The organism is Gammaproteobacteria bacterium, assembly GCA_013003425.1.
Taxonomy (GTDB): Bacteria; Pseudomonadota; Gammaproteobacteria; order Steroidobacterales; family JABDKV01; genus JABDJB01.
The window spans coordinates 1-82,824 of sequence record JABDJB010000094.1; the positions used below are offsets into that span (position 1 = coordinate 1).

At 59.9% G+C, this 82,824-nt stretch carries 78 protein-coding genes; 44 read left to right on the top strand and 34 right to left on the bottom strand.

Features of this window, described 5'->3' with window-relative positions; genetic code table 11:
- From HKN06_12885 to HKN06_12895, 3 genes are all read right to left on the bottom strand, one after another.
- A partial coding sequence (locus HKN06_12885; protein NNF62205.1) for a lectin subunit beta occupies window positions 1–148 on the bottom strand: 148 nt, incomplete at its 3' end.
- Between the two features lie 2 nt (window positions 149–150).
- Window positions 151–651, bottom strand: coding sequence for a poly granule associated protein (locus HKN06_12890; GenBank protein NNF62206.1), 501 nt, complete (start codon window positions 649–651; stop codon window positions 151–153).
- Complete coding sequence (locus HKN06_12895; protein NNF62207.1) at window positions 629–2,047, bottom strand: wax ester/triacylglycerol synthase family O-acyltransferase; 1,419 nt, start codon at window positions 2,045–2,047, stop codon at window positions 629–631. The genes HKN06_12890 and HKN06_12895 overlap by 23 nt, the downstream gene beginning before the upstream one ends.
- Window positions 2,048–2,151: 104 nt before the next feature.
- Here HKN06_12895 and HKN06_12900 point away from each other — a divergent pair, with 104 nt between their 5' ends.
- Window positions 2,152–2,907: a hypothetical protein gene (locus HKN06_12900; GenBank protein NNF62208.1), complete on the top strand. Its 756-nt coding sequence runs from the start codon at window positions 2,152–2,154 to the stop codon at window positions 2,905–2,907.
- 31 nt (window positions 2,908–2,938) lie between these two features.
- Here the strand turns inward: HKN06_12900 and HKN06_12905 are convergent, their stop codons facing one another.
- The 15 genes from HKN06_12905 to HKN06_12975 form a co-directional block, all read right to left on the bottom strand.
- Window positions 2,939–3,541, bottom strand: coding sequence for a DUF3365 domain-containing protein (locus HKN06_12905; protein NNF62209.1), 603 nt, complete (start codon window positions 3,539–3,541; stop codon window positions 2,939–2,941).
- Window positions 3,542–3,561: 20 nt separating this feature from the next.
- Complete coding sequence (locus HKN06_12910) at window positions 3,562–4,326, bottom strand: sulfite exporter TauE/SafE family protein (protein ID NNF62210.1); 765 nt, start codon at window positions 4,324–4,326, stop codon at window positions 3,562–3,564.
- Between the two features lie 19 nt (window positions 4,327–4,345).
- Window positions 4,346–4,996, bottom strand: a complete 651-nt coding sequence (locus tag HKN06_12915; GenBank protein ID NNF62211.1) for a hypothetical protein — start codon at window positions 4,994–4,996, stop codon at window positions 4,346–4,348.
- A 130-nt stretch (window positions 4,997–5,126) separates the two neighbouring features.
- A complete protein-coding gene (locus HKN06_12920) occupies window positions 5,127–6,392 on the bottom strand; it encodes a DUF445 domain-containing protein (GenBank protein NNF62212.1) in 1,266 nt (421 codons plus the stop codon).
- Between the two features lies 1 nt (window position 6,393).
- Window positions 6,394–7,449 (bottom strand): uroporphyrinogen decarboxylase, encoded by a 1,056-nt coding sequence (gene hemE, locus HKN06_12925; protein NNF62213.1) that lies wholly within the window; start codon window positions 7,447–7,449, stop codon window positions 6,394–6,396.
- Entirely contained in the window at window positions 7,446–8,165 is a 720-nt protein-coding gene (pyrF, locus tag HKN06_12930; protein ID NNF62214.1) for an orotidine-5'-phosphate decarboxylase, read from the bottom strand. The genes hemE and pyrF overlap by 4 nt, the downstream gene beginning before the upstream one ends.
- A 182-nt stretch (window positions 8,166–8,347) precedes the next feature.
- Entirely contained in the window at window positions 8,348–9,502 is a 1,155-nt protein-coding gene (locus HKN06_12935; GenBank protein ID NNF62215.1) for a deoxyguanosinetriphosphate triphosphohydrolase, read from the bottom strand.
- On the bottom strand, window positions 9,499–10,569 hold the full coding sequence (aroB, locus tag HKN06_12940) for a 3-dehydroquinate synthase (protein ID NNF62216.1): 1,071 nt from the start codon (window positions 10,567–10,569) through the stop codon (window positions 9,499–9,501). The genes HKN06_12935 and aroB overlap by 4 nt, the downstream gene beginning before the upstream one ends.
- A gap of 93 nt (window positions 10,570–10,662) precedes the next feature.
- Window positions 10,663–11,181 (bottom strand): shikimate kinase, encoded by a 519-nt coding sequence (locus tag HKN06_12945; GenBank protein ID NNF62217.1) that lies wholly within the window; start codon window positions 11,179–11,181, stop codon window positions 10,663–10,665.
- Between the two features lie 135 nt (window positions 11,182–11,316).
- Window positions 11,317–13,230 (bottom strand): hypothetical protein, encoded by a 1,914-nt coding sequence (locus tag HKN06_12950; GenBank protein NNF62218.1) that lies wholly within the window; start codon window positions 13,228–13,230, stop codon window positions 11,317–11,319.
- Between the two features lie 39 nt (window positions 13,231–13,269).
- Window positions 13,270–15,372, bottom strand: a complete 2,103-nt coding sequence (pilQ, locus tag HKN06_12955) for a type IV pilus secretin PilQ (GenBank protein ID NNF62219.1) — start codon at window positions 15,370–15,372, stop codon at window positions 13,270–13,272.
- A gap of 111 nt (window positions 15,373–15,483) precedes the next feature.
- Window positions 15,484–15,993: a pilus assembly protein PilP gene (locus tag HKN06_12960; protein ID NNF62220.1), complete on the bottom strand. Its 510-nt coding sequence runs from the start codon at window positions 15,991–15,993 to the stop codon at window positions 15,484–15,486.
- Window positions 15,990–16,610: a type 4a pilus biogenesis protein PilO gene (locus HKN06_12965; protein ID NNF62221.1), complete on the bottom strand. Its 621-nt coding sequence runs from the start codon at window positions 16,608–16,610 to the stop codon at window positions 15,990–15,992. Before HKN06_12965 ends, HKN06_12960 begins: the two co-directional genes overlap by 4 nt.
- Window positions 16,607–17,176: a PilN domain-containing protein gene (locus HKN06_12970; protein ID NNF62222.1), complete on the bottom strand. Its 570-nt coding sequence runs from the start codon at window positions 17,174–17,176 to the stop codon at window positions 16,607–16,609. The genes HKN06_12965 and HKN06_12970 overlap by 4 nt, the downstream gene beginning before the upstream one ends.
- Window position 17,177: 1 nt before the next feature.
- Window positions 17,178–18,242 carry a pilus assembly protein PilM gene (locus HKN06_12975; protein NNF62223.1) on the bottom strand — a complete coding sequence of 355 codons (1,065 nt, stop codon included), beginning with the start codon at window positions 18,240–18,242 and terminating at the stop codon, window positions 17,178–17,180.
- Between the two features lie 308 nt (window positions 18,243–18,550).
- On the opposite strand from HKN06_12975, the gene HKN06_12980 reads away from it, so the two are divergent.
- Together HKN06_12980 and HKN06_12985 are read left to right on the top strand one after the other, a co-directional pair.
- Entirely contained in the window at window positions 18,551–21,013 is a 2,463-nt protein-coding gene (locus HKN06_12980; GenBank protein ID NNF62224.1) for a penicillin-binding protein 1A, read from the top strand.
- An 11-nt stretch (window positions 21,014–21,024) separates the two neighbouring features.
- The gene (locus HKN06_12985) at window positions 21,025–21,624 is read left to right on the top strand and encodes a hypothetical protein (protein NNF62225.1); all 600 of its coding nucleotides are present in this window, start codon (window positions 21,025–21,027) and stop codon (window positions 21,622–21,624) included.
- On the opposite strand, the gene HKN06_12990 is transcribed toward HKN06_12985, so the two are convergent.
- Window positions 21,614–23,077, bottom strand: a complete 1,464-nt coding sequence (locus HKN06_12990) for a M48 family metalloprotease (GenBank protein NNF62226.1) — start codon at window positions 23,075–23,077, stop codon at window positions 21,614–21,616. The two genes, HKN06_12985 and HKN06_12990, sit on opposite strands and share 11 nt — an antisense overlap.
- Window positions 23,078–23,286: 209 nt before the next feature.
- On the opposite strand from HKN06_12990, the gene HKN06_12995 reads away from it, so the two are divergent.
- Window positions 23,287–24,438 carry a hypothetical protein gene (locus HKN06_12995; GenBank protein NNF62227.1) on the top strand — a complete coding sequence of 384 codons (1,152 nt, stop codon included), beginning with the start codon at window positions 23,287–23,289 and terminating at the stop codon, window positions 24,436–24,438.
- 27 nt (window positions 24,439–24,465) lie between these two features.
- On the opposite strand, the gene rpmE is transcribed toward HKN06_12995, so the two are convergent.
- From rpmE to HKN06_13020, 5 genes are all read right to left on the bottom strand, one after another.
- A complete protein-coding gene (gene rpmE / locus HKN06_13000) occupies window positions 24,466–24,678 on the bottom strand; it encodes a 50S ribosomal protein L31 (GenBank protein NNF62228.1) in 213 nt (70 codons plus the stop codon).
- 393 nt (window positions 24,679–25,071) lie between these two features.
- Window positions 25,072–26,241 (bottom strand): radical SAM family heme chaperone HemW, encoded by a 1,170-nt coding sequence (gene hemW / locus HKN06_13005; GenBank protein NNF62229.1) that lies wholly within the window; start codon window positions 26,239–26,241, stop codon window positions 25,072–25,074.
- On the bottom strand, window positions 26,231–26,815 hold the full coding sequence (rdgB, locus tag HKN06_13010; GenBank protein NNF62230.1) for an RdgB/HAM1 family non-canonical purine NTP pyrophosphatase: 585 nt from the start codon (window positions 26,813–26,815) through the stop codon (window positions 26,231–26,233). Before rdgB ends, hemW begins: the two co-directional genes overlap by 11 nt.
- A 2-nt stretch (window positions 26,816–26,817) precedes the next feature.
- Complete coding sequence (gene rph / locus HKN06_13015) at window positions 26,818–27,549, bottom strand: ribonuclease PH (GenBank protein ID NNF62231.1); 732 nt, start codon at window positions 27,547–27,549, stop codon at window positions 26,818–26,820.
- Between the two features lie 17 nt (window positions 27,550–27,566).
- On the bottom strand, window positions 27,567–28,322 hold the full coding sequence (locus HKN06_13020) for a serine/threonine-protein phosphatase (GenBank protein ID NNF62232.1): 756 nt from the start codon (window positions 28,320–28,322) through the stop codon (window positions 27,567–27,569).
- 89 nt (window positions 28,323–28,411) lie between these two features.
- Between HKN06_13020 and HKN06_13025 the strand changes: the two genes are divergently transcribed.
- The 9 genes from HKN06_13025 (at window position 28,412) to lysM (ending at window position 37,493) form a co-directional block, all read left to right on the top strand.
- Window positions 28,412–29,278 (top strand): YicC family protein, encoded by an 867-nt coding sequence (locus tag HKN06_13025; GenBank protein NNF62233.1) that lies wholly within the window; start codon window positions 28,412–28,414, stop codon window positions 29,276–29,278.
- Window positions 29,278–29,931 carry a guanylate kinase gene (gene gmk, locus HKN06_13030; protein ID NNF62234.1) on the top strand — a complete coding sequence of 218 codons (654 nt, stop codon included), beginning with the start codon at window positions 29,278–29,280 and terminating at the stop codon, window positions 29,929–29,931. The genes HKN06_13025 and gmk overlap by 1 nt, the downstream gene beginning before the upstream one ends.
- 66 nt (window positions 29,932–29,997) lie before the next feature.
- Window positions 29,998–30,324: a DNA-directed RNA polymerase subunit omega gene (locus HKN06_13035; protein ID NNF62235.1), complete on the top strand. Its 327-nt coding sequence runs from the start codon at window positions 29,998–30,000 to the stop codon at window positions 30,322–30,324.
- A gap of 42 nt (window positions 30,325–30,366) precedes the next feature.
- Window positions 30,367–32,520 (top strand): bifunctional (p)ppGpp synthetase/guanosine-3',5'-bis(diphosphate) 3'-pyrophosphohydrolase, encoded by a 2,154-nt coding sequence (locus HKN06_13040; protein ID NNF62236.1) that lies wholly within the window; start codon window positions 30,367–30,369, stop codon window positions 32,518–32,520.
- A 14-nt stretch (window positions 32,521–32,534) separates the two neighbouring features.
- A complete protein-coding gene (locus tag HKN06_13045; GenBank protein NNF62237.1) occupies window positions 32,535–32,918 on the top strand; it encodes a RidA family protein in 384 nt (127 codons plus the stop codon).
- Window positions 32,919–32,961: 43 nt separating this feature from the next.
- The gene (gene recG, locus HKN06_13050; protein ID NNF62238.1) at window positions 32,962–35,028 is read left to right on the top strand and encodes an ATP-dependent DNA helicase RecG; all 2,067 of its coding nucleotides are present in this window, start codon (window positions 32,962–32,964) and stop codon (window positions 35,026–35,028) included.
- Between the two features lie 347 nt (window positions 35,029–35,375).
- A complete protein-coding gene (locus HKN06_13055; GenBank protein ID NNF62239.1) occupies window positions 35,376–35,948 on the top strand; it encodes a chorismate lyase in 573 nt (190 codons plus the stop codon).
- Between the two features lie 10 nt (window positions 35,949–35,958).
- Entirely contained in the window at window positions 35,959–36,819 is an 861-nt protein-coding gene (gene ubiA, locus HKN06_13060; GenBank protein NNF62240.1) for a 4-hydroxybenzoate octaprenyltransferase, read from the top strand.
- A gap of 152 nt (window positions 36,820–36,971) precedes the next feature.
- Window positions 36,972–37,493, top strand: coding sequence for a peptidoglycan-binding protein LysM (lysM, locus tag HKN06_13065; protein ID NNF62241.1), 522 nt, complete (start codon window positions 36,972–36,974; stop codon window positions 37,491–37,493).
- A gap of 79 nt (window positions 37,494–37,572) precedes the next feature.
- On the opposite strand, the gene HKN06_13070 is transcribed toward lysM, so the two are convergent.
- The gene (locus tag HKN06_13070; GenBank protein NNF62242.1) at window positions 37,573–38,271 is read right to left on the bottom strand and encodes a ComF family protein; all 699 of its coding nucleotides are present in this window, start codon (window positions 38,269–38,271) and stop codon (window positions 37,573–37,575) included.
- A gap of 74 nt (window positions 38,272–38,345) precedes the next feature.
- Here HKN06_13070 and bioC point away from each other — a divergent pair, with 74 nt between their 5' ends.
- The 19 genes from bioC (at window position 38,346) to HKN06_13165 (ending at window position 57,105) form a co-directional block, all read left to right on the top strand.
- On the top strand, window positions 38,346–39,197 hold the full coding sequence (gene bioC, locus HKN06_13075; GenBank protein NNF62243.1) for a malonyl-ACP O-methyltransferase BioC: 852 nt from the start codon (window positions 38,346–38,348) through the stop codon (window positions 39,195–39,197).
- A gap of 184 nt (window positions 39,198–39,381) precedes the next feature.
- Complete coding sequence (locus HKN06_13080; GenBank protein NNF62244.1) at window positions 39,382–39,873, top strand: DUF2244 domain-containing protein; 492 nt, start codon at window positions 39,382–39,384, stop codon at window positions 39,871–39,873.
- Window positions 39,874–39,887: 14 nt separating this feature from the next.
- Window positions 39,888–41,132, top strand: coding sequence for a cytochrome c oxidase subunit II (coxB, locus tag HKN06_13085; GenBank protein NNF62245.1), 1,245 nt, complete (start codon window positions 39,888–39,890; stop codon window positions 41,130–41,132).
- Between the two features lie 19 nt (window positions 41,133–41,151).
- Entirely contained in the window at window positions 41,152–42,729 is a 1,578-nt protein-coding gene (ctaD, locus tag HKN06_13090) for a cytochrome c oxidase subunit I (protein ID NNF62246.1), read from the top strand.
- A 131-nt stretch (window positions 42,730–42,860) separates the two neighbouring features.
- Window positions 42,861–43,400 (top strand): cytochrome c oxidase assembly protein, encoded by a 540-nt coding sequence (locus HKN06_13095; GenBank protein NNF62247.1) that lies wholly within the window; start codon window positions 42,861–42,863, stop codon window positions 43,398–43,400.
- A 2-nt stretch (window positions 43,401–43,402) separates the two neighbouring features.
- Window positions 43,403–44,284, top strand: coding sequence for a cytochrome c oxidase subunit 3 (locus HKN06_13100; GenBank protein NNF62248.1), 882 nt, complete (start codon window positions 43,403–43,405; stop codon window positions 44,282–44,284).
- Entirely contained in the window at window positions 44,285–44,503 is a 219-nt protein-coding gene (locus tag HKN06_13105; protein ID NNF62249.1) for a twin transmembrane helix small protein, read from the top strand. It abuts the gene before it with no gap.
- A 54-nt stretch (window positions 44,504–44,557) separates the two neighbouring features.
- Complete coding sequence (locus HKN06_13110) at window positions 44,558–45,223, top strand: SURF1 family protein (GenBank protein ID NNF62250.1); 666 nt, start codon at window positions 44,558–44,560, stop codon at window positions 45,221–45,223.
- Window positions 45,216–45,800 carry a hypothetical protein gene (locus tag HKN06_13115; GenBank protein NNF62251.1) on the top strand — a complete coding sequence of 195 codons (585 nt, stop codon included), beginning with the start codon at window positions 45,216–45,218 and terminating at the stop codon, window positions 45,798–45,800. The genes HKN06_13110 and HKN06_13115 overlap by 8 nt, the downstream gene beginning before the upstream one ends.
- Window positions 45,801–46,088: 288 nt before the next feature.
- A complete protein-coding gene (locus HKN06_13120; GenBank protein NNF62252.1) occupies window positions 46,089–46,868 on the top strand; it encodes a hypothetical protein in 780 nt (259 codons plus the stop codon).
- Window positions 46,869–46,976: 108 nt separating this feature from the next.
- Window positions 46,977–47,216, top strand: a complete 240-nt coding sequence (locus HKN06_13125; protein ID NNF62253.1) for a hypothetical protein — start codon at window positions 46,977–46,979, stop codon at window positions 47,214–47,216.
- A 55-nt stretch (window positions 47,217–47,271) separates the two neighbouring features.
- Complete coding sequence (locus HKN06_13130; GenBank protein ID NNF62254.1) at window positions 47,272–48,198, top strand: COX15/CtaA family protein; 927 nt, start codon at window positions 47,272–47,274, stop codon at window positions 48,196–48,198.
- The gene (locus HKN06_13135) at window positions 48,183–49,109 is read left to right on the top strand and encodes a protoheme IX farnesyltransferase (GenBank protein NNF62255.1); all 927 of its coding nucleotides are present in this window, start codon (window positions 48,183–48,185) and stop codon (window positions 49,107–49,109) included. Before HKN06_13130 ends, HKN06_13135 begins: the two co-directional genes overlap by 16 nt.
- Complete coding sequence (locus tag HKN06_13140; protein NNF62256.1) at window positions 49,106–50,071, top strand: hypothetical protein; 966 nt, start codon at window positions 49,106–49,108, stop codon at window positions 50,069–50,071. The genes HKN06_13135 and HKN06_13140 overlap by 4 nt, the downstream gene beginning before the upstream one ends.
- Before the next feature lie 66 nt (window positions 50,072–50,137).
- Complete coding sequence (gene uvrD / locus HKN06_13145) at window positions 50,138–52,294, top strand: DNA helicase II (protein NNF62257.1); 2,157 nt, start codon at window positions 50,138–50,140, stop codon at window positions 52,292–52,294.
- 33 nt (window positions 52,295–52,327) lie between these two features.
- Entirely contained in the window at window positions 52,328–53,707 is a 1,380-nt protein-coding gene (gene trkA, locus HKN06_13150; GenBank protein NNF62258.1) for a Trk system potassium transporter TrkA, read from the top strand.
- Window positions 53,707–55,158 (top strand): potassium transporter, encoded by a 1,452-nt coding sequence (locus tag HKN06_13155; protein ID NNF62259.1) that lies wholly within the window; start codon window positions 53,707–53,709, stop codon window positions 55,156–55,158. Before trkA ends, HKN06_13155 begins: the two co-directional genes overlap by 1 nt.
- Window positions 55,159–55,186: 28 nt before the next feature.
- A complete protein-coding gene (locus HKN06_13160) occupies window positions 55,187–55,726 on the top strand; it encodes a TRAP transporter small permease subunit (protein NNF62260.1) in 540 nt (179 codons plus the stop codon).
- A 2-nt stretch (window positions 55,727–55,728) separates the two neighbouring features.
- Window positions 55,729–57,105: a TRAP transporter large permease subunit gene (locus HKN06_13165; GenBank protein ID NNF62261.1), complete on the top strand. Its 1,377-nt coding sequence runs from the start codon at window positions 55,729–55,731 to the stop codon at window positions 57,103–57,105.
- Here the strand turns inward: HKN06_13165 and nhaA are convergent.
- Both nhaA and HKN06_13175 read right to left on the bottom strand, forming a co-directional pair.
- Window positions 57,096–58,292, bottom strand: a complete 1,197-nt coding sequence (gene nhaA / locus HKN06_13170) for a Na+/H+ antiporter NhaA (protein NNF62262.1) — start codon at window positions 58,290–58,292, stop codon at window positions 57,096–57,098. The genes HKN06_13165 and nhaA overlap by 10 nt on opposite strands.
- Before the next feature lie 16 nt (window positions 58,293–58,308).
- Window positions 58,309–59,406: a TRAP transporter substrate-binding protein gene (locus tag HKN06_13175; protein ID NNF62263.1), complete on the bottom strand. Its 1,098-nt coding sequence runs from the start codon at window positions 59,404–59,406 to the stop codon at window positions 58,309–58,311.
- Between the two features lie 294 nt (window positions 59,407–59,700).
- Here HKN06_13175 and HKN06_13180 point away from each other — a divergent pair, with 294 nt between their 5' ends.
- The 5 genes from HKN06_13180 to HKN06_13200 all read left to right on the top strand — a co-directional run bounded on the left by HKN06_13180 (window position 59,701) and on the right by HKN06_13200 (window position 62,595).
- A complete protein-coding gene (locus tag HKN06_13180; protein ID NNF62264.1) occupies window positions 59,701–60,147 on the top strand; it encodes a D-tyrosyl-tRNA(Tyr) deacylase in 447 nt (148 codons plus the stop codon).
- Between the two features lie 69 nt (window positions 60,148–60,216).
- On the top strand, window positions 60,217–60,438 hold the full coding sequence (locus HKN06_13185) for a Sec-independent protein translocase subunit TatA (protein NNF62265.1): 222 nt from the start codon (window positions 60,217–60,219) through the stop codon (window positions 60,436–60,438).
- 11 nt (window positions 60,439–60,449) lie between these two features.
- Window positions 60,450–60,698, top strand: coding sequence for a twin-arginine translocase subunit TatB (gene tatB, locus HKN06_13190; protein ID NNF62266.1), 249 nt, complete (start codon window positions 60,450–60,452; stop codon window positions 60,696–60,698).
- Window positions 60,698–61,480 carry a twin-arginine translocase subunit TatC gene (tatC, locus tag HKN06_13195; GenBank protein ID NNF62267.1) on the top strand — a complete coding sequence of 261 codons (783 nt, stop codon included), beginning with the start codon at window positions 60,698–60,700 and terminating at the stop codon, window positions 61,478–61,480. Before tatB ends, tatC begins: the two co-directional genes overlap by 1 nt.
- On the top strand, window positions 61,477–62,595 hold the full coding sequence (locus HKN06_13200; protein NNF62268.1) for a hypothetical protein: 1,119 nt from the start codon (window positions 61,477–61,479) through the stop codon (window positions 62,593–62,595). The genes tatC and HKN06_13200 overlap by 4 nt, the downstream gene beginning before the upstream one ends.
- A gap of 390 nt (window positions 62,596–62,985) precedes the next feature.
- On the opposite strand, the gene HKN06_13205 is transcribed toward HKN06_13200, so the two are convergent.
- Window positions 62,986–65,892 (bottom strand): insulinase family protein, encoded by a 2,907-nt coding sequence (locus HKN06_13205; protein NNF62269.1) that lies wholly within the window; start codon window positions 65,890–65,892, stop codon window positions 62,986–62,988.
- A gap of 276 nt (window positions 65,893–66,168) precedes the next feature.
- Here HKN06_13205 and HKN06_13210 point away from each other — a divergent pair, with 276 nt between their 5' ends.
- Window positions 66,169–67,995 (top strand): MFS transporter, encoded by a 1,827-nt coding sequence (locus HKN06_13210; protein ID NNF62270.1) that lies wholly within the window; start codon window positions 66,169–66,171, stop codon window positions 67,993–67,995.
- Between the two features lie 22 nt (window positions 67,996–68,017).
- Window positions 68,018–69,922 (top strand): M2 family metallopeptidase, encoded by a 1,905-nt coding sequence (locus tag HKN06_13215; protein ID NNF62271.1) that lies wholly within the window; start codon window positions 68,018–68,020, stop codon window positions 69,920–69,922.
- A gap of 109 nt (window positions 69,923–70,031) precedes the next feature.
- On the opposite strand, the gene HKN06_13220 is transcribed toward HKN06_13215, so the two are convergent.
- On the bottom strand, window positions 70,032–71,588 hold the full coding sequence (locus HKN06_13220) for an AbgT family transporter (protein ID NNF62272.1): 1,557 nt from the start codon (window positions 71,586–71,588) through the stop codon (window positions 70,032–70,034).
- A 143-nt stretch (window positions 71,589–71,731) separates the two neighbouring features.
- Here HKN06_13220 and HKN06_13225 point away from each other — a divergent pair, with 143 nt between their 5' ends.
- Complete coding sequence (locus HKN06_13225) at window positions 71,732–72,622, top strand: EamA family transporter (protein ID NNF62273.1); 891 nt, start codon at window positions 71,732–71,734, stop codon at window positions 72,620–72,622.
- Here the strand turns inward: HKN06_13225 and HKN06_13230 are convergent, their stop codons facing one another.
- Together HKN06_13230 and HKN06_13235 are read right to left on the bottom strand one after the other, a co-directional pair.
- Entirely contained in the window at window positions 72,623–73,714 is a 1,092-nt protein-coding gene (locus HKN06_13230) for a hypothetical protein (GenBank protein NNF62274.1), read from the bottom strand.
- Window position 73,715: 1 nt separating this feature from the next.
- Window positions 73,716–74,600: a hypothetical protein gene (locus HKN06_13235; GenBank protein NNF62275.1), complete on the bottom strand. Its 885-nt coding sequence runs from the start codon at window positions 74,598–74,600 to the stop codon at window positions 73,716–73,718.
- A 96-nt stretch (window positions 74,601–74,696) separates the two neighbouring features.
- On the opposite strand from HKN06_13235, the gene pyrB reads away from it, so the two are divergent.
- Window positions 74,697–75,701 (top strand): aspartate carbamoyltransferase, encoded by a 1,005-nt coding sequence (gene pyrB, locus HKN06_13240; protein NNF62276.1) that lies wholly within the window; start codon window positions 74,697–74,699, stop codon window positions 75,699–75,701.
- 43 nt (window positions 75,702–75,744) lie between these two features.
- On the opposite strand, the gene HKN06_13245 is transcribed toward pyrB, so the two are convergent.
- Window positions 75,745–76,548, bottom strand: a complete 804-nt coding sequence (locus HKN06_13245; protein ID NNF62277.1) for a hypothetical protein — start codon at window positions 76,546–76,548, stop codon at window positions 75,745–75,747.
- A gap of 194 nt (window positions 76,549–76,742) precedes the next feature.
- Between HKN06_13245 and HKN06_13250 the strand changes: the two genes are divergently transcribed.
- Together HKN06_13250 and HKN06_13255 are read left to right on the top strand one after the other, a co-directional pair.
- A complete protein-coding gene (locus HKN06_13250; protein ID NNF62278.1) occupies window positions 76,743–79,181 on the top strand; it encodes a DUF87 domain-containing protein in 2,439 nt (812 codons plus the stop codon).
- A gap of 18 nt (window positions 79,182–79,199) precedes the next feature.
- Window positions 79,200–79,862, top strand: coding sequence for a methyltransferase domain-containing protein (locus tag HKN06_13255; GenBank protein ID NNF62279.1), 663 nt, complete (start codon window positions 79,200–79,202; stop codon window positions 79,860–79,862).
- Here HKN06_13255 and HKN06_13260 read toward each other — a convergent pair whose 3' ends face one another.
- Window positions 79,863–80,786: a hypothetical protein gene (locus HKN06_13260; GenBank protein NNF62280.1), complete on the bottom strand. Its 924-nt coding sequence runs from the start codon at window positions 80,784–80,786 to the stop codon at window positions 79,863–79,865.
- A gap of 56 nt (window positions 80,787–80,842) precedes the next feature.
- Window positions 80,843–81,889 carry a phage shock protein operon transcriptional activator gene (gene pspF, locus HKN06_13265; GenBank protein ID NNF62281.1) on the bottom strand — a complete coding sequence of 349 codons (1,047 nt, stop codon included), beginning with the start codon at window positions 81,887–81,889 and terminating at the stop codon, window positions 80,843–80,845.
- 211 nt (window positions 81,890–82,100) lie between these two features.
- Between pspF and pspA the strand changes: the two genes are divergently transcribed.
- On the top strand, window positions 82,101–82,772 hold the full coding sequence (gene pspA / locus HKN06_13270) for a phage shock protein PspA (GenBank protein ID NNF62282.1): 672 nt from the start codon (window positions 82,101–82,103) through the stop codon (window positions 82,770–82,772).
- Window positions 82,773–82,824 lie beyond the last annotated feature (52 nt).

Genomic DNA, 82,824 nt, shown 5'->3' on the forward strand with positions numbered 1-82,824 from the left:
GCAGGTCTATACCTTCGAGCGCCTCGTCGAGGGCGGCCAGTACGCCAACTTCGTAAATACCGCCAAGCGGGCCGCCGCCAGCAAGGGCCAGGCCAAAACGGCGGCCACTGCGCTTGCCGGGCCCCTCGCCAGTAGTGCTGACCGACACGTTTACTTACCGCCGGACTTTTTATGTTTCGTTTTTTTCATCTGGTTCTTCTTTTTCTTTGCTTTTGACTTCTTGCTGCTGCTCTTTTTCTTTTTCTTGGCTTTCTTCTTTTTTGCTGTCTTGCGCCGGGCTTTCTGTTTTGCGTTCAGCTTGTCGACTGCCGACGAAAGCTTGTCCACGCGCGTCGATAATTCATGGATGTCGCGCGCGGTCGGTATCTGCAGCCCGTTCAGGGCGCGCGCCACGCGTAACTCGAACATCTCCTCCAGCTTTTCCCAGGTGTCGCTGGCCATATCCCTGCCGCCGGTGACGGTGCTTTTTGCCACTCCAGCGGTATTGCGGGTGTGCGACTGGATGTTCTCGCCGAGCTTTGCCAGCGTCTCGAACAGCTTCGAGCCCTCTTTTTCAGCCATCGACAGGGCGCCCAGTCCGGCCGACCAGATCTGGTGAGCCGATTCTGTGATAACCCGTGCCAGTTTGTCAGGATCCGGCTTTTGGTTCATGTATTTCTCCACGTTTTGCTTGCTGCCACGGCTGCATCATTGTAACCAGTACCAGCTTTTCAAATTCATCGGTGACCCGGCGGATAATCTGGCCGGGACGCGGCACAAGGTTGCTGTCGGTCATCAGCCCGAATTGCACCTTGCCGTTATAGCTGAGGATGCTGACACCCATGCCGATACTGCCGCTCTGCGGTACCCAGAATAGCAGCTGGTCTATCTCCGAGCCGGCGAAGTAAAGCGGCCGCTGCGGTCCCGGCACGTTTGTCATAACCGTCGTTGCCTTGCTGCTGAACATCTCCAGCACGGGCCGCTGCAACACGCTGGGGCCGCGGCCGACCAGGGACAGCATGCCAAGACTAATTTGGGGCTGGTAGGATTTTTTCAAGTCAGCCATGTTGGCAGCCACTGCATGCAGGCGTTCCAGCGGGTCGGCAATGCCGATCGGGATGCCGAGAAATACCAGGCCAAAGTGATTGCCAAGCCCGTCGGCTTTCCCTGGCGGGCGCAGGTTCACCGGGACAGTAGCGTTGATCTCCAGGCCGCCAACCTCGTCGCCCTGTTCGACCAGCCAGCGCCGCAGCGCTCCAGCCACACAGGACAGCAACACGTCATTGACTGTACAGCTGTGCGCCTTGCCGACTGCCTTCACTTCGGCCAGCGGCAATGGCTCGGCCCAGGCTACGCGCTTGGCAGGGCTCAGCGCACCGCGATAGCGCGACCGGGCGTCGGGTGGTTTCAGCACGAAACGGGCAAGGTCAAAGGCAAAGTCGCTGCCCTTGCGTGCCAGCGTAGCGACGATAGACGGTGGACCCTTGTCCTGCAGTTCACCCAGCAGGTCGCGGCCAATTTTCTCGCCGCGTTTGCCAAGCGCAAGCGCCTGCCTGGCGATCTGGTCGAGCAACGGTCGCGAGTGATGCGCCTGCCGTGGTGGCGCGCCTTTTTTCTCCTGCGGCTGCGGTTCGGTATCGGTCATCGACAGCAAGACCTGCACCAGCGCCATGCCGTCGGCGTAGCAGTGGTGTATCCGCATGATAATCGCGCTGCCGCCGTGGTAGTTCTCTATTACCTGGTATTGCCACAGCGGTTGATCCGGGTTGAGCGGCGTGCTGGCGATTTGGCTGGCGAGGCGCTCCAGACCACGTTTCGACGGATCCTCTGGCGGCTCTTGCGCCACCACATGGTTGGCAATGTCGAATTCAGGGTCCTCTTCCCACCAGGCCCCGGTGAGATCCTGTATGGCGCGCATGCGAAAACGGGGAAAGCTGAGGAAGCGCTGTTCGATAAGGTCCCGCACCTGCTGCAGCGTGACGCGCGACTTCAACTCAATTACCCCGGTGATCATCATCAGGTTGGTCGGGCTGTCCATACGTAACCAGGCGGTATCGCCGCTGGCCATCGAACGGGTGCCTGGTCTTAAAATCTGGTCGAGCACGGGGCAGTCGCGATCACTCATTGGGCGGCACAGTATAAGACCAACTCGCCCCGGCGTAGAATATGGTCATGAATAAACGAGAAAGCCCGGGCGCAAGGCGCTTCATGGAGCACCTGCAGCGCGCCCGGAAGCTGCGCCGGGAGGTCATTACCGGTGCGGGGCTGACACCGCAGCAGCATGCCCTGAGCGCCTGGCAGACCGAGCGGCTCGCCGGCACTTATGCCGACCTGGCTGCCCAGCCGCGCTATCGTCCGGCGATCGAGTTCTTCTTGTCAGACCTGTATGGCACGAAGGATTTTGCCCAGCGCGATGCCGACCTGGTGCGGGTGTACCCCATCATGGTGAGGGTGCTGTCAGAGAACGCGCTACAGTCAATGTCACTGGCGGTCGAGTTGCACGCGCTCACACAGGAACTCGATAGCCAGCTGCTTGAGGTGTTGAGTGAAAGCAATGTCGACATTGGCGCACACCCCGGAGCGCTCGACAAAGAGCTGTACGCGACCGCGTATCGCGAATGCGATAATTACGAACAGCGCAGGCGGCAGATCGAACTCATTGACGAAACCGGGCGGTTACTCGACGAGGTGGTGCGTCATCCCTGGATCATGGTCAGCACGCGACTTGCTCGTGGCCCGGCACACGCCGCCGGTCTCGGCGAGCTGCAGGATTTCATCGAGCGCGGACTGAAATCCTTCAAGCGCATGAAAGGCGCCGATCATTTCCTCAAAACGATCCACGACCGTGAAACGTACATTCTCGAGCAGATTATTTCCGGCGCACCGCTGACCGACTGGACCGCCGACGGGTTGGGGTCGGAGCAATGATTGGCCTCCTGCCGGCAGTGTTGATTCCTGTTCACTTCTGCCAGCTCACGGTGAATGCGCCGCGCAGCTCACCGGCACGATAACCGCGGGCCTCGTCCTGCGGGTACAGTTCGTCGATTGCGGCGGCCAGACCGGGATCGAGTGTTGTGCCGTGACAGGTCAGGCACAGCGGCTGGACTATTATTGGTTGCATGTAGCGATAGCTGGTGCGCCCGTTCATGTTTTTGGCAGCCGCTGCCGACAGAGCTGCGGGATCTGCGCCATCGCCCAGCTGTTGCCTGAACATTGCCAGCTGTTCCTTTTCCCAGTCATCCGGCGTATTGGCATGGTTGCGCAGCCGCATGCTGGTGCGGCCGATCTCGACGCCAAAACCGGTGCCAACTGTCGTTGCAATTTCAGCAGCGCGGGTGTGACACACGCCTACCGCGCCGGTCGGCCCGTCGGCCTGTAACGCTGTTTTGAGTTCCCGTTGTAGTTGTGATGCAAACGCACTGATTGCTGCCTGCGGTTTTTCTACCGGCACCGGGGCGTCACAGGCAACCAGCATGCACGCAGAGAGCGTAAAGATCGCAGTGCTGATGATCCTGTTTGCGCTGCTCTGCCATGTCGTCGTCTTGATTCGTTTGGCGTGCAAGTGGGCAACTCCTTTGTTTGTCAGGTGACAAGCTGTGGTAATGAACGCACGAGTATGTAGCAGCCCATCATCACCAGGAAAATACCGAAAATTCGCTTGAGCAGCTGGTGTGGCAGGCGGGTGGCGAGCAGATTACCGGCCAGGCTGCCCGCCACGCCCAGCGTAGTAACCAGGGCGATCACCTGCCAGTCCAGCGCAAGGTCCTGTCCGGCCAGCACTTCGAGATATTTGTAAAAGCCGCTGTATGATTTCAACGCGATGATTACCAGGCTGGTAGCGACGGCGTTGTGCATGCGCAGCCCACCCAGCAGCACCAGTGCCGGGATGATCAGGAATCCGCCGCCCACGCCGACCAGCCCGGTAACGACGCCAACCAGCAGGCCGTCTACAGCAATCTTCCACGTTGCACGTGGGACGTGTGGCGCGTCGTCGATGCGCATCGGGCGTAGCATCAGGACTGCTGCCGCGAGCATGACGAGGGCAAACAGCGAAAGTTGTACCAGTCCGGATACGAACGCGGCCAGCCATGCACCCAGGTACGTCCCAAGCATACCGGGCAGGCCGAAGACCATTACGTTGCGCCAGTCGACATAGCCGCGCCGCATGTAGGGCAGGCTCGCTGCCAGGGCAATCGTCCCGACGATCGCCAGTGATCCGGCAATCGCGACCTTTTCGTCCTGACCGAACAGGTACACCAGCACCGGTACCGTGACTATGGAGCCGCCCGAGCCCAGCAGGCCCAGGCTCAGGCCGATTGCGATGGCACCCAGCCAGGCCGAAATCATTCAGTCAGCAACTGAAATACTATTTCAGGTGAACTGTCAGGTCGCCGAACTGCAAATCGCCGTAGACCTGACACCATCCGCTCCCGTCGCCGGACCACTCCAGCTCTGCGCCGACCAGCAGTGCGCGCCTGCCGTGAATGGTTTTGCCGTCGATGACGAGATTGGCATCGCCGGTGCCGGTATCCAGTGACACGCTGCCAACGACATCGCGCTGTATGTAAATCGTAGCGTCGCCGGCATACATATCCAGCTCGACGCAGTTGCGCATGTCACGCACGTCGATATCGCCGGCGCCGATCTTGAGAAACAAGGCCCGGTCATCAGGTGCAGTGATATTGACCCTGGCCTGAATATCATGCCACGCCATCATCGAGTCGGGCTGCAGTGCAATGATTACCGCAGAAGTATCAGCGCGGGATATCACCTGGACTTTTTCCGCACGTCGTTCGCAACCGCGATCGCCTTCGCGACACATCAGTTCGACGTGCGCGTCGACCAGCTGGGTCGGGCCGCCTTGTATGACAATTTCACCGATGGCGGCTTCCACCCGTACTGCCGCACGCGGTGGCACCTGGATTTGCGCGGTATGCGTGCCCACGTTAACCAGCGGGCCGTTACTGGCACAACCCGACAGCAGTGCGATGGCAACGACGACCAGTGGGTATTTCATCTTTATGTCCACGGTGGAAAGACGACAGTTTACTCTGCTGCGCGCAGCCTGAGGTGCAGGTTGACCCGATACCTGCTTTTACCAGCCCTTACCGCTGCCCGGCCAGCCCCGGAAAGGGGACTGTTCGGTGTTACAGGAGCTGGATGAGGCTGTAGATGGCCAGCCCGGCAAAGCCGCCGACCAGCGTACCGTTGATACGAATGAACTGCAGGTCCCGGCCGACGTACAGCTCGACGCGGCGCGCGGTGACTGAAGGGTCCCAGGCGCTGACGGTTTCCGAGATTATGCTGGCGATGTCGCCGCGGTATTGCTCGACCAGGTACGCGAGGGCATCGCGCGCCCAGCGATTGAGTTCTTCGCTCAGCCTGGGGTCGTCGCGGAAAGTCCCGCCTATACGCGTCAGCGCATCCGACAGCCGCTGTACCAGTGCAGAATCCTCCATGTCTGACTGCTCGCGCAGGTAGGTCGCGATGTGTGTCCATACATCAGCCAGGTACTGCTGCACCACGGGGTGCTCGAGCAGTTCTTCCTTGAGCGCTTCGCCGCGGGCAATAATCTCAGGGTCTTGTTTGAGCTGCTCGATGAACTGGCGGGTGGCGACATTAAACTGGATGCGTGCCGGGTGCTCTTCGTCGGTGCCGACGTTTTCCAGCGTGCTCTCGATTTCATTGACGATCTTGTCGTAGATTTCTTCGTCGACGAAATCCGGCACCCACCACGGGCTCTCCGTGGCAATCTTCAGGCGGATGGCGAAGCGGTTTTCCTCCAGCTGCTGGCGTGCCGCGGCAACCGCCGTGTCCATCAGCTGTTGATGATGATCAGAGGTAACCAGCAGGTCGAGCACGCGGCCAATCAGCGGCGTAACGGTGGTATCACTGAGGCTGCGCTGCAGATTGCGCCTTACCATATCGCGCAGCGGCCCCGTGTCGACGGTGTCGAGCAGCCAGCGCGCGATGCCGGCAATGTCGCTGGCGATCTTGCGGGCGTTGTCCGGCTGCGAAGCCCAGCGACTGATGGTGCCGGCAAAATCCGTTGCCTCCAGTCGTGGCCGCAGCGCGTTAGGGGTTAGAAAATTGCGTCGCACGAAGTTTGCCAGGCTCTCGCCAAGCCGGTCTTTCTGCCGCGGGATGATCGCGGTGTGCGGAATCGGTATGCCCATCGGGTGTCTGAACAGGGCGGTTACAGCAAACCAGTCGGCGAGTGCACCGACCATCGATGCTTCGGCGAACGCGCGGACATAACCGAGCAGCGGCCAGCGGTGCATATAAAGGTGCGCCAACACGAACACGACCGCCATAAAAAGCAGCAACCCGGTCGCGAGCATTTTCATGCGGCGCAGGCGCCGTTCCTGTTCGGCTTCAATAGCAGCGGTGGGCGCTGCCGGTTCCACGCTCATGTCAGTGCCAGGCCGGGCTGAGCTCGTGTACGGCTTCAAGCAGCGCCGCCAGGTGTGCCGGGTCAACACCGGGGTGAATGCCGTGGCCAAGATTGAACACGTGGCCGCTGCCTTTGCCAAAGCTTTCCAGGGCATCGGCCACGGCTGTGCGGATACGTTCGGGCTGCGCATACAGCACACACGGATCGAGGTTGCCCTGTAGCGCTACTTTGTCGCCGACGCGGGCGCGTGCGTCGGCCAGGTCGGTGGTCCAGTCCAGTCCCAGCGCAGCGGCACCGGTTTCAGCCATCGACTCGAGCCATGCACCGCCGTTTTTGGTGAACAGCACGACCGGTACGTCATTACCGGACAGTTCATCAACGATGGACTGCATGTAACGCAGGGAGAATTCGCGGTACCCGGCCGGCGTCAGTGTGCCGCCCCAGGTGTCGAATACCATCAGGGCATCGGCGCCGGCCTCGACTTGCGCGGCAAGATACTTCGCGGTCGCTTTTGCCAGCAGCTCGAGCAGCTCGTGCAGGGCGGCCGGTTCGGCATAAAGCATGCCGCGGATGTGCGAAAAAGTCTTGCTGGCGCCGCCTTCGACCATGTAGGTAGCTACGGTCCACGGGCTACCGGCAAAACCGATCAACGGCAGCCGATTGCCCAGTTCGGCACGCACTGTGGCAACCGCGTCCATCACGTAGCGCAGGTCGCTGCCGGGGTCGGGCACGTGCAGTGTTCGCACATCACGCAGCGAACGCACGGGTTTTTCGAACTGCGGGCCCTCACCACTGGCGAAATACAGGCCACGGCCCATCGCATCGGGGATGGTGAGGATATCGGAGAACACGATTGCGGCATCGAGCTGTGGAAAGCGGCGCAGTGGCTGCATGGTGACTTCGCAGGCCAGTTCCGGTGTTTTGCACAGCGTGAGGAAATCGCCGGCCTGGGTACGTACCGCGCGGTATTCGGGCAGGTAACGGCCAGCCTGGCGCATTATCCATACTGGCGTACGATCGACGTCTTCACGCCGAAGCGCGCGGATCAGGCGATCGTTTTCCAGTCGTCTGCTCATGAAAATGTCTCCGCAATGGTCTGCTGGATTGCCGCGGCGGCCGCTGCCGGGTCTTTGGCGTCGCGTACAGGCCGGCCCATAACAATGTAATCGGCGCCGTTACGAAACGCCCGGGCGACATCGACGACGCGCTTCTGGTCGTCGGTCGGGCGGTTTTCCACGGGGCGAATGCCAGGAGTCACCACCATCAGCTCGTGATTTACGTTTTCGCGCAGGGCCGGCGCTTCCAGCCCGGAGGAAATTACCCCGTCACAGCCGGCCTGCAGCGCGCGCCGTGCGCGTGACAGCACCAGCTGCTCGACATCGCAGTCGAAGCCGAGGTCGTCGAGGTCACCACGATCGAGGCTGGTCAGCACCGTTACGCCGAGAATTTTCATGGCGCCCTTCTCGGCGCCGGCCGCCTCCATGATCGCCTGGTTGCCATGGACCGTCAGGAAGTGCGCGCCGCGGTTGCGCAGCCCGCGTACCGCTGCAGCCACCGTGGCGGGTACATCAAACAGCTTGAGATCCGCGAACACTTTCTTGTCGCGCGCCAGCAACCAGTCCATTACCTCGAAGTAGTCGCCGGACGTCATCAGTTCCAGCCCGATCTTGTAAAAGCTGACGCTGTCGCCCAGCGCTATCGCCAGCTCCTTGGCGGCACCGGCATCGGGCACGTCGAGCGCAAAAATCAGACGCTCGTGCACCGGTATATCTTTGTGTAGAAAGTCATTCATCGTATAGGGGTCAGACCGAGATTCTTTGTGACATTTGTGCCTGCAGTTGCCGGCTGACCCATTGTAGCGGTTCGAATGTCACAAAGAATCTCGGTCTGACACCTATTTCACTATTTCACGTCCGCCGTGGCGGTCCAGTTTATTGTAGCGGTTCAAATCACACAAAGAATCCGGTCAGACCCCTATTTAAACAGGCGGGTGTGGACGCCAATAGCGTAGCGGTCGGTCATGCCTGCGATGTAGTCAGCCACGACTCGGGCGCGGGCGCTGTCCGATACGGCGTTGCTGGCGCTGGCAGCGTGTTCGCGCGGCAGCAGGCCAGGGTTGCCGAAAAAAGCATCGAAAAGCGCATGAATAATACCGCGTGCTTTTTCGGTCATCTGCAGCACTTCATGGTGACGATAGAGCTCGTCGCGCAGAAAGGCTTTTAGGTCCAGGTGCCTGCCGCGGACGGCGTCGCTGAAGCCGATCAGCGTTGTGCCGTGGCCCCGGATATCGTCAATACTCGCCGGCCCTGCCGCCTCGATGTGCTGGCGGCTGTCAAAAATCACGTCGTTGACGACCTCGGCAATCATCCGGCGCACGGTTTCATGGATCTGACGGCGGTCCTGCAGGTTGGGGTGCAGTTCGCGCACCGTATCGTTGTGGTCGCAAAACAGCGGCACAGCGCGCAGCTGTTCCACGGTCAGCAGGCCGGAGCGCAGCCCGTCATCGACGTCGTGGTTGTTGTAGGCGATTTCATCAGCGATGTTGGCAAGCTGTGCTTCCAGCGACGGCTGGGTGCGCTCGAGAAAGCGCCGGCCAAGTTCGCCCAGCTCGCGGGCGTTGCGCGCGGAGCAGTGCTTGAGGATCCCCTCGCGCGCCTCGAAGGTGAGATTGAGCCCGGGAAAGTCGGCGTATTTTTCTTCCAGCTCGTCGACCACTCGCAGCGACTGCAGATTGTGCTCAAAGCCACCGTGGTCGCCCATACATTTGTTCAATGCCTCCTGGCCGGCATGGCCAAACGGCGTGTGGCCAAGATCGTGTGCCAGGCAAATAGTCTCGGTCAGATCTTCGTTGAGGCGCAGCGCACGGGCGATACTGCGCCCGATCTGGCTTACTTCAAGCGAGTGCGTCAACCGTGTCCGGTACAGGTCACCCTCGTGATTAACAAATACCTGTGTCTTGTACTCCAGCCGGCGAAACGCTGTCGAGTGCACGATACGGTCACGGTCACGCTGGAACGGGCTGCGCGTGTGCGCTGCCGTCTCGTCGTAGCGCCGCCCGAGCGAGTTGGCCTCGGTCACGGCGAAAACTGCCGGGCCGCTGGCCGGGTTCCAGTCGAATTCCGTGCTCACAGGTGGGCCCCGCGCAGCACTTCGTCGAGCTTGTCGTGGTCCACCGCGCTGTGCAGATGGGCATTACCGATGTCTTTCAGCAGGACGAAACGCAGCTTGCCGGCAGCGGATTTCTTGTCCATCCGCATCCAGCCGCGCCAGTGTTCCGGATCCATCTGCGGTGCCGCCACCGGCAGTCCGGCTTTTGCTACCAGCGCGCGGGTACGTTCGACCGTCTCGTATTCCACCTGGCCAAGCTGGTACGACAGTTTCGCCGCCAGCACCAGGCCGACAGCCACGGCTTCGCCGTGCAGCCAGGAAAATGCCGTATCGCACTCTATGGCGTGGGCGAATGTATGGCCGAGGTTCAGCAAAGCGCGAGGACCCTGTTCGCGCTCGTCGCGGGAGACGATGTCGGATTTTATTTCGCAGCAGCGCGTTATTGCGTGGCTGAGCGCCGCCGGCTGCTGCGCCAGCAGGTCGTCCATGTGCTGCTCCAGCCAGGAGAAGAATTCTGCATCTGCAATCAACGCATGCTTGATTACTTCGGCCAGTCCGGAGCGAAACTGACGCTGGTCCAGGCTGCGCAGCGACTGAGTGTCGCTGATTACGCAGCGCGGCTGGTGAAAAGCGCCAATCAGGTTTTTCCCACGCTCGTGGTTAACCGCAGTCTTGCCACCTACGGACGCATCGACCTGGGCCAGCAGGGTTGTCGGCACCTGGATGAAATTCACACCGCGCAGGTATATCGCTGCCGCCAGCCCGGTCATGTCGCCGATTACCCCGCCACCCAGTGCGATCAATGTGGCATCACGGCCACAGGCGCACAGCGTGAGCGTGTCGATAATATGCATCACCGCGTCCATGCTTTTGTGCGCTTCGCCGTCGGGCAGCACAACAGCGTCGGTGAGGTGGTCGCCGATAGTTGTCTGCAGCGCGGTGAGGTAAAGCGGCGCGACCCGCGAGTCGGTCACCACCACGTTGGTTGGGCCGAGAAATGGAACGAACAGGTCGCGGCTGGTGAGAACATCAGCCCCGATGTGGATCGGATAGGACTGCTCACCCAGGTTGACAGTTAATGAGTGCATTGCCGAAACGAGTTTACCGAAAGGGGTCAGGTCTTCCCATTATTCATTTTTCGGAATGAGCAAAGGGAAGACAGGAACCCTTGGGCCTGCCCCCTATGGGCCTGATAAATGACGGTGAATTTCGCGGGCAACGGACTTGACGTAGCGGCGGTCGGTGCAAATCTGCAGGTGCGCGAGTTCCTCGTAAAGCGGCCCGCGAATTTCCATCAGTTCCTCCAGCCGCGCACGCGGGTCGTCGTCGTGCAGCAATGGGCGGTTTTTGCTGCTCCGGGTCCGCTCGTACTGCTGGTCCAGCGAGGTCTTGAGGTAGACCAGATAGCCACGCTGGCGCAGGACCTGGCGATTGGGCTCGGCCAGTACGGCACCGCCACCGGTTGCAACAACTACGTTTTCGCGCCGGGTCAGTTCATCGAGGGCGGTGGTCTCGCGGTGACGAAAGCCGGCTTCGCCTTCCTTGTCAAAGATCAGCGGTATGTCTACACCGGTGCGCTGCTCGATGTAGTGGTCGACATCGACGAATTCATAGTCGAGCAGGCCTGCCAGGCGGCGGCCAACCGCGGTCTTGCCGGCGCCGGGCGGACCAATCAGGAAAATGCGTTGTGGAGCAGTCATCGTAGAGACAGTTTAACGGGATTAATGCACTGGCCGCGGTTTTTCGACACCCGAAGTTTAAAGCTGTGTTCTGTCCGGAACAAAAAAGGCCAGACTCTGCTGAGCCTGGCCTTTCACTGATCAATTCAGTGAGCGCTAGAAATCCTGAGCGCAGTTGTCCGCGTAGCCCCACGGGCTGGCCCGGAAAATGCTCGTGTCGAACGGCGACGGAAGTATGGGATCAGGCGGCTTCAGCAGGCCGGGCGGCGCCACGTCCGGCTGTACGTCGTCCGCGGTAACGTCGAGAACGAAGGTTAGATCCTCGGCGTTCTCGCTGCCGCCAACGCTGACCTGAGCGCGCAATTGGACCTCGGTCCAGGCGCCGTAGATCTTGGCGTAACGCAGCGTTGCCAGGAACTTGCCCTCGGCATCGGTCACCTGGTCGCCGCCGACCACTTCGACCACGTTGCCGGCCTCAATAGTTTCATTGTTGTTTTCGTCGATTTCGTCGGGATCGAGCAGGCCGTTGCCGTTCAGATCCTCATCGTCGCAGGTTGCCCTGACCAGCGGAGCCCAGGGCTCGGCGGGAGCCGGTTGTACCCAAATGCCTTTGGAGTATCGCACCGAGCGAATATCCAGCTGTACGTTGGCGTCCGGTACACCATTACCCTCTGAGTCGGTCACGATCACAAGATAAGGGACCTCATACGCAGTGGTATCGGTTGACTCGGCCAGTTCGTTACCGGTTCCGATGGCAACGAAAAGCTCGCGTCGCGCAACGGTGATATTGATGGCGTCTGATATCGATGGATCGGACTCAATAAATGCCGATACCGTCACGCCCTGTGCGCCACTTAGCACGTCGCTGGCCGTGTAGAAGGTCTGTGCGCGGCCCTGGCTGTCGGTGTCTGCCGAACCAACTGACAGCTCGCCGCCCGTGATATCCAGCAGCGTGAAAGCGACGGTGGCGTTCTTCACCCGGTTGTTGTCCACGTCGCGTACCGTCGCAGTGACGGTAGCCTGATTGTTTGGCGCGATGGTAAACGGGTCGGCCTGAACTTCGATCGTCGCAGGTGTGGTCGCTATGAATTCGATCGGCAGCTGGGTGGTGGGTCCACCGTCGGCATCTGCAGTAATAACTGCCGGACCAGCGTTGTTCGCGAGCACCCGGATAGTCGCCGAACCGTCGGCGAGCGTTGTGATAATTGGCGGTCCGGCCAGCGGCACACCGCCGGCATCAACGAAAATACCGCGGGTGGTTGCGAAGCTGACGCTTTCGCCTGCCTGCGGCACACCGTTTTTCAGCCATATCACGGTGACAACGCGGATAGAGTTGAGCACGATTTCCGCATTGTTCGCCGGGGTACTGAAAGCGAAGCTGTCGTCAGAAACCGTCAGCACACGACTGGCCGAGAGCCCCAGGCCTGTGGCGGTAAGGGTGTCCTGGCCGCCATTGGAGGCAGTCACATCAACCTGCGCCTGACCGGAAACATCCGTGGTCAAAGTTGTGGCTGCGAGAGTATTGCCGTTGGACGAGCTGATACTGATCGTTTCGCCCGGTATACCCGAACCGGCGCCGTCGACCAGCACGATCGTGTAGGTTGCGGTATCGCCCTGCACCAGGCTGTCCGGACCGGAAATACTCAGCTGCGAACCGGCAACTGCCACGGAAACCGCACCTGCCAGAGTGCCGGCGGTGGCGGTAACTGTAATGTCACGGTTGGTGGGGTCACCGGCGGTGGTCAGCGAAGCGGAAGCAACACCAGTGGTGTCTGTGACGGACTGGTTTACAACGATGCCGCCGGAGGTCGCCGAAAATGCTACGTCGACACCCTCGACAAAGTTGTTGTTGCTGTCCTTGACGAACACGGTAATCGTCGCCGGGATACCGCCGTCCGACGGGATCTGCGGGTTGTTGGTGATTACCTCAACGCTGGAGATAACGGGGCCGCCACCCGGCGTTCCCGGTGGGGGCGTGTTTATCCCGCTACCGGTGAGACTGTCGTCATCGCCGCCGCAACTGGCGAGCGCAATCGCCGTCAGGCACAGGGCAGTGATCAGTTTTCGCATTTGTACAATCCTCTGCTGGGACGCCGCCGGGCGTCTCGATTAGTTGAGATTCGCGCCGTCCTTCAAGATACGCGGAGTGACAAAAATCAGCAGCTCCGCTTTGTTGTTGATCCGCTGTGTCTGGCGGAACAGGTTACCGACCACCGGGATATCGCCCAGCACCGGCACCTTGGTATTGGTTTCGCGTATTTCGGTTTCATAGATACCGCCGAGCACGACAGTTTCGCCATCATCCACCAGGACCTGGGTGACTACTTCGCGAGTATCGATACTTGGCACAAGACCGCCGTTAGCGCTTGGCACGACTTCACCAACGTTGTCCTTGCTAACCTGCAGGTCCATGATGATGCGGTCGTCCGGCGTGATCAGCGGTGTTACCACCAGCTGCAGCACGGCCTCTTTGAACTGTGTGGCCGTGGCGCCGCTGGCCGAGGCCTCCTGAAATGGAATCTCCACACCCTGTTTGATGCGTGCTTCCTGCTGGTTGGCCGTGATGACCCGCGGTGTCGAGACGATTTCGCCACGGCCTTCCGACTGCAGCGCCGACAGCTCGAGGTCGAGCAGGTAGTCGGAATCGAGGATCGCCAGCGCCACGCTGCCCACCGGTGAGCCGCTTGGCGCGTTGATGTTAAAGCGGTCATCAATGTTGGGCAGTGTTACCGGGAAGGGTGAGCCGGTTGTCGTCAGGTTATCGACTGCCGAGCTGACAATGACGTCGGAGCCGGCCGACGAGCCGGTGACAGAAATCAGCCCGTCCGAGCTGTTGTCGGAAATGCCTGTGTAACCCATGCGCACGCCCAGCTCGCGGCTGAAGTCGTCGTTGACCACGACGATGCGTGACTCAATCAGAACCTGGCGTACCGGAACGTCCAGCGTCTGCACCAGGCGGCGAATTTCTGCCAGCTTGTCTGCGGTGTCCTGCACCAGCAAGGTATTGGTGCGCTCGTCGATGGCGACGCTGCCACGCTCTGACAGCAGCGACTGCGTGTCAGCCGTGGACTGGATCAGGGTCGCCAGTTCAGATGCCTTGGCGTAGTTTACCTGGATGAACTCGGATCGCAGCGGGGCGAGCTCTTCAAACTGCTTGAGCTTTTCCAGCTCGGCGCGTTCGCGATTGGCAAGTTCGGCTGCTGGCGCAATGATCACAACATTGTCGCGCTGACGCATGTCGAGGCCCTTGGTCTCGAGAATAATGTCGAGCGCCTGGTCCCACGGCACATTCTGCAAGCGCAGCGTGACGTTACCGGTCACCGTGTCGCTGACGACCACGTTCATGCCGCTGACATCGGCCAGCAGCTGCAGCACCGCGCGGGTGTCGATGTCCTGGAAATTAAGCGTCAGACGTTCGCCTTCGTAGTCCTTGTTTTGCTGCTCTTCGAAGAGGTCCGCCGCAGTAGGTATATAGGGTTTCAGCTCGACGGTGAACAGGTTGTCGGACTGGTATGCAACCTGCTCGTAGGCGCCACTGGCTGCGACCACCAGGCGGGCATTGCTGTCGGCCTGACGTGCATCGACGGTGCTTACCGGAGTTGCGAAATCCAGCACATCCATCCGGCGCCGGAATTCGGCCGGCAACCGCGTGTTCTTGAAGTCGACGATGACGGTGTTGCCCTGCTCACGCAGATCAACCACCGTGCGCGGATCGCTCAGCGTCACGATGACGCGACCCGAGCCGTCATTCCCGCGGCGGAAATCGACCGCCTGGATGCTGCGTTCGCCCGGTAACGTGGGCGTGCTGGCCATGCTGGTTGTCGTGGACGTTCCGGGGCCAAAGGCTGGCGCCGCTTCGGCGTACTGCGGCGCAGTTGCCAGCGTCACGAAAATGGAATTCCCTTCGACACGCGTCTCGTACGGCACCAGCGAATCAAGGTTCAGTACGATGCGCGTACGGCCACTGGCCTCGGCAGCCAGGATGGTACGCAGCGAACCGATGTCGACGTCCTTGCGCCGGCTGGGCAATGCCAGGCCGGTGTCTGGCAGATCCAGCGAGATACGCGCGGGGCGGTCGATGGTAAAGCTCAGGGGTTCTGGTGCCGGGCCGCTGAGGCGCAGCTGCAGCTGCAGCTGCTGGCCGGGCAGCGTCTGTACGTCGATTTCCTGCAGCATATTGCCAGGCGCATCAGCCGACCAGGCAGTAGCCATGAATAAGCTCAACAACAGGCCGGCCAGCCCCGAAAGGCGCCAGTGCCACAGCGGATCCCCCTGTTTAAATTCGCTGGGCGTATTGGTCCACGTCATCACTAGAACTCCCGGTTAGTCGCTAAGTGCAACGGCAGCGGGGCGCTCAATATAGCCACCCAGCCCGTCACTGATGATTTCAATGAGTTTTATTTCCGAGTCAGAGATTTCTATGACCCGTCCTTCGCTCTGTCCCATGTGGTTGCCGACGCGAACCCGATGCAGCAGGCCATCGGACGTCTTGACCAGGGCGTAGTCGCTGCCGCTCAGGTTGATCGTGCCCACCATGCGCAGCGTGTCGAGCGGGAACTGCTCGAGAAATTCGCGCGCCCTGGCCTGGTCCGGCCTGATCGAGCTGGCAGAAGTAGTTGTCGGGCGATCTTCGATCGCAGGCATGAACGGCGACCGCATGTCACTCGCCGAATAAACGAATGTCTCGTACGGCTTGATCTGCGGCAGCGGTTCGATACGGCCACCCCCGCGGGCATGCACTTCGCCGATGTACTGCTCGAGATCGGAAACATCCTTGGCGCAACCGCCCAGGGCCACCAGCGCAACGCCTGCAATAACAAATGAGCGCTTCATCGCTGTGCCCCCGCGGTGCCGCCTTCATCGTCCTCGAGATAGCGGTAGGTTTTTGCCGTCAGGTCCAGCACCAGGTCGGAGTCATTGTCGTTGCTGGTACGTTTAATTTCGATATCGTGCAGGGTCACGATGCGCGGCAGCGCCGCCACACCACTGACGAATGCCGCCAGCTCGTGAAACGAACCGCGCAGCCGGATACGAATCGGCAGCTCAGCGTAAAAATCCTGCTGCACCTCGCCGGCCGGCTGGAATAACTCCTCGTCCAGACCCGCCGCCAGACCGGTCTGCGAAATATCTACCAGCAGGCTGGGTACCTCGGTGCGGTTTGGTAGCTGGCGCAGCATGGCGCCAAACGAGCCTTCCATCTGGTTGAGCTGCTCGGTATAGGCTTCCAGGTTGACCGCTTTGCGTTGCTTGGTCTCGAACGTCGTACGCAGGGTTTGTTCTTCCTGCTGTACCCGCTCCAGTTGTGGCAGCTGGCCTTTTACGACGAAATAGTAAACACCACCGCCGACCACCAGGATGAAAAGCAGACCGATAAAAAGCGAGCGAAACAGCAGCGGCCAGCGGCCGATGTCATTGAAGTCGAGCGACTGGAGTTGTTCGAGGAAGTTCATGAGTCGTCTTCCTCCTCCACTTTGCGCGGGTTGGTCTGCTCGGCAAAAATTGTGAACTCACTGCTGCGGGACGGCCCGGTGTCTTTCGTTTCAACAACGTCGAGTCCGGGATCAGTCAGCCATGCCGAGCGGTCGATGTTGCGCATGTACGCCGATACGCGCGTGCTCGACTGCGCTTTACCGCGCAGCGTAATGCGTTTACCGGCTTGCTTTACCAGGTCGAGATGCACGCCGTCGGGAAGAGTGCGGGCAAGCTCGTCAAACAGGTGCACAACCTCGGGCCGGCTGCGCTGCAGCTGCTCGATAATCTGCATGCGTGCCAGCAGCCGCTCCTTCTTGCTTTCCAGATCCCGGATTTCGCCAATCTGCTCGTCGAGCCTTTTGATCTCGGCTTTGAGCATGTCGTTCCGGTTTACCTGGTGCTCGATCTGGCCGTTGACCATGCTCTTGGCGCCAAAGACCGCAGCGGCACCGATCAGTACCGCACCGGCGGCAGCGACGGCAAAGTTGCGTTGGCGCTCTTTGCGTAACTCTTCGCGCCATGGAAGTAGATTAATACGAGGCATTTCAGTCGAAACTCCGCAACGCCAGGCCACAGGCAGTGAGTAACGCAGTGGCGTCCTTGTGTACGCCGGCGGCCTTGGCTTTCGAGGCAACTTTCATTTTTCCGAGTGGATCACCGATCTCAGTCGGTATACCAACCCTGCTTGCAATGAGGTCGGCCACGCCGGGAATGTTGGCGCAGCCACCGCATATGAGAATGTGTTCCGGTTGTTCGCGGCCGCCGCCTGAAGCCAGGTAAAACTGCAGTGAGCGGCTGACCTGCTGGGTCATATCGTCAATGAAAGCATCCAGCACTTCGGGTCCGTAGTTACTCGGTAACCCGCCTTCTTTTTTCGCCCGGCCGGCCTCCTGCAGGCTGAGGCCGTAGGTTCGCATGATCTCTTCGGTGAGCTGTTGGCCGCCGAAAGCAAAGTCACGTGTGTAGATGACCTTAAGATTACGCAGCACACTAAACGACGTGCTGGTGGCGCCAAAATCGATAACCGCGATTGAATGGTCGGCACCTTCGTCCGGCATCTGGTGTTTCATCAGGTAGCAGGCGTTTTCCACCGCAAAAGCTTCAACGTCGACGATGCGGGCGTTAAGACCGGCGGCCTCCACGGCAGCCTGTCGTTGCTCGACGTTTTCAGTACGTGTGGCAACCAGCAGCACGTCCATCATCTCCGGGTCTTTCTCCGAAGCGCCGATGATCTCAAAGTCGTAGCTGACTTCTTCCATCGGGAATGGAATGTACTGGTCCGCCTGCAGTTCGACCTGTCCTTCCAGATCCGTGCCCTGAAACGAGCCTGGCATCTGGATGACTTTGGTAATAGCTGCATCGCCGCTTATAGCGACAGCGGCATCACGTGTCTTTGCACCCGAACGCTTGACAGCAATACGTACCGCCTCACCCACAGCATCAGCGTCGACGATAGCTTTCTCGTTGACCGAATTGAGCGGTGTCGGTTGTGCCGCATAGGATTCCACACGGTAACGCGACCCGCTTTTGCTCAATTCGATGAGCTTTACGGATGAGGTTGTTATGTCAAGCCCGAGTACAGGCCGATTCTTACTCGAGAAGATAGGCATTTTTTCCTTGCGCCGCCGGTAATTGCGAAAGAAAGATAGGCTATAATCTTAAGACTATCAGTCAACTATATAACAATAACAATAAGGGTGGGTTACGAAGTGTGATGTACCGCTCATTAATGAGCATCTCGCCCCGTTTGACCAGTGCCGCTCCGGCCCCTGGGTCCCAGGTCCGAAGTTTTACATAATTGGCCCCACCGTGGCCTTATTCTAGTCAGTTTTCATTGCCGATTGGCGTGATATCGTTCACACCCCGGAGCGACAGTTATGATTCCCTGCAACCCGGATCCGGCCCGGGCACTCTAGTAATGAAGATCCTCCTTAAACTGACCATTCTGGCCGTAGCGCTGGGTTCCGTGGGTATTGCAGCCGGCGTGGCCGGCGTCGTGGGCGCGTACCTGTATGTGGCGCCCGACCTGCCGCCGGTTGACAGCCTGCGAGAGGTCCAGCTGCAGGTACCGCTGCGGGTCTACACCCGCGATGGGCGGCTGATCGCCGAATTCGGAGAAAAACGCCGTACGCCAGTCAGTTACGACGAAGTGCCCGTAATGATGGTGCAGGCGGTGACGGCCGCCGAGGATGACCGTTTCTTCGATCACCCGGGCATCGACTACCAGGGCCTGGTACGCGCCGCCGTCGGCCTGCTGTTGACCGGCGAAAAACGCCAGGGCGGCAGCACGATCACGATGCAGGTGGCGCGCAACTTCTTTCTTACCCGCGAGAAGACTTACCTGCGCAAGATCAAGGAGATTTTCCTGTCCCTGCGAATCGAGCGCGAGTTGAGCAAGCAGGAGATCCTCGAGCTGTATCTCAACAAGATCCTGCTGGGGCATCGGGCCTGGGGAGTGGGCGCCGCGGCCGAGGTCTACTATGGCAAGACCCTGAGGGAGCTCACCCTGGCCGAGACGGCGACCATTGCCGGTCTGCCGAAAGCCCCGTCGTCGGACAACCCGATTACCAGTCCGGAGCGGGCCCGAACCCGTCGCTCATATGTCCTCAGGCGAATGCTCGAGCTTGGCCACATTACGCCAAATGAATTCGCAACCGCCGAAAACGCTCCGATCGCCGCGGTGCTGCACGGTCCAACGGTAGCGCTGGATGCCCCCTATCTGGCCGAGATGGTGCGGGCCGATATGGTGGAGCGTTTTGGTGCCGACGACGCCTATAACTCCGGCTACAAGGTAACAACCAGTATCGACAGCCGGTTGCAGCAGACCGCAGTGGCTGCGTTGCGCAATGCACTGCTCGAATACGACTGGCGGCACGATTATCGCGGCGTAATCGCCGAGGTGGCGTTGCCTGATGGCGATGACCCCGTCGCGTGGACCGACCTGCTGCGCGATTATCCGGCAGCGGGCGGGCTGCAGCCAGCCGTCGTGCTGGCAGCCGACAATGAAGCAGCAAGCGCATTCGTCGCGTCGGTCGGTAAAGTGGGGCTGGCGCCGCGGGCGCTGACCTGGGGTTACAAGGACGAAGAGAAGCTCAAGGAAGGCGAAGAACCGATACCGTTGGCAGTGCCGGCCGAGGTGGTCAGCCGTGGCAACGTCATCTACCTGCGGGCAGTCGATTCAGGCTGGCAGCTGGCGCAGATACCCGATGTGCAGGGTGCATTTGTCTCGGTGTCGCCGCAGGACGGCGCAATCGTCGCACTAACCGGCGGTTTCGATTACTACAGCAGCAAGTTCAATCGTGCAGTCCAGGCGCAGCGCCAGCCGGGCTCGGCTTTCAAGCCTTTTATCTATTCCGCGGCGCTGGAGAATGGTTTCTCAACGGCTACGGTGGTTAACGACGCGCCGGTGGTCTTCGAGGATGCCGCGCTGGAAGATACCTGGCGCCCGGAAAATTACAGCCAGCGTTTTTACGGACCGACGCGGCTGCGCGAGGCTCTGGTGCGGTCACGCAATCTCGTATCGATACGCATACTGCGCGAAATCGGTATCCCCAGTGCGGTCGATTTTCTTACCGGGATGGGTTTTGAGCCCGAGCGCCTGCCGCGTGATTTGTCGCTCGCGTTGGGAAGCATCACGCTGTCACCACTGGAGCTGGCCACCGAATACAGTACTTTCGCCAACAGCGGCCACCGTGTTGCGCCCTATTACATCGATCGCATCGAAGCGGCAGACGGCACGGAGTTGTTCCGCGCCGATCCGCAGGTGGTTTGCGCCGAATGCGAAGTGATCGAGGATTTTTCCGCGCTGCCCGACGGCGCGGCGGATGAGTGCCGGGTGCCCGAGCCTTATGTGCTTGCGGGGCAGCTTGCCCCTCGGGTGCTTGACGAAGACACGGCCTGGCTGATCGTCGATATGATGCGTGACGTGGTGCGGCGCGGGACCGCATCGAGGGCGCGCGAACTTGGCCGCAGCGACATCGCAGGCAAGACTGGCACCACCAATGATTTTCGCGATGCCTGGTTCAGTGGCTTCAACGACCGGCTGGTGGCAACCGTCTGGGTTGGCTTTGACCAGGAGCGGCCACTCGGCGCGGCAGAGGCCGGCGCCACCGCTGCCCTGCCGGCCTGGATCGACTACATGAAGGTAGCGCTGGACGGCGTGGAGGAGCGCGACCACATCGCGCCGCCCGGCCTGATCCGGGTGAAAATATCGCCTGAATCAGGTCTGCTGGCACGCGCTGACGACGGCAGCGCGATCTTTGAGTTGTTCAGGCTCGACGAGATTCCGGAGCAGGAGTTCGAGGAACCGGTGGACCTGTTCAACCTCGAAGTGGAGGCCGATACGGAAGAAGAAGACGCAACCACCCAGCCACTGTTCTGAAAAGGGTCAGCATGCCGCGACGTACACCGGGTCGGTCGGACAACCTGCGCAGGCTGGTCGCCCTCGAGGCTGCGCGTCTGATGTCTGAACAGGGCATCGATGATTTCTACCTTGCCAAGCGCAAGGCTGCCGATCGCCTGGGGGTGAGTGACAAGGGCAGCCTGCCACGCAACTCCGAAATAGAAGCAGCAATGGTAGAGAACCAGCGGCTGTTCGATGCGGAAAAGCACGCCGGCCGCCTGCGCGACTACCGCAGTGCTGCCCGCGATGCCCTGCATTTTTTTGCTGACTTCAATCCGCACGCGGCCGGTGCAGTTCTCAGTGGCGCCGTAGCGCCGGGTGCGGATCTGGAGATACATCTTTTCGCCGATACCGTCGAGGCAGTGATCCTGCGGCTGGTCGAGAACAACATTCCCTATCGGCTGGTTGAGCGGCGAGTGCGTACCGCCGGCAACGGGCATGTGCGCTACCCGGCATGCCGCTTTGTTGCCAGCGACATCCCGGTGTTGGCCATGGTATTTCCCACCGACGGCGTACGCGAGGCGCCGCTGAGTCCGGTTGACGGTCGGCCGATGCGTCGCGCCCGCCTGGCCGATCTAGCTAGCGAATGATCTTTATCCGGGCACCGGGCTCCGGTTCGCCGTCGGGATAGACACCGTTGAGTAACCGCAGCAGCGCCAGTGGCTGGCTGCCCGCCGCGGCGTTGCTGTAATCGGCCAGGCTGCTGCCCGCCGGCAGCTGGATAACCTGTATCGCCAGCGGCTGGGCCTGCTCAAGCTCGGCGCCGCTGAGCGGGCGCATGCTTTCGATGATGGCGTCAAATGATCGGTCGTAGCGCCGTTGCCGGTCCGAGTCACGGGTGACGCCATGAAAGGTGTAAGCATTGTCGCCGTGGAAAATCACCGCCGCGCGCCCGGTACGCAACCCGAACGGTGAGCGCATCTCCCTGGCGGTCGCGATGAATGCCGGCAGGCCGTTGATCTCAAGCTGGCGCGCACTTTGCCACTTCGACATTCCGGTAACTTTTTGCAGAAACTTTTCCACCGGGATCTTGCGACGCTTTCGGTGCGTGCGGTCAGTGAGCTGGATTTGCATCATTGCGTCATCGTTTGCCGCCCAGGCTACCAGCCGGTCGGGCAGGTTATCGATGCGCCAGCCGTCTGGCACCGAAATGGCAAAATTCAGATCAACGTGCAGGAAGTCACTGCCGCGCACGACACCCTGCGATTTGCTGCCAGACCACGCCAGACCATCGATACGCTGCAGGAACTCGGCCTGACCGTCGCTGCGCAGATCTCCGCTGTCAGCCGCCTCGCCGGCCAGTTCACGCAGCCGCCGGTCGGCGTCGGGGTGCGAAGCAAGCATCGCGTGGTACGGATTACCGCGAGCTTCATTATTATCATCGTCGGCAGCATCGTACTGTCTGCGGGCCTTCAGTATTTCCAGAACTTCCAGCATCGCGGCGGGGTTGTAGCCTGCGTCGCGCGCCATCCTGGCGCCCTGCTCGTCAGCCTCCAGTTCCATCTCGCGGCCGTAACCGCGCACCAGGCCGGCCCCGAACAGCTGGCTGAGATTGAAGCCGCTTTCCGGCCGGCTGATCGATTGACTGACTTTACCCACGACACGCGCAGCGGTGTGCTGGCGTGCCGCGTGACGCCCTGTCACGTGGCCTATTTCATGACCCAGTACGGCGGCCAGCTGTGCCTCTGAACCGAGGTGCGCCAGCAGCGCCCGGGTGATGTAGATGTAGCCACCGGGCAGGGCAAAGGCATTGACGCTCTCGTCGTCCAGTATGGTGAAATGCCATGTATAGGCATCACCGCCGGCGTGCGCGGCAACCTCGCTACCGATGCGCTGCACATACTCTGCCAGGCCATTAACGTCGTACTGGCCGTACGTGGCGATAATCTGTTTATGATACTTGCGACCGAGAGCCGCATCGCCATATTCCTCGCCCGCTGACGCTGCTTCTGCCTTGTCGCGTGATTCAGCCCAGCCTGGCGCAGCGACGCAGAGGGTCAATGCGATCAGGCAGGAAAAAATGCGGTGAGAGGAATTTGTCATGTGGGTAGTTTTTCTGGCAACTTTCGCGGCAGATTATCGCATGAAGGTTAAGCGACATCGCATCGCTTGAATAACATCACGGCAGGAATAAACTGACCGCACCACATGACGATTTTTTACGACAAAGTTTTCCATAACCTGTACCCGGGTGACCACACGGTCCGGGCGGCGCGCTGCAATCTGCCGCGGCAATCCTGCTGAGCCGCCTGTTGTCCTTCCTGCGTGTTGTTTTAGTCAATCTGCTCGTACTCGAGTTCCTTGCCGTTGCAGGTGTTTACGCGCTGGGCATAGTCAAGCCGCAGCGCCGGCTGGACCTGTTTCTCGACCAGCAACTGGAAAATGTCGACCAGCAACGGCTCGAGGATTACCTGGCGGGAAGTTTTCACCAGCAGCTCGGCTGGAGTATCCGTCCGGGCACCAGCAGTACGGGTGTCAACAAGGCGGGTAACGAATGGCAGGCGAACTACGATGCCCGCGGCGCAAGAGTCTCGTGCACTGATTCTGCCGACATGTTGATCGCAAGCTACGGGGACTCTTATACCCATGGCGACGAGGTGGCGAACGATGCCACCTGGCAGTGCGTAATGGAGCAACAGCTGGGACAGCGGGTAATCAACTATGGCGTGCCCGGCTACGGCGTGGGTCAGGCCCTGTTACGCATGCAGCAGCACTGGGATGAGGGGCGGATAGCCCCGGTTACGCTTCTGGTCATCTACACCGATGACATGCGCCGCGTGCTGAATAATTACCGGCCCTTCGTCAATCCCAACACGGCGGGCAAGCTGGCTTTCAAACCCGGTTATCGCGCCATTAATGGCCAGGTGGTTTTTCGCCCTAATCCGCTGACGCCCGCTACAGGCACCCCGGACCTGGTGCGGCAGCTGGCACTACGCATTGCCCCGGATGAATTCTGGACGCGGCAATACGTGCGCGTGTTGCCGCGCTTTCCGTATTCCCTGAGCCTGGCGCGCGCCGGGCAGCAGATGTTTGCCAGCGAGGGCGGGCTGGTCGGTTATGCACTGAATGTCTGGGACACTCGCGAGGCACGCGATGTTGCCATGCACCTGTTGGAAAAATTTGCCGCAGATGCGGCGGTGCACGGAACCGAAGCGGCAGTCATGTTCATCCCGCACGTGAACAGTTGGTCTCGTGGCCGGCAACCGGCCGACTATGCGGACTTCGTGGACAAGGTGCTGCGTCCGGCGGGGCTTGATCTGACCATCGTGGATTTCGCTGATGCCCGGTTCGATGAAGCAAAATTCAGCATCGTTCCTTTCAAGGGGCATCCGTCGCCGCAGGGCAACCAGCAGCTGGCGCAATTCATCCTGGCAGGACTGGCGCTGCCGCGCGGCAATCAGTGAGTCGTCAGGAATGCAGCAAGGCGCCGGTCAGGCGCTGGATGACATGCCGTACTTGCGACGGAACTTGTCGACGCGTCCGCCCGAATCCACGATCTTTTGTTTGCCGGTAAAGAACGGGTGGCATTTCGAGCAAACTTCGACGTGCAGATCCTCGCAAAGCGTCGAGCGAGTCTTGAAACTGTTGCCGCAGGAGCATTCCACGGTGATCTGTTCGTACTTGGGATGTATGTCGGCTTTCATGGTTCGAAATGCGTCAGACTGTGTCGAAAGGGCGCGCAGGATAGCCCGGAATGTGCCCCTCAGGCAACCGCCACCGGCAGGCCTCAATTTAATACTTGGCTTTAAGTCAGGACCGTTAATACGATGTATTTCTGCGGTTTTTCCCGGCAGGCCCATCTGTGGATAACTCTGTGGACGGGGCGTTGGCGGCGCAGCCATTTGCGGCGCATTTTGCGAATTATTGTCACATGGGCGAAACCGGATGCGTTGCACTAAGCGCATTTAAATCAGGCGGTTAAGCTTCGTCTCGGGGTAAACGACGGGGCTTTTCTGCGTTATGACAGACGATTTTGCGGGCGTGTGCATAAATTGGCCGGGGCGGTGGTTGTCCACACCCCCTGTTGGTGCACTGCACTAGCCGGTTTTGAGGGCCGGGTCGCGCCCGGCCGGTGGCAGGAACAGCGCCTGGGCATCGTCGAGAAAGCGGCGGCCCAGGGCCGTTGGCCGGCACCATTCAGTGTCGACCTGCAGCAGCTGAGCCGGCTGGCCCTGCATGCGGGAGGCGATCCAGTCCCGGGGCAGCCCGGTGCGCTGCGCAAACAGATGCAGCGGAAACCCGTGACTGAGCCGCAGCGCGTTGAGCAGAAATTCGAATCCGCGCTCCGGCGCACTAACCCGGATTTCGGTCCACTCGCAGCGATCCGTGGCAAGGAGGTAGTGGGCGGGCGAACGCGGTTTGTTGCGGCGCAGGACATCTTTGCCGGTAGTCAGCTTGCCGTGAGCACCCGCGCCAATGCCGAGATAGTCACCGAACAGCCAGTAATTGAGGTTATGCCGGCAGCGCTGGCCGGGCCGTGCCAGCGCCGAGACTTCGTAGTGGCGATAGCCGCGCGCGGCAAACGCTGTGACGCACGAGCGCTGCATGTTCCAGAGGGCTTCGCTGTCGGGCAGCGCCGGCGGATTGCGATGAAATACGGTTCCCGGTTCCAGCGTCAGCTGGTAGTGCGAAACATGACCTGGGTCCAGCTTGCAGGCAATACGGACATCTGCCTCGGCCTGCTGCACGGTCTGGCCGGGGAGGCCATACATCAGGTCAATATTGATGCGGTCAAAACCGACCGCATGAGCAGTTTCGAGCGCAGCATGCGCGGCGGCGCCATCGTGGATGCGGCCGATGGCCTGCAGGCACTGGTCATCAAAGCTCTGCGCGCCAACTGAAAGGCGGTTGACGCCAGCCGCCCGATAGCCGGCAAAGCGCCCGGCGTCGAGCGTGCCGGGATTGGCTTCAAGCGTGACCTCGGCGCCCGGCTGCAGTCGTTCGGCCAGCCGTTCCAGCAGGCGGCCGATATGTTCCGGTGCGATCAGGCTTGGCGTGCCGCCACCGATGAATACCGAGACGATTTCACGACCGGCACTGCGTTCCAGCTCTTCATCAAGGTCACGCAGCAGCCCGTCGACATAGTCCTGTTCATGCAGTTCACCGCGCAAGGGGTGCGAATTGAAGTCGCAATACGGGCACTTGCGCACGCACCACGGGAAATGCACGTATAGCGACAGCGGCGGGGAGGTGAGTTCAGCCGGCATGAAGCGCTTTTGCCAGCTGGTCAAGTGCCCGCGCGCGATGGCTGACACGGTTTTTTTCGGCCGCGCTCATCTGCGCAGCGGTATGGTCGGCCCCGACCGGAACAAACAGCGGGTCATAGCCAAAACCGCCATCACCGGTGGGTTGCTCGGTGATGCTGCCCTCCCAGGTGCCGGCGCAAATCAGCGGCGCCGGGTCGGCGGCGTGACGCAGGTAAACCGCCACGGTGCGATAACGCGCGCCGCGCCGGTTTACGCCATCGAGTTGCTGTAGCAGCTTTTCGTTGTTGCTCTGGTCACTGGCACCGGCACCGCTGAAGCGGGCGGAGTAGATGCCCGGTGCGCCGGCCAGCGCATCGACTTCCAGCCCGGAGTCTTCGCCGATTGCCGGCAGACCGGTGTGGTGGGCAGCGTTGCGCGCCTTGAGGATGGCGTTCTCAACAAAAGTCAGTCCCGTCTCATCGGCCTCCGGCACATCGAGGTCAGCCTGGGCAACCAGCTCGAAAGAGTCACCGAGTAATGCGGCGATCTCACGCAGTTTGCCGCGGTTGTTGCTGGCGACGACGATACGTTTCATCGCTACCGAGCAAGCGCTTCGCGCTGTAGCTGCATCAGCTGATCAATGCCGGTTGCCGCCAGGTCCAGCATTGCGTCGAGCTCGTCGCGGCGAAATGCGTGCCCCTCCGCTGTGCCCTGTACCTCGATAAATGCGGCGGCATCGTTCATCACCACATTGAGGTCGGTTTCAGCATCGGAGTCTTCCGGGTAGTCGAGGTCCAGCACGGGCATGCCCCGGTATATGCCCACCGATACCGCAGCGACCTGGCCATGAAGCGGGTTTTTTACCAGGTTACCCGCACTCATCAGCTTGCCAATGGCCCCGGCGAGTGCGACATAGGCGCCGGTAATCGCAGCCGTGCGCGTGCCGCCGTCAGCCTGGATGACATCGCAGTCCAGCGTGATGGTGCGTTCGCCGAGTGCCTCGAGGTCAATTGCCGCGCGCAGCGAACGGCCAATAAGGCGCTGGATTTCCTGCGTGCGCCCGGACTGTTTGCCACGTGCCGCTTCACGACTCATGCGCGTATTGGTCGAACGCGGCAGCATGCCGTACTCGCCGGTGACCCAGCCCTTGCCGCTGTTGCGCAGGAAAGGTGGTACGCGGTTTTCCACGCTGGCGGTGCAGATGACGCGGGTGTTGCCGAAACAGCACAGGGCGGAGCCCTCGGCATGAGACAGGTAGTCGGGAGTTAGGACTACGTCGCGCAGAGCGTCGTTGGCGCGCCCGCTGGGACGGGAGATGGTGGTTTTCATGGGGGGTCCGGTGTTGCTCAGTCGTTGCCGCGGTAAACGATCACCGCGGCCGTCGTATTATCGCTGCCGGGGGTGTTGTTAGCTACCGCCTGTTCGACCAGTTCCTGCAGTTTTTCCTGGGCATCGAAGTCACCACCGGTGGCAGCGAATGCCGCCGCGATCTCGCGGTCCTTCAGCCCGCCCCAGAAGCCGTCAGAACACAGCAGGAGTATGTCACCAGGTTCGAGCTGGCATGGTTCCGATACGGTGACCGGTGGCTTCGGTCTGTCGCCGCCGAGACATTGTTCGACAAAGCTGCGCATCGGGTGAGTGGCAATCTCTGACTCGTCGATAAGCCCTTCCTGCAGTAACAGCTCCACATGGGTGTGGTCGCGGGTGCGCTCGTGCACCTTGCCGTCGCGCAAATGATAGGCACGCGTGTCGCCAAGATGAGCCCAGTAGGCAAGGTTGTCCTGGATCAGGCAAAGCGCACAGGTTGCTCGCGGTTTTGCATCGAGGTGCTCGTCCCGCCCCAGTCCAACCAGTGCCTCGTGCGCGTCGCCGACAGTGCGGGAAAGGAACCGTTCCGGAAAGGGCAGCGGCTGCTTGCTCTTGCGAAACTTGTCCGACATCGTGGCAATCGCAGTCATCGCGGCTTCTGCGCCGGCCGAATGGCCACCCATGCCGTCGAGCACCATGCCTAAGGTGCTGTGATCGCCAATCAGTATTTCTACGCGGTCCTGGTTCTCTTCGCGGTTACCGATATGGCTGTATTTTGCGATCTCGATCTGCAATCGGGCTTCCGACCGGTTAGTTGTTGCTTTGTTACCTGCGGCAAACACGTTACATTGTGTTGTGGCAGCAGTAAACGACAGATAAGCCGATGATTCGCAGCATGACAGCCTTCGCGCGCCGCTCCCGACGCACCGACTGGGGTGAGATCGTGTGGGAGATTCGCACGGTCAATCACAGATATCTGGAGATGGGCTTTCGCCTGCCGGAAGATCTGCGCTCGATCGAGCCGGGCTGTCGCAAGGCGATTGCCGCCAGCCTGCGGCGCGGCAAGGTGGACTGCTCATTAAAAGTTTACTTTTCGGATACTGCGGCAACGGACCTGCAGCTCAACGAGCCGCTGCTGGACAGCGTGATTGCGCGCACAAATGACGTCGCGAGGAAATTGAAGGACAGCCCGCCGATCAGCCCGCTCAGCCTGATGCGCTGGCCCGGTGTCGTAACCGAGCCGGAACGTGACCTGGGGCCGGTGGAGGAGGCGGCGCTGGCGTTACTGCGTGAGGCGCTGGATTCGCTGAGCCAGTCGCGGGCAGACGAGGGCGGACGCATCCGCACGATGCTGCTGGAACGTTGTGACGGTATTGCCGGGCAGGTGACACAGGTGCGCGCCCGACTGCCGGAGGTGCGGGCACGGATGCGGGACAAGCTGACCACCCGGCTCGGTGAGCTGGCGGTCGAATACGATCGCGATCGTCTCGAGCAGGAGCTGGTCATGCTGGCGCAAAAAATGGACGTTGACGAAGAGCTGGATCGTCTCGAGAGTCATATCGTCGAGACGCGCAATGTGCTCGAACGCGATGATGCCGTGGGTCGCCGGCTTGATTTCCTGATGCAGGAATTCAACCGCGAGGCAAATACGCTCGGGTCCAAGTCGAATGATGCTGAAACAACGCGGGCGGCTGTAGATATAAAGGTGTTGGTCGAGCAGATGCGCGAACAGGTGCAGAATATCGAGTGATGCTGGGTTGGCTGAGAAAACTGTTCGGTGGCAACAGCGGCCGGGACGGCAGGCTGTGGATTATTTCGGCGCCCTCCGGTGCCGGCAAGACGTCGCTCGTGCGCGAGCTGTGTCGGCGCCAGCCGGATCTGGAGATGTCGGTGTCTTACACCACGCGGCAGCGGCGGCCGAATGAAAAAGACGGTCACGATTATCATTTTGTCGATCGGCAGGCGTTTGACAGGATGGTCGCGGATGGTGCGTTCCTCGAGCACGCCGAGGTATTCGGCAACTTCTATGCAACCGGTCGGGCCGATGTGCAGGCGATTCTCGGGCAGGGGCGCAACGTGATCCTGGAGATCGACTGGCAGGGCGCGCGCCAGGCACGTGCCGCCATGCCCGGGGCCGGGTCGATATTTATCCTGCCGCCGTCGTTTGCCGAGCTGGAGCGTCGCCTGCGCGGGCGCGGCTCGGACAGCGAGGAGGTGATCCAGCGACGGCTGGCCGAGGCCCGCGACGACATGTCTCACTGGCATGAGTTTTCGTATGTCGTTATCAATGACGACTTTTCTGCGGCGGCCGATGCCCTGGAGGCGATCCTGGCCCGCCGCGGCGAGGCCTGCCGCACCACGGATCCGGGCCTGCGGGAAAAGGTGACCGGGCTTCTGGCCTGAGGGCCCGATTTTGATAGACTGAGCGCTCGCCCGCGCAAAGCGGATCACGGTTGGACAGGTAACACAATGGCACGCATTACAGTTGAGGATTGCCTCAAGCGCATCCCGAATCTCTTCGATCTGGTGCTGACTGCGGCGAAGCGCTCGCGGCGGCTGGCAAACGGCGCCGAAGCCATGGTCGAGTGGGAGAACGACAAGCCCACGGTAGTCTCCCTGCGCGAGATCGCCGAGGGTCATGTCAACAGCGACATCCTCGAGGAAAGCGACCAACAACAGCTGCTCGAATCGGTGTTCGAGGACGAACCGAAAGAAAAAGCAGAAGGCAGCGAGGAGCAACCGCAGGCACCGGCCGAGACCCAGATCATCCCGCCCACAGCGACGCCGCTCGACTAGCCCGGCAGTGATCGCGCCCGGGCGACACAAGCAGCCACGAGCATGTCGACCGCGGCATCGATCCTGAGTCGCCTGCCGCGCGGTAAGCAATTTGCCGATATAAAGGAATTGCTTGCGCGGCTGCAGGAGTACCTGCCCGAAGAGCAAATCAACACCGTTTACGACGCTTACAGCTTCGGCGCCGAGGCGCACGAAGGACAAAAGCGCCTGTCCGGTGAACCGTATATCACCCATCCTGTTGCTGTCGCCGGCATCCTCGCCGAGCTGCGCATGGACTACCAGAGCCTGTGCGCTGCGTTGTTACACGACGTAATCGAAGATACCGGCACTGACAAGCAGGTAATTGCCGAGCGTTTCGGCGATGACGTGGCCGAGATTGTTGACGCCGTCAGCAAGCTGGACCAGCTAAGGTTCAAGAGCAAGGCCGAGGCGCAGGCTGAAAGTTTTCGCAAGATGCTGCTGGCAGTTGCCAAAGACATTCGCGTGATCCTGGTAAAACTGGCAGACCGGCTGCACAACATGCGCACCCTGGACGTTCTGCCGCAGGAGAAGCGCGGACGTATTGCGCGAGAAACGCTGGAAATCTACGCGCCGATAGCAAATCGCCTGGGCATTCATTCCATCCGCGTGGAGCTGGAGGACCTGTCGTTCCGCAACCTTTATCCCAATCGCTACGAGGTGCTGGAGCGGCATATCAAGAAAAACGCCGGCAGCCGGCGGGTGCTGAAACGGATCATCGATACCGTCGACGCAGCCCTGGATGACGCCGGTATCAGCGGCCGGGTCAGTGGCCGGGAAAAGCACGTCTACAGCATCTACCAGAAAATGCAGCGCAAGGGCCGGTCACTGGCAGAGATAGGGGACGTCTATGGCTTTCGCATCATCGTCGACGACGTGGATACCTGCTACCGGTCGCTCGGTGTGGTGCACCGGTTGTACAAACCGATGCCGGGTCGATTCAAGGATTATATTGCGATACCACGCATGAACGGCTACCAGTCGTTGCACACGACGCTGTTCGGACCGAAGGGCGTACCGATAGAAGTGCAGATCCGCACCGAGGACATGGACAAGCTGGCCGAAAGCGGTATTGCTGCCCACTGGTTTTACAAGACCGGCGAGAAACCCAGTTCCAGTGCCCATGCACGGGCGCGCGAATGGCTCGACCGCATGGTGGAGATGCAGGAAAGTGGCAGCTCCGAGGAATTTCTCGAGAGCGTGCGTATCGACCTTTTCCCCGAAAAGGTCTACGTGTTTACGCCCAATGGAGATATTCGCCGGCTGCCCCGTGGAGCAACCGTGATTGACTTCGCCTACGCCGTCCACACGGATGTTGGCAATCGCTGCGTCGGCGCAAAGATCGACCGCCGGCCGGTACCGCTGCACACCACACTGCGCAACGGGCAAACGGTGGAAATCATCAAGTCGCGTACGGCCCGGCCAAATCCGGCCTGGGTCAACTTTGTCGTCACCGCGAAGGCGCGTTCGGCGATCCGTTCTTATCTGAAGAGCCTGCGTCACAGCGAGGCGGTGCGCCTCGGCAAGCGCCTGCTGAGCAAATCGCTGGCGGACTTGTCATTGACCATTCGCAAGGTGAGTCGTAACAAGCTGAAGGCAACGCTGGACGAGCTGAAACTTGAGAGCACTGATGCCCTGTATGCCGAAATTGGCCTTGGTCGCCAGCTGGCGCCGCTGATCGCGCGCCGGCTGATGCCAGACAGCATCGCCGATGAATCACAGGACAGCAAAGCGGCGCCGGTAGCGATTGCCGGCGCCGAAGGCATGCTGGTGACCTATGCGCGTTGCTGTTATCCGGTGCCGCCGGACAACATCATGGGTTACCTGAGCGCCGGGCGGGGTCTGGTGGTGCATCGCGAGACCTGCGGCAACCTGGTCGATTATCGCAAGCAGCCTGACAAATGGATTGCTGTGGAATGGGAGCCGGATCTCGATCGCGAATTCCCGGTCGAGATTCGTGTCGATGTAATAAATCGCATGGGCGTGCTCGCCGCTGTGTCGGCCAACATCGCCGGCAACCGGTCAAATATCGAAAACGTCCAGGTGGTCGAGCGCGACGGCGACAATTCCACGCTGACGTTCATGCTTCAGGTTACCGACGGCGAGCATCTCGGGCAGGTGCTGGCCGGTATCAAGGGCATGCCAGAGGTGCTGCGAGTGCAGCGCATCTGCGCGTAACAAAAGGGGGAGCCATGCCGCGATTACCAATCCAGACAGATGCTGCACCAGCAGCCATTGGAACCTATTCCCAGGCCGCGCGACACGGCGGCACCGTGTACCTTTCCGGGCAGATTCCGTTGTCACCGGAAAGCGGCGAGCTGGTCGGCGGTGATATTGCCGCCCAGATCACCCAGGTATTTGGCAACCTGGCGGCGGTGGCGCAGGCAGCCGGTGGCAGCCTGGCGGATGTGGTCAAGCTGAATGTTTACCTGACCGACCTGGGTAATTTCCCCGTTGTGAGCGAAGTAATGCCGGATTTTTTTGCCGAGCCCTACCCGGCCCGTGCCGTGGTCGGTGTAGCAGCATTGCCAAAAGGCGCCACCGTCGAAGTCGACGCGGTGCTCGAACTCGACTGAAACCGGCTGGCCGGTGAGCGCCCCGCAGCAAACCCGCCGCAGCATGCTGCGCCCGACAACGGAGCTGTCGGGCGTTGGTCCTGCACTGGCGCAACACCTGGAGCGCATCGGTGTCACGCAGGTGGCCGACCTGCTTTTCCATTTGCCGGTGCGTTACGAAGATCGCACCCAGGTTCGTCCTATCGGTGGCCTGCAGGCCGGCGACAAGGCGGTGTTCGAGGGCGAAATACAGACCGCTGCCGTAGTTTATCGTGGCCGCCGCATGCTCATTGCTTCGCTTGCCGACGGCACCGGGCAGATCACGTTGCGCTTCTTTCATTTTTCACGCTTCCAGCAAAAAGCGCTCGAACGTGGTGCAAGGCTGCGCTGTTTTGGCGAAGTGCGTCGCGGCCGCGGCGGGCTCGAAATTGCGCATCCCGAGTATCGGGTTTTGCGCGAGGGAGACACCGACAGCGCCGAAGATCACCTGACACCGGTTTACCCGACGACCGAGGGGCTGCAGCAGGGGCGCTTGCGCATGCTGACAGGTCGCGCGCTCGAGGAACTGGTCGCGGCCGAATCACCCGAGTTGTTGCCCGACGCGCTGACCGCCGGCATGGACTTTCCGTCTTTGCGCGATGCGTTGTTGTTCGTGCACCGGCCACCCCCGGGTACCGATACAGGGCAACTCATGTCGTGTCGTCATCCGGCGCAGCAGCGGCTGGCTTTCGAGGAGCTTCTGGCGCATCACCTCAGTCTGCGCCGGCTGCGGGAAAATGTGCGCGTCGAACAGTCATTGTCGCTGCCGGCAGACGGCCCCCTGCAGCGCCGTTTTATAGCTGCGCTTCCGTTTACCCTGACGGGTGCGCAGCAGCGTGCGCTGGGCGAGATCGGCGACGACCTTGCTTGCGACAATCCCATGATGCGGCTGCTGCAGGGTGACGTCGGTTCCGGCAAAACCGTTGTTGCAGCCGGGGCCGCCCTTTGTGCTGCCGATGCCGGGCACCAGGTGGCAATCATGGCACCGACCGAGCTGCTGGCCGAGCAGCACCTGGCAACTTTCCGCGACTGGTTCGAACCGCTGGGTATCGACGTGGTGTGGCTGAGTGGCCGATTGAAAGTGGCGCAGCGGCGCGCGGCGCTGACATCGATTGCCGCCGGTGCTCCGGTCGTCATCGGTACTCATGCCCTGTTCCAGGAAGGCGTCGAGTTTGGCAGCCTGGCGCTGGTGGTTATCGATGAGCAGCATCGCTTCGGCGTGCACCAGCGCCTGGCCCTGCGCGAGAAGGGCGCACAGGGCAGCCACGTTCCGCATCAGCTGGTGATGACGGCGACACCAATACCGCGCACCCTGGCGATGACTGCCTATGCCGACCTGGATACTTCGGTAATTGACGAGAAACCCCCGGGCCGCAAACCGGTCGAGACCGTCGCTTTACCGGACAACCGCCGTGCCGATGTGGTGCAGCGGGTGGCAACCGCCCTGCGCGACAAGCGCCAGGTGTACTGGGTGTGCCCGCTGATCGAGGAATCAGATCAACTCGAAGCCGAGGCCGCCGAGAACACCGCCAGCGCCCTGGCGGAGGCGTTACCTGACTATCACGTTGCGCTCGTGCATGGGCGCGTAAAACCGGAACAACGTGACCGTGTGATGCAGGCGTTCAAGGACGGCAAGGTCGACCTGCTGGTTGCCACCACCGTGATCGAGGTCGGCGTGGATGTGCCGAATGCCAGCCTGATGATTATCGAAAACGCCGAGCGCATGGGTCTGGCACAGCTGCACCAGTTACGCGGCCGCGTGGGGCGTGGATCCGATGCCAGCAGCTGTGTGCTGCTGTACAAGCCGCCGCTTTCCAGGATGGCAAAAGAGCGTCTGGGTGTATTGCGCCGCACGGATGACGGATTCGAGGTGGCCAGCAAGGACCTCGAATTGCGCGGCGCCGGTGAGTTGCTTGGTACGCGACAGACCGGCCTGATCCAGATGAAAGTTGCCGACCTGGTACGTGACGCTCACCTGATCGGGCAGGTGCAGCGCAGCGCCTCGCAATTGCTGGCCGAACAGCCGGATGTCGTTGCGCGGCTGATCCGACGGTGGATCGGTGAAGCCGGCGCGCGTTACGGCAAGGTTTAACTATCGCGTGGGACCGGCATCCCGGTGGGACCGACATCCCGGTGGGAGCGGCATCCCGGTGGGAGCGGCATCTTGCCGCGATTACTTGCGACGATATCTCATGGGACCGACATCCCGGTGGGACCGACATCCCGGTGGGACCGACATCCCGGTGGGAGCGGCATCTTGCCGCGATTACTTGCGATGATCCATCGTTGTGGCCAGGCGCGCGGCTTCGGGTGGGTGGCAGGCTAAAGGTGTCGAACCGGCCGGTCCGGTTCGACGATTTTTGGTTTTTGCAGGGGTCGAAACCGGCGAAACTTCGGGTAAAACCGGGCCGTTCCCGTGCGCCAGGCTTAGCAGCTACAATGAGCGATCAAGCAGTGGGTCCGTCAGTGACATTGAGCAGACAACAACACGAACAAGGCGACGCAGTCGAATGGTTTGCCATTGCCGACGCCGCCAACCTGTCGATCGATGCGCGCGTGCACGAACTGCTGGGCATCACCGGCTCGCTGACCCGGCGCCTGCGCGAGCTGTGTGGCGAGGCCTTCCGGCTGCAACTTCTGGGTGAGCGCCAGCGGCAGCAGTCACGCGCACTGGTCCGTGAAGTAATAATGTTTTGCGGTGAGCGGCCCTGGGTTTTTGCCCAGACGGTAATTCCACAGACGACACTGCAGGCTAATCCGTGGCTGAGCGAACTCGGCAACCGGCCGCTGGGCGATACGTTGTTTCATCGTGACAACGTAAAACGCGGCGGTCTTTACCTGGCCGAACTGAAGCCGGGTGATCGCCTGTATGAACGAGCCGTCCGCGATACCGGGCTCGGCCAACGTCCGGCATCGTTGCTGGCACGGCAATCGCTGATTCATCTGGACGTCAGCGAACTTTCGATCAACGAAGTTTTTTTTCCGGCCGCCGGTCGCATAGCGGCTGCCTGAATCGCGCACCGTGCCGGAGCGTCTGCGCCAGTATGCCCTGCTGATCCGCCTCGATCGCCCTATCGGTACGTATCTGGTGATGTGGCCAATGCTGTGGGCGCTGTGGATTGCCGCCGCCGGCAAGCCTGATCCTTACCTGCTGGTCGTATTTGTCGCTGGTTCTTTTCTGATGCGTTCCGCCGGCTGCGCCATCAACGATTTTGCCGATCGTAATTTCGATCCTCATGTACAGCGCACCCGTGAGCGGCCGCTGGCAGCGGGACGCCTCGCGCCAGCCGAGGCGCTGGCGGTATTTGCGATTCTCGCTCTGATCGCTTTCGGCCTGGTTCTTACAACTAATGCGTTGACCATCAGGCTCGCAATCGCCGGAGTGCTGCTCGCTGCAACCTATCCGTTTCTGAAGCGGTGGACCAACCTGCCGCAGTACTACCTGGGAATTGCTTTCGCCTGGGGTACGCCGATGGCCTTTGCGGCACAGACCGGTGAGGTGCCGCCAATCGCCTGGTTGTTGTTCGGCTGCGTGGTGTTGTGGACCGCCGCATTCGACACCATCTACGCAATGGTCGATCGTGCCGACGACATCAGGATCGGCGTCAAGTCCACCGCCGTGCTTTTTGGCAGTGCCGACCGGGTCATCATCGCCATCATGCAGCTGCTGATGCTTGTCGGACTGTGGCTGGTCGGACGGTGGGCCGGCCTTGACGGCTGGTATTTTGCCGGGCTGGTCGCCGCGACACTGTCACTGCTTTATCAGCAGTTCCTGATCGCAGGGCGTGACGGCGGGCGCTGTTTTCGTGCCTTTCTGAACAACAACATGACCGGCGCGCTGGTCTTTGCCGGCATCGCGCTGGATTACCTCTACCAGACATAGAGCAGTTAACAATCATTGAGCGGGCCCGGCAGGGTTCGGTTTTGCTCCAATACCTCTTATACTTGCCGCCCACTCGGTCGCCTGGCACCCAGCCGGAGCAACCGCTACAAAGACCAAGGGGGTCCGGCAGGCCCTCGCAGAAGGGGTAAACCATGGATTTATTTGGATTTGTCAAAGATGTCGGCCGTCGCGTCTTCAATAAAGATGAGGACGCTGCCGAAAAAATTCAGGAGCTGATCGAGGCCAACAACCCGGGTGTGAAAAACCTCGGTGTCGAATTCGACGGCGGTATTGTTTCGCTGCGTGGCCACTGCGAAAGCGGTGATGCGCACCAGAAAGTGGTACTGATGGCAGGCAACGTGCAGGGTGTCGTGGATGTCGATGCCAGCAACCTGACCTACGACAAGACGCGTCCGGCCGAAGAGTCGGTGGCCAAGGCTGCGGAGCGTGCAAAGGAAGGCGCGGCAGCAGTGCTGGGCGGCAACAAGGAACAAGTCGGGGAACCGAAAGTAGAGTTCTATGTCATCCAGTCCGGCGATACGCTGTCGAAGCTGGCCAAGAAGTACTACGGCGATGCCATGCAGTACCCGAAAATCTTCGAGGCCAATCGCGAAATAATCGAAGATCCCGACAAGATTTATGTCGGGCAAAAAATTCGCATTCCTCTGGACTGATTTCGCGGATTGATTAGCGGCCTGCCCGGGAAGCCGCTACTGCAGTCGTTCACACGTGACGGGGCCGCAAGGCCCCGTTTTATTTTGCGACGCGTGCGATGGTCCAGACGTCGACACGCGCGGCGCCGGCGCGTAGCAGAACCCGCGTTAGCTCGGCCAACGTCGCGCCAGTAGTAAAAATATCGTCGACCAGCGCGACATGCCGGCCCCTGACCGGTTGGCGGACGGCAAACGCATGACGCAGGTTGCGCCGGCGTTGCGCAGCCTTGAGGCCTCTTTGTGGTGGCGTTGCAATGCGCCGGCTGCAGGCGGCGACGACGGGCACGTCTAACTGGCGTTGCAGCGGACGAGCGATTTCGTCGGCCTGGTTGAAGCGGCGCAGCAGCTGGCGACGCCAGTGCAGCGGTGTAGGAACAATCAGCTCCGGCAGAGCGTCGTCGAAACTGGCAACCCATTGCGCTAACAACTCCCCGAGCACGCGGCCATGCGCCAGGCGACGCTGGAATTTCAGCTGTCGCAGCAGGCTGTCGACCGGAAATTCATAGCGCAAAGGCGCATGCGCCCGATGCCACAACGGCGGGCGTACAGCGCATTCACCACACAGCCCGCCGGTGGCCAGCGGCAGTGCGCAGCGCAGGCAGCAGGGAAGATTCCAGGGGAGCTCAACTGCGCAATGCCGGCACAGGTCACGATTGTTGCCGCGACCGCCGCATACCACGCAGCGCGGCGGCATGAGCCATTCGCCGAGCCGGGTGGTGAACTGCGTGGTATCGGGCATGGGCCTGATGATTGCTGCACCGGAGATGGCGGTCGAGTTGGATTTCTGGCGTAAAAGCCTTCAATAATGTTGCCGTGAACGAATACAGACTGGAGAAATCGCGCGTTTTGCAGGGTTTTGAGCGCGCGGCGCCGGATTATGAGGCGAACGCCGTCGTTGTACGAGAGATACGCGCGCGGCTGCTTGAACGGCTCGACTACCTGGCAATCGATCCGAAGGTCGTGCTGGACCTGGGCGCAGCCAGCGGTTTTTCCGCTCTGAAGTTGAGCAAGCGCTACCCACGGGCCGGTATCCTTTGCCTGGATATCGCGCCGGCGATGATCGCTGCGGTGCCCGCTGCGGATCGAATTCGTGGCATGTGTGCCGATGCCGCCGCAATGCCGTTGCCCGATGCCAGCGTCGATCTGATTTTCAGCAACCTGATGCTGCCATGGTGCGATGATCTCGATGCTGTGCTGGTCGAGTGCTGCCGCGTGTTGCGTCCGCATGGTGCCTTCAGTTTCGCGACCTTCGGTCCGGACACGCTGAAGGAGTTGCGCCAGGCATGGCGCACGGTGGATGACTACGAGCACGTGCACCCCTTTTTCGACATGCACGATATCGGTGACGCCCTGATGCGGGCGGGATTTGCCGAGCCGGTCATGGACGTGGAGGAGGTGCGGGCAACTTACACGGATGTTGCCGGCCTGCTGCGCGACCTGCGCGGAATGGGCTCGCTCAACGCCCTGCCGGGGCGGCGTCGTGGCCTGTCTGGCCGGTCAGCGTTGCGCCGGCTCGGCGCAGCATACGAGACGCATCGCGACGATAGCGTGCTGCCTGCGACTTTCGAGGTGGTCTACGGCCAGGCCTGGGGCCCGCTCCCCGGCCGGCAGCAAACGCGCGATGGAGTGACCCGCATCCCGATAGACAGCATCCCGCACCGCTAATCGCGACAGCTGGGTCGATTTCGGATAGCGCCTAATGTAACAGCATGTTTTTGTGAGGAATTCCGGATAATTGATCCGTGCTTTCACCGGGCTGCGGCAGCCGCCGGCGCAGGCAGGTTTGTCGCTGTTGAAACGGTTCCAGTACCATTTTCCCGTGGCTTCCGCAGAGCAATCCCCCCACCGTATCCAGGTGACGCCGAACTGCAGCCTTAGCTGGCGCGCGGCAGTGATCTTCTACCTGTGGGTATGCACGGCGTCGCTGGGTATCGCGCTGGTATTTGTCTGGTTGGGCTACTGGCCGGTGCTGCCGTTTGCGGGCCTGGAAATGATGGTGCTGGGTGTGGCGTTGTGGCTCAGCCTGCATCGTGGCAGCTATCGCGAGGTGATCAGCATTTTCCCCGACCGGATCGAAGTTGCACGCGGGCGCACACGACAGCGGGAATGCACGGTATTTCCCCTGCATTGGGCGCGTGTTAACCTGCGCCCGACCCGACTTGCGTCTTATCCGAGCCGGCTGGTAATCAGCTCGCATGGGCGCAGCTGCGAAATAGGCAGGTGTCTGACAGAGTCCGAAAGAATAGGGCTGGGCCGCAGGCTCGATGAGCTCATCGGCACAACAGCACACACGCCTGATCGCTGGCAAGAAGTCGCTAAACCCGGCAATGCGCATCGATGACAGGAGTTTCCCTCATGCGTGAGCGAATCCGCCAGTATTCCCGAAGTGCCGTATTCGGCCTGTTGAGTTTTTTCCTGCTCCTGCCGGCGGCGCTGGCTGACTGGGAACTCAATCTCATGCCGGGGGTGACGCCAATCAGTCGCGATACCTATCAGCTGCACATGCTCATTTTCTGGGTGTGCGTCGCGATTGCGGTCGTGGTTTTCGGCGTGATGTTTTATTCCTTATATATGTTCCGCCGCTCGCGGGGGGCGCAGCCCGACACCACGATGGTCCATAGCACAAAGATGGAAATTATCTGGACCATCATCCCGATCGTCATCCTGGTGGCGATGGCAATTCCGGCAGCGGAATCGCTGATAAAGATCGAGGACACGCGCGCTCCTGATATCACTATCAAGGTCACCGGGTACCAGTGGAAGTGGCACTACGAATACCTGGGCAGGCCGGATGATCCTTTTGTGCAGAGCAACTTCGGTTTCTTCAGCAATATCGATGCCGTGAGCAATGCTGCGCGTCAGGTTGGTTCCGGTGTTGATGTTTACCAGATCGAAAACTATCTGCGCGATGTCGATCGCCGGGTCATCGTTCCGGTCAACAAGAAAGTACGCATACTGCTTACCTCCAATGACGTACTGCATGCGTGGTGGGTGCCGGAACTAGGCGGCAAACGCGACGCGATACCCGGCTTCGTTAACGAAATGTGGTTCCAGGCCGAGGAGACCGGCGTTTACCGCGGCCAGTGTGCCGAGTTGTGCGGTCGTGATCACGGTTTCATGCCAATCGTAGTTGAGGTGCAGCCTGAGGATGAATTTGCCGCATGGGTGGCAGCAAACGGCGGGGCCGCTGGTGGCGGCGTGGCCGATGTCCCGGGTGGTTCGCAGGCAGCTACTGCATCAGCAGGTGGTGCTGCAGGCGGTGCCGGCAGCAGCGCCGCGGTCGACATGGATATGAGCATGGATGAACTGATGAGCCGCGGCGAGTCTGCCTATCTCACCAATTGTTCGGCCTGCCACCAGCCCAACGGCCAGGGCCTGGAAGTGGGTGGCTTTCCGGCATTGGCCGGCAGTGCCATCGCGACCGGCCCGGTTGATGGCCATATAGGACAGTTGCTCAACGGCGTGCCGGGCACCGCGATGGCGTCATTCGCCTATCTCAGCGACGCCGACATTGCAGCAATCATCACATATGAACGAAATGCCTGGGGTAACGACACCGGCGATATAGTCCAGCCGGCAGACGTCAAGGCAGCACGGTAAATCTAAGGGGAGCGCTCATATGAGCACAGCCACAGACGCACATCACGACGAGCATCACGACGCACCGAGCGGTTGGCGGCGGTGGGTATTTGCCACCAATCACAAGGACATCGGCACCATGTACCTGGTGTTTGCGCTGACCTTGTTCTTTGTCGGCGGCGCCATGGCCATGGTAATTCGTGCCGAGCTGTTCCAGCCCGGGCTGCAGTTTGTCGATCCGGGCTTCTTCAACCAGATGACCACCATGCACGCGCTGATGATGATATTCGGCGCTGTCATGCCGGCCTTTGTCGGCCTGGCCAACTGGATGGTGCCGCTGATGGTCGGTGCGCCCGATATGGCGCTGCCGCGTATGAACAACTGGAGCTTCTGGATTTTGCCGGTCGCCTTTGGCCTGTTGTTGTCTACGCTTTTTGTCAGCGGTGGAGCCCCCGCCGCCGGCTGGACCATGTACCCGCCCCTGGTTTTGCAGACAGGCGATGCATTTCCGTTCCTGATCTTCTCGGTTCACCTGATGGGTATGTCGTCAATCATGGGCGCGATCAATATCGTCGTTACCATCATGAACATGCGTGCGCCGGGTATGGGCCTGCTGAAGATGCCGCTGTTTGTCTGGACCTGGCTGATCACCGCTTACCTGCTCATCCTGGCGATGCCGGTGCTTGCCGGCGCGGTGACTATGCTGCTTACCGATGAGTATTTTGGCACCAGCTTTTTCAATGCCGGTGGCGGTGGTGATCCGCTGATGTTCCAGCATGTGTTCTGGTTCTTTGGTCATCCCGAGGTCTACATCATGATCCTGCCGGCGTTTGGCATCGTGTCGCAGATCATCCCGACCTTTGCGCGTAAACCGCTATTCGGCTACGACTCGATGGTGTACGCCACTGCCAGTATCGCGTTCCTGTCCTTCATCGTCTGGGCGCACCACATGTTCACCGTTGGCATGCCGCTGGCCGGCCAGCTGTTCTTCATGTTTGCCACCATGCTCATTGCGGTGCCGACCGGGGTGAAGGTATTTAACTGGATGACAACGATGTGGCGTGGCTCGATGACGTTCGAGACGCCCATGCTTTTTGCTATCGGGTTTGTGTTCCTTTTCACCATTGGCGGGTTTTCCGGTTTGATGCTCGGTATCACTCCGGCTGACTTCCAGTATCACGATACGTATTTCGTGGTGGCGCACTTTCACTACGTACTGGTGCCGGGCGCGGTGTTCGCGATCATGGCGGGCGTCTACTACTGGCTGCCCAAGTGGACCGGCCACATGTACAACGAGAAGCTGGGCAAGCTGCATTTCTGGCTGTCGGCAATTTTTGTCAACGTTACGTTTTTCCCGCAGCACTTCCTCGGGCTGGCCGGCATGCCGCGCCGTATACCCGACTACGCAACCCAGTTTGCCGACTTCAACATGGTGTCGAGCATTGGTGCATTTGTTTTTGGTGCCAGCCAGCTGCTGTTCGTCTACATCATATGGAGCTGCGTGCGTGGCGGTGAAAAAGCCTCGCAGCAGGTCTGGGAAGGTGCCGAGGGTCTGGAGTGGACCGTTCCGTCACCAGCTCCGCACCACACCTTTGAGGTTGCCCCCGAGGTCAAGTAATAAGGCGTGGACAGACACGATGACAATAGCCGCAGGTCGCGGGTGATTTCCTGGGCGATTGGCTTAGGGGTTTTCGCGGTGGCCGTCTATGCGACATTTATCTACCTGGTCAGTATCCGGGGTGGTGGCTGATGGAGGGTAATGCCTGGTTTGCCGGCAAACTGGCGGTCATGGTGGTGGCCATGTTCGGTTTTGGCTACCTGCTGGTGCCGATGTACGATGTGTTCTGCGAGCTCACCGGCCTCAATGGCAAGACCGCCAGCGCGGCAGCGATTGCAACGGAGGCGGTTAGCGACAGACAGGTTACCGTCGAGTTCATTGCCTCGACCAATCAGCACGCACCGTGGGAATTCCGTCCGGCGGTATCAAAAATGACGGTACAGCCCGGCAAATTTTACGACACCACGTTTTTCGCACGTAACCGCACCGACCGGCCGCTGATCGGCCATGCCGTGCCGAGCGTAGCGCCGGGGCAGGCGGCAAGACACTTCCAGAAAACCGAGTGCTTCTGTTTCACCGAACAGGATTTTGACGCACACGAAGGCCGTGACATGCCGCTGCGTTTTATTCTCGATCCGGATCTGCCGGCACATATTGAAACCGTTACCCTTTCATATACTTTCTTTGCACAGCAACGGGTCGCCGATAGCGATGCCGACATGGGGAACTGAGCATGGACCATACTTCTGACCGCTATTACATACCGCACGGCAGCCCCTGGCCCATCGTGGGTTCGATTGCGCTGCTACTGCTGATGTTCGGCGTGGCGTCGACGCTCAACGGCGCCGCCATAGGCCGGTTTTCGATGATGGCCGGTGCCGCGGTGCTGCTGTTCATGCTGTTCGGCTGGTTCGGCGTCGTGATCAAGGAAAGCGTTGACGGGTATTACAACCAGCAGGTCGACCGCTCGTTCCGCATGGGCATGGCGTGGTTTATTGCCTCCGAAGTAATGTTTTTCGCGGCATTTTTCGGTGCGCTGTTTTATGCGCGGCAGATATCGCTGCCGTGGCTTGCCGGTGAAAGTAACAACTTCTTTACCAACTTTCTGCTTTGGCCCGGTTTCGAAAACGCGTGGCCCTCCAATGGCCCTGCCGAGATCGGCGGCGAGTACAAGCCGATGGGGCCCTGGGGTTTGCCTGCTATCAACACGGCCATCCTGTTGACCAGTGGTGTGACTATTACTATCGCGCATCATGCGCTGAGAGCAGGTAACCGTGGCGTATTGAATATTTTTCTCGGTTTGACCTGGCTGCTGGGCTTTTTGTTTGTGGGGCTGCAGGCGTTCGAGTATATGCATGCATACCACGACATTACCGATGGAGGTCTGAGCCTGCGGCTCGACAGCGGCATCTATGGCTCAACATTTTTTATGCTTACGGGCTTCCACGGCCTGCATGTAACCCTTGGCGCAACCATGCTGATCGTTATCTGGTTTCGCTGTCTGAAGGGACACTTCACGCCTGACAAGCACTTCGGTTTTGAGGGCGTTGCCTGGTACTGGCACTTTGTCGACGTGGTCTGGCTGGGCTTGTTCATTTTTGTCTACTGGCTATAGATGGTTGCTGCCAAGTTATTCGTTCTTGTTGTATTCGTCGGAATTCTGCTGAGTCTCGGCTCGGCCATGTTTTACCTGGTGCGTGACAAGGGCGATTCAGACCGCACGCTGAAGGCGCTGACCTGGCGTATCGGTCTGTCAGTAGCACTGTTTGCCTCGCTGTTCATTGCTTACTGGCTCGGGTTGATACAGCCACACGGCGTCACGCCGACCGGCTGATTGGGCCACTCCAGCGAAAACCCGCGCCGGCCGCCCTGGCTGCCCGTGGTCGCTATGCTGCTGGTATTGCCACTATTGCTATATCTGGGCTTCTGGCAGCTGGATCGTGCCGGGCAGAAACAGGTGATGTTCGACCGCTTCGGTGCAGCCGAAGATGCATTGGACTTCAACGATGTCGCTGATCAGTCACCGGAATCGCTGCGCTACCGCAAGGTGCGACTACGCGGGCGTTATCTGCCGGAACGGCAGTTTCTGCTGGAAGGCATGTTTCACGAAAGTCGTCCGGGGCTGCACGTGCTCACGCCGCTGCAGCTGGCCGACGGCGCCGGGATAGTGCTGGTCAATCGCGGCTGGATACCGGAAACACTCACACGGGAAACACGTCCCGACCTGTCCGTCGCAGGCAGCTGGGGTGATATACAGGGTCGGGTAGTGCCGTATCCACAGCCCGGCATGCGCCTTGGCGGCGAACCTGAGGAAGGCTGGCCGCAGCGAGTCGTTTATCCTACGCCGGCAGAAATTGCCGCAGCGCTGCAGACTGAAATTTTGCCGCACCTGATCTGGCTCGACTCCGCAGCTGCCGACGGATTTGTTCGCGCATGGAAGCCGGCGGAGTTCGGACCGGCACGGCATATCGGATACGCCGTACAATGGTTTGCGCTGGCTTTCACGCTGATCCTTCTTTACATCATTTTTAAATTCCGCCGACACGATGACTGAGACAGCCGAACACCGTGGGCGTGGCACCCTGATTGCCATGGGGTTGCTGTTTATCGGCCCGCTTGCCCTGGCCTGGACGCTGTACCTGACCGGCGTGTGGCAGCCCGGCGCAGGCGCTAACCACGGCCAGCTGATTGAGCCGATTATCACTCTGCCGCGAGACGCACAGCCGCTGGCAGGCGGCGGTGTCAGCGAGGGCGGTTTTCTGTACGGTCGCTGGACGCTGGTGCATTACCTGAACGGTGACTGCGACGAAAGCTGTGTTGCGGCAATCTACAAGACGCGGCAGGTCCGCATTGCGATGGGGCGAGAAACCGAGCGTATCGACCGCGTGCTGGTTTTACATGATGCGGCAGTGCCCGAGCTGGGTGCTGGCAGCGAAGAACTGTTGACAATATCGCCGGCCGGCACAGCGGGTATGCAGATCGTCGACGCGTTGACCAAAAATGGTGGCAGCGAACGGATCTTCCTGGTTGATCCATTGGGTAACCTGATATTGAGTTATCCGCGCGATGGTGCGCCTGCTGATATACGCGACGACCTTAAGAAACTGCTGCGCTTGTCACGAATTGGTTAAACAAAAAAGCAGCGGTCTGATTCTGTAAAAAAGTTTTATTTTTCCAGACTGCAAAATTCATCACAGAAGTTTTCCCGTACTTTTCCTACACTGCATGCGCTGGTTGAGCAGAGACCGGTACCGCGAATAGCGAAGCGCAAGTCTGCTGACGTGAGGCCCACAGGGCGGCGAAAGCTGCGGCGTGGGCCTTACTGTTTTCAGGCGCGGCACAACTGCACACAGATCGTGGAGACCCACAGGGCGGCGCAAGCTGCGGCGTAGGGTCTTTTTTTTTTGGGAGAAGGGAAAGTGAAGAGACTGGAACGGGTGCTTGGAATTACTGTAGCGGCTGCAGCGCTGATGCTGGCCGGGCCGGCAGCGCATGCCAAGAAAGACAAAAAAGCCGGACCGAAGGTCGGGCAGACAGAGCGAGTCATTATCGACGACAGTCAGTGCTGGCCCGAAGTGGGCGCGTTATTCGACCAGGAAAGCAACACTGTCAGTGTCGAATCTGCCAAGGATCTGTCCAACGTCGTTCTGCTGTTCGCCGACGGCACCACGCAGCGTTACGAAGGCCTCCACGGGCACGACGCTGTCTTCGCCGGCAGCGGTGAAAACACGGGTAAGGCATTGACCGGCGTGTGGATCAAGTCAGGTTGTAACCACAGCGGCGATGGCCCTGGCTATGGTCAATTTGTCGAGAATGCGACGAACATTACCGAGCTGCCGGTAATCAGCATCGGCGATGTGCCCGGAATCATTGAGCCACGGTTGTCGGAGATCGTCGAGGTGCTATTCGAGGTCTCATTGTCAGAGATGGTGCCGCTGGGCGGTGAGCCCGTAACCGTCAGCTATGTTTCGCGCGACGGCACCGCCACTGCTGGTATGGACTACATCCCGGTTGAGGGCGTGCTGGTTTTCGAGCCGGGTCAGATTACCGCGACCATCTCTGTCATAGTGTTTGATGACTACCGGATTGAGGCGTTCGAAGAGCTGTTCTACATTGATCTCAGCAGCCCGCAGAACGCCCTGCTGGCAAATCCGACCGGTACGGGGACGATCCTGGACGACGATCGCGACGATTTCTAAGTAATAGATACAAAGTACAGGAACCGGGTCGGCCCCAATGGCCGGCCCGGTTTTTTTATTTCTGCCGGCCCTGATGCCGTACAATAGTCCGCTGGAAGCGGGGGCGTAATGAGAAGAATCAGTGAGATTCCGAAGTGGACCCTGGCGCTGAATAGCGTAGGTACGCTGGCGCTGGGTCTGGGCGTTTACGCGATGTTTGTCGACGGCGCGCTGCTGGTGGCCGGGCTGGATCTGCGCGATTTTGCCTGGTGGCTGATTATTGGCGGGATCCTGCTGATGCTGCCGCTGCTCAGGGCGCTGTTCGGCAACAGGGACAACAACAACTTGATGCGAGGCTACCGTGGCTGAAACCTGGTTTCATCGTCTGGCGCTGCTGGGCACGATCGTGACGCTGGTAATTGTGATGTCAGGGGCCTGGGTGCGTCTCACTGACGCTGGTCTGGGCTGCCCTGACTGGCCGGGCTGCTACGGCCGGCTGACCCCGCCGGTCACAGCGCAGGATATTGCAGCGAGCAACGAAGCGTTTCCCGGCGCGCCGGTCGACACCGGCAAAGCATGGCGCGAAATGGCGCATCGCTATGCCATTCCATTGCTCGGTCTGATCGTGATTTCGCTTGCCGCCATCGCCATTACAACCCGGCGTGACCCGCTGATGCCATTCTGGGCGCCATTGCTGCTGGTGCCGTTGCTGGGGTTGCAGGCGATTCTCGGTATGTTGACCGTGACGCTGCAGCTCAAACCAATCGTAGTGCTGGCACATCTGTTGGGCGGCATGACAACGCTGGCGTTGCTGGGGTGGATGATGCTGCTGACACGGCCGCGGCCGCCACGACTGCTGCCTGCCGATAGCGGTTTTCGTGGCGTGGCACTGCTGGCGCTGCTGGTGATCTTTGCGCAGGTAGCGCTGGGTGGCTGGACCAGCGCCAACTATGCTGCGGTAGCCTGCCCGGATTTTCCCACCTGCCAGACGCAATGGTGGCCGCCGGCTGATTTTGCTTCCGGTTTTGTTCCCTGGCGCGGCCTCGGGGCAGCAGGTGATGCCGATTCCACTGCACGCACGGCGATTCACCTGGGTCACCGGCTTGGTGCGCTGGTAACTTTGCTTGTTGCCGGCGGTATCGCGCTCGCCGCGGCGCTGCGTGGCCGCGACCGCGCAACGCGCTGGTCCGGGGCGGCGATACTGCTGCTGCTCTTCGGCCAGGTGGCGCTGGGAATAACCATTGTGCTCAAGGGCTTGCCGCTGGCAGGAGCGGTTGCCCATAACGGCATGGCAGCCTTGCTGGTACTGGCCGCAGTGAGCCTGAATCACGCTGCATGGCGCCAGGCCTGAACCGTTATCCAGAGACCGTGACAGCAATAACCGCCAGTCGACACTTCCAGGACTACCTTGCGTTGTGCAAACCGCGCGTGGTGTCGATGATCGTTTTTACCGCCATGGTAGGGATGTTGTTGTCGACGCCAGGGCTGGTTTCATTACAGGCCTTCGTTTTCGGTTCCATCGGCATAGGACTGGCAGCGGCATCCGCAGCAGCAATCAATCATGTGCTCGATCGGCGTATCGACGAACGGATGCGCCGTACTCGCCGCCGGCCACTGCCGCAAGGGGCACTGAACGAAAAGCAGGCGCTGAGTTTTGCCATGCTACTCGGCTTGCTCGCGATGATACTGCTGGTTTGGCTGGTCAATCCGCTAACTGCATTGCTTACATTCGCATCACTTATCGGCTACGCGGTTATTTACACCGCGTTTCTCAAGCACGCTACGCCACAAAATATAGTCATTGGCGGTGCCGCAGGGGCCGCACCGCCGGTGCTCGGCTGGACAGCGGTTACCGGCCAGATCGACCCGCATTCGTTGCTGCTTTTTCTGATCATATTTACCTGGACACCACCGCACTTCTGGGCGCTGGCAATCTCGCGCCGCGAGGAATATTCCAACGCCGGCGTGCCGATGCTGCCGGTGACGCACGGCGAGGCATTTACCCGTCTGCACATTCTGCTCTACACGCTGTTGCTGGTTCTGGTCAGCCTGTTGCCATACCTCACCGGTATGAGTGGCCTTGTGTATCTGGCTGGCACGGTAATTCTCGATGCCGGCTTTCTCTATTACGCTATTGCTTTGAAGTTCCGCCCTCGGGTCGAGCTGCCGATGCAGACTTTTGCTTACTCTCTTACCTACCTTGCCGGTATTTTCCTGCTGCTGCTCGGCGATCACTACGTGCAGCTTGTATTGCCGGCATGAAGGCCACGACATTTGTCCTGCTCGCAGCCGCCGCAGCCGTTGTGGTGCTGGTGGTCTATGCGCTGCGGGAGCCGGCGCCATCATCAGTGCCTGCAGCCAGTCCGCCGCCATTACCGTCACGGGCTGTGGATGAATCGCCGCCGCCGGTGGCGGATATCGAGCCAGTTGCCGAGCCAGAGCCCGAGGGAGTCGACGAGGCGCTCCCGGAGATAGTGAGCGGCGCGGAACTCAATGCGTTGTTACAGCAATACGGCATCGGCCGGCTGGAGGGGCAGTGGCGCGAGTGGGCGATGAGTCGCGGCTTCCCGGTTCCGGCAGGCAGCGACGGCTATGCCTATGAGCAGCCTTACGACCAGTACGATGACGAAACGCTGCGCGGCCTGGCCGATAACGGCGATATGTGGGCGCAACAGATGCTGGCAAAACGTATCTCCCGCACCAACCCTGCCGAAGCCATCGAATTGTATCGCGAGGCAGCAATCCGTGGCTCGGTTTATGCGATGAGTGAGATGGCAAACCTGTTCGCCCGGATATCGGACAAGCGGCGCGAGGTGGAATTCAAGTCGCAGGACCTGGCGCTGGAGCAGGTATACGCCATGCGCGATGCGCCTGTCTCACCGGAGGTCTCCGGCTACGCATGGACCGCAGTGGCAGCAATGGCTGGTACCGAACCGATGTTTGGAAATATCGCCGCGACGCAGCTGTCGCGGCAGCTCAGCGACGAGCAAAAGGACGAAGCGTGTTCGATAGCAAGCGGCATGTACGATGAAATACGGCAGCGCCGGCAGGCGCTCGGGCTGGGTGACTATGACCGCAGCCCACCGCCAATCGTGTACTGGGATCAGGCTGCCACCGAGGTGTGCCCGGGCCAGGCGCCAAGCCTCGACCTTTCGGGGTGTCGGGAGATGCAGATTGAAGAAGATGGCGACAACAGCTCGGTCTGGCTGTGTGGCGACGAATAGAAATGTTGGCTGGTCGCGAAACAATTGCGCCTTAAAGCTTCCGGGCCGCAAGATTAAGCTAGCCTGATGGACGTCACTCCCATACTGGGTAACCTCAACGACTCGCAACGCGAGGCTGTTACCTCGCCCGAATCACCGGTGCTGGTGCTGGCTGGTGCCGGCAGTGGCAAGACCCGCGTGTTGACGCATCGGATCGCCTGGCTGGTGGGTGTCGAAGACGTTTCCTGTCACAGCATTCTCGCGGTAACTTTTACCAACAAGGCCGCCGCGGAAATGCGTGGTCGCATTGAGTCGCTGCTCGAGGTGCCAACTGCCAATTTGTGGGTCGGCACGTTCCATGGGCTCGCCCACCGGCTGTTGCGGCGTCACTGGCAGGAGTCCGGTCTGCCGCAGAATTTTCAGATCATCGACGCCGATGACCAGCTGCGGGTGCTCCGGCGGCTGATACGCGAGCTGGAGCTCGACGAAACCCGCTGGGTGCCCAAGGACGTGCGCAGCTTTATCAATAGTAATAAAGACGAAGGCCTGCGCCCTGCTGACCTGGATGCCGAAGACGACCCAACCCGCCGCCAGCTGGTGCATCTCTACGACATTTACCAGCGGCATTGTGACAAGGCCGGCCTGGTCGATTTTGCCGAGCTGTTGTTGCGCGCCTATGAGTTGTGGCGCGATAACGACGAGCTGCTGGAGCATTATCGCAGGCGTTTTCGCTACGTACTGGTCGACGAGTTCCAGGACACCAATGTCATCCAGTACCGCTGGCTGAGATTGCTGGCCGGAGCCGATGGCGTGCCGTTTGTCGTCGGCGACGACGACCAGTCAATTTACCGCTGGCGCGGCGCCCGTATTGAACACCTGCATCAGTTCCAGAGGGACTTCCCCGCGACCCGGCTGGTCCGGCTGGAGCAGAATTACCGATCCACCGGGTCGATCCTCGGCGCTGCAAATGCTCTTATCGCCAACAATACTTCGCGTCTCGGCAAAAACCTATGGACGGACGGCGAAGATGGCGAGCCGATACGTATATATTCCGGCTTCAATGAACGGGATGAGGCGCAGTTTGTAGTCAGCAAGATCAAGGACTGGTTCGAGCAGGGTGGGGCACGCGCGGAAACCGCGGTGTTGTACCGCTCCAATGCCCAGTCGCGTGTTTTTGAAGAAGCGCTGATCAATTCTGCCGTTCCCTACCGTGTCTATGGCGGCCTGCGCTTTTTCGAGCGCGCCGAAATCAAGGACGCGCTCGCCTACCTGCGCCTGCTGGTCAACCGCAGCGACGATCCGTCGTTCGAAAGAGTGGTCAACCAGCCGACGCGCGGTATCGGCGCCCGCTCGCTGGAAGTTATCCGCGAGTATGCGCAGGCTAATGCAACGTCAATGTGGCAGGCAGGTGGCGCGGCGATAGAAAACGGCATAAAGGGGCGTGCCGGCAAGAGCCTGTTTGAATTCATGCGGCTGATCGAAGAGCTCGATCATCAGACGCGCGATCTGGAGCTGCACGAGCGCGTCGATATAGTGATCAACCGCAGCGGCCTGATAGCGCACTATGGCAAGGAGCCCGGTGAGAAGGGTCGCGCGCGCGTGGAAAACCTCGAGGAACTGGTCAGTGCGGCGCGCGGGTTCCTGCCGGATGAGCAGCTGGACATGCCGGCTCTCGATGCGTTCCTTGCGCATGCTGCGCTGGAGGCCGGCGATGATCAGGGCGACCCGTGGGAAGACTGCGTGCAGCTGATGACGCTGCACTCGGCCAAAGGGCTGGAGTTTCCGCTGGTATTTCTGTCCGGAATGGAGGACGGCCTGTTCCCTCACCGGTTATCAACCGGCGACAGCAAGGCGCTCGAGGAAGAGCGACGGTTGTGCTACGTCGGCATCACCCGGGCGATGAAGCAGCTGTATATGACCTATGCGGAGCAACGCCGGCTGCACGGTATGGATACCTATGGCATGCCGTCGCGTTTCATCAGCGAGCTGCCGCAGGAGCTCGTGGAAGAGGTACGGCCGCGGGTGCAGGTATCCAGGCCGGTGTACCGCCCGCAACGTGGGGCGCCCGCCGCGGAGGCGCCTGCGGGCATGCGGCTGGGGCAACGGGTGCGGCATGGCAAGTTTGGTGAAGGCGTCGTGCTCAATTACGAGGGCGACGGGGCGCATGCGCGGCTGCAGGTCAACTTTGAACAGGCCGGCACCAAGTGGCTGGTCATGGCCTACGCGAACCTGGAAGTGTTGTAGAATCGGCGCGCCTTCGCGTTAACGGCAGGACGCATGAAAATCATTATTCTCGGGGCAGGTCAGGTCGGTTCGACTGTTGCCTATCACCTGGCCCGCGAGGAAGCCAACGAAGTCACCATTGTCGATATCGACGCGGTGCACCTGCGTGAGCTGCAGGATCGTCTGGACCTGCGCACCGTGCAGGGGCGCGCCTCGCATCCCGCCGTGCTGCGGGCAGCCGGCGCCGGCGATGCTGACATGATCATTGCCCTGACCGATAGCGACGAAACCAATATGGTCGCCTGCCAGGTTGCCTATACCCTGTTCCATACGCCCACAAAGATCGCCCGCGTTCGCGCTGCCGAATACATGGTCGAGCAGCAAAAACTGTTTGCGCAGGAAGCGATGCCGGTCGATTACATCATCAGCCCGGAAAAACTCGTCACCCGTCATATAAAGCGACTGATCCAGTATCCCGGTGCACTGCAGGTGCTGGAGTTCGCCGACGGCAAGGTGCGTCTGGTTGCCGTGCGTACCCACAAGGAGGGGCTGCTGGTCGGGCACCAGCTGTCAGAGCTCAAGGAGCATATTCCCAATGTGGAAACACGCGTGGTTGCCATCTATCGCGGCGACCGCAGCATCCTGCCCGATGGCAAAACTGTAATCCAGGAAGACGACGAGATTTTCTTTATCGCCGCGCGCAAGGATATTCGCGTGGTGATGTCCGAGCTGCGTAAGCTGGAACACCCGGTGCGCAGTGTGGTTATCGCCGGAGGCGGTAATATCGGGCTGAACCTGGCGCGTGAACTCGAGCGCACCAACCAGGTGAAGCTGATCGAGCGCGATCGTGATCGTGCGCGTGAAATTTCCGAGCAACTTGATCGCACTATTGTGCTGCATGGCGATGCGGCCGATGAAGAGTTGCTCACCGAGGAGAATATCGACGTCTGTGATGTATTTTGTTCTGTGACCAATGCGGACGAGGCCAACATACTTTCAGCAATGCTGGCCAAGCGGCTCGGTGCGCGCAAGGTGATGGCGCTGATCAACAGGCCGTCCTACGCAGCACTGGTTGAGGCCGGCACTATTGATATAGCGATCTCGCCACAACAGATTACGCTTGGCTCGCTGCTGGCCCACGTACGACGCGGTGATGTCGCCAAGGTGCATTCCCTGCGTCGTGGTGGTGCCGAAGCTATCGAGGCCATTGCGCACGGCAAAAAAGGCCATTCCAGGGTGGTTGGACGCGCTGTGGAAGACATCGCGCTACCGGCCGGCACCAGCATCAGCGCGCTGGTGCGCGGTGACGAAGTGGTTATTGCTCATCACGATACCGTGATCGAGGAAGACGATCACGTCATCCTGTTTATGTCCGACCGGCGCAAGATCGAAGAAGTGGAAAAACTCTTTCAGGTCGACGTCACTTTCATCTGATGTCTATCCGCGTCATACAGCGCATCATCGGACTGTTGCTGATGATATTCAGCATCACCATGTTGCCGGCTATGGCGGTGTCGTTGTTCTACGCTGATGGCGAGCACCTGGCATTCCTCGGCGGCTTTGGCGTGACCGCCCTGGCAGGAATCGTGCTGTGGTTTCCGGTCCGCAAGGTTGACGATGAGCTGCGCCTGCGCGACGGCTTCCTGGTGGTGGCCGGTTTCTGGGTCGTGCTGGGACTGTTCGGGGCGGCGCCGTTGCTGCTGGCCGAGCAGCTGGAAATGAAACCGATCGATGCGGTGTTCGAGTCGATGTCCGGACTTACCACCACCGGCGCGACAGTACTCACCGGGCTCGATGCGCTGCCCAGGTCGATACTTTACTACCGCCAGCAACTGCAGTGGCTGGGCGGAATGGGCATTATCGTGCTGGCGGTTGCCGTGCTGCCAATGCTCGGCGTAGGCGGCATGCAGCTGTACCGGGCAGAGACTCCCGGCCCGGTAAAGGATACCAAGCTGACACCACGTATCACCGAGACCGCCAAGGCGCTTTGGTATATCTATGTCGGAATTACCATTGTCTGTGTACTGGCGTACATGGCAGCTGGTATGGACCTGTTCGACGCGATAGGCCACGGGTTCAGCACAGTTGCGATCGGTGGTTTTTCGACGCATGACGCCAGTATTGGCCATTTCGAAAGTCCGCTGATCGAGATGACTGCTGTCGTTTTCATGTTCATTGCGGGCATCAACTTTTCACTGCACTTTCTCGCCTGGCGTACTGCAACTCTGGGAAACTATCTGCGTGACCCGGAGTTTCGCGCTTTTGTAACGGTGCTGGGAACGCTGACTTTCATGGTGACTATCTACCTGGTTGTCACCGGCCACTACCCGACGGTGACCGAAGCTTTCACCAAGGCGATTTTCCAGGCGGTATCGATTGGCACGACAACCGGTTTCACCACTGCTGATTATTCAGTCTGGCCGGGCTCGTTGCCGGTGGCGCTGATTCTGGCGAGTTTTATCGGCGGCTGTGCGGGCTCGACCGGCGGTGGCATGAAGGTGGTGCGCTGGTTGTTGATTTACAAGCAGGGCGTGCGCGAAGTTCGTCAACTGGTTCATCCCAGCGCGCAGATCCCGGTCAAAATCGGTTCCAAAGCGGTGCCGGAGCGGGTGATAGGCGCGGTCTGGGGCTTTTTCGCCGTCTATATCATCCTGTTCGGCGTAATGATGCTGATGCTCCTGGCCACCGGGCTGGACCAAGTAACCGCATTTTCCGCGGTAGCCGCGGCGCTGAACAATCTCGGGCCGGGCCTGGGTGACGTGTCCGGCAACTTCGCATCCATCAGCACCTTTGCAAAAGCCGTATCGATTGCCGCAATGCTGCTCGGCCGGCTGGAAATCTTTACGCTTTTCGTGTTGTTCACACCTACTTTCTGGCAGCGGTGAATGCAAGCACCGGTTTGACCGCCATCGTATGTTGAGCCTTGCTGACAGACTGGACGCGATCAACCGGATGATCGGCCGCAGCGCAGCCTGGCTAACGCTCTTTATGGTGCTGCTCACGGTTGTTGTCGTGGTGCTGCGCTATTTTTTCGACTTCGGTCGTATCTGGATGCAGGAGCTGGTCACCTGGTCGCACGCGGCGGTGTTCCTGCTGGGCGCTGCTTATACGCTCGGTTGTAACGAGCACGTTCGCGTCGATATTTTTTATCGCAAGGCAAGCCCGCGCATACGGGCGGGCGTTGATATTGCCGGCACACTGCTGCTGCTGTTTCCGGTGTGCGGCCTGCTGTTGTATACCGGCAGCGGCTACGCGATGAAATCCTGGCGCCTGGCAGAAAACTCCCCGGAGACCGGCGGGCTGCCTTTCCCTTTCATCCCGATTGCCAAGAGCCTGCTGCTGGCGATGATAGTGCTGCTGGTCAGCCAGGGAATCGTAATCCTGCTACGCAATTTCCATGCCCTGCGTAGCGGCCGGTTTCCGCCCGAACGAAGCGCCGGGGACGTGCTGTAATCATGTTGGCGTTGTTACTGTTTCTCGCAGTTGTGCTTGTCCTCCTGGCCGGTTATCCCGTGGCATTCAGCCTGGCCGGCACGGCGCTGGCCTTTGCGGCCGTTGGCGCAATGAGTGGCTCTTTCGACCCGACGTTTCTCAGCGTGATGCCAAACCGGATTTACGGCAGCGTGATGACAAACGATATCCTGGTCGCGGTGCCGCTGTTTGTATTCATGGGAGTGATGCTCGAGCGCGCACGCATTGCCGAGAGTCTGCTCGATACGTTGGGGCTGCTGTTCGGCCGGGTGCGTGGCGGGCTCGGTGTCGGCGTGCTGCTGGTTGGCGTGCTGCTGGCCGCCAGCACCGGTATTGTTGGCGCGACAGTGGTAACTATGGGCCTTTTATCTCTGCCAACGATGCTCAGGCGTGGCTACGACGCCAGGGTGGCAACCGGCGTGATTTGTGCATCCGGCACCCTTGGCCAGATTATTCCGCCTTCCATCGTGCTGGTGCTGCTTGGCGACGTGCTGTCGTCCGCCTATCAGCAGGCGCAAATCGATCTTGGGGTGTTTTCGCCAAAAACAGTTTCTGTGGGCGATCTTTTTATCGGAGCGTTGCTGCCCGGGCTGATGCTGGTCGGTTTTTACGCCGCCTATATCCTGCTCACAGCCGCGCTCAGGCCACAGACAATGCCCGCAATTAGCCCGAAAGCCGGTGCGTTGACGGCTGGTCAGCTCGCCGTGCGAGTGGTCAAAGTGCTGTTGCCTCCGGTCGTGCTGATTATTGCGGTTCTCGGTTCCATCATCGGCGGGCTGGCGACGCCAACAGAAGCGGCTGCAGTCGGCGCATTTGGTGCGCTGGTCATCGCGCTTGCCCGACGCGAGCTGGATATGGCGAGGCTGCGTGACGTAATGCGTACAACCACGCGTGTCAGCAGCATGGTCTTTCTGATTCTCATCGGTGCTTCGGTATTTTCCCTCGTGTTCCGGGGCTTTGGTGGCGACGAAACGGTGCATGCGTTACTCACCGACTTGCCGGGCGGCACAGCCGGGGCGGTGATAGCCGTAATGCTGATGATGTTCGTGCTTGGTTTCGTGCTCGACTTTATCGAGATTACTTTTGTGGTTGTGCCGATTGTTGGCCCCGCATTGCTGGCGATGGGTCTCGACCCGGTGTGGCTCGGGGTGATGATTGCGATCAACCTGCAGACATCCTTCCTGACGCCGCCATTTGGTTTTGCTCTGTTCTATCTGCGTGGCGTGGCGCCGGCCGAGGTGCAGACCACCGATATTTATCGAGGGGTGATGCCCTTCGTCGCGATTCAGCTGGTCGCGCTGGCCATTCTGGCTGCATGGCCCCAGCTGGCGACCTGGTTACCCGGAGTCGTTTACGGCTGATTTTGTCTGGGCGGCAGGCTGAAATGCAGCACGACAAACGCAGCAAGCGCGGCAATCATTGACCCGACCAGAATGCCGAGCCGGTCGCCACTGAAGTAGTCACCACTGCCATGCTCGAATGCCAGTCCGGCGATAAACAGGCTCATCGTAAAGCCAATGCCGCAGGCAAACGAGGCGCCAAGCAGCTGCAGCCAGCTGACATTGTCAGGCAGTTTCGCCAGTCGCAGCGCGATGGCCAACCCTGCCATCAGCATGATTCCAACGGGCTTGCCGATTACCAGTCCGGTAATAACACCAAGCGTGACAGGGTGTGCCAGGTCGGCCAGCGAAAGTCCCGCCAGCGACAGGCCGGCGTTGGCGAAAGCAAAAATTGGCAGTATCGCGAAGGCAACGGTGCTGTGCAGGTCATCCTCCAGCTCACGCAACGGGGAGCGGCCCTGCGCATCGCGCATGGGAATACAAAACGCAATGAGCACACCAGCCAGCGTCGCGTGTACGCCAGACTTCAATACCGCGACCCATAGCACGATTGCGACCAGCACATAGGCGGAAACCCGCGTCACGCCGGCCCGGTTCATGGTGATTGCCAAAATCAGCGCCACCGCGGCGGTCGCCAGTGCTGTCAGCGATAGATCACCGGAATAAAATATAGCGATGATCACGATAGCGGCGAGGTCATCGAAAATCGCCAGCGTCAGCAGGAACACTTTGAGCGCAGTTGGAACCCGGCTGCCAAAAACCCCAAGCAAGGCCAGCGCAAAAGCGATGTCGGTTGCCACCGGTACCGCCCAGCCATCGAGAGCAACCGGGTCGCCCCAGTTGAGCCACGCGTAGATGGCGGCCGGCACGGCCATGCCCCCAAAGGCGCCCGCTGCCGGCAATACAATCTGAGATGGCGTCGACAATTCTCCTTCCATGATCTCGCGTTTGACCTCGAGTCCGATGAGAAAGAAGAAAATGGCCATCAGCCCATCGTTGATCCACAACAGCAGCGGCTTGTCGATCTCCAGAGCGCCAACCTGCACCGCGATGGTTGTATCCAGTAAAGCGTTGTAAAGCGACGCGAATGGCGAGTTGGCGACGAGCATGGCAACGACTGCGGCCGCCAGCAGCAACAGTCCGGCGGCTGACTCGAGCCGCAAAAATTCGAGTGCGGCGCTAACAACTTCCTGCGCCGGTTTGGTTATCTTTTCTATTGGTGTGTCAGCCACTTAAGTAATACGCCTTTTCAGAAATATCGTGCCACGCCGAGACTTGTCGCTGAAAAGCGCGGTAGTGACGGTAGACGCGCTCGAACAGCTCATCACCGGCAGCGATTTCCCGCAGGATTTCTTCGGACAGCTGGCGCAGCCGTGCCAGCACGTCGGGCGGAAACGGCCGTAGCTGCACGTTGTGCTCATTTTTCAGCGTCTCGAGCGCAATGTGATTGCGTGCGGTGTATTCGGCAAGCATGTTTTGTGCCGCGGCATCACACGCACGCATCACCATCGTCTGCAGTTCTGCCGGCAGTTCGTTGTAGGCATCGCGGTTGATGATGCACTCGAGCACGGTGTTTGGTTCGTGCCAGCCCGGGTAGTAATAGTATTTGCCAACCTGGTGCAGGCCGAAGGCCAGATCGTTGTACGGGCCAGTCCACTCGGTGGCGTCAATATTGCCGGTCTGCAGCGCAGTGAAAATTTCCGAGCCGGGCAGGCTCACCGGGGTGCCGCCCGCGCGTTTCAGTACCTCGCCGCCGAGACCCGGGATACGCATTTTCAGGCCGCGCAGGTCATCAACGCTGTTAATTTCCTTGTTGAACCAGCCCCCCATTTGCACGCCCGTGTGACCGGCAGGGGCCGGGATGATGTTGAATGGTTCGTAAACTTCACGCCACAGTTCAAGCGCGCCGCCGTGCAACAGCCAGGCCGTCAGCTCCTGGGCATTCATGCCGAACGGAACGGCAGAAAACAGCTGAGCGGCAGCGCTCTTGCCCTTCCAGTAATACGATGCGCTGTGACCGAGCTGTGCCGTGCCCTGGCTCACCGCATCGAAGGCCTCGAATGCCGGTACCAGCTCGCCAGCTGCGTATATTTTTACCTTGATGCGCCCGGCGCTCATTTGTTCGATTGCATTGGCGAGGTACACAGCGCCGGTACCCAGTCCGGGAAAGTTTGGCGGCCAGGTTGTGACCATCTTCCAGCTGAAGGTCTTTCCCGCAGCGCCGTCCATCGCGATGCCGGTTTCACACGGCTGCGTACACCCCGGCAACCCGGCGGCCACGGCACCTGCTCCCAGGCCAGTCAGAAAATCTCGACGTCGCATGTAGTCCTCACAGCCACCAGGGTGAGCAGCTATTCTGGCACGCGGCCTGCACGCAATAAAAAACCCCGGCCCAATCGGGCCGGGGTTGAAGTACGTCCTTGCAGGTGTGATCGAGTGTCCTGATGGGATGGCTGGTGTGGCCATCCCATGTGCTCCCGTCCTTTTGGAGCACCATTTAAGGATACACAGGCTGATGACCGCAGGATGTCGGCAGCCCGGCCCGTGGCCGTCAGCGAATTTCCGCCAGCAATGTAGGCAAAATCCTACAGGGTCGGGTCGGGTTATGCTTCTGAGATGATCGCGTTGCTACAGCGGGTGGGGCAGGCAGAGGTCCGGGTCGGTGATCGGACGGTTGCAGCCATCGGCACCGGGCTGCTCGTGCTGGCCGCAGTCGAGCGCGGTGACACGTCGCAGCAGGCCCGGCGCCTGGCCGAGCGGATCTGCGGGTACCGTGTTTTTCCCGACGGTACCGGCCGCATGAATCTCAGTGTGATCGAGCACGGTGGTGAGGTCCTGCTGGTGCCCCAGTTCACCCTGGCCGCCGATACCCGCAAGGGGATGCGCGCTTCCTTTGCCACTGCCGCAGAACCTGAAGTGGGCCAGGCCCTGTTTGCAGAACTCGCTGCGGCAGTTAACAGCCGTGCCGGCAAGGTCGCTCTGGGTGAATTCGGTGCCGATATGGCCGTTTCACTGGTAAATGAGGGACCGGTGACCTTCTGGTTGCACGCCCCGCCACCTTGATGCGCTTCACACAAGCGTCCCGGGGCCACTGGTATACTCGGTTTATCGAGGCATACGGCGAGGCTCGAAATGGGTCTGGGTAACATAAGCATCTGGCAGCTGGCAATCGTGCTGCTGATCGTTGTGCTGATTTTTGGCACCAAGAAGCTGCGCGTGATGGGATCCGATCTTGGCGGCGCCCTGCGGGGCTTTCGCAAGGCGATGAATGAGGGCGAGTCCGAACAGCTCACCGACGATTCCGGGGCGTCCGATTCGGTACAGCAGTCGCGCGACCAGGTCGACTCTCGCTAGTAATCTGATCCATGTTCGACGCGGGCTTCCAGGAGTTCTTTCTGATTTTCGTGATCGGGCTGGTCGTGCTCGGCCCGAAACGCCTGCCGCGGGTGGTACACGCCGCCGGCATCTGGCTGGGACGTGCCAGAGGGGCGATGACGAAGCTGCAGCGTGAAATCAACCGTGAAATGATGATCGAGGACAGAGCGGAAGCCGTGGCACAACGACGTGCCGCTGCCGAGAAAGAATCCGCCGCAGCATCACCCGGAGAGGAGTGATGCCCGAGCCGGAAGATCAGCACGGCGTCGATAACGGATCGACCCTGATTTCGCACCTGGTCGAATTGCGCGGCCGCCTGTTGCGCATGATTGTAGTTGTGCTTGTCATATTTTTTGCTCTCAGCCCGTTTGCCAACAAGATTTTTACGCTGATAGCCGGTCCGCTGCTGGCACAAATGCCGGATGGCGGCACCATGATTGCGACGCGGGTGATCTCGCCTTTTCTGACACCATTTAAATTAACCCTGATGGTCGCGGTGTTCGTCGCAATGCCGTATATCCTGCACCAGGCATGGGCCTTTGTGGCCCCGGGTCTGTATGCCCGCGAAAAACGCCTGGTTATGCCATTGCTGGTAACCAGCGTAGGCCTGTTCTATGCCGGTGCGGCATTTGCCTACTATGTTGTGTTTCCGATCGTGTTCGGGTTCATGCAGGCGGTGGCGCCGGCCGGTGTTGCTGTGATGCCGGACATTACCGAATACCTCGATTTCGTGATGGTGATGTTCTTTGCTTTCGGTATGGCCTTCGAAGTACCGGTCGCCACGGTACTGCTGGTCTGGTCCGGCTTTACCACGCCGGCGCAGCTTGGCAGCAAGCGGGCCTACGTACTGCTTGGCGCGTTTATCATCGGTATGTTTCTGACGCCACCAGACGTGATTTCGCAGACCCTGCTGGCGGTGCCTGTCTACGCGTTATACGAAATAGGCATCGTGATGGCGCGGATCATGGTGCCGGGGCATCGTGAGGTTGAGGCGCAGCGTAATGGGGCGACCGGGCAATGAAGCGATCGCTGGCAGTTTTGCTGTTGTTTATCGCCGTTTCTGCGCCGGCGCAGCAGGTCGCGTCCACCGGGCTGGTACGGATGGCGCCGGATGGCGAATACATTGCGGCAACAGTTGAGCTGGAGCAGTTTCCCGGTGTGCGCAACCTCGTAACCATGCAGCTGGCGGATGGTTCGGCGCAGGCAGTAACCGGATTTGCCGATTCGCATGTCAGTTCATTCTTCTGGGCCAACGACGACCGGCTTGTTTTCAGCGTTGAGAAATCAGATGACAATGGCAACGGCATCTACCTCGGCAGCTACACAATATTGCGTGATGGCAGTGGGGGACTGAAGCTGCAGGAGCGATTACGCCGGCGCGCTGCCGGAAAGCTCAGCACAGGCTCGCCGCCGTCGCTGCTACACCGGCTGCCAACCAACTGGAACAGCGTGCTCATCTCCCGCACTGAGCCAACGGCCGTATTGCCGGAGGTATTTCAGCTGGATGCGGCAACCGGGCGCATGCGCCGCGTTGTAGGCAGTCAATACAGCATCACGGAGTGGATTGCTGACAACCAGGGGGCCGTACGTGCTGCAGTCGACCGCGGCGCAGATGTGCTCGATGGCAGCAACCGGCTGCTTTATCGGGACTCGGCTGACGATGAGTGGCGCAAGCTGCTCGACTTCAGCGACGAGCGGATGGAAGTACTGGGCTTTCATGCCGACAATCGTCGCCTGATCGTGCTGGCGCGCGGTGAGCTTGGTGGCAAGGCCCTGCACTATCTCAATCCGACCGGCGAGCTGGGTGAGCGCCTGCTGTCTGATTCAGACTTCGACCTCGCCAACCGGGATGGTGCCGCAGGCCTGGTGCAGACTGCGCGTGGCGACATCATGTATTACCAGTATTTTGCTGACACGGTGCGCACGATCTATTTTGACAGTCGCTGGGAGTCACGCCAGCAGGTCATCGACGAAGCGTTGAGCGGCAGTGTCAATACGATAATCGACTGGAGTGACGACGAGCGTCAGGCGCTGGTCACCGCTGTTGCGCCGGACGGCAGCGTCGACTATTACCTGTTCGATACCACCTTCCGCGAGCTGAAATTCCTTCAGCCGCCCGGCGCCTGGATTCGCTGACTTCCTCCTGCCTGCACGAGCGGCTTTAGCCGCGAAGCCGGGACAGGCTCATGCGGCAATTAACCGGGTTGCGGGATTATCCTCAGCATGGTTAACACGCGGGATTATGCGGGGCGCGCGTTATCCGGTCAGTAGCGGTTGAGCTACATCGGCCATGGCGAGGTGAGCTCCAACCGCAGTTGTAGTACCAGCCAGTTCGCGCCTGGGCGCTCCTACACGCGGTGTTGCACCCGACGCGGGATTTCCTCGTGCCTGTAGGAGCGGCTTCAGTCGCGAACATCAAACTCTCGTCAGGCGTTTGGTCTGCCTGCAGGGGCGGAGGTCTTTGAGTCGCCGGGCACCTGAGCGACCAGTCGCGAATCACCGCACCGTTTAATCACAGGGCCGAGCCTATTTCTTGGCGAGCAGGCGGTCAGCTTCGCCATCGAATATCTCCTCGGCCGCCATGGTCTGTACCGCATCGGCGCTGAAATTGAGCGGCAGTGCAGCGATCATTGCGTCTTCTTCGGCCAGGTCAGGTTTTGGCGAGTTGTACTCGATCGGCGACGGCTGGTTGCTGGCCAGCCGATTGCGCAGATCATCGGCGTCACCCGTAACGAAGACAAAATGCATGTCGTCGGTCTGCAGGTATTCGCGTATTACACGATTCACGTCGTTCAGCGTCAGCTGTGCCAGGCCGTCACGTACGTAGTCGGTAAAGGCCGCCGTGCCGTAGTAATCGCTGTCCAGCGCGTAGCCGAGCTGGCGTGACTGGCTGGCCACCAGCAGGCTGACATATTTATCGAGGTAGTTCCGCGTTGCTTCGAATGCATCGGCGCTCATGCCATCTCCTGTCAGCTTGTCGATCTCGTGAATCGCGACCCTGGTGGCAAAGTGGGCATCGTTGTTGTTGCGCAGCGGGCGTATCCAAACCTGGAAAATCTGCTGACGGCGTCCGAGATTGGCCTCGGGCTGTGTCAGGAACATGCCGCGCGGGAAATACTCGATGTACGCGTAATCGCCGTAGTTCATACCACGCGTCGCACGGATACGCTGGTACAGGTGGCTATTGGAGCTGCGGTGCTCACCCAGGTAGGAACGGACGAGCCACAGCGCCACCCAGTCGGGATCGCCCCGGACTATGTTGATGGGGTAACCAAACGAAACGGCAACGCCAGGGGTCTCTTTCTGCAGCACCAGGGCTGTATGTCCCTGCGGGATCACCGGCTGCGGCAGCTCCACAGCGGCAGCAGCAGCCGCCTGCGGCAGGTTGCCAAGGTCGGCGCGCAGCGTCTGCACAAATTTGTCGGAGTAACCACCCGCAAGCCCAACGGTCAGGTTGGCCGGCACGTAGTATTGATTGTAAAAAGACTTTACATCGTCGAGCGTGATCGACTCGAGGTCTTCAACAGCGCCAAGATTGAGCGCGCCGTAGGGATGATCCGGGCCATAAATAACGTTGTACAGCGCTTCCTTGCCAAGTTCTTCATCGTTGTTGGCAACGAGGTCTGACTTGATGGCGCTGATGACGCGGTTTTTGATGCGCTCGAAATCCGCGTCGCGCCAGCCGGGTGTCAGCAGCTGTTCGCTGGCGAGCGAATACCAGTCCGCCAGCTTGTCCTTGTGCACGGTGCCGCCAAGGCGCGACATTTCCTTATCGACGTGCACGCCGAAACCGGAGGCCATCGGGTACATGGCTTCATTGAGTTCGTCGATCGTGCGCTTTTTCGAACCGCCATCGCCAATCATCTGCGCGGTCAACACTGACAGACCCTTTTTGCCAGGTGGATCGTAGGCTGCGCCGACATTGAACAGGAAAGCGACGTCGACCAGTGGTGATGACTGCGACTGCAGTTCCACCAGTTCAAACTCAGCGGCAGGTTGATCGGCCAGTGCGGCAACTCGCTGTTCGAGCGTCGGTCCGTCCTGAATGCCAGCAATCCGGGGTGCGTTGGCCAGGGTCACCGTCACCATGCCGGCGTCTGTGAAATATTTGTTGGCATAGGTCGCCAGGTCAGCCGGTGTCAGTTCAGCGTAGCGTTCAAAAACCTGGTTGAGGGTTTCCGGCGTGCGCTCGAAATGTACGTAGGAGGCCAGCATCGAAGCGATCGAGGCCGAGTTGTCCATGCGGTTGGTAAGGCTGTATCGCTGGTTTGCCTTGATTGCCTCAAGCTTGGCAGCATCAACCAGCTCGGTACGGGCAACCGCCAGCGTGTCGAGGATCTCGTCGCGTACCGTTGCGACGTTTGCTTCGTCGAGCAACCGGGCGGCAACGATCAGCAGGCCGGGGTCCTTCCGGTCGGGGAAGTATGCCCACAGCTGGTCGGCCAGCTGGTCACGGGTTACCAGCTTCTGGTAGATCGCGGAGGTCTCGGAGAAATATACATTCGAGATCAGGTCCATCGCCGGCATGTCTTTGCTGCGCGGGTCGAAACGTGGCCCGCGAAAGCCAATCATGATCCACGGCTGGGCCGGCTGCTCCCACTCTATGTGGTCGTAGTACGGGCCCTGTGGCGCCGGCTCCTGCGGTATTTCCACCTGGTAGTTGCTGCCTTTCCAGCCGCCCCAGTATTTTTTCACCAGACGGAAGGTTTCTTCCGGCTCGACATCGCCGACTACGATAACGGCAGCTTTTTCCGGGCTGTACCAGCGTTCGAAGAACAGCTTTGAGTATTCCATCTGGTCAGGCATCGCCTCGATGTCGCGCAGGAAACCCATCGTCGTGTGCTTGTAGGTGTGGGTTGTATAGGCGTTGTCCTGTATGCGTTCGAGCATCTGGCGTATCGGGCTGGAAAAGTTCTTCAGGTACTCGCCCTTCACCGCCAGCGCTTCAGTTCGAAACTGTTCTTCGGTGTAACTGAGGTTCTGGAAGCGGTCAGCCTCCAGTTCCAGTACTTTCTCCAGGTCTGGCCTGGTAAATGTGATGTGGTAATTGGTGAGGTCCGCCGAAGTGTAGGCATTCTGGTCTGCGCCGGCGTTTTTCAGGATCCGGCCGTACTCTTCCTGCGAGTAATTTGGCGTGCCACGAAACATCATGTGTTCGAAAAAATGTGCGAAGCCGGACTTGCCTTCTTCGACCTCGTTGCGCGAGCCGGTTTGTACCGGTATCTGCAGTGACACGATGTCGGGGTAATCAGTTTTTACCACGATGACGCGAAGGCCATTGTCCAGGTCGCGCATCAGGTAGGGCAGGTCGAATATGTCGTTCACCGCGGCCTGCGGCCCCGCGGCGGCATTCTTTTGCCGCTTCGCGCCAGCGTGGACAGAGGTGGAGGCTATGACCGCAACCAGAGCGGCCAGCAGGACTGACTTGTACATTGGTTTCCCTCGATTGAATGCGCCGGGCCACAGCCGGGCGGCTTGAGGCCGCGCATGATACCGGACTGGCGGCCAGCGTTCCCGTGTTGGATACCCGGCAGACGCCAAAGGTTCAATGCTGCAACGCAAAAAACGCAGATGGTGCAAACCCTGTAAACTTTGCGCCGTCAAAATCCCTGTGCTGCAGGGCTAAAACGAATACCCCGGCCCACAGGCCGCACTACGGTCTTCCCCGGCAACGACGGGCGGGACCCTCCCAGACGGAGTTAAAGAGTAATGCAGGACACTGTCACGACCGCCGGCGGCGGCGTAATACCACACGGCGAGAACGAGCTATTTGGCCATCCCAAGGGGCTGTACGTTTGTTTCGCAACCGAGCTGTGGGAGCGCTTCTCATTTTACGGCATGAAGTACCTGCTGCTGTTGTACCTCACCAAGTACCATCTGTTCAGCGACGCCGACGGGCTGAATGTGCTTGGCTCCTACGCCGGGCTGGTTTATGCGCTGCCGGTAATTGGCGGGCTGCTCGCTGACCGTTATCTGGGTTTCAGGAAAGCCGTGGTGCTCGGCGGCATCATGCTGTCACTCGGTCACGTGCTCATGGCCGTGGAGGGGCACCAGGCAGTTAACTATGTAGCTGGTACTGTCTTGTCAGCGGATCTGGCGCTGGCTGATGGCAGTATTCTGGCAGCCGGTACCGTTCTCGCGGAAGATATCGTCAAGCGCGACCTGGCGGCGCTGAATGTGTTTTACATGGCGCTGGCGCTGATCGTGATCGGCGTTGGTTTCCTCAAGCCCAATATTTCAACAATTGTCGGGCGGCTGTATGAAAAGAACGATCCGCGTCGCGATGCGGGTTTCACCATTTTCTATATGGGTATCAACATAGGTTCGTTTGTAGCCACGCTTCTGTGTGGCTGGCTTGGCGAAACCTACGGCTGGAAATACGGCTTTGGCGCCGCCGGTATCGGCATGATCGTTGGGCTGTTTACCTTCCTCTACGGCCAGAAGTACCTGTACGGCCATGCCGAGCCGGCAGAGCCCGCACGACTGAAAGAATCAGCTCTCGGTCCGATCAACAAGGAGTGGGCGATTTACATCGGCGCCGTGTTGTCACTGGCGGTTGTGTGGTTCCTGGTGCAAAGCGTGCACGTTGTGCATGCGGCCCAGAACAGTCTTTTGATTGTTGCCATCGTCGGCCTCATCCTGCATGCAATGATGCATCAGCTCGGTGACTTTGCCGACAACAAGGCCACAATGCTTGCAGGTGCTACGGTGCTGTTGGGGCTGACCTGGGCGCTACTCGGCGGGTTCGAGCAAACCCTGTTTTTTGCCAACACCGACGCCTGGCTGGGTTTGATGCTGCTCGGCCTGGTCGCGTTTGTCACTTACGGGTTTGTGGCCCACAAGTCCGTGGAGTATTCGCAGACCGTCGTGTTGATGGTGCTGATCGTCTCGACCATCGTGTTCTGGGCATTGTTTGAGCAGTCTGCGGCCAGCATGACGCTTTATGCCGACCGGGTGGTCGACCGCGAAGTGGGTGGGTTTACCATTACCGCTGCCCAGTTCGGTTCGCTGAACGCCGGGTTTATCATGCTGCTGGCAATACCATTCGCAACCTTGTGGGTGTGGCTGGCCAAGCACAACATGGAGCCGTCCACACCGGTCAAGTTTTCGCTTGGTATTATCCAGGTAGGGTTGGGTTTTGGTGCGCTGGTGCTGGGCGCCGGTTTCCCGGACCAGGCCGGCAAGGTCGCCGCGATCTGGCTGGTTCTGGCATACCTGCTGCACACTACGGGTGAGCTGTGCCTGTCGCCGGTGGGGCTGTCTGCCGTCACCAAGCTGTCGATTGGCAGCGTGGTTGGTGTGAGTATGGGCACCTGGTTTCTGGCCACCGCGCTGTCGGAAACCCTCGCCACCCAGGTTGCCAAGGCAGCCGCGCTGGATACTTCCGGCACCGGCGGACAGGCGACTGATGTGGCCAGCGCGCTGGCATCCTACACCGAGCTGTTTACTTTCCTGATGTGGCTCGGCATTGGTGTCGGAATTTTCATGCTGGTGATCTCGCCCTTGCTGCGTAAGGGCATGCACGACGTTCACTGAGCTTAAGTCTCGGGACTCACTAATGCGGCCGCAATGGCTGTCGCAGAAAAGAGAATTGCATATGAAAAAAGCGAAACGTAGTTATCTCCTGGTGGCCTGCCTGTTGGCGGCCTGCAGCAGCGACGAACAACCAAAACCGCAAGTCGATGCAGCGGCGCAGGTAAAGGCCGCTGCCGATGCGGCCCGGGAAGATGGCGTAAGCGCCAACGATGCGCGCGATTTTGTCACTGATTACAACGCTCAGGTAAAGGAGCGGCGCCAGGAAACGTCGCGTCTGGCCTGGGTGCAGGCAACCTACATTACCCCGGACACCGAATGGCTCAACGCACGAGCGACAGAAGAAACGCTCGCATTCAACAGTGCAATGATCGAACGAGCGAAGGCTTTTAAAGACGTTGCGCTCGACGATGAGACTGCCCGCGCGATTAACCTGATAAAGCTGGGCTCGTCGATGCCGGCGCCCGATGATGAGGTCAAAAGAAAAGAACTGGCCGAAGTTGCCCAGCGCATGAGTTCAACCTACTCCAGGGGCCAGTTTTGCCCCGATGGCGAAGCATCATGCAGCAAGCTGGAAGACCTGGTTCAGCTGATGGCAACCAGCCGTGATTTTGATCAACTCGCCACGACCTGGGTCGGTTGGCGCACAATCTCGCCGCCGATTCGGGCCGACTACCAGCGTTTTGCCGAGTTGACCAACGAAGGCGCCGGCGAGCTGGGGTATGACAATCTCGGCGCCATGTGGCGTTCCGGGTACGACATGAGTGCCGACGAATTCGAGCAGGAAATCGAGCGCCTGTGGCAGCAGGTCAAGCCGCTCTATGACCAGCTGCACTGCTACGTGCGGGCGGAGCTGGGCGAGTTTTACGGTGTGGACAAGGTGCCGCAGGACCAGCCGATCCCGGCGCACCTGCTGGGCAACATGTGGTCGCAGAACTGGGGCAACATCTATCCGCTGGTCGAGCCCTATGCCGGGGTGGCCAACCTCGATGTCGACGCTGCCATGCAGGCCAAAGGCTACACAGTCGAAAAAATGGTGCGCCAGGCAGAAGATTTTTATACCTCGCTCGGCATGCCGGCGTTGCCGGATACATTCTGGGAACGCTCCATGTTTACCCGGCCGCGCGATCGCGAAGTGGTTTGCCACGCCAGTGCCTGGCCGATGGACGGCGATGACGATGTGCGTATAAAAATGTGCACACGCATCAACGAAGAGGATCTGCGCACGGTTTTCCACGAGCTGGGCCACGTGTATTACTTCCTGGCCTACCAGGACCTGCCCGAGGTCTATCATGGTGGCGCGCATGACGGCTTCCACGAGGCGGTCGGGGACACCGTAAACCTGTCGATGACGCCGGCATTCCTGCAGGAGATCGGGCTGGTCGACAGCTATGATGTCGACGAGAAAGCGCTGATCAATCAACAGATGAAGGCGGCACTGGATCGCATCGCATTCCTGCCGTGGGCAAAACTGGTCGACCAGTGGCGCTGGGACGTGTTTGCCGGCAAGACCGCGCCGGAAGATTACAACAAGGACTGGTGGTCTTTGCGTACTCAGTACCAGGGCATCGTACCGCCGGTCGAGCGCAACGAGGAAGACTTCGATCCCGGCGCCAAGTACCACATACCTGGCAACACACCGTACACGCGGTACTTCTTGTCATTCATTTTGCAGTATCAGTTTCAGCGCGCGCTTTGTGAGCAGGCTGGCATTGACGGCCCGCTGCACGAGTGCTCGGTTTACGGTAGCGCCGAGGCCGGTGAGAACTTCTGGAAGATGCTCGGTATGGGGCAAAACCGCCCGTGGCGCGACGCCCTCGAGGCGTTGACCGGCTCGCGTGAAATGGATGCCACAGCAATCATTGACTATTTTGCGCCGCTGATGACATGGCTCGAGGAAAAGAACGCGCCGCGCCAGTGCGGCTGGTAGGAGCGGCTCAGCCGTGCGTCGCGGCTGATTGGGGATAGCAGGGTGAAAGGAGTCGACCGGCTGCGCCGGTCGACGATAGTTCATTGCCGCAGGTCGCACCCGCAGGAAATTAACCGGCGGGGTAGACGTAACTGGACTGGATACCCAGCGGCAGGCCGATGGCATAGTAAATCAGCAGGAAGGCCGTCCAGGTCACCAGGAACCAGAGCGAGTACGGCAGCATCATCGCCGCCAGCGTGCCGATACCAGTGTTCTTGACGTAGCGCTGGCAGTAAACGACAACCAGCGGGAAGTACGGCATCAGCGGCGTGATGATATTGGTGCTGGAATCGCCGACGCGGTAGGCCGCCTGGGTCAGGTCGGGCGAAATTCCCAGCGTCATCAACATGGGCACAAATATGGGCGCCAGCAGGCCCCATTTACCGCTTGCCGAGCCAACAAACAGGTTCACGAACCCTGTCAGCAGCACGATGCCGACAATAAGTATCGACGGGTAGTTCTGCAGGCCTTTCAGTGCCTCGGCGCCGGCCAGCGCGAGCAGCGTGCCGAGGTTTGATGCGCCAAATGAGTAAACAAACTGCGCGATGAAAAACATGATGACAAGGTAATAGGCCATCGTGTTCATCGAATGGGTCATGCCCTGGATGACGTCCTTCGTGCCCTTGAGCGTGCCGGCCACGTAGCCAAATACGATGCCTGGTATCAGGAACAGGAAAAATATCAAAGCAACAATCGACTGCATGATGGGCGCTGTGAAACTGGCCAGACGGCCCTCGGTGTCGCGCCACGCTGATCCCTCGGGCACCATTGTCAGGAACAGGATCGCCAGCCCCAGCGCCATAACGACCAGAGCCCACAACAGACCCTTGCGTTCTTCATCCTTGAGATCGTGCATTTCCGGCAGGTCTTCGGCGTCGCCATCGATCGGGGTGTCGGCAACGCGCGGTTCCACAACCTTGTCGGTTATCCACCAGCCCAGACCGACGATCAGCAGTGACGATGCGGTGGTAAAGAAGTAATTATTCAGCGTGTTGATCGCAATACCCGGTTCCAGCAACTGAGCGCCGCCCTGGGTCAGGCCCTGCAGCAGCGGATCGAGTGCGGACGGCACGAAGTTGGCGGAGAAACCCCCGGAGACGCCGGCAAAAGCAGCTGCGATACCGGCGAGCGGGTGGCGGCCCGCCGCATAGAAGATGACGCCGCCCAGCGGAATGACCAGCACGTAGCCGGCGTCGACAGCGGAGTGGCTGACGATACCAACCAGGATCACCATCGGCGTAAGCAGCCACTTGGCTGTGACATTCAGCAGCGCGCGTATACCGGTGGTGATAAACCCGGAATGTTCAGCAACGCCGATACCAAGCATGGCGACCAGCACCGTGCCAACCGGCCCGAAGCTCATGAAGTTGGTGACCATGCGCTGCAGGAATGTGGTGATGCCGCCGGCGGTCAGCTGATTGATGACCACGATCGGTTCCTGTGACCGCGGGTCTATATAGCCAAAGCTCACATAAGACAGGAGCCAGGACAGTACCCAGACGATAAACAGCAGCGCAATGAACAGCACCGCCGGGTCAGGCAGCTTGTTACCGACCCGCTCGACAGTTTCGAGGAAGCGATACATGAAGCCCCGCTGTGCTGCAGCCGGTGCGTTTGTTTCGGTCATCCCCGTCTCCCCATCGTCGTAGCCGTCTTGAGTGTTGGCTATTCTTGCGCCCGCAGCCGCAATTGTCTATCTATACTGAGGTCTCGAGGCCGGGTATCGGGGGTCAACCGATACCCGGCCCGGTTTTTTTGCGGATCCGGTCGATGAGCGAGCGCTTTTATAAACTGCAGGTTGCCGCGGCATTTGCCGTCGTTTACATCGTCTGGGGCTCCACCTACCTCGGCATCCGCATCGGCGTGCACGATATGCGGCCCGGGCTGCTGGCGGGAATTCGTTTCACCATAGCCGGGCTGGTCATCATCATGCTGGCGCGCACGCTCGGGCAGCGCATGCCATGGCGGCGCGGTGACTGGTTCCTCATCGCTTTGATGGGCCTGTTGATGATCGTCATCGGCAATGGCGTCGTGACCTGGGCGGAGCAGTGGGTCGAGTCAAATCAGGCCGCGCTGCTGATTGCCAGCTCTGCGTTCTGGACAGCGTGGTTTGGTACGTTCGGCGAGCGCGGCCACGCGCTGAGCACGCGGGCGAAGCTTGGCCTGCTGTCGGGTTTTGTTGGCGTAGCGTTGATACTCACGCCGGAGAGCGGCTTAACGACACGCTATTTCTGGGCGCAGCTGGCGATACTGCTGTCGCCGATCGCCTGGTCATTCGGCACGATCTACAGTCGCTCGCGCGATGTTGCTGCCGCGCCGCTGATGATGGCGGGCTGGCAGATGCTGGCCGGCGGCGTGGTGCTGCTGGCGCTGGGCATCGGTGCGGGCGAGCTGGAAACGGTGACATGGAGTCGTCGTGGTATCGGTGCGCTTGTTTATCTGACGGTGTTTGGTTCGTGCCTGGCCTACGCCACTTTTATCTGGCTGATCAACCAGACCACGCCGGATAAACTGGCGACAATTGCCTACGTCAACCCCGCCATCGCCACTGTGCTGGGGTGGTGGTGGCTGGACGAGGCACTGGCGGGCACGCAGTTCGTCGGCATGCTGATTATTATCGTCAGCGTGTTCGTCGTGACCGGTGCGCCAAAACGCAGCTGACTACCTGAGGGCCTTATAAAGGAAAGGCAGGCTGACATCCATGCGGTAGTCGATGCTCGAATGCGTGCCGTCAAATTCCTCGTAACGATGTTCGATGCCGTGCTCGCGCAGCCGGCGTGACAGGATGCGAGTACCGTAATGGATACGGTACTGGTCGCGCCAGCCGCAGTCGATAAAGATTCCCCGCAGTGACCGGAGATTGTCCTTGTAACGGCCAACCAGATTTATCGGGTCGTGACGCAGCCACCGGCGCCAGCGTTGCGGCAGCAGTTCTCCGGTTTCCAGGTCGAACGGCAGGCGAAAACCATTGGGCGCTTCAGGGTCCGGGTCATAGCTTGCCGCCATGGCCAGCTGCATCAGGCAATGTATTTCGCTGCCCTTCGGGTCTGGCTTGCCCCAGAACGCTTTCAGGAAACGCCGCACCCGGCCATCGTCCATGCCGTCTCCGCTGTTGCGTGCTTCCTCCGCAATATTCACCGGCCCCGCTGTACGCCGCCGCCGTCGGTGGCGCGCGAGCGTGTCCAGCGCCGCTGGCCAGTCAGGTCGGTAGACAAAGTCAAAGTAGGCATCACCGGAGTGATTAGCAACAGCACCCCAGTATTTCGGGTATTTCATACCGTGGATGATGGCGCCGTAGCCGCCCGAGGACTTGCCAAAGCAGCCGCGGTGATCGCGATCGGACAGCGTGCGGAATTCTTTATCAATGAAAGGTATCAACTCGCGGGTCAGGTAATCGGCATAACGACCGATTGCCGTGGAGTTAATGAACTGGTTGCCGCCGAGGGCGGTGAAGCAATCGGGGAAAACGATAATGCAGTCGCCAATTTTGCGGGCATGTATGAGCCGGTCGACACGCTCAGGGATGTTTTCATCAAAATTTTTCCAGCCGGTGTGGGCCAGGCCTGAGCCGGTAAACCCGGCCAGGTCAAACAGGACCGGTAACCGTTTCCTGCTGTTGTCGTAACCTGGTGGCAGGTATACATCGAGTCGTCGCACATGCGGGTCACCCAGCGGATTGTCGCGCAGCACATTCGAGTCATGCTCCAGGCTGACAACGCGGCCGGATTTCCAGCGTGGTCTCTTGATAGTCATGCTATTTCCTCGTGTACCGCTCCAACCAGTCAGTCAGAGCCAGCGCGAATCGCTGCGGCGACTGCGGATCCATTCTGAAATAAAGAGCCGGCTCAATCAGCTCCAGTTCCATCAGCCAGTAGTTATCATCGAAATTGCTGCGTACAAAGTCAGCCCTGGCATACAGCAACGGTTCCTTCACTGCGTCCACTGCGGCACGGCCGGCAGCCCGCAGTGCCGCATCGGCAGTCGCCGGCAGAATATCGCTGCCGTGTTCTTCCTGGCTGCGAAAGTCTCCCGGCTTGGGTCGCTTGCTGATCGCATGACTGTACTCACCGTTGAAGTAGAACAGGGAGTACTCTCCCTCAGTCACAATGCTGCGCACCATCGGCTGGGCGAGGTAAGCGGTATCGAGGTAGTAGCGTTCGACTTCAACGGCACGGTCTGCGGCAGTATCGCGCTGCAGCCGGAAGGCGCCCTGTGCGGTATGACTTACCTGCGGTTTGATGACAATTTCGTCACAATCGAGCCGGTCGAAGATTGACGGCAACTCGCCACCAGCCAGCGCGCCGCCGAATAAAGAAGGAACGATATCGACGCCGTCTTGCTGCAGCCTGGCGAGATAGGTTTTTTGCAGATTCCATTTTGCTATTGCATGCGAGTTGGCCAGCAGCGCACTGCTGTTTTCAATGGCTGCCAGCGCCGCCAGGAATTTGTCAGGCTGCGACTGGTAATCCCACGTCGACCTGATGACTACGATATCGAAATCATTCCAGTCGACATGCGGATCGTTCCACGGAATCGCTTCGACATCGAAACCACGCTGCGCCAAAGCGGGGTAAGCAAGTTCGTCGTCAATGACGAAATTACCGCGATCGGCAAGAGTAAGAAATACACAGCGGGGCATGGGCTTACGGCACGTTATCGCGGTAGTTGTGAACCAGCTGCCGCTGCCGTGTATGCTGGCCGCGGTTGCAGGAGAGAATACCGGAGTCACTGCTGGATGAGTAGCGAGATTTTCCACGTTATCGAGCCGCGCGCTTTCAATCGGGAATTGCTCGACGAGCTGTGTGAATTAACAGACACTGCGAGGGCGCTTGCCAAGAGCCGTGCAGGTGCTGACGCATTGCGCGGGTTGCTGGCAGACAAGCGGGTGATGCTTTATTTCACTCAGGCCTCGACCCGGACGTTCCTGTCATTCAATAACGCCTGTCACCTGCTGGGTATGCGCACAAGTGAGATTCGCGACCCTGCAATTTCTTCGGAAATAAAGGGCGAGAGCTTTGACGACAGCATTCGCACCTTCAGTTCCTATGTCGATGTCATCATCATGCGCACGCCGGAGCGCGGACTCGCGGGGCGTGCGGCGGCACTGATGGACCGGATCCCGCGGCGTGTCCCGATAATTAACGCCGGCAGCGGGCCGGATCAGCATCCGACCCAGGCTTTACTCGATATTTATACGCTGGAACGCAGCTTTGCCGGCCGTGGCGGTATTGATGGCAAGACCATCGGCATGATGGGCGACCTGCGACGTGGCCGCACCGTGCGCTCACTGTGCCATCTGATGAAGAGCTATCACGACGTGAAGCTGGTGTTTATTTCGCCACCCAGCTTTGCGATACGCAACGATATCAAGAAGCAGCTGGCGCAAAGCCAGATCAGTTTTTCCGAGACCGGCACGCTCGACGACGTTATCGGCAGTCTCGATGCACTTTACGTGACCCGCATGCAGTCGGAATGGGATGTCGAAGGCGAATCGCTGAAGGTCAACCTGGGTGAATACTCGGTTGGCCCGGACGAAATGAATCTGCTGCCGCAGGATGCGGTGGTGATGCACCCGTTGCCACGCGGTCCGGAAATCGACCCGGCCGTGGACGAAGATTCGCGTGCGGTGTACTGGCGTCAGGAGCGTAACGGCATGTGGATGCGTGTCGCGCTGCTGGTCAGGATATTCGGCGCGGCAACGGCACTTACCGAGGCGGCAGCCCGGGTCGTTTCAGACTGACAGTACAAAAGGGCCAGACCGTCAGGCCTGGCCCCGCTCAGGATCAGTCGCCCCAGAATTTCCACCAGGGTTTCTTCTTTGTCTGCTGCTCGACGCGCTCGGCTTGTTGTTCAGCGCGTGATGCTTTCATTTCATCCTGAATAGCCTGCTTTTCTTCGGCTGATTCGGCAGCCTGCAGGCGCTCGCGATAGTCTGCCCGTTCCCCGGCGCGCACTTCGCGCTGTTCTTCGCGGACATCATTCTGCTCCTGCTGGTATTCGCGCACCATCTCGCGCTTCTGCCCCTGCTGTTCGTGGCGCTCGGCGCGCCTTTGGGCTGCTTCGGCATGGATGGCGGCACGCTCTTCGTCTGTCTCGGCGGCCTGCATACGATCGCGGTGCTGGCGTGCTTCATCGCGACGTCCCTTGCCACGTCCGTCGTGGCGGGCTTCGTCACGCAGTGCGCGCATCTCGTCGCGCTTCATTTGTCGGGCATCACCGCGGCGATCATCGCCGTCGTCGTCGTCGGCATCACCATCATCTTCGTCGTGATCACCTTCGTCGTCGTCGTGATCGTCGTGATCGCCGTCGTGATCACCTTCGTCGTCGTCGTGATCGCCGTCATCGTCGTCGTGATCGCCGCCATCGTCGTCGTGATCGCCGTCGTGATCGCCGTCATCGTCATCATCGCCGCGGGCACCACGCATCGCGCGCTCCTCCTCTTTCTCGGCGCGAAGCAGCACTTTTTCGGCCCGCTTGTCAGCTTTGGCAGCGGCCTTGGCGGCTTTGTCACCAGGAGCAGCGAGTAGCATTGCCGGCGCCGTCAGCATGGCGGCCAGCAGAACAATCAGGAATCGGATTTTTCGCATATCGGTTCTCGTTGGGAAAAACAGCTCAGGAACGCTATTCTGCCGCAAGCGAAACTGAACATTGCAAACAAGTAATACACATTAAGATCAATAAGTTGGCAGTAAAAAACCGTTGACACGGCCGGCTGCAGCCGGCCGACTGCTTGACCCACCCTGCCGGCGGCTTACCATTCGCCGTTCACCGGTGGGGGAAAATGATGGATTACGAGAAGCTTGGCGCGTTTTATCTGGGCAAGGCCTACGATCTCGAGAACAAGCAGCGTCGCGACGATGTCGTGCTGTACGACTCCAAAGACCTGACCACGCATGCCGCAATTATCGGCATGACCGGCAGTGGCAAGACCGGTCTGGGTATTGGCATGCTGGAAGAGGCCGCAATCGACAAGATCCCGGTCATTGCCGTCGACCCCAAGGGTGATCTTGGCAACCTGTTGCTGACGTTTCCAAAGCTGCGTCCGCAGGATTTTGAACCGTGGGTCAATTCACGCTCGGCATCTGACAAGGGAATGACTACCGCGGAATACGCCGAGGCTCAGTCCAGCTTGTGGCGCGAGGGGCTCAAGGACTGGGGTCAGGGCGCGGATCGCATCAAGAAGCTGCGTGACACTGTCGATCTTTCTATTTATACGCCCGGCAGTAATTCGGGCCTGCCTATTTCCGTATTGCGCTCTTTCAACGCGCCATCCGCCACAGTAATGGAAGATCTTGATGTCTATCGCGAACGCGTGCAGGCAACCGCAACCGGCATCCTGGCATTACTGGGTATCGATGCCGATCCGATTACCAGCCGCGAACACATTCTTATTGCCAATATTCTTGATCGCTCCTGGCAGGAGGGCGGCAGTCTGGACCTCGGCGGTCTGATCGCGGCAATCCAGGATCCGCCGATCAAACGAATTGGCGTGATGGACCTCGATTCGTTTTATCCTGCCAAAGACCGTCTCCAGCTCGCCATGCGGATGAACAACCTGCTGGCTGCACCGGGTTTTGAGGCATGGATGGAAGGCGAGCCGCTGGATGTTGGCAAACTGCTGCACACCGAAAGCGGCAAACCGCGCGTATCGGTAATTTCCATTGCCCACCTGACTGAAGCCGAGCGCATGTTTTTTGTAACCATGCTGCTCAACGAGTTGATTGGCTGGATGCGTTCGCAGTCGGGTACCAGCACGCTGCGGGCGATTCTTTACATGGACGAGGTGTTCGGCTACCTGCCGCCAATTTCCAATCCGCCATCCAAGCCGCTGTTCCTGACGCTACTGAAACAGGCGCGCGCTTACGGCGTCGGCCTTGTGCTGGCGACGCAGAACCCGGTTGATCTGGACTATAAGGCGCTGTCAAACACCGGCACCTGGTTTATCGGCCGGCTGCAAACCGAGCGCGACAAGGCACGCGTGATGGAGGGGCTTGAGGGTGCGGCTGCCGGCGGCAACTTCGACAAGCAGCGCATGGAACAGATTATCGCCGGGCTCGGCAAGCGGCGCTTCCTGCTGCACAACGTGCATGAGGACGAGCCGGTCGTATTCAACACCCGTTGGGTAATGTCGTACCTCGCCGGGCCGTTTACCCGTAACCAGATCCGCAAGCTGATGAAAGGCCGCAAGCCGGCGCCGGCGACCAGTGCCCCTGAACCGGGGAAAAAGGACGTACGTGCGGCAACGAAGGCCGTCAAAGTGAAGCGGCCGCAGGAGCCGGTGTTGCCGGCTTCGGTCAAGCAGTATTTCATGCCGGTTGGCGCGCATTCACCGGGTGACAAGGACCTTGTTTACGTCTCCAAGGTAGGTGCCGGGGCCGAGATTGCCTATTCCAGCTCGCGTTACAACGTCAACGAAGAGCGCGAGGTGTTTCTCATTGCTGACGTCGATGACGGCCCGGTGCCGGTGGACTGGGACGACAGCGCCGAGATCGAATTCGATATAGGCAACCTGGAAAGCGATGGTGAGCAGGGCGCAATATTCACCGAGCCTGCCGATGCTGCCGCAGAGCCAAAGAACTACAAGAAGTGGGAACGGTTGTTCAAGACCTGGCTGCGCACCAACAAGCCGTTGAAGCTATACAAGAGCAAAACCTACAAGCTGGTGTCGGAGCCGGGCGAGACTGAGGGTAATTTCCGGGTGCGGCTGCAGGAACTGGCTAACGAGAAACGCGACCTGGCTATAGAAAAACTGCGCGACAAATATGCGAGCAAGGTTGCCACTCGCGAGGAGCGTTTGCGCAAGGCCGAGCAGGTTATCGAGCGCGAACAGCAGCAGGCCAAGTCGAAAAAACTCGATACAGCCATCAGCTTCGGTACCGCCGTGCTCGGATCACTGTTGGGGCGCAAGAAAGTGAGCCGCACTTCTGCGTCGCGTATGGGCACTGCTATCAAAAGTATAGGCCGCATGGGTAAGGAAAAAGGGGACATCAAGCGTGCTCGCGAGACCGCCGAGGCAGTGCGTGCTCAGCTCGAGGAGTTGAACGAGCAGATGGAGCAGGACATAGAGGAGCTGGAAGATCGTTTTGATGCCCAGGATGAGGAGCTCACCGAGATCCAGGTGAAGGCCACGGCTACCAATATCACCGTGCACTTTGTTGCCCTGACCTGGATGCCGCACTATCGTGACGCGGCCGGCCGACTGCATCCGGCTTACGGCTAACCGGACCATCAGATCCAAATGCTCGATGCGCGTGTTGATCCGGGCGAAATAGCCGGCATTTACCGGCGCATTGCCCCGGTCTACAACGTCTGGGCAACGCTTGCTGAAAGCCGGGCCCGCAAGCTCTGTTTGCGGTTGGCAGCGATCCGTGACGGCGAGGCGGTGCTGGAAGTTGCCGTTGGTACCGGGCTGGCTTTTGCCGGGATTCTCGCCGCAAACCCTGGTGGCCGTAACGAAGGTATCGACCTGACCGAAGCGATGCTCACCCGGGCGCGGCGGCGTGCCAACAGGAACGGTAATGATAATTTCAGGCTGAGCGTCGGTGATGCCCGTGCGCTCGAATTTCCCGATTGCCAGTTCGATGTGGTGATCAACAATTACATGTTTGATTTGTTACCTGAAACGGATTTTCTGCCGGTGCTGACCGAATTCCGGCGTGTCCTGCGGCCGGGCGGCCGCCTGGTTATTTCGGGTATGACAACGGGCAAACGCTGGTACAACCGGCTGTGGGAACGTGTCTATCGGCTCAATCCTGCCCTGCTTGGTGGTTGTCGTGGCGTCGAACTGTTGCCCTACGTGCAACGGACCGGGTTCATCGATGCGCAGCGTAGCTACATCAGCCAGATGACCTTTCCGTCGGAAATCATCCATGCTGTTGTGCCGCAGCAGCGAATCGAATAGCTATTCGATCGAGAAGGCGTGCACCATGCCTTTCGCCGCGGCAGATTCAGCGATAAACGCGTAGCTGCCGGGCTGCAGGTCCAGCTTGAAGTAAGCCGTATGGCCCACCGGCATTTCGTGGGTGCCACCAAGAAATCGTGCCGGCGCCGGTGTCCGCAAGCCGTCAATCGCGAGCCAGTCCATCCAGTCAATGACTTTATCGAGATCGGTGTTGTCGTCCAGACGGACCAGGTGGATGTCATTACCCAGGGCCCCCTGCGGATGCTCCTCGAATGTTGCAGCAATCACTTGCTTACCGCGTTTCAGCGAGCCATCGATAACAAATTCAAAATTTTGCAGAGCGATCTGAACATCGGCTTTGGGCTCCGGTGCGTTTGCGGTTTCAGCGGTAACGGTCAATTCGCGGATCATGCCGAGGTCGGTATGGAAAATGCCTTCATCTGTCTTGATGTAGCACTCCATGGTGTAGCGGCCCGGTGCCAGGTACAAAGTGGTTTCGGTGGTTACGCCGCCCGACGCCAGTCCGTTGCCGCCCATCTGTTTCACTTCGCTCCAGTACCAGGGGGGTATGTCGGCAACGAGCTTTTCCAGCGCCTGCTCATAGGTGATTTTCCCGTCGCGCACGGCGTAGGCCACACCGAACGCCGGCGGCACTTCATCCAGGTACTGTTCAAAAGAAACAGCGTCCGGCAGCCGCTGAAACAGGATGAAATGCGGCATGCGTCCGGCGTTGCTCATGCGAAATGTGATCCAGCCGGAGGGTATGCTGTCAGGGGCTGCGAAGCGATAGTCGCGTGCCGTCACCTCAACGACATAGGGACTGGCTGCAGTTCGTGGCTGCGGCTGTGTCGCTACCGAAGCCTTTTCGCCGACACAGCCGCTGATGGCAACTGCAGCCGGCAGGATAAGAAGCATATATTTCATTGCTGTCTCCCGCTGAGTCTGCTACACGCAAGTGTAGTCGGTCCGCTGCGGCTTGTTCAGGCGTCATCGCCGCGGGCGCGACCGTATTTTTCGACCAGGTCATACTTGCGCAGGCAGCCGCGCAGCTGGTGATAGGTGAGCCCGAGTTGTTCAGCGGCGTGACGCTGGTTGTAGCGGCTGGCCTTCATTGCGGTGTCGATCAGGCTCACCTCGAAATCACGGACCGTATTTTTGAAATCAAGCGGCAGGGAGTGAGTTTTTTTACGTCGTGGTGCTGGTGTCTGCGGCGATTCACTACCAGCCCTGGTTGGCAGCGTCAGTGCCCGGGTACGTGGCAGGTAGGGCGACTCAAACGGGTTGAGGATAATTTTGGCCACCGGCGTTTCCGTTTCTTCCCAGCGGTAAACCGAGCGCTCGACGACATTTTTCAGTTCGCGTACGTTGCCGGGCCACTCGTGATCCAGCAGCGCCTCGATAGCCGGCTCGGCGAAACCGGGGAAAAACGGTCGACCCAGTTCGGCAGTAATCGTAACCGCGAAGTGTTCCGCCAAAGATAAAATGTCTTCGCGCCGGGCGCGCAGCGGCGGAATGACCAGAACGTCGAAAGCCAGCCGGTCCAGCAGGTCGGCGCGGAACGCCCCGGTGCGGGCAAGAATCGGCAGGTTTTCATTGGTTGCGCCCACTATGCGCACGTCAACCGCTATCGTTTCGCTGCCGCCGACCCTTTCGAACTCACCGTATTCGATGACACGCAGGATTTTTTCCTGCATGCGCCGCGGAATAGTCGCAAGCTCGTCGAGAAACAGGGTGCCACCATCGGCACGCTCGAAGCGGCCGACATGGCGCGCCGCGGCACCGGTAAAAGCGCCCGCCTCATGGCCAAACAGTTCGGACTCCAGCAGGCTCTCGGTGAGCGAGGCGCAGTTGAGCTTTATCAACGGCTCGTCCCAGCGCCCCGACAGGTAGTGCAACCGCGAGGCGATCAGTTCCTTGCCGGTGCCGCGCTCGCCGATGGTCAGGACGGGTTTGGACATTGGCGCGGCCTGGGACACCTGCTCCAGCAGGGCGACAAAGGCCGGAGCCTCACCGATTATCGATGGCATGTGCGCGCCGGGGGTACTCATTGGTTAATTCTACGAACTTCCAGTGCAATTGACCATTACATGGCTAATTTCACCAATTCCGCCCGTGTCTTCCGGTGACCGGCGTCACAGTTATTCACTGTCAGGTCAATGCCTTATGACAACCGTCAGGCACTGGCACGAAAAATGCTTTGTACCGGGTGAGGCAACAAATAACCTGAGGAACCATAGAATGGGCATCTTTTCGCGTTTCACCGACATCGTGAACTCCAATATCAACGCCATCCTGGAGCGGGCCGAGGACCCGGAAAAGATGGTGCGCCTGATGATCCAGGAAATGGAGGACACCCTGGTCGAGGTGCGTTCGTCCGCGGCGCGCGCCATTGCTGACAAAAAGGAACTCAACCGCAAGCTGGAAAGCTTTGAGCGGGAAGAGGCCGAGTGGCAGCGCAAGGCCGAACTTGCCGTACGCAAGAGTCGTGACGACCTGGCCAAGGCGGCGATTGCTGAAAAGCAGCGGGTAGGCGAAGCGATTGCTGCGGCGCGCGGTGACTACCATGCCATCGACGAAGGCCTGTCACAGCTCAATGAGGACATTGGCCGGCTGGAAGAAAAGCTTGGCGACGCCAAAGCACGGCAGAAGGCATTGATCATGCGCCACGCTACAGCGTCGAAGCGACTGGAAGTTCGCAAGCAGCTGCACGACGGCAAGATTGACGATGCGTTAATTCGTTTCGAGGCCTACGAACGCCGCATGGAAGACCTGGAAGGACGCGTCGAAAGTTACGACATGGGTCTGGGCAAGGATCTCAATTACGAATTTGCCGGGCTGGAAACCGATGAATCGGTCGAACAGGAACTTGCGGATCTCAAGAAGCGAATTTCGCAAACTGACAATTCCTGATCGGGCGGGGTAGATAAAGTATGGGTGAAATAATTGGCATATTGTTCGTTAC

Excerpts from the sequence above, each read along its gene's own strand:
- pilQ (NNF62219.1), bottom strand. The coding sequence starts at position 15,372 with ATGGCTACTGCCTGGTCGGCTGATGCGCCTGGCAATATGCTGCAGGAA.
- HKN06_13105 (NNF62249.1), top strand. The coding sequence starts at position 44,285 with ATGGTTGCTGCCAAGTTATTCGTTCTTGTTGTATTCGTCGGAATTCTG.
- HKN06_13040 (NNF62236.1), top strand. The coding sequence starts at position 30,367 with ATGTCGACCGCGGCATCGATCCTGAGTCGCCTGCCGCGCGGTAAGCAA.
- trkA (NNF62258.1), top strand. The coding sequence starts at position 52,328 with ATGAAAATCATTATTCTCGGGGCAGGTCAGGTCGGTTCGACTGTTGCC.
- HKN06_13095 (NNF62247.1), top strand. The coding sequence starts at position 42,861 with ATGGAGGGTAATGCCTGGTTTGCCGGCAAACTGGCGGTCATGGTGGTG.
- HKN06_12990 (NNF62226.1), bottom strand. The coding sequence starts at position 23,077 with ATGACAAATTCCTCTCACCGCATTTTTTCCTGCCTGATCGCATTGACC.
- HKN06_13210 (NNF62270.1), top strand. The coding sequence starts at position 66,169 with ATGCAGGACACTGTCACGACCGCCGGCGGCGGCGTAATACCACACGGC.
- HKN06_13245 (NNF62277.1), bottom strand. The coding sequence starts at position 76,548 with ATGCGAAAAATCCGATTCCTGATTGTTCTGCTGGCCGCCATGCTGACG.
- HKN06_13185 (NNF62265.1), top strand. The coding sequence starts at position 60,217 with ATGGGTCTGGGTAACATAAGCATCTGGCAGCTGGCAATCGTGCTGCTG.
- HKN06_12980 (NNF62224.1), top strand. The coding sequence starts at position 18,551 with ATGAAGATCCTCCTTAAACTGACCATTCTGGCCGTAGCGCTGGGTTCC.
- HKN06_13255 (NNF62279.1), top strand. The coding sequence starts at position 79,200 with ATGCTCGATGCGCGTGTTGATCCGGGCGAAATAGCCGGCATTTACCGG.
- recG (NNF62238.1), top strand. The coding sequence starts at position 32,962 with ATGCTGCGCCCGACAACGGAGCTGTCGGGCGTTGGTCCTGCACTGGCG.
- HKN06_12895 (NNF62207.1), bottom strand. The coding sequence starts at position 2,047 with ATGGCCAGCGGCGATACCGCCTGGTTACGTATGGACAGCCCGACCAAC.
- HKN06_13205 (NNF62269.1), bottom strand. The coding sequence starts at position 65,892 with ATGTACAAGTCAGTCCTGCTGGCCGCTCTGGTTGCGGTCATAGCCTCC.
- HKN06_12920 (NNF62212.1), bottom strand. The coding sequence starts at position 6,392 with ATGAGCGTGGAACCGGCAGCGCCCACCGCTGCTATTGAAGCCGAACAG.
- hemE (NNF62213.1), bottom strand. The coding sequence starts at position 7,449 with ATGAGCAGACGACTGGAAAACGATCGCCTGATCCGCGCGCTTCGGCGT.
- HKN06_13035 (NNF62235.1), top strand. The coding sequence starts at position 29,998 with ATGGCACGCATTACAGTTGAGGATTGCCTCAAGCGCATCCCGAATCTC.
- HKN06_13260 (NNF62280.1), bottom strand. The coding sequence starts at position 80,786 with ATGAAATATATGCTTCTTATCCTGCCGGCTGCAGTTGCCATCAGCGGC.
- HKN06_13125 (NNF62253.1), top strand. The coding sequence starts at position 46,977 with ATGAGAAGAATCAGTGAGATTCCGAAGTGGACCCTGGCGCTGAATAGC.
- HKN06_13225 (NNF62273.1), top strand. The coding sequence starts at position 71,732 with ATGAGCGAGCGCTTTTATAAACTGCAGGTTGCCGCGGCATTTGCCGTC.
- rdgB (NNF62230.1), bottom strand. The coding sequence starts at position 26,815 with ATGAAACGTATCGTCGTCGCCAGCAACAACCGCGGCAAACTGCGTGAG.
- HKN06_13200 (NNF62268.1), top strand. The coding sequence starts at position 61,477 with ATGAAGCGATCGCTGGCAGTTTTGCTGTTGTTTATCGCCGTTTCTGCG.
- rph (NNF62231.1), bottom strand. The coding sequence starts at position 27,549 with ATGAAAACCACCATCTCCCGTCCCAGCGGGCGCGCCAACGACGCTCTG.
- HKN06_12970 (NNF62222.1), bottom strand. The coding sequence starts at position 17,176 with ATGCCTCGTATTAATCTACTTCCATGGCGCGAAGAGTTACGCAAAGAG.
- HKN06_13025 (NNF62233.1), top strand. The coding sequence starts at position 28,412 with ATGATTCGCAGCATGACAGCCTTCGCGCGCCGCTCCCGACGCACCGAC.
- HKN06_13180 (NNF62264.1), top strand. The coding sequence starts at position 59,701 with ATGATCGCGTTGCTACAGCGGGTGGGGCAGGCAGAGGTCCGGGTCGGT.
- HKN06_12965 (NNF62221.1), bottom strand. The coding sequence starts at position 16,610 with ATGAACTTCCTCGAACAACTCCAGTCGCTCGACTTCAATGACATCGGC.
- HKN06_12985 (NNF62225.1), top strand. The coding sequence starts at position 21,025 with ATGCCGCGACGTACACCGGGTCGGTCGGACAACCTGCGCAGGCTGGTC.
- uvrD (NNF62257.1), top strand. The coding sequence starts at position 50,138 with ATGGACGTCACTCCCATACTGGGTAACCTCAACGACTCGCAACGCGAG.
- HKN06_12950 (NNF62218.1), bottom strand. The coding sequence starts at position 13,230 with ATGCGAAAACTGATCACTGCCCTGTGCCTGACGGCGATTGCGCTCGCC.
- HKN06_13135 (NNF62255.1), top strand. The coding sequence starts at position 48,183 with ATGGCGCCAGGCCTGAACCGTTATCCAGAGACCGTGACAGCAATAACC.
- ctaD (NNF62246.1), top strand. The coding sequence starts at position 41,152 with ATGAGCACAGCCACAGACGCACATCACGACGAGCATCACGACGCACCG.
- HKN06_13155 (NNF62259.1), top strand. The coding sequence starts at position 53,707 with ATGTCTATCCGCGTCATACAGCGCATCATCGGACTGTTGCTGATGATA.
- hemW (NNF62229.1), bottom strand. The coding sequence starts at position 26,241 with ATGCCGGCTGAACTCACCTCCCCGCCGCTGTCGCTATACGTGCATTTC.
- HKN06_13215 (NNF62271.1), top strand. The coding sequence starts at position 68,018 with ATGCGGCCGCAATGGCTGTCGCAGAAAAGAGAATTGCATATGAAAAAA.
- HKN06_12960 (NNF62220.1), bottom strand. The coding sequence starts at position 15,993 with ATGAAGCGCTCATTTGTTATTGCAGGCGTTGCGCTGGTGGCCCTGGGC.
- pspF (NNF62281.1), bottom strand. The coding sequence starts at position 81,889 with ATGCCATCGATAATCGGTGAGGCTCCGGCCTTTGTCGCCCTGCTGGAG.
- lysM (NNF62241.1), top strand. The coding sequence starts at position 36,972 with ATGGATTTATTTGGATTTGTCAAAGATGTCGGCCGTCGCGTCTTCAAT.
- HKN06_13230 (NNF62274.1), bottom strand. The coding sequence starts at position 73,714 with ATGACTATCAAGAGACCACGCTGGAAATCCGGCCGCGTTGTCAGCCTG.
- HKN06_13070 (NNF62242.1), bottom strand. The coding sequence starts at position 38,271 with ATGCCCGATACCACGCAGTTCACCACCCGGCTCGGCGAATGGCTCATG.
- HKN06_12975 (NNF62223.1), bottom strand. The coding sequence starts at position 18,242 with ATGCCTATCTTCTCGAGTAAGAATCGGCCTGTACTCGGGCTTGACATA.
- HKN06_13110 (NNF62250.1), top strand. The coding sequence starts at position 44,558 with ATGCTGCTGGTATTGCCACTATTGCTATATCTGGGCTTCTGGCAGCTG.
- HKN06_13100 (NNF62248.1), top strand. The coding sequence starts at position 43,403 with ATGGACCATACTTCTGACCGCTATTACATACCGCACGGCAGCCCCTGG.
- aroB (NNF62216.1), bottom strand. The coding sequence starts at position 10,569 with ATGCACTCATTAACTGTCAACCTGGGTGAGCAGTCCTATCCGATCCAC.
- HKN06_13160 (NNF62260.1), top strand. The coding sequence starts at position 55,187 with ATGTTGAGCCTTGCTGACAGACTGGACGCGATCAACCGGATGATCGGC.
- HKN06_12890 (NNF62206.1), bottom strand. The coding sequence starts at position 651 with ATGAACCAAAAGCCGGATCCTGACAAACTGGCACGGGTTATCACAGAA.
- HKN06_12910 (NNF62210.1), bottom strand. The coding sequence starts at position 4,326 with ATGATTTCGGCCTGGCTGGGTGCCATCGCAATCGGCCTGAGCCTGGGC.
- HKN06_12900 (NNF62208.1), top strand. The coding sequence starts at position 2,152 with ATGAATAAACGAGAAAGCCCGGGCGCAAGGCGCTTCATGGAGCACCTG.
- HKN06_13140 (NNF62256.1), top strand. The coding sequence starts at position 49,106 with ATGAAGGCCACGACATTTGTCCTGCTCGCAGCCGCCGCAGCCGTTGTG.
- HKN06_13175 (NNF62263.1), bottom strand. The coding sequence starts at position 59,406 with ATGCGACGTCGAGATTTTCTGACTGGCCTGGGAGCAGGTGCCGTGGCC.
- rpmE (NNF62228.1), bottom strand. The coding sequence starts at position 24,678 with ATGAAAGCCGACATACATCCCAAGTACGAACAGATCACCGTGGAATGC.
- pspA (NNF62282.1), top strand. The coding sequence starts at position 82,101 with ATGGGCATCTTTTCGCGTTTCACCGACATCGTGAACTCCAATATCAAC.
- pyrB (NNF62276.1), top strand. The coding sequence starts at position 74,697 with ATGAGTAGCGAGATTTTCCACGTTATCGAGCCGCGCGCTTTCAATCGG.
- HKN06_12945 (NNF62217.1), bottom strand. The coding sequence starts at position 11,181 with ATGACTGCTCCACAACGCATTTTCCTGATTGGTCCGCCCGGCGCCGGC.
- tatB (NNF62266.1), top strand. The coding sequence starts at position 60,450 with ATGTTCGACGCGGGCTTCCAGGAGTTCTTTCTGATTTTCGTGATCGGG.
- HKN06_13165 (NNF62261.1), top strand. The coding sequence starts at position 55,729 with ATGTTGGCGTTGTTACTGTTTCTCGCAGTTGTGCTTGTCCTCCTGGCC.
- HKN06_13130 (NNF62254.1), top strand. The coding sequence starts at position 47,272 with ATGTCAGGGGCCTGGGTGCGTCTCACTGACGCTGGTCTGGGCTGCCCT.
- HKN06_13220 (NNF62272.1), bottom strand. The coding sequence starts at position 71,588 with ATGACCGAAACAAACGCACCGGCTGCAGCACAGCGGGGCTTCATGTAT.
- HKN06_12915 (NNF62211.1), bottom strand. The coding sequence starts at position 4,996 with ATGAAATACCCACTGGTCGTCGTTGCCATCGCACTGCTGTCGGGTTGT.
- HKN06_13045 (NNF62237.1), top strand. The coding sequence starts at position 32,535 with ATGCCGCGATTACCAATCCAGACAGATGCTGCACCAGCAGCCATTGGA.
- HKN06_13055 (NNF62239.1), top strand. The coding sequence starts at position 35,376 with ATGAGCGATCAAGCAGTGGGTCCGTCAGTGACATTGAGCAGACAACAA.
- coxB (NNF62245.1), top strand. The coding sequence starts at position 39,888 with ATGCGTGAGCGAATCCGCCAGTATTCCCGAAGTGCCGTATTCGGCCTG.
- pyrF (NNF62214.1), bottom strand. The coding sequence starts at position 8,165 with ATGAATGACTTTCTACACAAAGATATACCGGTGCACGAGCGTCTGATT.
- HKN06_13115 (NNF62251.1), top strand. The coding sequence starts at position 45,216 with ATGACTGAGACAGCCGAACACCGTGGGCGTGGCACCCTGATTGCCATG.
- HKN06_13235 (NNF62275.1), bottom strand. The coding sequence starts at position 74,600 with ATGCCCCGCTGTGTATTTCTTACTCTTGCCGATCGCGGTAATTTCGTC.
- HKN06_13250 (NNF62278.1), top strand. The coding sequence starts at position 76,743 with ATGATGGATTACGAGAAGCTTGGCGCGTTTTATCTGGGCAAGGCCTAC.
- tatC (NNF62267.1), top strand. The coding sequence starts at position 60,698 with ATGCCCGAGCCGGAAGATCAGCACGGCGTCGATAACGGATCGACCCTG.
- gmk (NNF62234.1), top strand. The coding sequence starts at position 29,278 with ATGCTGGGTTGGCTGAGAAAACTGTTCGGTGGCAACAGCGGCCGGGAC.